Source organism: Pseudomonas sp. SAS7, assembly GCF_052112345.1.
Lineage (GTDB): Bacteria > Pseudomonadota > Gammaproteobacteria > Pseudomonadales > Pseudomonadaceae > Aquipseudomonas > Aquipseudomonas putida_Q.
Genome location: NZ_JBEGGO010000005.1, coordinates 230687 through 343416 on the forward strand (window position 1 = coordinate 230687; position 112730 = coordinate 343416).

Here is a 112730-nt window from a genome sequence, read left to right on the forward strand (position 1 = left end):
GAAACCATCGGCACGGGGCGTGGAGTTGAGGGTTTTCATGGGTGACCTCTGTGATGGCCCTGAGCCGGAGTGTGCTGGGGCGTTTGCCAATTTATAACCGATATATATCGATATTTGAAGCCCGATAGTCGGTAATTTGTGGAGAACCAGGCACAGTTAAATCGATAACAATCGGACCTTGTAAACGCTTGCCTGGTGCCGCTACCGGTCTGACGTCTACCATAGCCACACCTTATGCATCCTGTTGCATTGGCATGCGGAAAATTCCAGCGGGGCCGACTAGGGTCATTACTTGGGCAACGGGCCAGCGAGCCACTATGAACATTATTCCTACCGCAATCCCTGAGGTACTGATCATCGAACCGAATGTGTTCGGTGACAGCCGAGGTTTTTTCTTCGAGGCATTCAACGCGCGTGAGTTCGCACGGCAAACCGGCGTGCGCACCGAGTTCGTGCAGGACAACCACTCGCGCTCCATCAAGGGTGTGCTGCGCGGGCTGCACTATCAGGTGGAAAACACCCAGGGCAAGCTGGTACGGGTGGTGCACGGGGAAATCCGCGATGTCGCCGTGGACGTGCGCAAAAGTTCGCCAACCTTCGGCCAATGGGTCGCCGTGCAGCTGTCGGCCGACAATCACCGCCAGCTGTGGATTCCGCCCGGTTTCGCCCACGGTTTTGCGGTGGTGAGCGAATCGGCAGAGTTCCTCTACAAGACTACCGACTACTACAACCCCGGCGCCGACCGCTGCATCCGCTGGGACGACCCGCAACTGGCCATCGACTGGGGGCTGCAGCAGCCACCGGTGCTGTCGGACAAGGACAAGGTCGGCTTGCCACTGGCAGAGGCGGAACTGCTGCCTTAACTAGCGCATAATTGCGTCAGACTTTTCTGGCGCATTTACGTGATGATTGCAAAACCCACGCCCCCACGCCGTCCCCGCTGGCGCAGCCTGGCCCTGTTGGCCCTGTGCCTGGCCCCGTTACTGTGGCCCCTGCATCATTTGGCCGAACGCTACTACCAGGAAGAGCTGGCCTCGCAGAACCGCCAGACCCTCGACCTGTACGTCGCCAACCTGCTCGGCACCCTGCACCGCTACGAAACCTTGCCGCAGATCCTCGGCGACCTGCCGGCGCTGCGTGGCGTGCTGGCCGACCCGTTCCGCCTGGAAGCGGTGACCAACGCCAACCGCCTGCTCAAGGGCATCGTGCAGCAGACCGGTGCCGAGGTGATGTACCTGATGGACGTCAGCGGCAACACCCTGGCGGCGTCCAACTGGGACAAGCACGACAGCTTCGTCGGCCGCAACTTCGCCTTCCGCCCCTACTTCAACGAAGCCATGGCCGGCCACCTGGGCCGCTTCTTCGGCCAGGGCACCACCTCGGCCAAGCGCGGCTACTTCTTTGCCGCAGCTGTGCGGGACCGCGAGCGGATTGTTGGCGTGCTGGTGGTCAAGGTCGACCTCGACCACACCGAAACCCTCTGGGGCCGCACCCCCGAGCAACTGCTGCTGACCGACCACAATGGCGTGGTCATCCTGACGTCGCGGCCCGACTGGCGCTTCCGCTCCACCCGCACACTGACCGAGGCCGAGCGCCAGGCCATCATCGCCATCCAGCCCTACCCGACCCAAGCCCCGCAACCGCTGGTGCTCAACCCGGACGCCTGGATCACCCAGACCCGCGACATCAAGGAAACCGGCTGGCAGGTCAGCATCCTCGCCCCGCGCATGCTGGTCGATCGCTCGGTGCAAACGGTGATGGCCATCGGTGCCGGTACGCTGCTGGTAGTGATGCTGCTGGCCGGCCTGGTGATGCAACGGCGGCGCCACTACATCGACCGCATCGACTTCGAAGCCCGTGGCCGCCAGGAGCTGGAAAAGCGTGTGGCAGAACGTACCGCCGACCTTGAAGGCCTGAACACCCGGCTGAAAAATGCCGTGCTGGAACGCGAGAACGCCCAGCAGGAAGCGGTGCGCGCCCAGGACGAACTGGTGCAGGCCGGCAAACTGTCAGTACTGGGCACCATGTCGGCCAGCATCAGCCACGAACTCAACCAGCCGCTGGCCGCCATCCGGAGCTACGCGGAAAACGCCGAAATCCTGCTGGACCACCAACGCACCGATGACGCCCGCGGCAACCTCAAGCTGATCGGCGAGCTGACCGGGCGCATGGCCTCGATCATCGCCCACCTGCGCGCCTTCGCGCGCCGCGACCGCCATGCCCCGGAAAGCGTGGCCTTGCAGCCAGCCCTGGACGATGCCCTGGCACTGCTGGCCAAGCGCCGCCGGGCAATGGCCGTGGAGCTGATCCGCGACCTGCCGGAGGCAACCTTGTGGGTACAAGCCGGTGAAACCCGCCTGCGCCAGGTGCTCGGCAACCTGCTGGCCAATGCCCTCGACGCCCTGACCGAAAAGGCCAACCCGCGCCGTTTGTGGCTAAGTGCCGAGCAGCGCGATGACTGCGTCTACCTGTACATCCGCGACAACGGCCCCGGCTTCAGCCGCCAGGCCCTGGAGCATGCCAAGGAGCCGTTCTTCACCACCAAGACCCGCACCCAGGGCCTGGGCCTGGGCCTGGCCATCTGCGAAAGCCTGATGCGCGCCCTGGGCGGTGAACTGCTGCTGGCCAACCACCCGGAAGGTGGCGCACTGCTGACCCTGCAGCTGCGTGTGGCCGCGCCTGGCGCTACTTTGCCCAATTCGGAGGACTCCTCGGCATGACCACCGAGACACTGATCGACAGCCAAGCCCAGGTCATTCTGGTGGACGATGACCCGCACCTGCGCCAGGCGCTGAGCCAGACCCTGGACCTGGCCGGGCTCAAGGTGGTCGCCCTGGCCGATGCCCAAGGCCTGGCCGAGCGTATCGAGGCCGACTGGCCCGGTGTGGTGGTCAGCGACATCCGCATGCCCGGTATCGATGGCCTGCAACTGCTGGAGCAACTGCACGGCCGCGACAGCGAGCTGCCGGTGCTGCTGATCACCGGCCATGGCGATGTGCCGCTGGCGGTGCAGGCGATGCGCGCCGGGGCTTATGATTTTCTGGAAAAACCCTTCGCCACAGACGCCCTGCTCGACAGCGTGCGCCGCGCCTTGGCCCTGCGCCGCCTGGTGCTGGACAACCGCAGCCTGCGCCTGGCACTGAGCGACCGCCAGCAACTGGCCACCCGCCTGGTCGGCCATTCGCCATCCATGCTGCGCCTTCGCGAGCAAATCGGTGCCCTGGCCGGCACCCGCGCCGATGTGCTGATACTGGGTGAAACCGGCGCGGGCAAAGAGGTGGTGGCCCGCGCCCTGCACGACTTGTCCAGCCGCCGCGACGGCCCGTTCGTGGCGATCAACGCCGGTGCGCTGGCCGAGTCGGTGGTGGAAAGCGAGCTGTTCGGCCATGAGCCCGGCGCCTTCACCGGCGCGCAAAAACGCCGTATCGGCAAGTTCGAGTTCGCCAACGGCGGCACGCTGTTCCTCGACGAAATCGAGAGCATGAGCCTGGATGTACAGGTAAAACTGCTGCGCATGTTGCAGGAACGGGTGGTCGAGCGGCTGGGCGGCAACCAGCTGATCCCGCTGGATATCCGCATCATTGCCGCGACCAAGGAAGACCTGCGCCAGTCCGCCGACCAGGGGCGCTTTCGTGCCGACCTGTATTACCGCCTGAACGTCGCGCCGCTGCGTATACCACCGCTGCGCGAGCGCGGCGATGACATCCTGGTGCTGTTCCAGCACTTCGCCGACGCCGCCAGCCAGCGCCATGGCCTGCCGCCGCACACCTTGCAGCCGGCGCAGCGTGCCGTGCTGTTGCGTCACCCCTGGCCAGGCAATGTGCGCGAGCTGCAAAACGCCGCCGAGCGTTTCGCCCTTGGCCTGGAGCTGGCCCTGGACGGCCAGGCGCCGCCGGCGTCAGCACCTGCTGTGCCAGTGCTGAGCGGCAACCTCAGCGAACAGGTCGAGCAGTTCGAACGCTCGCTGATCGCTGCCGAACTGGCCCAGCCACATAGCTCCATGCGCAGCCTGGCCGAGGCGCTGGGCATCCCCCGCAAGACCCTCCACGACAAGCTGCGCAAGCACAGCTTGAGCTTTGACGGCGGCAGCGGCGGGCATGACGACCAAGAGGACCACCGTTGATGAACACCGATAGCCAGTACCTGCAGTCCGTACTGCACAGCGATATCCCCCTGACCCGCGAAATGGGCCTGGAAGTGATCGATTGGCAGCAGCACACCCTGCGCCTGCAACTGCCGCTGGCGGCCAACGTCAACCACAAGAGCACCATGTTTGGCGGCAGCCTGTACTGCGCCGCCGTGCTGGCGGGCTGGGGCTGGCTGCACCTGCGCCTGCGAGCGCTGGGAATCGATGATGGGCACATCGTTATCCAGGAAGGGCAGATCAGTTATCCGCTACCGGTTACCGATGCGGCGGTGGCGCGGTGTGCCGCGCCCGACGAAAAGACCTGGGAGCGATTCCTGGCCATGTACCAGCGCCGTGGGCGGGCGCGGTTGACGTTGGAAACCACGGTGAGCAATGCCGGCAGTGACGAGCCTGCAGTGAAATTCAGCGGCCAGTACGTGCTGCACCGCTAATGCGACTAACACGGCCCCTGTAGGAGCGGCCTTGTGTCGCGATAGGGCCGCAAAGCGGCCCCGGCAATTTCGGTGGCGAAGCTGAAACCTTGGGGCCGCGCTGCGGCCCGATCGCGACACAAGGCCGCTCCTACAGGAGGTGTGCTGCTAGATCAGGCTCAGGAAGGCCTGGCGCCATGCAGCATTGGCGGGCAACGCCAGGAAATACGGATTTAGCAGCGACTCACGCGGCGGGTACCGGAACGGCAAGCCATCCAGCCCGATCACTTCGCCGCCGGCCCCTTCCACCACACCCTGCGCCGCCGCCGTGTCCCACTGCGAAGTCGGCGCCAGGCGCGGATAGCAGTCTGCGCTACCCTCAGCCAACAGGCAGAACTTCAACGAGCTGCCAATATTGGCCAGCTCCAGCTCACCCACCGCAGCCCCAAGGCCGGCCAACAGCGCTTCCTGCTCCGGGCTGGAATGCCGACGGCTGGCCACCACGGTAAAACGCTCGCCCTGCGCGGGTGCGTTGCGTACCTGGATCGGCTGGGCTGCCTCACCGGCATCCGCACGCCAGGCCCCCATGCCGCGCCCACCAAAATAGCAGCGCCCATTGGTGGGCATCGACACCACGCCAAACACCACCTCGCCGTTTTCAACCAGGGCAATGTTGACCGTGAACTCCTCGCTGCCGGCAATGAACTCCTTGGTGCCGTCCAGCGGGTCGACCAACCACCAGCGGCTCCAACCCTCACGCTCGGCCAGCGCAATATTGCAGTCTTCCTCGGACAGCACCGGAATGTGCGGCGCCAGCGCCAGCAGGCCATCGGCAATCACCCGGTGCGCTGCCAGGTCGGCGGCGGTCACCGGCGAATCGTCGGCCTTGTTGGTCACGGCCACGTCGGCACGCCAGAACGGCAGGATCGCCTCGCCTGCGGTCAGTGCCAGCTTGACCACTTCGTGCATCAGTTGCAGGTCGTTCATAGCTCCAGCAGCCCCCGCTGGATCATCAGGTCACGGGCCAGGTACAGCGCCGCCAGGGCGCGGCCCTCGGTGAACTGTGGGTGCATGGCCAATGCCGACAACTCGCGCAGGTTGACCTTGTCGACCCGCATCGGCTCTGGCTCATCGCCTTCCATGCGCTCTTCGTACAGGTCGGTGGCCAGCACTACCTGGATCTTCTGGCTCATGTAGCCCGGCGACAGCGAAAGCTCGGTCAGATGCTCCAGCTGGCGTGCGCCAAAACCGGCTTCTTCCTTGAGCTCCCGGTCGGCTGCCGCCAGCACATCCTCGCCCGGCTCGATCAGGCCCTTGGGCAACGACAGCTCGTATTCATCGGTGCCGCCGCAGTATTCCTCCACCAGCACGGCATGCTCGGCGTCGAGCATGGCCACGATCATCACCGCGCCGTAGCCGTTACCCCGGCCCACCAAACGCTCGTAGGTACGCTCAGTGCCATTGCTGAAGCGCAATTGCACGGCTTCGACGCGGAACAGACGGCTGCTTGCGACGATTTCGCGGCTGAGGACGGTGGGTTTCTGGCGCATGGGGCGGCTCCTTGGCGTGAACGGGTTACTATACCGTGGCTAGCCGACTGATCGAGAGTTTCCCATGCCTGTTATTCCCTGGTCTGCCATCGATACCGTCCTGCTGGACATGGACGGCACCCTGCTCGACCTGCATTACGACAACCGCTTCTGGCTGGAACACCTGCCCCAGCGCTATGCCGAGCTGCACGGGGTGAGCCGGACCATGGCGGAAATGGAGCTGCAGCCACTGTTCGAGCGCAATGCCGGCACGCTGAACTGGTATTGCCTGGATTTCTGGAGCCGCGAGCTGCGCCTGCCAATCCGTGAGTTGAAGCTGGAAATCGCCGACCTGATCGCCCTGCGCCCAGACGCCGATACCTTCCTGGCGGCAATCCGCAAGGCGGGCAAACGCGTGGTGATGATCACCAATGCTCACCGCGACTCGCTGTCGCTGAAGCTGGAGCGGGTGGAACTGGCACCGTATTTCGAACGGCTGATAAGCTCGCACGATTATGGCTACCCGAAGGAAAGCCCGCAGTTCTGGGATGCCTTGCAGGCGGATATTGGCTTTGAGCCGGGGCGCAGCCTGTTTATCGATGACACGCTGTCGATTCTGCGCAGCGCGCGGCGGTTTGGTGTGGGGCACTTGCTGGCAGTGCGCCAGCCAGATAGCCAGGCAGGGCCGCGGGATACCGAAGAGTTTGCGGCGGTCGAGGATTACCGGGACTTACTGGCAGGCTTGTAGGAGCAGCCTTGTGCTGCGAAGAGGCCGGTATGACAGAAAATTGTCTGTGACAATACCGGCCTCTTCGCAGCACAAGGCTGCTCCTACAGGCACTTCACCGCCATTGAAAGCAGTGCAACAACTGTGGGACGAAGATTACTCAGGAATACGCAGCACCTGCCCCGGGTAGATCTTGTCCGGGTGCGACAGCATCGGCTTGTTGGCCTCGAAAATCTTGTTGTACTGGTTGGCGTTGCCATAAACCACGACTGAAATGGCCGATAGCGTGTCGCCCTTTTTCACGGTAACGAACCGAGCCGCCTTCACCACTGGCCCCGTCACGGTGATCTGGTCATCCACGCTGGCCACACCATGGATGTTGCCGGCTGCAAGAATGATCTTCTCCTTCTCTTCCTGGCTGGCCACTTCACCCTTGAGGGTGATCGTGTCTCCCTCTACAGTGGCGGTGATGTTCGGGTTGCCCAGGCCGACACTTTCCACGTGTTTCTTCAGTTGCTCTTCGGCATTGGCGTTACCGGGGGTGAGCAGGTCGATCAACTTCTCGCCGGCTTCCTTCACGAAACTGAACAGGCTCATTGCGCTCTCCTTGTTGACGAAACCTCGGACACAGGAGTCTAGGCCAGCTTTTCCACTCCTGCCCCAGTGCGACCAATCGACGCGGTCTATCAAGGCATAGACCCTAGCGATTAGACGCAGCCGGCCCGCAAGCCTAGGCTTGTGCTATCAGAAAGCCGCCGGTATTCAACACCCCGATGAACAGCAAACCTCCGGTCTGCGCGGCCTCATCGCCCTTGTCCATGCCCGCCGCCAGCAATACCTACGATTACGTCCAACTCAGCGACGCCCAACGCGACAGCACCCCGCTGGCCGAAGAAGTGGCCCTGGCCATTGTCTACAACGGCCTCAACCAGGCAGTGATGCTGGTAAGCCCCACCGACCTGGAAGACTTCGCCGTCGGCTTCAGTGTGGGCAGCGGCATTGTCGAAGGCACCGCAGAAATCTACGACCTGAAGCTCTCCGGCAGCGGTTCGGCGATGTACGCCGACCTGGAAATTTCCAGCCGGGCGTTCTGGAACCTTAAAAACCAGCGCCGCCAACTGGCCGGCACCAGTGGCTGCGGCCTGTGTGGGGTCGAAGCCCTGGAGCAGGCGCTGCCGGACCTGGCCGTACTGCCGGGTGCACCCCTGCCCCCGGCCCAATGGCTGGTCGGCCTGCGCGAACGCATCGATGCCTTCCAGCCGCTGGGCCAGCATTGCGGGGCTGTGCATGCCGCACTGTTCATGGACCGCCATGGCGAGTTGCTGCTCGGCCGCGAAGACATTGGCCGGCACAACGCCCTCGACAAGCTGATCGGCGCCCTGCTGCGCCAAGGCATCGACAGCCAGGGTGGCCTGGCCATCGTCACCAGCCGCTGCAGCCTGGAGCTGATCCAGAAAGTACTGCGTGCCGGCATCCAGACCCTGGTCAGCCTGTCGGCGCCCACCGGCCTTGCCCTGCAATGGGCACGCAAGCACAACCTCAACCTCATCCATCTGCCCAAGCACAGCGCACCGCGGGTCTACAGCCCGGCGGCGGAGTCGTAATACCCGTGACCTCCTACCAGCACCTCCCGGACAACGCCCCAGCCTCCCCCCCTCGCTACAAGCCCTACCACGGCCCCGCCGGTGGCTGGGGCGCGCTGCGCAGCGTGGCCAAGGCCTGGGTCGGCAGCGACAACGCGCTGAAGAACATTCGCGCGCTGCTAAAGACCAACCAGAATGGCGGCTTCGACTGCCCGGGCTGCGCCTGGGGCGATTCGCCGGAAAGCGGCATGGTCAAGTTCTGCGAAAACGGCGCCAAGGCAGTGAACTGGGAGGCGACCAAGCGCCGCGTCGATGCGGCTTTCTTCGCCCGTTACAGCGTCACCTCGCTGCTGCAGCAGAGCGACTACTGGCTGGAGTACCAAGGGCGGCTGACCGAACCGATGGTCTACGACGCGCCCAGCGACCGGTACCTGCCAATCAGCTGGGATGCCGCCTTCGCCCTGATCGCCCGCGAGCTGAACGCGCTGACCACGCCGGACCAGGCCGAATTTTATACCTCGGGGCGCGCCAGCAACGAAGCGGCGTACCTGTACCAGTTGTTCGTGCGTGCCTACGGCACCAACAACTTCCCCGACTGCTCGAACATGTGCCACGAGGCCAGTGGTGTGGCCCTGGGGCAAAGCGTCGGGGTTGGCAAAGGCACCGTCACCTTCGACGACTTCGAGCATGCCGACACGATTTTCGTCTGGGGCCAGAACCCCGGCACCAACCACCCGCGCATGCTCGACCCGCTGCGCGATGCGGTGAAGCGTGGCGCCCAGGTGGTGTGCGTAAACCCGCTGAAAGAACGTGGCCTGGAGCGCTTCCAGCACCCGCAGAACCCGCTGGAGATGCTGACCAACAGTGACCGGCCGACCAACACTGCGTTCTTCCGCCCGGCACTGGGCGGCGACATGGCGATGCTGCGCGGCATGGCCAAGTTCGCCCTGCAATGGGAACGCGAAGCCCAGGTCAAAGGCGAACCGGCCGTGTTCGACCATGCTTTCATTGCCGAACATGGCCATGGCGTCGACGACTACCTGGCGGTGGTGGATGACACGCCGTGGGAGCACATCCAGGCGCAGTCCGGCCTGACGCTGGCCGACATCGAGTTGGCCGCGCGCATGTACTGCCGTGGCAAGCGGGTAATCATGTGCTGGGCGATGGGCATCACCCAGCATCGCCATTCGGTGCCGACCATCCAGGAAATCGTCAACCTGCAAATGTTGCGCGGCAACATCGGCGCACCCGGCGCCGGCCTGTGCCCGGTGCGTGGCCACAGCAACGTGCAGGGCGACCGCACCATGGGCATCAACGAGCGCCCGCCGGTGGCCCTGCTTGACGCCCTCGAAAAGCGTTTTGGCTTCACCGTGCCCCGGCACAACGGCCACAACACTGTCGAAGCAATCCACGCCATGCTCGACGGCCGCGCCAGAGTATTCATCGGCCTGGGCGGCAACTTTGCCCAAGCCACACCCGACACCGAACGCACCGCGCAGGCGCTGCGCAATTGCGCGCTGACCGTACATATCAGCACCAAGCTCAACCGCAGCCACCTGGTGCACGGCAAGCAGGCGCTGATCCTGCCGTGCCTGGGCCGCACCGACATCGACCTGCAGGCCGACGGGCCACAAGCGGTGACGGTGGAAGACTCGTTCAGCATGGTGCACGCCTCCAACGGTCAGCTGAAGCCGCTGTCGACGCAGATGCGCTCGGAACCGGCAGTGGTTGCCGGCATCGCCGCCGCTACCCTGGGCAAGCAACCGGTGGACTGGCACTGGCTGGTGGCCGACTACGACCGCATCCGCGACCTGATCGGCGATACCATCGCCGGCTTCAGCGGTTTCAACCAGCGCCTGCAACACCCAGGCGGCTTCTACCTGGGTAACAGCGCGGGGAGCCGCGAATGGAAGACCAGCACCGGCCGCGCCAACTTCAAGGCCAACCTGCTGCCGGATTCGTTGCTCGATGAGCGCGTGCGCGCCAGTGGCCAGCTGCCGGACCTGATCATGCAGTCGATGCGCTCGCACGATCAGTACAACACCACCATCTACGGCCTGGACGACCGCTACCGGGGCGTGCGCGGCCAGCGCGAGGTGCTGTTCGCCAACGAAGCCGACATCATCCGCCTGGGCTTCCAGCCGGGGCAGAAGGTCGACATCGTGTCGCTGTGGGGGGATGAACATGTGCGCCGGGTGCAGGGCTTTACCCTGCTGGCCTTCGATATCCCGGCCGGGCAGGCAGCGGCGTATTACCCCGAAGTGAACCCGCTGGTGCCGCTGGAGAGCATTGGCGACGGCAGCCATACGCCGACATCGAAGTTCATTGCCATCAAGCTGGAGCGGGCACGGGACGACGGGCGTATCCTGTAGAAACGAAAAAAGCCCTGTTCCATGGCGGTTCAGGGCTTTGTCATAAAGGTCTGAGACAGCCGAAAATCGATTAAGTTTCACAGCAAATACAGTAACTTAGCGAATTGTGTACAACTCGTGTTACTCGTCGGATTTCCGTTGCCAGCCACGCCGCTTAGCCTCAAATTCGCCTCGTCATCCCTATGAGGCTCTCTTGATGAAGAAGTACTCCTCGATTCTGTTGTTGTCTTTCAGCTTGCTCAGCGGCGTTGCCATGGCCGGTGGCAATACCGAGGCCGGCATTGGCGGCGCATTGGGTGGGGTACTCGGCTCCGTAGTGGGCAACTCCATCGGTGGTAGCACTGGCGGCGCCATTGGTGCCGGTCTGGGCGGCGCAGCCGGCGGTGCCCTGGGTGCCGACAAGCGCCAGCGTGGCGAGGCCGCTATCGGCGGCGCACTGGGCGCAGCAGGCGGTAACGTGGTCGGTCGCTCGGTGGGCGGCACCACCGGTAGCTACATTGGTGCAGCAGCCGGCGGTGGTGCCGGTGGTGCGCTGGGTAACTACATGGGCAACAAGGCCGACGAAGACGAGCGCCATGAAGACCGCCGCTACCGTCGCGGCTACGACGACCGTCGCCACTACGATCGCGGCCGCCACTACGGCCACCGCAAGCACAAGCGCCACTGGCGCGACTGATGCCTGAGGGCCCTGCCCAGGCAACAAAAGCCCCGCCCCTTTCGGCGGGGCTTTTTTATGCCTGCTGTTCCAGTACCAGGCCAGACAGGATGAGCTGCAGCGGCTCAGGCAACACCACAGGACGACCACTGGCCCGTTCGATGAACACCTGCACCACCGTACCTGCCGCACACGCCTCCGGCTCGCCCGGGCGGAACAGCGCCAGGCGGTACTCCACCGTACTACCCGCCAGACGCGTCACCCCCAAGCCCACTTCGAGTACGTCGGGGAAGCCCGGCAGCGCGTAGAAATCCGCCGCAGAACTGACCACGAATGCCGCCAGCTCGCCGTCACGCAGGTCCACCTCGGCCTGTTCGACAAGGAAGGCGTGGATAGCCGTTTCGAAAAAGCCATGCACGGTAGCACCGGCGATATGGCCGTTGACGTCGTTGTCCGAAGGGCGGGTGAGGATGGGGTGGAAGTGGTTGAAGGCACTGCGCTGAGGGGATTCGGTCATCTGTCTGGCTCTTGTCTTCGCAAATGATGCTGACAGTGAAACAGAAAATTCAGACTTTCGCTGCCTGTGGCGCCTCCCAAGGCCTGTCTAGATCCCCTGTAGGAGCGGCCTTGCGTCGCGATGGGCTGCGACGCAGCCCCGGCAATTTCTGCGTTGACACTGAGATCGTGGGGCCGCGTCGCGACCCATCGCGACACAAGGCCGCTCCTACAAAAAACCGCATGAGCCGGGAGTCAGGAACAAAAAAACCGCCCATGAGGGCGGCTTTCTTGTTACGGCTGGCTCAGCTTACAGCTGCGGGCCAGCGGCCTTGATGGCGTCGGAAACTTCGAACTTCTTGAAGTTTTCGATGAACAGCTTGGCCAGGCCTTGGGCCGCCGCGTCGTAGGCAGCTTTGTCAGCCCAGTTGGTGCGCGGGTTGAGCAGCTCGGTTTCAACGCCCGGGACGACTTTTGGTACGTCCAGGTTGATGATGTCCAGGTGCTCGGTTTCGGCACCGACCAGCGCGCCGCTCTGGATCGCAGCGATCACCGCACGGGTGGTCGGGATGCTGAAGCGCTTGCCAACGCCGTAGCCACCGCCGGTCCAGCCGGTATTGACCAGGTAGACCTTGGAGTTGAAGCCGTTGATACGCTTGATCAGCAGCTCGGCGTACTCGCCAGCCGGACGCGGGAAGAACGGTGCACCAAAGCAGGTGGAGAAGGTCGACTTGATGCCGCCGCCCGAACCCATTTCGGTAGAACCGACCAGCGCGGTGTAACCGGACAGGAAGTGGTAGGCCGCCTGCTCGTTGTTCAGGATCGAAACCGGAGGCAGAACACCGGTCAGGTCGCAGGTCAGGAAGATGACCGCGTTAGGCTCGCCGCCCAGGTTCGCTTCGGAACGCTTGGCAACGTGCTCCAGCGGGTAGGCTGCACGGCTGTTCTGGGTCAGGCTGACATCGGTGTAGTCGGCGTGCTTGTTGGCGTCGAGAACGACGTTTTCCAGCACAGCGCCGTGCTTGATGGCTTTCCAGATGACCGGCTCGTTCTTCTCGGACAGGTCGATGCACTTGGCGTAGCAGCCGCCTTCCATGTTGAAGACAACGCCTTCGCCCCAACCGTGCTCGTCGTCACCGATCAGGTAACGGCTTTCGTCGGCCGACAGGGTGGTCTTGCCGGTGCCGGACAGGCCGAAGAACAGGGTCACATCGCCTTCTTCGCCGATGTTGGCCGCGCAGTGCATTGGCAGTACGTCGGCAGCCGGCAGCAGGAAGTTCTGCACCGAGAACATGGCTTTCTTCATTTCGCCGGCGTAACGCATGCCTGCGATCAGCACCTTCTTGGCGGCGAAGTTGATGATGACGCAGCCGTCGGAGTTGGTACCGTCACGCTCAGGCTCGCACACGAAGTTGGCAACGTTGAGCACCTCCCACTGGTCGCGGCCAGCCGGGTTGAACTGCTCCGGGTTGATGAACAGGCAACGGCCGAACAGGTTCTGCCAGGCAGTCTGGGTGGTCATCTTCACCGGCAGGTAGTGCTCGGCGGCTGCCCCTACGTGAACGTAGGAAACGAAGTGATCCTGGGCGTTGTTGAACGCCTCGACGCGGTCCCACAGGGCATCGAACTTGTCGGCCGGGAACTTGCGGTTGATCGGGCCCCAGGAAATGGCGTCCTGGGTGGAAGGTTCTTCGACGATGAAACGGTCAGCCGGCGAACGGCCAGTACGGTGACCAGTCTCTACGACCAGTGCGCCAGTATCGGCTAGTACGCCTTCACCGCGTTGCAGCGCTTCTTTTACCAGCTCATCGACGCTCAGGTCGGTGTACACGGTGTTGTTGGCTTGCGTCATGAGATACCCCATCCGGCCCGAGGCCGAGTGCTCCAAACGTTTTGTAGTTGTCTTGAAAAAACTACTACAGCGAAAAAAGTGGCCGGATTATGCCAGAAACGCCCAAAAAAAGTAGGCCCCTCCTGTCGTAACCGCGCTTTTGCGCAATTCGACAGGAGATTGTCCTGTGATTAAACGTTTCAGTGGCGAGTTTCTGAGGCCACGTCAGTACCGCCACCAGCAAACAGTTGCGCCACATCACTGGCATCGAAGAAATAGCGCTCGTTGCAGAACTGGCAATCGATCTCTACCTGGCCGCCGCATTCTTCCACCAATGCCTTGGCGTCTTGTTCGCCCAGGCTGACAAGCGCATTGCCGGAACGCTCGCGCGAACAGCTGCAATTGAAGCGCAGCGGCTGGATGTCGAACAGGCGTACGGCATCTTCGTGGTACAGGCGATGCAGCAGCGTTTCGTTATTTTCAGCCCATTCTTCAGGCTTGAGGGTCTTGGCCAGGGCCACCACGTGCTGCCAGCTGTCCTCACGCTCTTCATCATCGGGCTGGCGATCACGCGGCAGCTGCTGCAGCAGCAGGCCACGGGCCTTGCCATTTTCGGCGTTGAGCCAGAAGCGCGTGTTCAACTGCTGGGACTGAACGAAGTAGTTGGTGAAGCATTCCGACAGGTTGGCGCCATCGAGGTCGACGGTACCCTGGTAGCGCTGGCCCTTGACCGGGTCGATGGTCAGGGTCAGATGGCCGTCGGGCATCAACTGCGACAGTGTGGCGTCCGCCGCGATCTGGTCCGCCTCGTAGCGGGCCATGCCGCGGATTTCACGGTCGCCGGAACACTCCACCATCAGCAGCGGAATAGGCCCAGCCGAACGCGCCTGCAGAATCAGCAAGCCATCGAACTTCATCGCGCCCACCAGCAAGGCGGTGGCGGCCATCAGCTCGCCGAGCAGCGCCTGGACCGGCTGAGGGTACTGATGACGCGACAACACTGCGGCGTAGCTGTCATCGAGAGACACCCACTCGCCGCGCACATCGCGCTCGTCGAAGATGAAACGTTGGGTGAAATCGGTATCAGGCAAATCGCTCATAGGTTTCGGCTATCTAAAAAATGATGACAAAATGGTTACAAGGGTTGTCGAGAACCTGCGAGAACCCGTGACAGAGCGCTCACAAGGCGCTCCGATTCCTGTTTGCAATAGAGGTATTTTATGGACAATCGACCACTGTTCCAAGCAAGGTGGTCCTGGGGGCCATTGGCAGCCTGTACGCTGCTTTCCGTCGCTCTACTGTGTTTCTGGTTATGGCCTTTTGGCCAGATCCTGTGCCTGACTTTCGACGAGTGGCTGTTCCACAGCCTGAATGCGCCCTTGGCCGACAACACCACCTGGCGCTACATCTGGACCGTCGGCAGCCTGCGCCCGTTCGACATCGTCGTCGGCCTGATCCTGCTGGCAGTGCTCATCCGTGGTGACTGGGTGTTCAAGGCAACTCAGGTTCGCCAGGCGTTTTTCGGCTTTCTGGTCACGCTACTCCTCTTAGTGGTGATTCGCGCGCTGTTTTCCAAGTGGGTTGATGCAGCTGGCTGGCAGCACAAGAGCCCGTCGATGATGTTCGACGACGTGGTGCACCTCAGCGACTACTACCCGAACCTGGAGGCGGCCTGGGAGCTCAAGGACCGGTCCAGCAAGAGTTTCCCGGGGGATCACGCCTCGGTGCTGCTGATCTGGGCGCTGTTCATGAGCGTGTTCAGCCGCCGCCTGGTGCAGTACCTGGTGATCTGGGGGCTGGCGGTGCTGTTCATGCTGCCGCGCCTGGTGGCCGGTGCCCACTGGGGGCAGGATGATTACATTGGCGGGTTGCTGATGGCGGTGCTGGCGTTGGGCTGGAGCTACTACACGCCGCTGGCGGCCAAGGGCAGTGAGGCGTTGATGCGGTGGACGGCGCCGTTGTTCAACCTTGCGGCCAAGTTACCGTTGGTCGGACGATTAGCGATTATCCGTTAGATCGTTGGGGCTGCTGCGCAGCCCCGGCTATTCATAGCTGCCATGCAATTGGTGAATCTGCCGCCGCTGCTTCTTGGTTGGCCGGCCATCGGTGGTCACGCCCATCGCCCCCGCCTTGCGCATTTCGGCCGCCTGCTCACGGCGCCGCACACTTTCTTCGGTTTCCTCGTACAGCGTCTGCGCTTCTGGCGCCCCGCGTCGCACAACCGACAACGCCTTCACCACCACGGTGCGTTCATCGAACCCGGTACGCAGCAAAAATTCGTCGCCCACCCGTGGCTCCTTGCCCGGTTTGCAACGCTCGCCCCGGCAATGCACCTTGCCGCTCTCGATCGCTGCCTTGGCCAGCGCCCGCGTCTTGTAGAAACGCGCCGCCCACAGCCACTTGTCCAGGCGAACCTTGTCGTCGTCTTCGGCTTTTTGTGCCATCCCGTTACCTCGGATTCTGTCTTTCATCGAACTGTACTACCTTCACATACGGATGCAAAAAGTCCCCGCCATGCTTACAGTTCACCACCTTAATCGCAGGGTGCGCTTCGTGAAGACATTTGACCATTTGAAAGTGATCGGCCTGCGTGAGTGGATAGCCCTGCCCGACCTTGGCGTGGCCGGGCTGCGTGCCAAGATCGACACCGGCGCCAGCACCTCAAGCCTGCACGCTACCGAGGTGGAACCGTTCGAGCGCGACGGCCAGCCCTGGGTCCGTTTCACTGCGCACCTGGGCTCGGTGGTGCAGTTGCGTCACCGCCGCTGCGAGGCACCGCTGGTCACCATGAAAACCATCAAGAGCTCCAATGGCCACGCCCAGACCCGTTATGTCATCCGCACGTCACTGGCGCTGGGCGATGGTGTGTGGGAGGTGGAGTTCACCCTGGCCTGCCGCAAGAGCATGCGCTACCGCCTGCTGCTCGGTTCCAGGGCCTTGATCCAGGGCCAACTGGTGGTGAACCCCGGCTTGAAGTACGTACAAGATAAACCGGCCTTTCCGGCCACCCTTTCCCCTGTCACAGGTGCTGCATGAAGATCGCTGTGCTGTCGCGCAATCCGCGTCTGTATTCCACCCGCCGCCTGGTCGAAGCCGGTACCCAGCGTGGCCACGAAATGGTGGTGATCGATACCCTGCGGGCCTACATGAACATTGCCAGCCACAAGCCGCAGATCCACTACCGCGGCAAGCCGTTGGAAGGCTTCGATGCCGTGATTCCGCGCATCGGGGCTTCGGTCACCTTTTACGGCTGCGCGGTGCTGCGCCAGTTCGAAATGATGGGGGTGTACCCGCTCAACGAATCGGTGGCCATTGCCCGCTCGCGCGACAAACTGCGCTCGCTGCAATTGCTGTCGCGGCGCGGTATCGGCCTGCCCATTACCGGCTTCGCCCACTCACCGGACGACATCCCCGACCTGATCCAGATGGTCAATGGCGCCCCGCTGGTGATCAAGGTGCTGGAGGGTACCCAGGGCATCGGCGTGGTGCTGTGCGAAACCACTCAGGCGGCCGAGTCGGTGATCGAGGCGTTTATGGGCCTCAAGCAGAACATCATGGTTCAGGAGTACATCAAGGAGGCCGGCGGCGCCGACATTCGCTGCTTCGTGGTGGGCGACAAGGTGATTGCCTCGATGAAGCGCCAGGCCAAGCCGGGCGAGTTCCGCTCCAACCTGCACCGGGGCGGCGTCGCCAGCCTGATCAAGATCACCCCTGAAGAGCGCATTACCGCGATCCGGGCGGCCAAGGTGATGGGGCTGAGCGTGGCGGGTGTGGATATCCTGCGGTCCAACCATGGGCCATTGGTGATGGAGGTGAACTCATCGCCGGGGCTGGAGGGGATCGAGGTGACCACCGGCAAGAACGTGGCCGGGATGATCATCGAGCACCTTGAGAAGAACGGCGGGCCCAATCAGACCCGGACCAAGGGTAAGGGCTGAGATTTTGGGGGCTGCCTTGCAGCCCATTCGCAGCACAAGGCTGCTCCTACAGAGGATCGCGTAACCCTTGTAGGAGCAGCCTTGTGCTGCGAATGGGCCGCAAAGCGGCCCCGGCCCTCACACGGCGTTCCGAGGTAACAGCAGCCCAAGCGGCAACCGCACCCGCGCTTCGATCCCGCCACCGGACCGGTTACGCAGCTCCACATTGCCGCCATGCTGGGCCGCGATCCGTTTGACGATCGCCAGCCCCAGCCCGGTGCCCTTGCCGCCCCGCGCCCGATCCCCACGAATGAACGGGTTGAAGATGGTCTCCAGCTCCGATTCGTCGATCCCGGTGCCACGGTCCAACACGCTCAGCACCACGTACGGTGCACTCTCGTCACCCGACACATAGGCAGCCACTTCGACGCCCTTGCCAGCATGGTGCAGGGCGTTGCCGATCAGGTTGCCCAACATGCGCTTGAGCGAAACGCGGCGCAGCGGGAACGGCGGGATTGGCTCCAGGCACAGGCGCACACGTTCTTTCGGCTGGTTGTACGGGGCCACCACTTCACGCACCAGGTCAGCTAGGTCGACCTCTTCCACCGGCTCGTCGCGGCCATCGCGGATGAACGCCAGGAACTGATCGAGGATCGCATCCATGTCCTCGATATCGCGGACCATGTCGTCACTCAGGTCGCTGTCGCTGTCCAGCAATGACAACGACAGGCGCAGGCGCGTCAACGGCGTGCGCAGGTCGTGGGAAACCCCGGCCAGCATCAGCTCGCGCTCGCGCCCGGCTTGTTCGACATCTTCGGCCATCTGGTTGAAAGCCTTGTACACCTCGGTCATCTCGCTGGGTGTATCGCTGATCGGCAGACGCACGCTGCGCCCCTGGCCCAGCTGACGCGCGGCGAATACCAGGCGCTTGAGCGGCTGGTTCAACTGGCGCACAAAAATCCAGGCAGAGGCTGTGGACAACAGGCCGATGGCCAGGAACCAACCCAGCACGTTCCAGATCTTCTGCCCACGCAGCGGGTGCGGGTACAGCGGCACTTTCAGCCAGCCGGGGCCCAGGCTTGGCGCATTGACCCACAATGCCGGCGGCGCATGAATGCGCAGCCGTACCTCGGTGTCTTCGCCCAGCTCCGCCTGCATCTGCCGTTGGTAGATTTCGCTGTAGGGCCAGTGCTGTTCACCCTCGGGCACGCCCGAGCCGGTCACGCGGATAAGGCCCGCCGCCTCGGCAATCTTGTCGCGGTTTTCTTCGTCGGCAGCCCAATAGGCGCGCAAGGTCAGCGCCACACCGTGGCTGTACTGACGGTCGACCAGCACGTCCTCGTTCATCAGCAGGTAGACCAGGGTCAAAGCCTTGCTGAACAGGACGACGATCAACACCAGCCACAGGGTGCGGGCGAAGAAACTCTGCGGAAACCAGAGCGGTGTTTTCATGGACGACGCAGCATCATTTACCTGCGTTTCCGTCTGGCACGAACACGTAGCCCACGCCCCAGACGGTCTGGATGTAACGCGGCTTGGACGGGTCTGGCTCAATCATGCGGCGCAGGCGCGAGATCTGCACGTCGATGGAGCGCTCCAGCGCATCCCACTCACGGCCACGGGCCAGGTTCATCAGCTTGTCGCGGGTCAGCGGCTCGCGGGCATGCATAACCAGGGCCTTGAGGACGGCGAACTCGCCGGTGGTAAGCATGTGCACTTCATCGCCACGTTTGAGTTCGCGGGTGGCCAGCGACAGCTCGTAGTCGCCAAAGGTGACCGACTCGTCCTCGCTGCCCGGTGCGCCCGGCACGGCAGGCGCCTGGCGGCGCAGCACAGCCTTGACGCGGGCCATCAGCTCGTCCGGGTTGAACGGCTTGCCCAGGTAATCGTCAGCGCCCAGCTCCAGGCCCTTGATACGGCTCAGCTCGTCGCCCTTGGCGGTGAGCATGATGATCGGGATCTGGTTGTTCTGCTGGCGCAGGCGCTTGCATGCGGACAAGCCATCCTCGCCCGGCAGCATCAGGTCGAGCACCACCAGGTTGAACACCTCGCGCTGCAGCAGGCGGTCCATCTGCTCGGTGTTGGGCACCGCACGGGCACGGTAGCCCTTGCTGGTGAAGAACCGTTCCAGCAGGCTGCTAAGCCCCGGATCGTCGTCGACGATGAGAATCTTGTCACCTTCAGCGGTGTTTGCGGTGCCGGTCATGAATAACTCCTCTGATTTCGCCGCGCATTATGGCGTAGCCATTGCTGCACGTTGCGTGAGCATTGTTAGCAGATTTTTCCCCCGGCGCCAGTTCCAGCTGGCTGGGCGCCATCACCGCAAGCCGATTGCGATGGGTATAATGCGCGGCTTTCATCCAGCGCCGCCGGGCGAAAAGCCCACAGGCGACCCCCGTATTCACAAATGTCAGGTGGTTTACATGGACAGCATCAACAGCCGTATCGCCGAGGAACTGGGCGTACGCCCCCAGCAGGTCGAGGCGGCCGTGGGCCTGTTGGACGAAGGCTCGACCGTGCCCTTCATCGCCCGTTACCGCAAGGAAGTGACCGGTAGCCTGGACGACACCCAGCTGCGCCATCTGGAAGAGCGCCTGCGCTACCTGCGCGAACTCGACGACCGTCGCGCCAGCATCCTGGCCAGCATTGAGGAACAGGGCAAGCTGACCCCGGAACTGGCCCGCGAAATCAAGCTGGCCGACACCAAGACCCGCCTCGAAGACCTGTACCTGCCGTACAAGCAGAAGCGCCGCACCAAGGGCCAGATCGCCCTGGAAGCCGGCCTGGGTGAACTGGCCGACGGCCTGTTCAACGACCCCACCCTGGCCCCGGAAAGCGAAGCCGCACGCTTCGTCAACGCCGAAAAAGGCGTAGCCGACGTCAAGGCCGCGCTGGAAGGCGCCAAATACATTCTCATGGAGCGCTTTGCCGAAGACGCCGCCCTGCTCGACAAGCTGCGCAGCTTCCTCAAGCAGGAAGCCGTGCTCAGTGCCCGTGTGGTAGCCGGCAAGGAAGAAGAAGGTGCCAAGTTCCGCGACTACTTCGCCCACGACGAACTGCTGCGCAACGCCCCGTCGCACCGTGCCCTGGCAATCTTCCGCGGGCGCAACGAAGGCGTGCTGAGCGCTTCGCTGAAAGTGGGCGAAGAACTGCCTGGCACCCTGCACCCGTGCGAAGTGATGATCGGCAACCACGTCGGCGTTGAAAACCGCAGCCGCCCGGCCGACAAATGGCTGGGCGAGGTGGTGCGCTGGACCTGGAAGGTCAAGCTGTACACCCACCTGGAAACCGACCTGTTCGGCGAACTGCGCGACAACGCCGAGGGCGAGGCGATCAACGTGTTCGCCCACAACCTGCACGACCTGCTGCTGGCCGCCCCGGCCGGCCCGCGCGCCACCTTGGGCTTCGACCCAGGCCTGCGCACCGGTTGCAAGATCGCCGTGGTCGACGCCACCGGCAAGCTGCTGGACTACACCACGGTGTACCCGCACGCGCCAAAGAACGACTGGGACCGCACCATTTCCATCATGGCTGCACTGTGCGCCAAGCACTCGGTGGAACTGATCGCCATCGGCAACGGCACCGCCAGCCGTGAAAGCGACAAGCTGGTGGCCGAACTGGTCAAAAAATACCCAGCGCTGAAAATTACCAAGATCATGGTCTCCGAGGCCGGTGCGTCGGTGTACTCGGCATCGGAACTGGCCGCCCGCGAGTTCCCGGACCTGGACGTGTCGATCCGTGGCGCCGTGTCGATTGCCCGCCGCCTGCAGGACCCGCTGGCCGAGCTGGTCAAGATCGACCCGAAATCCATCGGTGTCGGCCAGTACCAGCACGACGTGTCCCAGCTGAAACTGGCGCGTGGCCTGGACGCCGTGGTCGAGGACTGCGTGAACGCCGTGGGCGTGGACGTGAACACCGCCTCGGTCGCGCTGCTGACCCGAATCTCCGGCCTCAACGCCACGCTGGCACAGAACATCGTCGCCCACCGCGATGCCAACGGCCCGTTCGCCACCCGCGCAGCGCTGAAAAAAGTCAGCCGCCTGGGTGAAAAAACCTTCGAACAAGCCGCCGGCTTCCTGCGTGTGATGAACGGCGACAACCCGCTGGACGCCTCCGCAGTACACCCGGAGGCCTACCCGCTGGTGCAGCGCATCGCCGCCGACACCGACCGCGACATCCGCTCGCTGATCGGCGACAGCAGCTTCCTCAAGCGCCTGGACCCTAAGAAGTTCACCGACGAGTCCTTCGGCCTGCCGACCGTCACCGACATCCTGCAAGAGCTGGACAAGCCTGGCCGTGACCCACGCCCCGAGTTCAAGACCGCCACCTTCCAGGACGGCGTCGAAGACCTCAAGGACCTGGAGCCCGGCATGATCCTGGAAGGCGTGGTGACCAACGTCACCAACTTCGGCGCCTTCGTCGACATCGGCGTGCACCAGGACGGTCTGGTGCACATCTCGGCGCTGTCGGAGAAGTTCATCAAAGACCCGCGTGAAGCGGTGAAGGCCGGCGACGTGGTCAAGGTCAAGGTCATGGAAGTGGACATCCCGCGCAAGCGCGTCGGGCTGTCCATGCGCATGAGCGACACCCCGGGCGAGAAGGTCGAAGGCAACCGCGGTGGTAACCGTGGCAATGGCGGCAACCGCCAGCAGCAGGCCCAACGCCCGCGTGAAACCGCCACTGCCGCACCGGCCAACAATGCCATGGCCTCGCTGTTCGCCAACGCCAAGCAGTTGAAGAAGAAGTGATGGACGTACCCCGCGAATACGTCGAAAGCGCCTTCAGCCAGCTGCTGGGCTGTCGCCTGCAACGCCTGGACACAGGTGTTGCCGAGGTGGCCCTGGCCCTCGAGCCGCACTTGCGCAACCGTGGCCAGAAGCTGCACGGCGGGGCAATCTTCAGCCTGGTGGACATCGCCATGGGCCTGGCCTGCTCGGCCAGCCATGGCTTTGACCAGCAAAGCGTCACCATCGAGTGCAAAATCAACTACATGCGCGCCGTCAGCGACGGCGAAGTGCTGTGCACCGCCCGTGTGCTGCACGCCGGGCGGCGTACCCTGGTGGTGGACGCCGACGTAGTCCAGGGCGACAAGCTGGTGGCTAAAGCGCAAGGAACCTTCGCGGTTCTCTAGCCCACCAAGCCGTATCTGCGGTATTTTCAGCAGTGCGCTGGCACTGCTGGAACCGCGTAAACCAGGCGACAACGCCAGTTCCTTTCTTCCTACCCTTGTAGACCGTTATCTCTACCCCCATATTGGGGCGACTGACGCGTGAAGGAATACATCTTGAGCGAACTCCTCAACCGCCGCCTGAGCCTGCTCGGCGCCAATCTTCCCCTGCTCAAGCAGTGCCTGCACGGTATTGAGCGCGAATGCCTGCGTGTGACCGACGAAGGTCGCCTGGCCCAGACCCCGCACCCGGAAGCTCTGGGGTCGGCGCTGACCAACGAGCAGATCACCACCGATTATTCCGAGTCATTGCTGGAGTTCATCACCCCAGCCCTGCCCGACCCGGCCAAGGTGCTCGAAAGCCTCGAAGAGACCCACCGTTTCGTCTACAGCAAGCTGGGCGACGAATACCTGTGGAGCCCGTCGATGCCGTGCACGCTGCCGGCCGAGGAGGACATCCCGATCGCCGAGTACGGCAGCTCGAACATCGGCAAGCTCAAGCACGTCTACCGCAAGGGCCTGGCCCTGCGCTACGGCCGCACCATGCAGTGCATCGCCGGTATCCATTACAACTTCTCGCTGCCCGAAGCCCTGTGGCCACTGCTGCGTGAAGCCGAAGGCAGCACGCAAGACAACCGCGACTACCAGTCGTCAGCCTACATCGCGCTGATCCGCAACTTCCGCCGCTACAGCTGGCTGCTGATGTACCTGTTCGGCGCCTCGCCGGCCCTGGACAAAGGCTTCCTGCGTGGCCGCCCGCACCAGCTCGAAGAGCTGGACGCCGAAACCCTGTTCCTGCCCTACGCCACCAGCCTGCGCATGAGCGACCTGGGCTACCAGAGCAACGCCCAGGCCGGCCTCACGCCGTGCTACAACAACCTGGCCAGCTACACCGACAGCCTGCGCAAGGCCGTGGGCACGCCCTACCCGCCTTACGTTGAAGTCGGTACGCACGTGGACGGCGAGTGGATGCAGCTGAACACCAACATTCTGCAGATCGAGAACGAGTACTACTCGAACATCCGCCCCAAGCGCGTCACCTACACCGGCGAGCGGCCGATCCAGGCCCTGACCTCGCGGGGCGTACAGTATGTGGAAGTACGTTGCCTGGACATCAACCCGTTCCTGCCGGTTGGTATCGATCTGACCGAGGCGCGCTTCCTGGACGCATTCCTGCTGTTCTGCGCCCTGGAAGACAGCCCGCAGCTGGACAACGGCGAGTGCGGCCAGTGCACCGACAACTTCCTGACCGTGGTCAAGGAAGGCCGTCGCCCGGGCCTGGAGTTGCACCGCAATGGCCAGCCGATCAGCCTGAAAGACTGGGCCAGCGAGCTGATCGAGCGTATCCGCCAATTGGCCAACCTGCTCGACCAGGCGCAAGGTTCTGATGAGCACGCCAAGGCCCTGGATGCCCAGCAGGCCAAGGTCGACGACGCCTCGCTGACTCCGTCGGCCCAAGTGCTGGCACGCATGACCGAGCATGACGAAAGCTTTATCGAGTTCTCGCTGCGCCAGAGCCGTGTCCACGCCGAAACGTTCCGCGAGCAACCCCTGAGCCACGAAAAGCAGCAGGCATTCGAAACGCTGGCCCGCGAGTCGCTGGCCAAGCAATCCGAGCTGGAGCAAGACGAAGTCGGTGACTTCGACCTGTTCGTCGGCGCCTACCAGGCCAGCATCCTGGCAATCAGCAACTGATGAGCCGCACCGCCACCCCGCGCAAGCCGCGCGCCAGCAGCCAGGCCAGGATCGAGGCGATCCTGGCGGCTGCGCGGGAGCTGCTAGCCGAACAAGGGGTGGCGGCACTTTCCATCTACAGCGTGGCCGAGCGGGCACAGATTCCACCGTCGTCGGTGTATCACTTTTTCGCCAGCGTGCCGGCCTTGCTGGAAGCGCTGACGGCCGATGTGCACCGGGCGTTTCGCGAAGCCCTGAGCGCACCGATTGACAGCAGCGCGTTCAGCACCTGGCACGAACTGTCACGGCTGATCGAAGAACGCATGCTTGATATCTATAACGAGGATGCTGCAGCGCGGCAGCTGATTCTGGCGCAGCATGGCCTGAGCGAAGTGGTGCAGGCCGATCGGCAGCACGACATGGAACTGGGCGACTTGATGCACAAGTTGTTCGACCAGCATTTTCACCTGCCGGTGATGCCGCTGGATGTGGATGTGTTTGCCCTGGCCATGGAGCTGAGCGACCGGGTATATGCGCGGTCGGTGCAGCTGCACGAGGCGATCACCCCGCGCATGGCCGAAGAAGGCAAGCGGGTGTTCGAGGCGTATCTGGGGTTGTACCTGCCGCCGTTTCTGGCCAAGCGTACCAGCTGAAGTTATTGGGGCCGCGTTGCGGCCCATTCGCGGCACAAGGCCGCTCCTACAGGAGATCGCATTCCCATGTAGGAGCGGCCTTGTGTCGCGATAGGGCTGCGAAGCAGCCCCAATCTCGAGCAGCATCATAGCTTGGCGATAGACACTTCAGTCGACTTCACGAAGGCAATCACTTCGCTGCCAACCTGCAGCTCCAGCTCTTTTACCGAGCGGGTGGTGATGACCGAAGTTACGATACCCGAGGCGGTCTGCACGTCGATTTCCGACAGTACCGGGCCTTCGAGGATTTCTTTCACGGTGCCTTTGAACTGGTTGCGGACGTTGATGGCTTTGATGGTCATGATGTCATTCCTTCTCTATGGCTTCAGTCAGGTAAGTGAGTGGTTCAGTGCGCCCAACGCAGTTGCGTGGGCAGAGGGGCTACAGGGTCCGGCTCGGGCGCAGTGCCCGGGGCCGACAGAACACGGTTGAGCACTTCGCTTTCCAGCGCGGCCAGGCGGTGCGAACCACGCGCCCTGGGCCGTGCCAGGTCGACCGTAAGGTCAAGCCCGACTTCGCCGTCCTCGATCAGGATCACCCGGTCAGCCACGGCAACCGCCTCGCTGACATCGTGGGTGACCAGCAGCACAGTGAAGCCGTGCTGACGCCACAGGCGTTCGATCAGTTGCTGCATTTCGATACGGGTCAATGCATCCAGCGCACCCAGCGGCTCGTCCAGCAGCAGCAGGCGGGGCTGGTGGATCAGCGCCCGCGCCAGGGCCACGCGCTGTTTCTGGCCACCCGAGAGGGCTGCCGGCCATTCATTGGCGCGGTCGGCCAGGCCAACCGCATCCAGCGCTTCCAGCGCACGTGGGCGCCAATCACCCGACAGGCCCAGGCCAACGTTGTCGATCACCTTCTTCCACGGCAGCAGGCGTGCGTCCTGGAACATCAGGCGGGTTTCTTCACGGGCCTCTTCCAGCGGCGCAGCACCGGCCAGCAACTGCCCGGCAGTGGGCTGGTCGAGCCCGGCCAGCAGGCGCAGCAGGGTGCTTTTGCCGCAGCCGCTCCGCCCGACGATGGCAACGAACTGGCCGGCCGGAATGTGCAGGTCGATACCCTTCAACACCTCGCGCTGGCCAAAGGTCTTGCGCAGGCCATTGGAGGCCAGCGGGATGCCACGCAGCAGGCGTGGCGGCTGTTCCTTGAGCACGGTCATGCGCCCTCCTTCTTGGCCACTTGATAGGCCGGGTGCCAGCGCAGCCATACACGCTCCAGGCCGCGGGCGGCGAGGTCGGCGAGTTTGCCGAGCACGGCATACAGGACGATGGCCAGTACCACCACGTCGGTCTGCAGGAATTCACGCGCATTCATTGCCAGGTAACCGATGCCGGCGTTGGCCGAAATGGTTTCGGCAACGATGAGGGTCAGCCACATGAAGCCCAGGGCGAAGCGCACGCCTACCAGGATCGAAGGCAACGCCCCCGGCAAGATCACCTGCCGGAACAGGCCGAAGCCGGACAAGCCGTAGCTGCGCGCCATTTCTACCAGCGCAGGGTCGACGTTGCGGATGCCGTGATAGGTGTTCAGGTAGATCGGGAACAGCGTGCCCAGCGCGACCAGAAAGATCTTTGCCGACTCGTCGATACCGAACCACAGGATCACCAGCGGGATCAGCGCCAGGTGCGGCACATTGCGGATCATCTGCACCGAGCTGTCGAGCAGGCGTTCGCCCCAGTTCGACAGGCCGGTGATGAAGCCCAGTACCAGGCCGATGCTGCCACCGATGGCGAAGCCCAGGCCGGCACGCCAGCCACTGATGGCCAGGTGGGTCCAGATGTCGCCGCTGCGCACCAGCTCGACGCCGGCGCTGACCACTGCGCTAGGTGCCGGCAGGATGCGCGTCGACAGCCAGCCAGCGCTGACCGCCAGTTGCCAGACTGCCAACAGCAGCACCGGCAGCGCCCACGGCGCCAGGCGCTGGGTCAGGGTAGAGGAAGTTGCACGACTCATGGCCCGGCCCTCAGCTCTGCGACACGGACTTGGGCAGGATGTCGTTGGCCACCATCTCGCCGAACGGGCTCACGTAGCCACCGGTTTTCGGTTGCTCCGGGCGCTGAACATCAAGGTGCGGGAACAGCAGCTCGGCAACGCGGTAAGACTCTTCGAGGTGTGGATAACCCGAGAAGATGAAGGTATCGATCCCCAGGTCGGCATATTCCTTCACTCGCGCCGCGACAGTCGGGCCGTCGCCTACCAGTGCGGTACCGGCGCCGCCACGTACCAGGCCAACGCCTGCCCACAGGTTGGGGCTGACTTCCAGGTTTTCGCGGTTGCCGCCGTGCAGGGCAGCCATGCGCTGCTGGCCCACCGAGTCAAAGCGCGCCAGCGAGGCCTGGGCACGGGCGATGGTGTCATCGTCCAGGTGCGAGATCAGGCGGTCGGCGGCGGCCCAGGCTTCTTCGTTGGTTTCCCGCACAATCACGTGCAGGCGAATACCGAAGCGTACTTCACGGCCTTGAGCGGCCGCTTTTTCACGCACCTGGGCGATTTTCTCGGCAACGGCTGACGGTGGCTCGCCCCAGGTGAGGTACAACTCGACCTGCTCGGCGGCCAGGTCCTGGGCGGCCTCGGACGAACCGCCGAAATACAGCGGCGGGCGTGGTTGCTGAATCGGCGGGTAGAGCAGCTTGGCGCCTTTTACCTGGATGTGCTTGCCGTCGTAATCAACGTTTTCGCCTTCCAGCACCTTGCGCCAGATACGGGTGAACTCGACCGAAGCTTCGTAGCGCTCCTGGTGGTTCAGGTGCAGGCCATCACCGGCCAGTTCGTCCGGGTCGCCACCGGTTACCAGGTTGAACAGCGCACGGCCATTGGACAGGCGGTCCAGGGTCGCCGCCTGACGTGCTGCCACGGTCGGCGAAATGATGCCTGGGCGCAGGGCAACCAGGAATTTCAGATGCTGGGTCACAGGGATCAGCGACGCGGCCACCAGCCAGGAGTCCTCGCAGGAACGGCCGGTAGGGATCAGCACCCCACCAAAACCAAGGCGGTCGGCGGCCTGCGCGATCTGCTGCAGGTAACCGTGATCGACCGCACGTGCGCCGTCGGAAGTGCCCAGGTACTTGCCGTCACCGTGGGTCGGGAGGAACCAGAAAATGTTAAGGCTCATTGGAGTTGTCTCCTCAAGGGTGGCTCAGCCAGGGCAGCGCCCCGGCACAGGCGAATCAATCAAGGCGCGCTAGCGACCTTGGCCGGGGGTGTCCAGATCACATCCTTGATGCTCAGCGGCTTGGGTATCAGCTTGAGCGCCTGGAAGGCATCGGCAATCTTCTGTTGTGCGGCCACTACCTCGGGGGTGAGCGGTGCTGCACCGTAGCCTTGGCGCTTGACCGAGGTCAGGGTGATGTCGGCAGGCAGGCCGAGCAGCGGTGCGACCTGATCGGTCACTTCCTGCGGGTTGGCCTGGGACCACTCACCTACGGCGCGCACTTCCTCGATGAGGGTGTTTATCACCGTCGGGTGCTGGGTCGCGTAGTTGCGGGTGGCCAGGTAGAACTGGTGGTTGTCGACCAGGCCCTTGCCGTCACGCAGGGTACGCGCCTGCAACTGCTGCTCGGCGGCGGCCTGGTACGGGTCCCAGATCACCCAGGCATCGACACTGCCACGCTCGAACGCGGCGCGGGCATCGGCTGGGGGCAGGTAGACCGGCTGGATATCGCTGTACTTGAGGCCGGCGTCTTCCAGGGCGCGGACCAGCAGGTAGTGCACGTTGGAGCCTTTGTTGAGGGCGACTTTCTTGCCTTTGAGTTCCTTGACCGACTGGATTGGCGAACCCTTCGGCACCAGGATCGCTTCGCTGTGCGGCGCTGGCGGCTCGTAGGCCACATAGAGCAGATCGGCGCCGGCGGCCTGGGCAAATACGGGCGGGGTTTCGCCGGTGACACCAAAGTCGATGGAGCCGACGTTCAGCCCTTCAAGCAGCTGCGGGCCGCCGGGGAATTCGGTCCACTGCACCTGCACGCCCTGCTCGGCCAGGCGCTTTTCCAGCGTGCCTTTGGCTTTGAGCAGCACCAGGGTGCCGTATTTCTGGTAACCGATACGCAGGCTTTCGGCCTGGGCTTGGGTAATGGCGCCGAAGGACACAGCCGCCGCAAACAGGGCGACCAGACCGCGACGCAAGAAGACTGTGCGCATGGCGCTCTCCTGTGCGAATGAGGTTCGGGTTGCACCTGCTTGCCTCGTTGTCGGGCGAGTAAGGTGGTGAAGCGGGTAGTGCCGTTCAGATGCTCCAGCGAGCGCTGATCAGGCGTTCGTTCAGTACGCCGGGGGCCACGGGGCGCGGCCGGCGGGCCAGGGCAACGTGGAAGGTTTCCAGCGAGTCGTGCAGGCGTTCTTCCAGCGCTTGTACCAACTGCGCGGGCTTTGTGCCTTCTGCGTAAGCCACCTGGCTGTCGTCGGCGAAGATCCCTTGCAGGGTCTCTTGCGCCTTGAGTGCCGACAGCACGGGTTTCAATGCGTAATCCACCGCCAGCATGTGGGCGATGCTGCCACCGGTGGCGATTGGCAACACGATCTTGTGGGCCAGGGCGCGTTCGGGCAGCAGGTCCAGCAAAGTCTTCAGTGCACCGGCAAACGAAGCCTTGTACACCGGGGTGGAAACGATCAGGCCATCGGCCTGGGCCACCAGCTGCTGGAAGTGCTGCACATGCGGGCTGTCGAAACGGGCATGCAGCAGGTCTTCGGCGGGGAAGTCACGTACCTGGAACGTCACCACCTCGACGCCACGGTCCTGCAGCCACTGGCGTGAACGCTCTAGCAGCACGCCGGAGCGTGAACGTGGACTGGGGCTACCACCGATTGAGACGACCAGCATTGCTGCGCTTCCTTGTGTTCTGTTGGAGGTGACATTAACAGCTGCTATATATATCTAGAAATCATATTTTTTCATTTGGTTATTCCATAAAGTGCTTTATGGCTTTGCTATCTTGGGGCCGCTTTGCGGCCCATCGCGACACAAGGCCGCTCCTACAAGGGACCGCGATCTCCTGTAGGAGCGGCCTTGTGTCGCGATGGGCTGCACAGCAGCCCCAAGCTCCATGCAAAACCTGCAGGCATAAAAAAGGGCCGTCGAAACGGCCCGAAAATCCCTGCTTGGCTAAGAGCAATGCAACGAGGAATCCATTAACGGTTTGGCTGTGGGGTCAGACGCAGATAGGGTTTGACCGCCCGGTAGCCTTTGGGGAAGCGCTGCTTGATTTCTTCCTCATCCTTGAGCGAAGGCACGATCACCACCTCGTCGCCGTCCTGCCAGTTACCTGGCGTGGCGACCTTGTGGTTGTCGGTCAGCTGCAGCGAGTCGATCACCCGCAGAATTTCATTGAAGTTGCGCCCGGTACTGGCCGGATAGGTGATGGTCAGGCGCACCTTCTTGTTCGGGTCGATGACGAACAGCGAGCGCACGGTCAGGGTGTCGCTGGCGTTCGGGTGAATCAGGTCGTACAGGTCGGACACCTTGCGGTCGGCATCGGCGATGATCGGGAAGTTGACCACGGTGTTCTGGGTTTCGTTGATGTCGTCGATCCACTTGTGGTGCGAATCGACCGGGTCTACCGACAGGGCGATGGCCTTGACCCCACGCTTGGCGAAGTCGTCCTTGAGCTTGGCGGTCAGTCCCAGCTCGGTGGTGCACACCGGGGTGAAGTCGGCCGGATGAGAGAACAACACCCCCCAGCTGTTGCCCAGCCACTCGTGGAAGCGGATTTTGCCTTCGCTGGAATCCTGTTCGAAATCGGGGGCGATATCGCCGAGTTTGAGGCTCATGGGCTGCGGCTCCTTGGCTGGGTTCTGTACCGTATGGGCTCAATGTGCCTGCATTCAGTTAAAAACAAAAAGAATAAATAATGATTTATTTATAACCAAAATTCATACGTAAATGCAGGCACAAAAAAGCCTCGCATCAAGCGAGGCTTCTTGTTCAGCTACGGCTTACAGGAAATTGTAAGTGTAGTTGAAGATCAGACGGGTCTGATCCATATCGGCACCGGCTTCGCCGCTACCGCGGTAGATACCATGGCGGAGGCTCGCACCCAGACCTTTGAATGTGCCTTCTTGAATGACGTAATCAACCCGCGCATCCCGCTCCCACTCGTTGTAGGTACCGCTGGTACGGGCATTCTTGATATCGTCACCACGGAGATAGGCAACCGATGCCTTAAGGCCAGGCACGCCAAGGCTGGCAAAGTCATACGAATACTGGCCGAAGGTAGTGTTTTCGCCAGCACGGGCAAACTGGTTGATCATACTGTCGGTGAACAGGTAGAAGCTCGAACCACCAGCGCCTTCATTACGACCATTGCCGTCAACGACGTTACCTTGGTTCAACCAAACGAAGCCACCGTCGTCACCTACTTGCTGATGACCCAGCATTAACGCGTGACCACCCAGGGTATAGGTGAACATCGCGGACCAGGTCTTGTTGTCTACTTCCCCAGTCTTCTTGGCGTAGCCACCGTTGTTGCTGAACTGGTAGCCCGCTTGACCGTTCTTGCCGTCGCTGCTGCTATCGAAATAACGCAGGTCGGTTTTGAACGACTGATCTGCTGCAATTTGATAAACGTGAGTCAGCCCCAGGAAATGCTGTTTGTAGAAGTCTTCCAGGTTCGAGTAGTAGTACTGCAAGGTCAGGTCTTTGGTGACCTTGTAGTCCAAGCCGCCGTAACGGAACTTATTGCTGTCCTGGGTTGCACCCGCAACGGACAAGCCAGTACGGTTGCTCGAAGCTCGACCCATCGCGTGAGTCAGCTGACCTGCGTTGATTGTCAGATTGTCAATTTCCTTCGACTGGATAGTGCCACCTTCGAAGGTTTGCGGCAGCAGACGACCGTCGTTCGACACCAGAATTGGCAGGTTTGGTGCCAAAGCACTACCAAAATGTGCTTCGGTTTTTGAGAAACGTGCTTTGGCATTACCGCCAATACGTGCCCACTGGCTGACTGCCGAGCCGTCAGTGTCGCTCGGGAAGAAGTTGTTGTTGTCTGGGTGACGGCCACGACCGCCGTCAAGATGGATACCCCACAACGCTTGAACGTCGACACCAAAACCAACGGTTCCCTCAGTGAAGCCCGACAGGTAGTCAAGTTTGAAACCTTGGCCCACTTCGCGCTGATCGCCGTTACGCCCTTGAGCGTTTTCCTGGACGTCACGGTTGTCGTTGTTGAAGTACATGGTGCGCGAGCTGAGCGACAGTTTGCTGTCTTCAACGAAACCGGCAGCGCCTGCTTGTTGGGCGAGAACCCCCAGTGCCACGGCCAGGGCCAGGCTGGACTTGTACATGTTTTGCTCCTCTACGTTCTAATTTTTGTGTATCTCTGGCGGAGGGGTCTGCTGCCCCTTCTCACCGTGGATTGGCGATTTAGTCCCAAAGCGTGACCACTAAGTCAATCGTTTCTAAACGTTTCGCGACTTTGGTCTAAGACGCCAGCTGCGCTACAGGATAATGACAATCCTATAAATCCAAAATGACCGTTTTATGAATTGGTAAGATTTTTACGGAATATGGTTGGAACCTTTACAGCAAAACGTTGTAGCAACCACGCTGTTCATAACCTTCAGTTATTTGCAAACGTTTGCTCATAACCTAATTCCGTATCGTTCTATAGGGTCGAAGAAGCCTAGCAGGCTCTACTGATTTCGCCATGAGGCAGTAGCTCCCCGCCCGCTAGCTTGCGCGATCCCTGTAGGAGCGGCCTTGTGTCGCGATGGGCCGCAGAGCGGCCCCGGCAATTTCTGCGGCGCAGCTGAATTCCTGAGGCCGCTTCGCGCCCTATCGCGACACAAGGCCGCTCCTACAGGGATCGCGTCACGGGGCAGGCATTTGGCTTTTAAGCTAATTCTAAAAAGTTATTTATTTGGCAATTCTTAGATCATTTAATCTCTCGCCATCCATCGCCCTGATTGCCTGACGAGAGGTTCACCATGATCCCGCACGCTCCGCTGCGCCTGTTCGCCGCCCTGACCCTCGCCAGCACCAGCTGGTTTGCCCAGGCCGCCGACCTGACCGTGGCCTACCAGACCACCGTCGACCCGGCCAAAGTGGCACAGGTCGATGGCGACTACGAAAAAGCCAGCAAGGCCAGCATCGACTGGCGCAAATTCGATAACGGTGCCGACGTGATCACTGCGGTGGCCAGCGGCGACGTGCAAATCGGCTACCTGGGTTCCAGCCCGCTGGCCGCTGCCGCTACCCGCAAGCTGCCGGTCGAGACCTTCCTCATCGCCACCCAGATTGGCGCCGGTGAAGCGCTGGTCGCCCGCGACAGCATCAAGACCCCGCAAGACCTGATCGGCAAGAAGGTCGCCGTGCCGTTCGTTTCCACCGGCCACTACAGCCTGCTGGCCGCCCTGAAAAGCTGGAACATCGACCCGTCCAAGGTACAGATCCTCAACCTGGCGCCGCCGGCCATCATTGCCGCCTGGAAGCGCGGCGACATCGATGCCACCTACGTCTGGGACCCAGCCCTGGGCGTGGCCAAGGAAAACGGCAAGGTGCTGATCACCTCGGGCGAACTGGCCCAGAAAGGCGCACCCACGTTCGATGCCTGGATTGTGCGCAAGGACTTCGCCGACAAGCACCCTGAGGTGGTCAAGGCCTTTGCCAAGGTCACCCTCGATGCCTACGCCGACTACCGCAAGGACCCGAAAGCCTGGCTGGCCGACAAGGGCAACGTAGACAAGCTGGTGAAGCTGTCCGGCGCCAAGGCCAGCGACATCCCGGTGCTGCTGGAAGGCAACGTGTACCCACTGGCCGCAGACCAGGCCAACGCCCTGGGCGCGCCGACCACCCAGGCACTGACCGACACGGCCAACTTCCTCAAGCAGCAGGGCAAGGTCGACGCCGTACTGCCGGACTACTCGCCGTACGTCAGCGCCAAGTTCCTTCCAAACTGATCCGGAGCCCGTCATGGCCTTGCTCGAGCTGGAGCGCATCAGCGCACAGTACCCTGGCGCCAGCACCCCGGTGCTGGCCGACATCAACCTGAGCCTGGGGCCACGCCAGCTGCTGGTGGCCCTGGGGCCTTCCGGCAGCGGCAAGACCTCGCTGCTCAACCTGATCGCCGGCTTTGTCGCCCCCAGCGGCGGGCGCATCACCCTCGACGGCGTACCGGTGCAGGGCCCTGGTGCCGAGCGCGGTGTGGTGTTCCAGGACGATGCCCTGCTGCCATGGCAGAACGTGCTGGCCAATGTCGCCTTCGGCCTCGAACTGGCCGGTGTACCCCGCGCCCAGCGTGAGCCCAAGGCCCGTGAAATGCTCGCTCTCGTCGACCTCGATGGCTTTGGCGAACGGCGCATCTGGCAATTGTCCGGTGGCCAGAAGCAGCGCGTAGGCCTGGCCCGGGCGCTGGCGGCCGACCCACGGGTGTTGCTGATGGACGAACCGTTTGGCGCCCTCGACGCGTTCACCCGCGAACAGATGCAGGAACTGCTGCTGCAGGTGTGGCAGCGCACCGCCAAGCCGGTGTTCCTGATTACCCACGACATCGAAGAAGCGGTGTTCCTCGCCAGCGAGCTGGTACTGCTGGCGCCCAACCCGGGGCGCGTAGTGGAGCGCCTGCAACTGGACTTCGGCCAGCGCTATGCCGCTGGCGAATCGGCCCGGGCCATCAAGTCCGATCCTGCCTTCATCGAAACCCGCGAGCATGTGCTGGCGCGGGTGTTCTCCCAACGCCAAAGCCTGCAGGAGCGCGCATGAGCAGCCTGGACCTGCCGGTAGCCGGCAAACAAAACGCCCAAACCCGGCCAGCCGCCAAGCCGCGCCGGCCACTGCCCACCCGCTGGATCAGTACCCTGACCCTGGGCAGCCTGCTGCTGGTCTGGTGGCTGGTGACAGCCGCAGGCTGGATCGAGCCCCTGTTCCTGCCTTCGCCCGGTGACATCCTGGCCAGGGCCTGGACACTGCTGACCCAAGGTTACATGGACGCCAGCCTGTGGCAGCACCTGGGCGCAAGCCTGGGCCGCATTGGCCTGGCGCTGGTAGCCGCGACCCTGACCGCGATCCCGGTCGGCATCGCCATCGGCTACAACCGCGTGGCCCGCGGCATCCTCGACCCGCTGATCGAGTTCTACCGGCCCATCCCGCCGCTGGCCTACCTGCCGTTGATCGTCATCTGGTGCGGTATCGGCGAGCTGTCGAAGGTGCTGCTGATCTACCTGGCGATCTTCGCCCCGATCGCCATTGCCACCGCCACCGGTGTGCGCACGGTCGACCCGGCCAAGCTGCGGGCGGCGCAGTCGCTGGGCGCGACCAAGGCGCAGCTGATCCGCCATGTGATCTTGCCCAGTGCGCTGCCCGACATCCTCACCGGCATCCGCATCGGCCTGGGGGTCGGCTGGTCGACACTGGTAGCCGCCGAGCTGATTGCCGCCACCAGCGGCCTGGGCTTCATGGTCCAGTCGGCGGCGCAGTTCCTGGTCACTGATGTGGTGGTGCTGGGCATCCTGCTAATCGCCCTGATCGCCTTCGCCCTGGAAATGAGCCTGCGTGCCCTGCAACGCAAACTGGTGCCCTGGCACGGGCAGAGCCACTGATTGCCGACTGACCACGCCGGCAACCCGGCGCCTAGAACGAGAAAAGACATGAGCCTGACCGTTACCCCTCTCAGCCCGGCCCTTGGTGCCCAGATCAGCGGCGTGGACATCAGCCGCGATATCACTGCACAAGAGCGCGACGCCATCGAGCAGGCGCTGCTCAAGCATCAGGTGCTGTTCTTCCGCGACCAGCCGATCAACCCGGAGCAGCAGGCGCGCTTTGCCGCCCGCTTCGGCGACCTGCACATTCACCCGATCTACCCTAACGTGCCGGAAACCCCGCAGGTGCTGGTGCTCGACACGGCAGTCACCGATGTACGCGACAACGCCGTGTGGCACACCGACGTGACCTTTTTGCCGACCCCGGCACTGGGCGCGGTGCTCAGCGCCAAGCAGTTGCCCGCTTACGGCGGCGATACCCTGTGGGCCAGCGGCATTGCGGCCTTCGAAGCCTTGTCGGCGCCGCTGCGTGAAATGCTTGATGGGCTGACCGCCACCCACGACTTCACCAAGTCGTTTCCGCTGGAGCGCTTTGGCACCACGCCGGAAGACCTGGCGCGCTGGGAGGCCACGCGGCGCAACAACCCGCCGCTGTCGCACCCGGTGGTGCGCACGCATCCGGTGAGCGGGCGCAAGGCGTTGTTCGTCAATGAAGGGTTTACTACGCGGATCAATGAGCTGAGCGAACTGGAAAGCGATGCGCTGCTGAGGCTGCTGTTCGCCCATGCGACGCGACCTGAGTTCAGCATTCGCTGGCGCTGGCAGGAGAATGACGTGGCGTTCTGGGACAACCGAGTGACCCAGCATTTTGCGGTGGATGATTACCGGCCGAACCGGCGGGTGATGCACCGGGCAACCATCCTTGGGGATGCACCTTTCTGACAGATTTTGGGAGGCCTTTGGCCTCCATTCGCAGCACAAGGCTGCTCCTACAAGAGACCGCGTACCCTTGTAGGAGCAGCCTTGTGCTGCGAATGGGCCGCAAAGCGGCCCCGGCAATCTAACGGACCAGATGCAGGTACTGCATGTGCCGCTCGTACTGGTCGAGGATGTCGTTGATGATCTGCTCCTTGCTGTAGCCCACCAGGTCATAATTCTGGCTGCCTTCGCTCAGGTGCACCTCCGCCCGGTAATAGCGGCGGTTCTTCAACTCCTGCGTACCCAGCCCACCCAGGGCGAACGATGGCGTGAAGTAGCCACGCATCTGCACCTGGTAAATGAACGGCTGTTCCTCGCCATGGCCAATCTTCAGGCTGACGTTGTCGTGGCTCGGGTCGTCCTGGGTAATCAGCACCAGGCCCTTCTGCTCGAACACCTCACGCACATCGGCAATCGCCGGGCGCACCACGTCGTCCATGAAGCGGTACACCTCATCACGCGACGGGAAGTGCACCGCCTGGCTCAGGCGCTGGCGCCAGCCGCCACGGCCGCGACGTGACTGGGCGAACGGGGCCAGCGAGTGCATCTGCGCGATCTGCCGTTGCGACTCCAGGTAAAACGCCTTGTGCAGCCCCCACATCATGCACAGCAGAATCAGCGAGAACGGCAACGAGGTCAGCACCACCGCCGACTTCAGCGAGTCGATGCTGCCCGCGAACAGCAGTGCACTGGTGATCAGCGCCGTCATCGCGCCCCAGAAGATACGCAGCCAGTTCGGCCCGTCCTCGTCTGCGTCGCCACCCTTCGCCGACAAGGTCGACAGCACCACGGTGCCCGAGTCGGCCGAGGTCACGAAGAACACGAAGCTGATGAACACCGTGGTGGCGATCACCACCTTGCTCCACGGGTAGGTTTCCAGCAGCAGGTACAGGCTCATCGACGGGTTATCCAGTGCCGACTGGCCCAACGCGGTCATGCCGTGGTTGATCACCTGGTCGAGGGCGCTGTTGCCGAAAATCGACATCCACGCCAGGGTGAAGCCCAGCGGAATCAGCAGTACGCCAAAGACGAACTCGCGGATGGTGCGGCCACGGGAGATACGGGCGATGAACAGGCCCACAAACGGCGCCCAGGCAATCCACCAGGCCCAGTAGAACACGGTCCAGCCGCCCAGCCAGTCGCGGTTATCACCGTAGGCATACACATCAAAGCTCTTGCGTGGCAAGGCGCCCAGGTAATCACCAAGGTTCTGGATCAGGGTGTTGAACAAGTGTTGGGTAGGCCCGGCAAACAGCACGAACAACAGCAGCGCGCAGGCCAGGAACAGGTTGATGTCGCTCATCACCCGCACGCCCTTCTCCACCCCGGCAACGGCCACGGCCACTGCCGCGCCCATCATCAGGGTGATGAGGATCACCTGTACCCACTGGCTGTGGCTGATGCCGAACAGGTAGTCCAGGCCTGCGTTCAGGTGCAGTACGCCAAAGCCCATGTCGGCACCCAGGCCGAACACCGTGGCGATGATGCCGAAGCCATCCACTGCGTAGCCGATCGGCCCGTTGATGCGCTTGCCGATCAGCGGGTACAACGCCGAACGCAGGGCCAGCGGCAGGTTGTGGCGGTAGGCGAAGTAGGCCAGCGCCATACCGACAAAGGCGAATACGCCCCAGCCATGCAGGCCCCAGTGCAGGAACAGGATCTGCATCGCCTGGCGCCCGGCCTCTGCCGTGCCCGCTTCGCCCTGGGGCGGTTGCAGCATGTGCGTCAGCGGCTCGGAAACGCAGAAGAAGAACAGGGTAATGCTGATGCCGGCGGCGAACAGCATGCCGGCCCACGAGAGGTAACTGAACTCGGGTTCGTCGTGGTCGGCACCGAGCTTGATCTTGCCGTAGCCGGACAAGGCGGTGACCACCACGAAGACCAGGTACAGCGTCATGGCCAACATGTAGTACCAGCCGACCGTGTTGGCCGCCCAGTTCTGTGCCGCCAGCAGCCAGTCGCCTGCGGCTTGCGGGTTGGAGATGACCACCAGGCCAAAGATGAGGATGAAACTTGCCGCAAAGTAGAACACCGGGGGGTTCATGCGGATTTTGCCGTTGGCGGCGGAAGGGTTCGGTGCACTCATCGGGCGTGCACCTCGTCGAATGACGTGAGGTTCGGAATGAACGGGTTCAGCAAAGGAATCCTCCTGTTGAACACCGGCAGCGGACCAGCGTTTTTACATTGAACAAGCGTTCAAGTTAAACATGGATCGGATTTCAATGCGAACCGGGGCGCTGATTGGCGTCCTCCTGCACTGGCCTCTTCGCGGGCTTGCCCGCGAAGAGGCCGGAACAGCCCATACCAATGCTAGATCAATTCTTGTCCTGGCAATCCAGCTGCAGGTTGGCCTGGGTGATGTTGCTTTCAGCAGGCACACTGCGGGTCAGCCACACATTGCCACCAATGGTCGAACCTTTGCCGATGGTAATGCGCCCCAGCACTGTGGCCCCGGCATAGATCACCACATCGTCCTCGACAATCGGATGGCGCGGCAGGCCTTTGTGCAGGGTGCCGGACTCATCGCTGGGGAAGCGCTTCGCGCCCAGGGTCACCGCCTGGTAGATGCGCACGCGCTCGCCGATGATCGCGGTTTCGCCGATGACCACGCCGGTACCGTGGTCGATGAAGAAGCTCGGGCCGATCTGTGCGCCGGGGTGAATGTCGATACCGGTGGCCGAATGCGCCAGCTCCGAGCTGATCCGCGCCAGCAGCGGCAGGCCGGCCTGGTACAGGTGATGCGCCAGGCGGTGATGGATGATCGCCAGGATACCCGGGTAGCACAGCAGCACTTCATCGACGCTGCGCGCGGCGGGGTCGCCGTGATAGGCGGCCAGCACGTCGGTGTCGAGCAGCACCCGCAATTCCGGCAGCGCAGCAGCAAAGCCCTGGATCAGCTTCAACGCATGGCCATCGACGCTGGCCAGCTCAGCCTTGCTTTGCCGGGCGGCATAGCGCAGTTCCAGACGCGCCTGGGTCAGCAAGGCGGTCAGCGCGGCATCCAGGGTATGGCCAACGTAGAAGTCTTCACTCTCTTCGCGCAGGTCCACAGGCCCAAGGCGCATGGGGAACAATGCGCCGCACAGTTGCTCCAGGATCTGCCGCATTGCTTCGCGCGACGGCAACTCGCGCCCGCCCTGCTCGCCAATGCTGCGGCCATTGCGGGTGCGCCATTGCTCACGGGCGCCGCGCAGGCCGCTAACGATGTTGTGCAACTGCCAGTGCGCGGATGAAGGTTGTTCGCTCACGGTTTTCTCCTGCCGTATAGGCCATCTGGTTTTTCGCCAGGCCCGCGAAAGGGCCGGGCCTGCCTACATGCGATCCACTCTACGGCAAATCCGCCCCTTGGAAAAAACAACGCTTTATTCCATCCTGCGCTAAGTCAGGCATAAGCCGCGATGACGTAGCGAGCATCCTCGCCTACCCTCAAAGCAGCCAGCACCTGGCACAAATAAAAAATGGAATAACAAAATAATCTTTTATTATTTCCTGGCCTAAGCAGCCAACTCTATAGTCGCCACCTCACTACTTACACAACAAGCGCGGGGCTCTGACATGTCGAAATTCGCCAAACCGCTACTCAACGCCAGTCTGGCCATCCTGCTGGGTGCCGGCCTGCTCAGCCAGGCGTTCGCCGGCGAGCAGTTGAAGACCATCCAGGAAAAAGGCGTGATCAACGTCGGCCTCGAAGGCACCTACCCACCGTTCAGCTTCCAGGACGAGAACGGCAAGCTGGCCGGCTTCGAGGTGGAGCTTTCGGAACTGCTGGCCAAGGAGCTGGGGGTCAAGGCCAAGATCCAGCCGACCAAGTGGGACGGCATCCTTGCCGCGCTGGAATCCAAGCGCCTGGACGTGGTGGTCAATCAGGTGACCATCTCCGAAGAGCGCAAGAAGAAATACGATTTCTCTGAGCCCTACACCGTTTCGGGTATCCAGGCCCTGATCCTGAAGAAGAAAGCCGAGCAGCTGAACATCAAGTCGGCGCAAGACCTGGCCGGCAAGAAAGTCGGCGTGGGCCTGGGCACCAACTACGAACAGTGGGTCAAGCAGGACGTCCCGAAAGCCGAAGTGCGCACTTATGAAGACGACCCGAGCAAGTTCGCCGACCTGCGCAACGGCCGTATCGACGCCATCCTGATCGACCGCCTGGCCGCGCTGGAATACGCGCAAAAAGCCAAAGACACAGAACTGGCCGGCGATGCCTTCTCGCGCCTGGAAAGCGGCGTGGCCCTGCGCAAGGGCGAGCCTGAACTGCTGGCAGCCATCAACAAGGCCATCGACAAGCTCAAGGCTGACGGCACGCTGGCCAAGCTGTCCGAAAAATACTTCGGTGCCGATGTCACCAAATGATTGCTGAAAGCCTGCAACTCGTTGTCGACTCCGCGCCCTTCCTGCTGAAGGGCGCGGGTTATACAGTGCTGCTCAGTGTTGGCGGCATGTTCTTCGGCCTGCTGCTGGGCTTTGCCCTGGCGCTGATGCGGCTGTCGAAGATCTTGCCACTGAACTGGCTGGCGCGGATCTACGTGTCGTTCTTCCGCGGCACGCCGCTGCTGGTGCAACTGTTCGTGATCTATTTCGGCATGCCGCAGATCGGCATCGAACTCGACCCCATCCCGGCTTCGCTGATCGGCCTGTCGCTGAACATGGCGGCCTACATCTGCGAAATCCTGCGTGCGGCGATCTCCTCGATCGACCGCGGCCAGTGGGAAGCCGCCGCCAGTATCGGCATGACCCGCGTCCAGGCCATGCGCCGGGCGATCCTGCCCCAAGCCTTGCGCACCGCCCTGCCCCCGCTGGGCAACAGCTTCATCTCGCTGGTCAAGGACACCGCGCTGGCGGCGACCATCCAGGTGCCCGAGCTGTTCCGCCAGGCGCAGCTGATTACCGCACGCACCTTCGAAGTGTTCACCATGTACGTGGCGGTCGCGGTCATCTACTGGGTGCTGTGCAGCATCCTTGCGCACTTCCAGAACCGCATGGAAGCGCGGGTCAACCAGCATGACCAGGAGCAATGAGCATGATTGAAGTCAAAGGCCTGACCAAGCGGTTCAAGGGCCAGACCGTGCTCAACGGCATCGACCTGACCGTGCAGCCCGGCGAAGTGGTGGCCATCATCGGCCCCAGCGGCTCGGGCAAGACTACCTTCCTGCGCTGCCTGAACCTGCTGGAAACCCCCGACGCCGGGCAGATCAAGATCGGCGCCATCAGCATCGATGCCAACCGCCCGCTGGGTGGCCAGCAGAGTGCGATACGCCGCTTGCGCCAGCAGGCCGGGTTCGTGTTCCAGAGCTTCAACCTGTTCCCCCATCGCACCGCCCTGGAGAACGTGATCGAGGGGCCGGTGATCGTCAAGAAGACGCCCCGCGAGCAAGCCGTCGAGTTAGGTCGGCGCCTGCTGGCCAAGGTCGGCCTGGCGGGCAAGGAAGACGCCTACCCACGGCGCCTGTCCGGCGGGCAGCAGCAACGGGTGGCCATCGCCCGCGCCCTGGCCATGGAGCCGGAGGTGATCCTGTTCGACGAACCCACCTCGGCACTGGACCCGGAGTTGGTGGGTGAGGTGCTGGCGACCATCCGCGGCCTGGCCGAAGAGAAACGCACCATGATCATCGTCACCCACGAGATGAGCTTTGCCCGCGACGTGGCGAACCGGGTGATCTTCTTCGACAAGGGCGTGATCGTGGAACAGGGCGAGGCCAAGGCAGTGTTTGCGGCGCCGAAGGAAGAGCGTACCCGCCAGTTCCTGCGCAAGTTCCTCGGCACCGCTGCCTCCGAATAATCACGCACAGACGCAGATCCCTGTAGGAGCGGCCTTGTGCCGCGAAGGGGCTGCGCAGCGGCCCCAGTTTTCAGCATCACCGCTGGCCGGGGCTGCTGCGCAGCCCTTTCGCGGCACAAGGCCGCTCCTACACCGATCGCGCCTGCCTGAAACAGCTACTCTCCCCCTTCCATCTATACATATTCCAAAGAGTTAGTTCATAAACTTTTTATAAAGCATTAGGGTATATGAACCGGACCACCGGACCAGCACACTTTTGTCGCGACCAGCTGTAGCGACACAACTTTTTTGTGAGGTCAGGAATGGTCAGGATCACAATCACCCCAGTGCGTATCGCCAGGGCATTGAGTGCAGCCAAGGAGCGGTACTGATGTCCAGCCAGCCAAATACCCAATTCCATAGCGATCTAGACAGCTCGCCCCTGCTGCTGCCGGCCAAGGTACTGCGCAACGACGCCGAAGCCTTGCAAGCGGCCCGCGAACTGGCCGAGGTTGCCCGCGAGCAAGCCGCCCGCCGCGACCAGCAACGCAAACTGCCGTGGGCGGAGATCGAGCTGTTCACCCGCAGTGGCCTGGGCAGCATCAGCGTACCCAAGGCCCACGGCGGCCCCGACGTGTCGTTCGAAACCGTAGCCGAAGTGTTCCGCCTGATCAGCGCCGCCGACCCGGCGCTGGGGCAGATCCCGCAGAACCAGTTCGGCATGCTGCAACTGATTCGCCTGACGGCCACCGAGGCGCAACAGGCGCTGATCTTCCGCAGCGTGCTCGACGGTTGGCGCATCGGCAATGCCGGCCCCGAACGCGGCACCAAGGACACGCTCACCCTCAAGGCCCGGATCACCCGCACGGGTGATAGCTATCGCATCAGCGGCGAAAAGTTCTATTCCACCGGTGCGCTGTTCGCCCACTGGGTAGCAGTGAAGGCACTGGATGACGAAGGCCGCCAGCGCCTGGCGTTCGTGCGCCGGGGCACTCCGGGGCTGCGCATCGTCGATGACTGGTCCGGGTTCGGCCAGCGCACCACCGCCAGCGGCACTGTGCTGCTGGACCAGGTGCCGGTAGACGCGGAGCTGGTGATCGATAACTGGCGCCAGCGCGACATCCCCAACATCCAGGGCGCAGCCTCGCAGCTGATTCAGGCGGCGATCGACGCCGGCATTGCCGAAGCGGCAATCGATGATGCGATCACCTTCGTGCGTGAAAAGTCCCGCCCGTGGATTGAAGCCAACGTGGACCGCGCCAGCGACGACCCTTATGTGATCGCCGACATCGGCAGGCTGAAGCTTGAGCTGCACGCCGCCGAAGCGCTGCTGCGCAGGGCCGCGCGGGTACTCGACGAGGTCAATGCTGCGCCCATCGATGCAGCCAGCGCGGCCCGGGCCTCGATTGCGGTAGCCGAGGCCAAGGTGCTGACCACCGAAATCTCCCTGCAGGCCAGCGAGAAGCTGTTCGAGCTGGCCGGCAGCCGCGCCACCCTTGCCGAGTTCAACCTGGACCGCCACTGGCGCAATGCCCGGGTGCACACCCTGCACGACCCGGTGCGCTGGAAGTACCACGCGGTGGGCGCGTACCACCTCAACGGCACCCTGCCTGCGCGGCATTCCTGGATCTGATTTTTAGGCCCTTGGGGCTGCCCTGCAGCCCTTTCGCGGCACAAGGCCGCTCCTACAAAGCCCTGTGCGCCCCCTTGTAGGAGCGGCCTTGTGCCGCGAAAGGGCCGCAACGCGGCCCCAATGGCCCCGGAGAAACAACATGACTACAAAAATCATCACCAGCGACACCGAAGCCCTGAATGTCGCCGAAGACATCGCCCAGCAACTGCGCCGCGACAGCGCCCTGCGCGACCGTGAGCGCCGCCTGCCCCACGCCGAACTCGAGCTGTTCACCCGCTCCGGCCTGTGGGCCATCAGCGTGCCCAAGGCCTTTGGCGGCGCCGGCGTGTCCAACGTCACCCTGGCCAAGGTCATCGCCCGTATCGCCCAGGCCGACGGCTCGCTGGGGCAAATCCCGCAAAACCATTTCTACGGCCTGGAAGTGCTGCGGGTAAACGGCAGCCCCGAACAGCAACAGCGCCTGTACGCCGAAGTACTCGCCGGCCGCCGCTTCGGCAATGCCCTGGCCGAGCTGGGCACCAAGACCGCCAACGAACGCACCACCCGCCTGAGCCGAGACGGCGAGGGCTTTCGCATCAACGGCCGCAAGTTCTATTCCACCGGCGCCATCTACGCCCAGCGCATTCCTACCTCGGTCGTCGATGAGCAAGGCGTGCAGCAGCTGGCCTTCGTCCCGGCCGACAGCAAGGGCTTGCAGGTGATCGACGACTGGAGCGGCTTCGGCCAGCGCACCACCGGCAGCGGTTCGGTGGTGTTCGACAACGTGTATGTCAGCGCCGCCGACGTTGTGCCGTTCCAAAGCGCTTTCGAGCGCCCCACCCCGGTCGGGCCGCTGGCGCAGATCCTCCATGCAGCCATCGACACCGGCATCGCCCGCGCCGCCTATGAAGACGCCCTGCACTTCGTGCGCACCCGCAGCCGCCCGTGGGTCGACTCCGGCCTGGACAAGGCCACGGATGACCCGCTGACGCTGAAGAGCTTCGGTCACTTGGCGATCCGCCTGCATGCCGCTGAAGCCCTGCTGGAGCGCGCCGGCGAATACCTCGACCGCGCCCGCGACGACAGCACTGCCGACAACGTTGCCGCCGCCTCCATTGCCGTGGCCGAAGCACGGGCCATCAGCACCGAGATTTCCCTGGCCGCCGGCACCGCCCTGTTCGAACTGGGTGGCAGCCAGGCCACCCTGGCCGAGCACAACCTCGACCGCCACTGGCGCAACGCCCGCGTGCACACCCTGCACGACCCGGTGCGCTGGAAGTATCACGCCATCGGCAACTACTACCTCAACGATGCCAACCCACCACGCCGGGGGACCATCTGATGGCCAAGCAGATTCTGCTCAATGCCTTCAACATGAACTGCATCGGGCACATCAACCACGGCCTGTGGACCCACCCACGGGACACCTCGACCCAGTACAAGTCCCTGGAGTACTGGACCAACCTGGCGCGCCTGCTGGAGCGCGGCCTGTTCGACGGGCTGTTCATCGCCGACATCGTCGGCACCTACGACATCTACGGCCAGTCGCTGGACGTCACCCTCAAGGAGTCGATCCAGCTGCCGGTCAACGACCCACTGCTGCTGGTTTCGGCCATGGCTGCGGTCACCCGCCACCTGGGTTTCGGCCTTACCGCCAACCTCACCTACGAGGCGCCGTACCTGTTCGCCCGGCGCCTTTCCACCCTCGACCACCTGAGCAATGGCCGGGTGGGCTGGAACATCGTCACCGGCTACCTCGACAGCGCCGCCCGCGCCATGGGCCTTGAGCAGCAGCCCGAGCACGACCGCCGCTACGACCAGGCCGACGAATACCTGCAAGTGCTTTACAAGCTGCTGGAAGGCAGCTGGGCCGACGACGCCGTGGTCGCCGACCGCGAACAGCGTGTGTATGCCCAGCCCGACAAGGTGCGCAAGGTCAGCCACCACGGCGAGTTCTACAACGTCGAGGGCTATCACCTGAGCGAACCCTCGCCGCAACGCACCCCGGTACTGTTCCAGGCCGGCAGCTCGCAGCGTGGCCTGGCGTTTGCCGGCAACCATGCCGAATGCGTGTTCATCAGCGGCCAAAACAAGGCCGCCACCCGCGCCCAGGTCGACAAGGTACGCGCTGCCGCCCAGGCCGCCGGGCGCGACCCACAAGCGGTCAAGGTGTTCATGGGCATCACGGTGATCGTCGCCGCCACCGAGCAAGCGGCCCAGGCCAAGCATGCCGAGTACCTGCGCCATGCAAGCCCCGAGGCCGGCGTCGCGCACTTCGCCGCATCCACCGGCATCGACTTTGCGGCCTACGGGCTCGACGAGCCGATTGGCTTCAGCCAGGGCAATGCCATCCAGTCCGCCACGCGCCAGTTGCAGGACAACGCCTGGACCCGCCGTCGCCTGCTTGAACAGCACGCCCTGGGTGGCCGCTACGTAACCCTGGTCGGCTCACCGGAACAGGTGGCCGAACAGTTGATCGCCTGGATCGACGAAACCGGGCTGGACGGTTTCAACCTGACCCGCACCGTCACCCCGGAAAGCTTCGAGGACTTCATCGACCTGGTCATCCCGCAGTTGCAACAGCGTGGCCGCTACAAGACCGCCTACGCCAAAGGCACCCTGCGCGAAAAGCTGTTCCAGACTGACCACCCGCACCTGCCCGCCGATCACCCGGGCTCGACCTACCGCTTTACCCCAACCCCTGCCCCGACTGGAGCCCTGCACCATGCTTGAGAAACTGTTCCGGCCCGTCGCGGCCATTGCCCTCACCCTGGGCCTGTCCGCCAGCGTCCTGGCTGCCGAACCGCTGAAGATCGGCACCACCTCGGCCTTTGCCATTCCGCTGGAAGCCGCCGTGGAAGAAGCGCACAAGCAAGGCCTGGAAGTGAAGCTGATCGAATTCAGCGACTGGATTGCGCCCAATGTCAGCCTCAACAGCGGCGACATCGACGTGAACTACTTCCAGCACATCCCGTTTCTGGAAAACGCCAAGGCTGCTGCGGGCTTCAACCTGGTGCCTTACGCCTCGGGCATCATCAACAACGTTGGCCTGTACTCGAAAAAGTACAAAAGCTTCGCCGACCTGCCAGAAGGCGCCAGCGTGGCCATCGCCAACGACCCGATCAACAGCGGCCGCGGCCTGCAACTGCTGGCCAAGGCCGGGCTGATCACCCTGAAGCCAGGCGTTGGCTACAAGGCCACCGAAGACGACATCGTCGCCAACCCGAAAAAGCTGAAAATCCTTCAGGTCGAGGCGGTTCAGCTGGTGCGCGCCTACGACGACGCAGACCTGGTGCAGGGCTACCCGGCCTACATCCGCCTGGCCAACACCTTCGATGCCACCTCGGCATTGCTGTTCGACGGCCTGGAAAACAAGGAATACGTAATCCAGTTCGTCATCCGCCCGCAAAGCAAGGACGACCCACGGCTGGCCAGGTTCGTCGACATCTACCAGCACTCGCCGGTGGTGCGCGCAGCATTGGACAAAGCCCACGGCAAGCTCTACCAAGCCGGCTGGGAAGGCTGACATGAGCCAGGCCAGCGCGCTCAGGGCGCCTACACCACAACCATTGCCGCCAACGGTCAAGGAACAGGCCCTGCGCCCGGAGGTCAACGACGCCCATGTGCGCTTCATCGGCCTGGGCAAGACCTACCCTGGCCAGACGCAACCGGCCTTGCAAGGCATCGACCTGAACATCCGCCATGGCGAGATCTTCGGCATCATCGGCCGCAGCGGTGCCGGCAAATCTTCACTGCTGCGCACCATCAACCGCCTGGAGCAACCCAGCCAGGGCCGGGTACTGATCGACCAGGTGGACATCGCACCTTTCGACGAGGACCACCTGGTGGCCCTGCGCCGGCGCATCGGCATGATCTTCCAGCACTTCAACCTGATGTCGGCCAAGACCGTGTGGCAGAACGTCGAGCTGCCGTTGAAAGTGGCCGGCGTGGCCAAGGCCGAGCGCCAGCGCAAGGTGCGCGAGCTGCTGGAGCTGGTCGGTTTGCAGGAAAAGCACCACGTGTACCCGGCGCAGCTTTCCGGTGGGCAGAAACAGCGCGTCGGCATTGCCCGGGCGCTGGTGCACGACCCCGAGATTCTGCTGTGCGACGAGGCTACCTCGGCGCTGGACCCGGAAACCACCGCTTCGATCCTTGAGTTGCTGCGCGACATCAACCAGCGCCTGGGCCTGACCATCGTGCTGATCACCCACGAAATGGCGGTGATCCGCGATATCTGCCACCGGGTGGTCGTGCTGGAGCGCGGCGAAGTGGTCGAGCAGGGCGAAGTCTGGCGGGTGTTCGGCGCTCCACGCCATGAGGTCACCCGCACCCTGCTTGCACCGTTGCAGGCCAGGTTGCCTGCCGCGCTGCAAGCCAGCTTGCGGGCCAGCCCGGTTAGCCGCGACAGCGCTTTGGTACTGAAACTGACCCTGCTCGGCGAACCCGAGCTGTCTGCTTTGTTCAACGACCTGGGCGGAAGCGTGCGCCTGCTGCAGGGCGGCGTGGAAACCATCGGCGAGCATGCCTTGGGGCAACTGATCCTGTCGGTGCAACACTCGCCGCATGACACCCACCAACTGCTGGAACGTGCCCGCCGCTGGGCCGAGGACGTGGAGGTACTGGGCCATGTGGTTTGATCGCCTGCTGGAAGGCTTGCTCGATACCTTGCTGATGGTCGGCGTGTCGTCACTGGTTGCCCTGGTGGTGGGGGTGCCGATGGCGGTGCTGCTGGTCACCAGCGACAAGGGCGGAATATTCGAAGCACCGCTGCTGAACCGGGTGCTGGGCGCCTTCGTCAACCTGTTCCGCTCAATCCCGTTCCTGATCCTGATGGTCGCGCTGATCCCCTTCACCCGCCTGGTGGTAGGCACCACCTACGGCGTGTGGGCGGCGGTGGTGCCGCTGACCATTGCCGCCACGCCGTTCTTTGCGCGGATTGCCGAGGTAAGCCTGCGCGAAGTCGACCATGGTTTGGTGGAAGCCGCACAGGCCATGGGCTGCCGGCGCTGGCACATCGTCTGGCATGTGCTGTTGCCCGAGGCGCTGCCGGGCATCGTCGGGGGTTTCACCATTACCCTGGTGACCCTGATCAACTCCTCGGCCATGGCCGGTGCAATCGGTGCCGGGGGCCTGGGCGACATTGCCTACCGGTATGGCTACCAGCGCTTTGACAGCCAGATCATGCTGACCGTGATTGCCATGCTGGTGGCTCTGGTGGCGTTGATCCAGCTGGGTGGGGACCGCCTGGCGAAAGGCTTGAACAAGCGTTAAATGCCGGGGGCTGCTTTGCAGCCCTTTCGCGACACAAGGCCGCTCCTACAGGCGACCGCATCCCCCTGTAGGAGCGGCCTTGTGTCGCGAAAGGGCCGCAAAGCGGCCCCTGGGTCTCAATCCCAACGCAGATCCGCAGCCGGCACCGGCCGCCCGAACCAGTACCCCTGCCCCAGCTGGCACTGCTCCTGCAGCAGGAAGCTGGCCTGCTCCGCCTGCTCGATGCCCTCGGCATGCACCTGCATGCCCATGCTGCGTGCCAGGGCGATGATTACCCGCACGATCGCGATATCATCCTCATCCAGAGGCAACCCGGCAACGAAGCCCTGGTCGATCTTCAGCTTCTGCACCGGCAAACGCTTGAGCCGCAGCAACGACGAATACCCGGTGCCAAAGTCATCGATGGCCAGGGTCACCCCCAGCTCGCGTAGACGATGCAGTTGCTCCAGCGCCACTTCCGGGTCTTCCATCACCGCGCTTTCGGTCACTTCCAATTCCAGCAGGGCCGGAGCCAGGCCAGTCTCGTGCAGCACCTCGGCCACCTGCCGGTACAGTTCGTGCTGGCCAAACAGGCGGCTGGAGATGTTCACTGCCACAAACGCCAGCTGCCGCCCTTCGGCCTGCCACTGCACCATTTGTCGACAGGCCTGGCGCAGCACCCAGGTGTCGATTTCGGCAATCAGCCCGGTGCGCTCGGCAATCGGGATGAACTCGCCCGGCGGCACCAGGCCGCGCTGGGGGTGCTGCCAGCGCACCAGGGTCTCGACCCCAACCTGCCGGCCTGTCGCCAGGTCATGTACCGGCTGGAAGTACGCCCGCAGCTCATCCTGCTCCAGTGCCCGGCGCAGCTCACCGGCGGTCTCGACCCGGTGCTGGGCGTGAGCGGTCAGCTCTTCGGTGTACAGCGCATAGCAGGCACGCCCGTTGCTTTTGGCCTTGTACAACGCCGCATCGGCATTACGCAGCAACTGCTCGGCGCTCAAGGCGTCGCTGGGGAACAGGCTGATACCGACGCTGGCACTGATGAACAGGCGATTGTCCTCGAACAGGAACGGCTCGCGCATGCGTTCGATAATGCACTGCGCCAGCTTGCCCGCCTGGCCGACCTGCTGGCAGTTCTCGGCCAGCACACCGAACTCGTCGCCACCCAGGCGTGCCAGGGTCACGCCATTGCCCAGCACCTCGCCCAGGCGCTCGCCCACCAGCTTCAGCAACTGGTCACCGATGGTGTGGCCCAGGCCGTCGTTGATACTCTGGAAATGGTCCAGGTCCAGCAGCAGCAGGGCACAACCGCGCTTGTTGGCCTGGGCGGCCGCCAGGGCCTGCTCGACCCGGTCGGTGAACAGCAGGCGGTTGGGCAGGCCGGTCAGCGGGTCGTGGTGCGCCAGGTAGGCCAGCTCCTGTTCCGAATGCTTGATCGCACTGATGTCACTGAACACTGCTACGTAATGGCTCAGCTCACCGTCGTCATCGCGGATGGCGCAGATGGTCTGCCATTGCGGGTAGATTTCGCCGCTTTTGCGCCGGTTCCAGATTTCGCCGCTCCACTCACCCTTCGCGGCCAGGGTGGCAAAGATCTGCTGGTAGAACGCCTGGCCATGGCGGCCCGATTTGAACTTGCTCGGGCGCTGGCCGATCACCTCGTCCTGCTGGTAGCCGGTGATGCGCATGAAGGCGCGGTTGACGTGCACGATCAGGCCCTGGCGGTCGGTGACCAGCACCCCTTCGAGGGTGCTGTCGAACACTGCAGCAGCCATGCGCAGCCGCTCGCGGTCCTCGCCACGCAAGCGTGCTCCAACGCCGATGAAGTTCAACAGCCTTACACGCGAAACATAGATCAGCACGGCGCTGAACAGCACCCACAGCACCACATTGATCTGCCGCCCCACGGTCAGTGCCAGGGGGTCGTCAGTCATGCCGTGCAGCATCACCTCGGCCAGCGCCAGCCAGAGGATCGAGAGCACCACATACAGCGCAGCCATGCGCAAGGCGTCGCGAACGGAAACAGACATGTCGGGTGGGATTGGCCATCTGAAAGGAAGGGCGATTATAAAGGTTCTGGCGCCCTATGGGGGCGGGTGCGCCCGCTCCCACATCGATCGCGTGAAACATCGCGTGGTCAGCTTTGACTGGTTTTATTTCCCCGCCAAGGGATAATCAGCCCTTCCCCCCGCATTTCGAGGGTATTTACACCTATGTGGTACAACGGCCTGCTCGACTTGTCGGCCTGGCAACTGGTCGGCATCACGCTGCTGATGACCCACGTGACCATTGTCAGCGTCACGGTCTACCTGCATCGCTACTCCGCGCACCGGGCCCTGGAGCTCAACGGCGCGCTCAAGCACTTCTTCCGCTTCTGGCTGTGGCTGACCACGGCGCAGAACACCCGCGAATGGACCGCCATCCACCGCAAGCACCACGCCAAGTGCGAAACCCCCGACGACCCGCACAGCCCGGTGCACAAGGGCCTGGGAACGGTGCTGCGCAAGGGCGCCGAGCTCTACCGCGAAGAGGCACGCAACCCCGAAACCCTGCGCATCTACGGCAAGAACTGCCCGGATGACTGGATCGAGCGCAACCTATACTCCCGCTACAAGCTGGGTGGCATCGCCTTGATGGCCGTGATCGACCTGCTGCTGTTTGGCACCATCGGCATCACCATCTGGGCGGTGCAGATGATGTGGATCCCGTTCTGGGCTGCCGGCGTGGTCAATGGCCTGGGCCACGCCCTCGGCTATCGCAACTTCGAATGCCGCGACGCTGCCACCAATCTGGTGCCGTGGGGCATCGTCATCGGCGGCGAAGAGCTGCACAACAACCATCACACCTACCCCAACTCGGCCAAGCTTTCAGTCAAGCGCTGGGAGTTCGACATGGGCTGGGCCTGGATACGCCTGTTCTGCCTGTTGCGCCTGGCCAAGGTGCAGCGCGTGGCGCCGATTGCCCATCGTGTGGCGGGCAAGGCCAGCCTGGACATGGACACTGCCATGGCCATCCTCAACAACCGCTTCCAGATCATGGCCCAGTACCGCAAGCTGGTGATCGGCCCGCTGGTGAAACAGGAACTGGCCCGCGTCGATGCGTCGGTGCGTCACCACTTCCGCCGTGCCAAACGCCTGCTGTCGCGAGAAACCAGCTTGCTGGAAGACCGCCACCATGTGCGTATCGAGTCCATGCTTGCCCATAGCCAGGCGCTGAAGACCATTTACGAAAAGCGCCTGGCGCTGCAGCAGATCTGGGCGCGCACCAGCGCCAACGGCCACGACATGCTGTCTGCCATGAAGGACTGGATACACGAGGCCGAAACCAGCGGCATCCACGCCCTGCGCGACTTCGCGGCGCAGCTCAAGACCTACTCCCTGCGCCCCACCGGCGCCTGACCGCCGTTGATCGGCACGCCCCATTGCGGTGCGTGCCGTTCGGAACTTACCCCCTCCGTCTCCACTCAAATTCGGCACATCGCCCGCGTGGCGGGCCGGATGCTGGCCGCACGCTTTCATGTCGAGACCCGCTTCGTGCACATGGCCAAGAACATTCCTACAACATTGCCCGGCACCTCACCTCCCGAAGCCGCCCAGACTTTACTGGCGCTACTCCACGCCCAAGGCGAGGTTGCCCGCCTGAGTGAGCGCGACCAGTTGTTCAGCTCTTTGCTGGACAGCGTCAATGCGGTGCTGTGGGCTTTCGACTGGGAAACCCGTCAGGTGCTGTATGTAAGCCCCGCCTACGAGCGCATCTTTGGCCGCCCAGCCAGCCTGGTGCTGGCCGACTACAACGAATGGCGTGACAGCATCTACCCCGACGACCTGGAGTTTGCCGAGCGCAGCCTGGCCCAGGTGCTGATCAAGGGCTCGGTGGAAGACCGCGAATACCGCATCCTGAATGCGGACGGGCAACTGCGCTGGCTGAGCGACAAGTGCTACATCAACCAGCAACATGAGGGCGACCGGGTAATCATTGTCGGTATCGCCGAAGACATCACCGAGAAGAAGCAGCTTGAAGGCGAATTGCAGCGCCTGGCCACCACTGATGTGCTGACCCAGAGCAGCAACCGCAGGCACTTCTTCGAATGCGCCCAGCAGGCCTTCGACAGCGCTCGCGAAGACGGTACGCCGCTGGCCTTTCTGCTGCTGGACATCGACGACTTCAAACGCATCAACGACAGCTATGGCCACCAGGAAGGCGACCAGGTGCTGCAACACATCGCCGATAGCGGCAAGGCCGTGCTACGCCGTGGCGACCTGTTCGGCCGCATTGGCGGCGAGGAGTTTGCGGCGGTATTCCCCGGTTGCAATACGCAGGTGGCAGAGCAGATTGCCGAACGCTTGCAGCGGCAGATTCAGCGTTTGAGCTTCAACCATGGCGAGCAGACGTACGGGGTGACCGTGAGCCAGGGGCTGACCGGGCTGACCGAAGAAGATGTGGCCCTGGACAGCCTGTATGCCCGGGCCGATGCGGCGATGTACCAAGCCAAGCGGCAAGGCAAGAACCAGATAGTCCGCGGCTGACGGCCTTACCCACAACTCAAAGGCCGCTCCCACAAAGCCGGCGTTTCAGCCTGAAGTCGCGTCCTCAGGCGGTTTTGTCTCCGGGTTATCCACCTTGCGCAGCCGGTTCAGCTCCGGCAGGCCAAGCTTGAGCAAGCGCGCGGTCTTGCCGCTGGCCACTTTCTCCAGCCCCTGCTCGGCCGGCAGCCGCGACAACTGCCCGGCCAGGTTCATCGCCAGAATCTCCCGCGAATACACGCCACCGCCCAGCTGGTAGATCGCCGCGATCAACTCGCGCAATGCCAGCGGCAAGCGCCAGCGCGTGCGTAGCGCCGAACCGAACGCCGCACCAAACTCATCCAGCGATTGCTGCACGTTGCGTTCGTCCAGCTCGCCACCGGCCAACCGCCACTCTTGCAGGCAACGCAATACCGCCAGATCACCCAGGCAGTGCAGCAACCCCGCGCAGTAGCAGCGCCCTTCGTCCAGCTCGAGCATGCGCGCCAAGGTACGGCCATATTCGGCCGTATGCAGGGAAAGGTCCCAGTAGCCGGCGGCGTGCTGCGCCAGCAACGGGTCGCTGAGCCGAGCGCTGCGTTTGAGGGTCATGCCCAGAATCAGGTTCATGCTCTGGGTACTGCCAAGCTTGTTCAGGGCCTGCAGCAACGTTTGCACCGGTGCTTCACGGTGCAGCGCGGCGCTGTTGGCAGCCGCGATCAACACAGCGGTAACCTGAGGGTCGCTACGCACTTCCTCTTCGAGCACCTTCAGGTTCAGGCCCTGAGGGTTGAGCGCCCGCTTGATCGCCACCTGCACATCGGCCAACAGCGGGCCGCCATCGGCGGTAGCACGGCGCTGTTCAAGGTAGGCGGACAAGCTGGCACCTGCCTGCAAGGCTGGCACCGGGCAGGCGATTTCTTCTCCAACGGCCAGCAGCAGCTCTTCCAGGCGCTTGCGCAGATTGTCCAGGTTCAGTGGTTTGCTCAGGTAGGCGGTAGGGTGCAGGGGCAACACCTCGTGCACACTGGCGCTGTCGCTGCGGTTGCTCATGAGGATGAACGGCAACCCCGACCCTTTGGCGCGCACCTTGCGCAACAGGTCCAGGCCATCGACACCCGCCAGCTCGCGGGCGGCGATAATCAGGTCAGGCTTGCTGGACAGTGCGCTGAGTGCCTGGGACCCATCGGCGCATACTTGCAGGCGGGCATCGCAGCGCACGCTGAGCAGCATCTCGCTGAGCATGTCACGCACCCAAGGGTCGCCTTCGACAATCAGTACGCTGGGTGGGGTGGGGTCTACAGCGCTCATCGCCAACTACTCCTGAATAGCCTGACACACAGTCCGTCGCAGCTTCCAAAGCAAATCCTCCGCTAACCATAGCGCCACATGGCTTTTCTGGGCACAAAAAAAACCCGCCGAAGCGGGTTTTTTCAGAAGCGCGTCACATCAAGCGAGTTCAGCGAAGCACTCTTCGATGATGGCCAGGCCTTTGTCCAGCAGTGCGTCTTCGGCAGTCAGCGGTACCAGAATACGCAGAACGTTGCCGTAGGTGCCGCAGGACAGCAGGATCAGACCCTTGTCGCGTGCCTTGGCAACAACCTGGCCAACAGCAGCAGCGTTCGGGGTGTGAGTGCCTTTCTCGAAGACTTCAACAGCAATCATCGAGCCCAGACCACGGACGTCGCCGATGATCGGGTGCTTCTTCTGGATTTCGCGCAGGCCAGTGGTCAGGCGCTCACCTACAGCCTTGCTGCGGTCCAGCAGTTTCTCTTCTTCGAACACTTCGATCACGGCCAGGGCCGCGGCGCAAGCGATCGGCGAACCGGCGTAGGTACCGCCCAGGCCGCCTGGGGCGATGGCGTCCATGTATTCGGCCTTGCCGCACACACCGGCCAGCGGGAAGCCGCCAGCGATGGATTTGGCGAAGGTGGTCAGGTCAGGCGCAACGCCCATCTGTTCCATGGCGAAGAAGGTACCGGTACGGCCAGCGCCAGTCTGTACTTCGTCGGCGATCAGCAGGATGCCGTGCTGGTCGCACAGGGCGCGCAGGCGCTTCATCAGCTCTTTCGGCGCTGGCAGGAAGCCGCCTTCGCCTTGTACCGGCTCGAGGATGATCGCGGCGATGTCTTTCGGCTCGGCGTCGTTCTTGAAGATACGCTCAACCGAAGCAATGGCTTCGTCAACGCTCACACCGTGCAGCTCGTTCGGGAACAGCGCGCGGAACACGCCGCCTGGCATCAGGCCCATGCCAGCGGAGTACGGCACGACCTTGCCGGTCAAGCCCAGGGTCATCATGGTACGGCCGTGGTAAGCGCCGGTGAAGGCGATGACGCCAGCACGGCCAGTAGCGGCACGGGCGATCTTGACGGCGTTTTCAACGGCTTCGGAGCCGGTGGTGACCAGCAGGGTCTTCTTGTCGAAGTCGCCTGGTACCAGCTTGTTGATCTTTTCGCACAGCTCTACGTAGGGTTCGTAGGCCAGCACCTGGAAGCAGGTGTGGCTGACTTTGGTCAGCTGCTCTTGCACGGCTGCAACCACTTTCGGGTGCAGGTGGCCGGTGTTCAGTACTGCGATGCCGCCAGCGAAGTCGATCAGTTCGCGGCCTTCAACGTCGATCACGGTCGAGTTCTTCGCGGTGTCGACGAAGATCGGGTGGATCTGGCCAACGCCACGTGGGACGGCGGCTACACGACGTTGCATCAAGGATTCGTTGGTCTTGCTCATAATGCCCTCATTGCGCCGACAGGAATGGCGCTTTTATTCGGGGGTGGCTGGGAGTGCTCGCGCACAGTATTCGTTGATCGACTGCCGTAAACGCCCTGGCCACCAGGTACTGCGATGTAAAAAAGGCCAGCGAGACGTCGCTCTCGCGCCCCGCTGGCAGAGGTAAAGCCTTTACCGTGCTATCAGACGCTGATGCACAGGTATTTGATTTCGAGGTAGTCCTCGATACCGTATTTGGAACCTTCGCGGCCCAGGCCCGAAGCCTTGATGCCACCGAACGGTGCCACTTCGTTGGAAATCAGGCCGGTGTTGATACCCACCATGCCGTATTCCAGGGCTTCGGCAACACGGAACACACGGCTCATGTCGCGGGCGTAGAAGTACGAAGCCAGGCCGAACTCGGTGTCGTTGGACATGGCGATGACTTCGGCTTCGTCTTTGAAGCGGAACAGCGGCGCCAGTGGGCCGAAGGTTTCTTCCTTGGCGACAGCAGCAGTCTTCGGTACGTCAACCAGGATGGTCGGCTCGAAGAAGTTGCCTTCGATCAGCTTGCCACCGGACAGCACCTTGGCGCCTTTGGAGACGGCGTCTTCGATGTGTTCCTGAACCTTGGCGACAGCTTTACCGTCGATCAGCGGGCCAGTGGTGGTGCCGTCTTCCAGGCCGTTACCGATCTTCAGCTTGGCAACTGCAGCGGCCAGCTTCTGGGCGAACGCGTCGTAGACGCCGTCCTGCACGTAGATACGGTTGGCGCAGACGCAGGTCTGGCCGTTGTTGCGGTACTTGGAGATGATCGCGCCCTCGACCGCCTTGTCCAGGTCGGCGTCGTCGAACACGATGAACGGGGCGTTGCCACCCAGCTCCAGGGAAACCTTCTTGATGTCTTTGGCGCATTCCTGCATCAGCTGGCGACCGATTTCGGTCGAGCCGGTGAAGGACAGCTTGCGTACCAGGGAGTTGCCGGTCAGTTCGCCGCCAACTTCGCCAGCGCTGCCGGTGACGACGCTCAGCACGCCAGCCGGGATACCGGCACGGTGTGCCAGCTCGACCAGGGCCAGGGCGGAGTAAGGGGTTTGCGATGCAGGCTTGAGCACCATGGTGCAGCCAGCGGCCAGGGCCGGGCCGGCTTTACGGGTGATCATGGCGGCCGGGAAGTTCCACGGGGTGATGGCCGCGGTAACGCCGATTGGCTGCTTGATGACGATCAGGCGCTTGTCTGGCTGGTGGCCCGGGATGGTGTCACCGTAGACGCGCTTGGCTTCTTCGGCGAACCACTCGATGAACGAGGCGGCGTAGGCGATTTCGCCCTTGGCTTCGGCCAGTGGCTTGCCTTGTTCGGTGGTCATCAGGCGAGCCAGGTCGTCCTGGTTCTCGATCATCAGTTCGAACCAGCGACGCAGCTTGGCCGAACGCTCTTTGGCGGTCAGTGCACGCCAGGCCGGCAGGGCCTTGTCGGCGGCTTCGATGGCGCGGCGAGTTTCCGCGGTGCCCATCTTCGGCACGGTACCGATGACTTCACCGGTGGCCGGGTTGGTCACCTTGATGGTCTGGCCATTGTCCGCATCCAGCCACTCACCATTGATATAGGCTTGCTGGCGGAACAACTGAGCGTCTTTGAGCTGCATGTCGGCTTCCCGAATTGTTGATTGTTGAAAAGCGCCCAAGGCAGGGCATCGAGCGTTTGAAATCTCAAACGAATGCTAAGCGGCTGCTGGGGTGTTGGACAATAGGCTGTTCGAAAAAAAGAACGAATGGTTGAACAGTCCATCTGAAATCGCCCTGAATACGGCCGGTTCAGGGTAGACGATCAAGCAGAAGGAAATGTGAAAGGGGGAATGGTTGCCGTGAAATTTTCAGCGCCTATGAAAACGAGCGCCGCCCGCGCGGCGCTTCGCAGCGCAAGGCTGCTCCTACATTTGTTTCGGGCCAGTGACGCCTGCACCAACGCGCGCGACCGCCTTGTTTGTTCGACACGATATTGAGGTGAGCACCAAGGGGCCGCGCGCCTCGACCTCAGGAATAATTGGCCCGAAACAAATGTAGGAGCAGCCTTGTGCTGCGAAGCGCCGCGCGGGCGGCGCTCGATGTACGCATCAACACAAAATTTACGTCAGGCCTACCAAGCTCAGAATGCCTTGGCCAGGTCGATCACCAGTGCCCGGTAGCCGACACTGCCCGGCTGACGGCTGTGCACCTTCAGCTCCACCAGCACCTCCTGGGTCCCGCGCCGCACCTCGTTGAGCACGGTGGTGGTCAGTTTCTCGGGGGTAAGGAAGTTCACCGAAGCCGAGTAGATGAACTGGGTGTCGGTCTCTGGCCGGTAGGCCACCACCGAGGTCACCGGGCTGTACCACTCGTCGCCGCGTTCCTTGCCGTACTCCCACACCTGCTCGACGGTGCCCTTGGCTTCGTCGATGCGGTACTCCACCGCCCGGCTGTAGTTGCCGGCAAGCTTGGTCGGCGCAAAGTCGCGCCCCCAGCCATTGTCGAACACGGTCAGCGTGCCTTTGCCAGTCAGCCAGGCGGTGTGCTGGGTCCACGACCAGTCGAAGCTTTCGCTCGCAACCGGTGTCAGCACTTTGTCGCGCAGGCGCTCAGGCCAGCCTTGGGGCGAGGCAAGAATCCACTTCACCTGCTTGTCGCGACCAATCTTCACCACGCCCTGATGCCGTGCTGAAACGATGATGCTGTCGTCATCGGCGTCGTAATCGATGGCATTGACGTGTGCCCAGTTGCGCCCGGTGCCCACACCCGGGGTGTCGCCAAAGGGCAGGTTACCCTCGGCCAGTTCGTTGGCCAGGCGGTCGTCCTGCTTCTGCACCCCTTCGGGCAACTGGATCGCTGCCTTGCCGAGGGTTTCCAGCAAGTCGCCACGGTACGGGTCGAGGATCTGGTTGAGGTCCCAGAAGTCCAGTACATCCCCGGCTTCGCTGACCTCGATGATGTGGTCGCGAATCGAACGCACACGCTTGCCGTCGGGGCGGCGGTAGTCGCTGGTGCCCACCCGCAGCAGGTAGGTGCCGTTGGCGGTTTCGCGGATTTCGTGGGAAAAGTCGGCGAATTTATCGGGCAGGCTGCGCTGCCAGATGCGCCGGCCCAGCAGGTCGTACTTGGAGTAGGTCTGGCCCTGGCCCCAGATCAGCTTGCCGTCGCGGGTCTGCTGGAAGCCCATGGTGCCGCCCAGGCCGTCGCGGCGGTTGGAGTCGTGGATCTGCTCTATATCCAGGTACCAGCGCACATCGCCATTGCTGTCGGCAATCCAGTTGTTGCCCACCTGGTCCCATTCCGCTGCGCCACCCAGGGCATTCCACTTGAAGGCGCGGCCGCCCGGGATGTCACCCTGCAGATGGTTGAACAGGTACAGGCGCTTTTCAAAGCCTGGCGACACCTTGACCGGCTCCACCTCCGGCAGCGCGGCGGTCTGCCTGGCCACCACCGGCAGGCGCACGGCCGGGGCGTAGATCTGGTACTGCTCGCGAATGCGCTCGCCGTCGAGCTTGTAGGTCACCTCGACCTGGTTGACGTAGTCCGGGTACAGCCCGAATACCGGGATGCCGCCGTAGGTCCACAACGAACGGTCAGACACGTCATAGACAATGTCCACACCGCGCTCGCCACGCCCCAGCACACGCACATGCGCATCACTCAGGCTGCGCCCACCGTCGCGGATGATCGCGGTCAGCGGTGCCAGGCGGTACGGGTTGACCACCACGTCGCCGAGCAGCGCTTGGTCGCGCTCCGGGACTTTCGCGGTAAGGCAGGCGCCTTCAGGCAGTGCAGGGGTTTCGGTCTTGGCATTCATGGCAAAGCTCCTTGTGCTCAGAAGTCGTAACGGGCGGTGGCGCCGAAGGTGCGCGGGGTGCCGAGCACGCCGGCATAGCCACCGTTGGCGGAGTTCCACAGGCTGGTGAAGTAGGTTTTGTCGCCGGCGTTTTTCACCCACAGCGACAGGTCGACCACGCCATCGCCCTGGTCCAGGCGCACACCGGCGGAAAGGTTGACCAGCGCATAGCTGGGGATCTGGCCGAAATCAGAATCGTCGATGGTGCCCACGGCCTTCGAGCGGAAGGCGTAGCTGGCAGTGACGTAGGGCTCTACATGGTCGGTGGCCTGCCACTTGTACTGGGTGTTGAGGTTGGCGATGTACTTGGAGGCACCGACCACTTGGTGGCCAGACAGGTCGCAGGTGGCGGTGGCATTGGCCAGGCTCACCTCAGGCGGGCATGGGGCATCCTTGTACTCGGTGTAGCGCACGTCGTTCCACGAGCCGTTGAAGTTGACCGTGAGGCCACGGATCGGCAGCGCCGTGGCTTCGAACTCCAGGCCACGCGAGCGCACGCTGCCGGCATTGGCCAGGTACTGCACGCGGTTGATCTGGTCGTAGACGTTGGCCTGGTAGCCGTGCACCTCGGCCCAGAACAGGTTGCTGTTGAGTTGCAGGCGGCCGCCGAACAGGGTGCTTTTCAGGCCCAGTTCGGCGTTGTTGACCCGCTCGGTACCCACCAGCAGCGAATCGGTGCCCAGCCGTGGCGCGGCGCCGACGGTAAGGTTGACGCCACCCGACTTCTCGCCGTGGGTGAGGGTGGCGTAGCCCAGCAGTTGTTCGTTGAAGCGGTAGCTCAGGCCCAACAGGCCGGAAGGGCTGAAGCTGTACTGGTTGAGGTCGCCCGAATCGTAGGCCCCTATCCGCGCCTGGCGCGCAGTGGCAGCAGCCCCGGTTACTGCAGCACCACCTTCAGGCGCATCGCGGGTCACCCACGCGCTCTTCTCTTCATAGGTACCGCGCACGCCGGCGGTGAAGTCCAAGCGGTCGGTGACATGCCAGGTGCCCTGGGCGAACAGCGCATAGCTGTCGGTATCGATGTGCCCGTCACCAATGGTGTTGACGTTGTTCAGCGCACCGGCCGGGGTGAGGTTCCAGACATCCGCCTGCGGCCCGTAGTAAGTGAAGGATTTGTTGTCCAGGTCCTGCTTGAAGTAATAGGCACCCAGCACGTAGTCGAAGGCGCCACCGGTAGGCGAAGCCAGGCGGATTTCCTGCGAGTACTGCTTGTCGCGTACCGATACCCCGGCGCTGTAGAACACCGGCACGTCCAGGCCATCGTCGTTGCGCGGGGTGAAGTCCCACCAGCGGTAGGCAGTGATCGAAGTCAGGGTGAAATCGTTGGGCAGGGTCCAGTTGGCCTCCACCGAAGTGCCGCCCTGGAACACCGTCACCTGCTGGTCGGCGTCGAAATTGACCTTGCGGTCCTTGCCCGACACCAGCGTCGCGCCCGCCTGGGCGGCCAGGCTTTCGTAGCGGTTGACGCCATTGATGGTCGGCCCGGTGCTGTACAGGCTGAGGATGCCGTTATTGGAGTCTTCTTCGTTGTATTCGCCAATCCAGCGCAGGTTGAATGTTTCGCTGGGCTTGAACAGCAGCTGTGTGCGAAAGCCCTGGCGCTTGCCGCCGTTGAGGTCGTCGCCGTTGTGGATGTTCTTCACATAGCCGTCGTCTTCGGTGCGATAGGCACTGATGCGTCCGGCGAGGGTTTCGCTGATCGGCCCCGAGAAGCTGCCCTGGGTTTGCAGATAGCCGTCTTCGCCAATCGACTGCTGGATGCTGCCTTCGCGGTGGAAGGTGGGCTTGCGCGTGGTGATGTTGAGCACGCCGGCCGTGGTGTTCTTGCCGAACAGCGTGCCCTGCGGGCCGCGCAGCACTTCCAGCTGCTCCACATCCAGCAGGTCGAATACCGCCATGCCCGGGCGGCCGAGGTAAACGTTGTCCAGGTAGATGCCGACGCTGCCTTCCAGGCCATCGCTGGCCGGGTTGTTGCCCAGGCCGCGGATCGAGATGCTCGACTGGCGTGCATGCACGTAGGCGACGTTGGTGCTGGGCACCAGCTGTTGCAAATCCTGCACGCGGTAGATGCGCTGGGTTTCCAGGGTTTCGCTGTCGAGCACGCTGATTGGCGTGGGCACGCTTTGCGCGGTTTCTTCACGGCGGCGGGCATTGACCGTGACGGTGCCGAGCTTGGCTTCCTGCTCTACCGCCGGGGTGGCGCTAACCGGCTCTTCGGCGAAGCTGCCAGAAGACGCCGCCAGCAACACGCCAGCGGCCAAGGGTTGCAAGGTGAAGCGCGACGCGCGCGCAGGCCAACTGGAAAGTCCGGACATGCAAATGCTCCTTGAGGCGTGGGCCCTGGCGAGCATTTCCGTTGGCGGAACCGAATCGCGGTCAGTCGGGCTTATATTCTTTTAAGTGATATAAATATTTGTAATTCATATTTAGTGGAATAAGTAACACCCTTTATAAGGGGACTCACCCTTGTCAGCAATTGCATTTGACCGAAGGTTTTAATGTAGAAAATGCATATCGATCTGCGTCAGCTGCGCCACTACATCGCCCTTGTCGAGCACCGCAGTTTCGTGGCCGCTGCCGCGGCGGTGAACCTGTCGCAATCGGCCTTCAGCCGCAGCATCCAGACCCTGGAGCACAACATCGGCTGCCGCCTGGTGGACCGCGCCAGCAAAGAGCTGGCGCCGACCCGCCAAGGCTTGCTGGTGCTGGAGCATTCGCGGCGGCTGGTGCATGGGGCGCACAACCTGGTCAACGAGATCCACCAGTTCAATGGCGCCACCACCGGGGTGGTGCGCTTTGGCTCCGGCCCTGCGCCAGCCGGCGGCCTGGTGCCGCGCGCGGTGGCGCGCTTCGTGGCCGAGTACCCGGCGGCGCGCACCTGCTTCCAGGTGGACAACTGGCAGGCGCTGAACCGCAAGCTGGTGGCCGAAGAGATCGAGTTCTTTGTCGCCGACACCCGGCAGTTCGAGTCCGACCCGGACTACCAGGTGCACAAGCTGACGCCGCAGCGCTGGCATTTCTGCTGCCGCGCCGGTCACCCCCTTACCGAGCAGGAGGCCGTGCAGGCGCGCGACCTGTTCGACTACCCGATGGCCACCACCTTCCGCCCGCCGAACATCCGCAAGATCCTCAGCGACCTCAGCGGGCGGCAGGACTTCTTGCCAGCGGTGGAGTGCGAGCACGGGTATGCGTTGCTGAATGTGGTGATGCATTCGGACACCATCGGCATTGCCTGCAATGCCAACTTGCGGCCGTATCAACGCGAGGGCGGGTTGGTGCAATTGAAGCTGGCAGACCTGACGCCCGAGCAGGAAGAGGCGTGCCATACCCGCTATGGGGTGGTAAGCCGCGTGGGGTATGGTTTGTCGCCGTTGGCGCAGGGGCTGGTCAGGCAGTTGATTGCCTGTGATACCGAAATGTGAAGGCTTGCGCAGCCTGTGTAGGAGCAGCCTTGTGCTGCGAAGAGGCCGGTGCAGACACCGCAGATTGATGGTGTCAGCTCCGGCCTCTTCGCAGCACAAGGCTGCTCCTACACAGGGTTCTCTGCTGGGCTCAGCCCTTGCGGGTAGTCCGGCTCAATTGCCCATCCACACCCACCGGCACCTCCCCTGCCAAGGTCACACGCCGCACCACACGCGGCTGGGTGCCGTAATCATCCACCGCGTAATGCTGCGTCGCGCGGTTATCCCAGATCGCCACGTCCCCCGCCTGCCAGCGCCAGCGCACGGTATTTTCCAGGCGCGTCACATGCCCTTGCAGCACAGCGAACAGGTGCTGCGAATCCGCCAGCGAATACCCCTTGATGCGCTTCACGAAATGCCCCAGTTGCAGTGCCCGCTCACCACTGATCGGGTGCACACGCACTACCGGGTGCTCGGTTTCGTACACGGTGGAGGTGAACACCTTGCGGTAGCGCTCCAGCTTGGCGGGGTCGACATCCGGCTTGATGCTGGCGTAGTCGTATTCGTTGCTGTGCACCGCCCACAGCTTGTCGGCCAGCTCGCGCAGCGGCTCGGGCAGTTCCTGATAAGCCGCAGCCGTGTTGGCCCAAACGGTATCGCCACCCGAAGCCGGCGCTACCACGCTGCGCAGGATCGAGGCCTTGGGGTAGGCATCGACGAAGGTTACGTCGGTGTGCCAGGAGTTGGCCCGCTGGCCTTCGGCGCCATCGAGTTGCAGCAGGTAGCTGGTGCCATCCACCACCGGTACGGTGGGGTGGGCGACCGGCTCGCCGAGCAATTTGGCAAAGCCTTCCTGTCTCTGGTCATCCAGGTGGGTCTGGTCGCGGAAGAAGATCACCTTGTGCTGTACCAGTGCTGCCTGGATAGCCTCGATGGTGGCGGCATCGAGGTCGGCGGACAGCTGCACACCGCGGATTTCGGCGCCGATACGGCCGGCAACCGGGTGAATGTCGAGTTCGAGGGTTTGTGGCGCGGTGGCCAGGGCGGCATTGCTCATGGTCGTGGTCCTTGCGGTCATTGTCGGTTTTTTGAAGGTTTAGCGGGCGGCCTGCACGGCCTGTTCCTGTTTCAGCGCAGCATCGAGGAAGCGCGGCTCAATCCAGTCGGCTACCTGGAAGCCACGGCGGATCAGGCGTTCCTTGGCCGCCAGGTCTACGCCCTGCTGCAGCTGGCCGACAAAGTCAGCGTCCAGGCGTGGGTCGAAGTAGTGGGCGAGGTCTTCCTTGGCCAGGTCATCGCTGAGGATGCTGCGCGGCCAGTTGGCGTTGCTGGCCACCAGGTCGATGTAGGCCTGGCGGTTGTGTTCATCGCGCAGCCAGGTACTGGCCTGCTCTTGGGCGTTGACCAGGCGCTGGACCAGCTCGGGGTACTTGCGAATGAAATCGCCGGTGCCCAGCAGCACCGCCTGGGTGCTGCCGGCGCCTTCCAGGTCACGCGAATTGACCGGTAGTTCGACCAGCCCGCGCTCTCGCAACGACAGCAGGTTCGACAAACCCCAGGTGGCGTCGATCTGTTTGGCGGCCAGCGCAGCGTTGGCAGCGTTGAAGTCCAGGTTGATCACCTTCAGCTCGCGCTCGGTCAGCCCCTGGCTGGCCAGGGCGCTGGCGAACGACAGCTGGTTGGCTGTGCCGCGGAACACCGCCACGCGCTTGCCCTTGAGGTCATGCAGGGTCTTGATGCCAGAGCCGGGCACCACGCCCAGGTAGCTTTTGACCCCACGCACCCCCGCCGACAACACGCGGGTGTCCAGGCCGTTGGCCTTGCCGACGATCGCCGCCAGGTCGCCCAGATAGGCGAAGTCGGCCTGGCCGTTGGCCAGCGCCTCGTTCACCACAGGCCCGGCGCCCTTGAAGAAGTGCCAGTCGATGCGGATGCCGTCCTTGGCAAATTCCTTCTCCAGCAGCTGCTGGTCACGCAGCACATCGACCACGCCACCGGCGCTGGGCTTGCTGCCGGCGCTAAGGTCGGGCACGGCGATGCGGATGCTTTCTGGCTTGGCGGGTTCAGCTGCGTGGGCACCGAGGGTGAAGGCCAGCCCAAGGGCGGTAATCAGGTGGCGTAACGGGGTTTTCATGGCGAGGCTCCTTGGCAGGCTGCCACCGGCGAAGGCCGGCGCTTTGGCCAGAAGCTAGGCAGGTCTGGTTAGAACCTACAAAGATCAAAACTTCATTTTTTAGTAACTGAAAGGCATAAACCAAGCGGCATGCGGGCCTGCGGGGAGCTTGCGGAAAACGCATGGAAAATATGAGGAAAACGCAACGGCGGGGGGCTTCCGTATGCAAGGAACGCATGCTCTTATCTCTTGAATATCACTTTATTGTTTTTTTAATTCCATAAGTGAATAACCTAACAACGCTTCGAGAGATGGCCGATGAATGGAGTGCTGAGCAGGAATCGGGGGGGGCCGCTACGGGACCCATTCGCGGCGCAAGGCCGCTCCCACAGGGGTCGCATCCTCGCTGGGGGGCGGGTTCTACCCTGGTTGTTGCCTGTGCTGATTGCGCTGCTGTGGGTGGTGGCGAGCCGGCAGCACTGGATGAGCGAGCAGATCCTGCCGGCACCGGCGCTGGTGTGGCAGAGCGCGCTGGAGTTTGGCTCCGGGGAGCTGTGGGGGCACCTGTGGATAAGCCTGCAACGGTTGTTCTGGGGGCTGGCGGCGGGCATTGCCAGCGGCTTGCTGCTGGGTGTGTGGCTGGGCGCTTCGCGCCGGGCGCAGACGCTGGTAATGCCGACCTTCGTAGCGCTGGCCCAGATCCCTACCCTGGCCTGGATCCCGTTGTTCATGTTGTTCTTCGGCATCGGCGAGTTGCTCAAGCTGGTGGTGCTGGTAAAAGCCGTGGTGGTGCCGGTCACCTTGCACACGTTGGTGGGTGTGCGCGATGCCCAGCCAAAACTGCGTGAGGCCGCTGCGGCGCTGCGCCTGCCCCGGCACCTGCTGTTCCTGCGCCTGTTACTGCCAGCCGCCCTGCCTGCCTTCCTCACCGGTGTGCGCCTGGCGCTGGCCACCGGTTGGACCTCGCTGCTGGCGGTCGAGTTGCTGGCCTCCAGCGAGGGGATCGGTTACCTGATGGTGTGGGGCCGGCAACTGTTCATGCTCGACCTGGTGATGCTGTGCATTCTGGTGATCGGCGTGGTCGGCGCCGTGCTGGAGCGCAGCTTCTCAGCCCTGGAAAAACGCCTGCTGTATTGGCCGCAACCGGCCACTGGCGAGCAGCAGCGCGGGCCTGTGCCCCGCGGCTGGCAAAGCCTGCTGCTGCCCCTGGGGCTATTGGCGCTGTGGCAGGCCAGCAACAGCTTTGGCTGGGTTGACCCGAACATCCTCACCTCGCCACTTGAGGTACTGCGCACGCTGTTGGTCGGCCTGGCCGATGGGTCGCTGCCGCAAGCCTTGTTGCTGAGCCTGCAACGCACCCTGAGCGGCCTGTTGCTGGGCGGCGCCGCGGGCTTGCTGGGCGGATTGCTGCTGGGGCTTTCCAGCACAGCCGAACGCGTCTTCGGGCCGAGCCTGTCGGCCTTGCGCCAAGTTGCACTGTTCGCCTGGGTGCCATTGCTGACTGCGTGGTTCGGCCTGGGTGAAGGGGCCAAGCTTGTGTTCGTTGGCCTGGCCGCATTCTTCCCGCTGCTGATCGCTACCCAGCGCGGTATCGCCAGCCTTTCGCCCCAGCTGGGCGAAGCGGCCCGTACCCTGCGCCTGAACCTGTGGCAACGCCTGCGCCTGCTGGTGCTGCCCGGCGCGGCCCCGGCGATTTTCGCCGGCCTGCGCCTGTCGCTGATCTACGCCTGGCTGGGCACCATCGGCGCCGAATACTTCATGCCGTCGGACGGCGGCATCGCCAGCCTGATGATCGGCGCCCAGCAACTGTTCCGCATGGACCAGGTGATGGCCGCCATGGTCCTGATCGGCCTGGTCGGCGCCCTGCTCGGCACCCTTGGACAACGCCTCGAATCGCGCGCCACGCGCTGGAGAACCGCATGAACGCATTCAACACTTCGCACCTGCAGGCGGCCAACCAGCCCGACAGCACACCGCCTCTTGTCAGCTTCGAGGGGGTCGGCAAGGTGTTCAGCGTCGACGGCCAGCCGCTCGAGGCTATCCGCAACTTCAACCTGTCGATCAACGAGGGCGAGTTCATCGCCATCGTCGGGGCTTCCGGTTGCGGCAAGTCCACCCTGCTACGCCTGTTGGTGGGGCTGGATACCGAATTCAGCGGCAGCATCCGCGTCGATGGCCGGGCTGTCAGCGGCATTGGTGGCGAACGCGGCATCGTGTTCCAGGAGCACCGGCTGTTCCCGTGGTTGAACGTGGAACAGAACATTGCCCTGGGGCTGGTCAACGAGTCGCTCACCCAGGGCGAACGTGCCCGGCGGGTGCATGAATTCGTGCAGCTGGTGGGGCTGGTCGGCTTCGAGTCGGCTTATCCGCACCAGCTGTCGGGCGGCATGGCGCAGCGCGTGGCCATTGCCCGTGGCCTTGTAGCCAGCCCGCGTATCCTGCTGCTCGACGAGCCGTTCGGCGCGCTGGATGCCCTGACCCGCCAGCAACTGCAGGACGAGCTGCTGGCCATTCGCGAACGGGCAGGTATCACAACCTTGCTGGTGACCCACGATGCCGAGGAAGCGACATACCTGGCTGACCGGGTTGTGGTGCTGGAGCCACGTCCGGGCAGGATCAAATCGGTGGTCGAGATAGACCTGCCGCATCCACGGTTACGAACCGGTGTTGCACTGCATGGGCTGCGCGAGAAGGTGCTGCATCAGATCACCGGGGATGGCGGCTACCTGCCACCGCCGGTGCGACGGGTCGAAGGGCTGCGGCCGGAGCTGATTGCATTGTGAATGACCGGCGACAATTTCAGGGCAGACACAAGCCCTGTAGGAGCAGCCTTGTGCTGCGAAGAGGCCATTGCAGCTGAAGATAATCTTTAGCCTTACCGGCCTCTTCGCAGCACAAGGCTGCTCCTACAAGGGGATGCGATAGGCTGAGGGATCAGCTTCATTTGCTGACCAGGTCACGCAAGTAAGCCCAGGGGTAGATCCCGCGCTCATGCCCATCGCTGAACACCAGCTGCACGCCATACCCCTGCGAGGTAATCCGCTCCACACGCACATCGTCGCGCACCAGGCTGATCGCACCCGACAGGCGCGCCGCACGGCATTGTGAGCAAGGGCAGGCACCGCGCAAACGGGTATGGCTGAGGCTGTGTTCGCCGTCTTCCCATTGCAGCAGCAACTGCCCTGGCCCGCCCAAGTTGCGAATGGCTTGCGGGGCGTTCATCAGGCAGCCCCGCGCAGTTGCGCCAGGGCAATCCGCACCGCCTTGCGCACCTCGGGGTCGCTGTCGGCCTCGGCGGCCTGCAGCACCGGCAAGGCACGCGCCTGGCCCAGCTCGCCCAGCGCCAGCGCCGCTTCCTTGCGCAGGTTGGCAATGCCATGGCCAAGCAACGCGCCAAGCGTGTCCAGTGCAGCGGCATAGCGCAGCCGCCCCAGTGAGCGCGCTGCCCGCAGGCGGACCTGCCAGAAGTCATCGGCAAGGGCATCCACCAGCGCCGGGCCTGCTTGGTCCTGACCGACTTTGCCTAACGTGGTGGCGGCTTCCTCGCGCACTTGCCAGGCCTGGTCAGCCAATGCCGCCACCAACGCAGGCAACACCGAGTTGTCCCGGGCAAGACCCAGCGCGCCGATGGCCGCGCGGCGCACCTCGGTGTCCGGCTCGGCCTCGGCGAGCGCTGCCAGCGCCCGCAACGCCGGCTGGTGCTTGAGCCAGCCAAGAATGCCCACTGCCTCACGCCGTACGGCGGCGTCGTCATCGGCCAGCGCCAGCAGCGCAGGTTCGGCAGCATCCTCCAGGCGCAGCTCGCGCAAGGCTCGCAGGGCACTGGCGCGGACGAAGGCATCGGCGTGCTGGACCCATGGCAGGATCAGCTGGCCGGCTTCAACGCTCTTGAGTTCGCTGAGGCTCTGCGCAGCTGCCAGGCGTACAGGCTCGGCAGCATCGGCCAGCGCAGCGCACAAGGCTTGCACAACTTCGGGTTCTTCCCAGGCCTCAAGCAGGCGCGCGGCCTCGGCACGCACCTCGTCGGCGGCGTCCACCAGCAGGGCATCGGTGAGCCAAGGCAAGCCATCCGGGTCTTCCAGGTCGGCCAGCTCGATCAGGGCGATGCGGCGCACGCCAGCGTCGGTGGCATCAAGGCGAGGCAACAGGGCAAGAATGTCGGGGTTGTCAGTCGTTCGGTCAGTCATAGCGCGATCCGTAGCGGTGGGTGGTCAGTGGTCGGCAGCCCCAGCGGGGTCAGACGCGGCAGTTCGCGGCCTTCCTCGTGGCGCAGCAACGCCAGGCAGTGACGCTTGAGGTGAGTGAATTCAGGGCTGGTCAGCAGGCTGGCGCGGCGTGGGCGCGCAAAGTCCAGGCGCAGGTCCTCGATAAAGCGACCGGGGCGCGGGCTCATCACCAGAATACGGTCCGCCAGGAACAGCGCTTCGTCGATATCGTGGGTGACGAACACCACGGTGGTGCGGATGCTGGCCCAGATATCCAGCAACAGCTCCTGCATGCGAGCACGGGTTTGCGCATCCAGCGCGCCGAAAGGTTCGTCCATCAGCAACAGCCGTGGGCGGTTGATCAGCACCCGGGCAATTTCGGCCCGCTGCTGCATACCGCCGGACAGCTGGTTGGGCCAGCGCCCGGCAAAATCGGCCAGCCCCACCAGCTGCAGCATTTCGCGCGCCTGCCGGTGACGTTCGGCGCGGCCCTGGCCCTGCATCTTCAGGCCGAAGGCCACGTTGTCGAGTACGCTACGCCAGGGCAGCAAGGTGTGATGCTGAAATACCATGCCCCGCTGCGGTGACGGCCCGGCAACGGGCTGGCCGTCCACGTTCAGCTGGCCGCTGCTGGGCACCAGGTGCCCGGCCAGGGCGCCGAGCAACGTCGACTTGCCACAACCGGAGGGGCCGAGGATGCAGACGAACTCGCCCGGCGCCACGGCAAAGTCCAGCCGCTGCACCGCCTCGAACGCTTCGCTGCCGTGCCCCAGGCGAATCGACAGGCCACGACCATCTATACGCCCAGGCGCCTGTTGATAACTGTTCATCAACTTGCCCTCCGCGTGCGGTACCACGGCGTGGCCAGCGCCCCCAGGTGCTTGACCAGGGCGCTGCTGCCCATGCCCAGCACGCCGATCAGCAGCATGCCGACAATGATGTCCGGGTAGTTTTGCAAGGTATAGGACTCCCAGGTGTAGTAGCCGATGCCGAACTGCCCGGAAATCATCTCGGCAGTGACCAGGCAGAACCATGACGTACCCATGCCGATGGCAAGGCCGGTGACGATGCTCGGCAACGCCCCAGGCAACACCACTTCGCGCAGGATCGCCCAGCGCCCGGCGCCGAGGCTGCGCGCGGATGCGACCAGGCGCGGGTCGACAGCTTCAACGCCGTGCACGGTGTTGAGCAGGATGGGGAACAACGCACCGGTGAAGGTGATGAACACCATCGACAGTTCCGACGACGGGAACATCAGGATCGCCAGCGGGATCCACGCCACCGCCGGAATCGGCCGCAGCACTTCCAGCGGCGGCAGCAGGGTGTCTTCCGCCCATTTCGAGCGGCCGATCAGCAACCCCAGGGCCACGCCAACCAGTGCCGCAGTGGCATAACCGGCAAATACCCGCGACAGGCTGCTGCCCAGGTGCGCCAGCAGGGTGCTGGAGGTCAGCAACTGCCAGGCAGCGTCCAGCACCGCCTTGGGTGTGGGGACATAGGTGAACGTCAGCAGACCAAGGTCCAGTTTCACGCTTGCCGCCACCTGCCAGAACAGCAGGCAGGCCAGCAGCGACGCCAGGCGCACCGGCCAGCGCTTGAGATTGCGGGTCATGTCGGTGCCTCCCGGTCAGCGCTGGGCGACCAGTTTCTGGTTGGCGCTGACGAAGTCCAGCGCCTCGCCACCATGGGCCTTGGCATACTGCTCGGCCTGGTCCTTGAGCAGGAACGCCGCCAGCTCGCCTTTACCGTTGCGCACGAACCAGGCCTGGTTGGCCAGCAACTTGATGCCGCTGTCGGCGGCCTGGGCGTAGATGGCGCGGATGTCCTTGCCCTCCTGCTCCAGCTGGGCCAAGGCACCAAGGGCGGCCTCCGGCGAAGCGTAGTGGCGGACCTTGTCTTCACCGCGCACCCAGATCTGCGCCAGGCGGCTGAAGTCGGTGATCGGCTTGCCGGTCAGCGCGTCATTGGCCTTGAGTGGCAGCGGGTCGTAGTCTTTCAGCGCCTTGTCGTAGTCCAGGCCAGCCTCTTTGAAGGCGGCACGGATGTACTGGTCGTCGATGAACTTGTCGGTGTCCAGACCACGGTCGGTCTTTTTCAGCAGCTTGAGCGTATCGATGGACGTAGCCACTGCCTGGCGGTATTCAGGCTTCCAGGTCAGGCCGCGGGTCTGCAGGCCGAGAGGGCCGTGGAACAGGTAATTGACCTCGGCTTCGATCCCCGTGACCTTCTCGATCAACTCGCTGTACTTCTCAGGCTGCGCAGCGATCAGGCGGTCGGCTTCAAGGCTGGCGCGCAGATAGGCGGTGACCACTTCCGGGTACTTCTTCGCGTAATCGGCATCGACCAGGGCACCATGGAAGGTCGGTGCGTTGGCCTGGGCGCCATCGTAGATCTTGCGGGCGAAGCCGCGGTTGGGGAACAGCTCGGCGAACGGCACAAAGTCGGCGTGGGCTTCGATGCGGTTGCTGCGCAGGGCGGAGCCGGCGATTTCCGGCGCCTGGGCGATGATCCGCACATCCTTCTGCGGGTCCCAGCCCTGAGCGGCGACGGCGCGCAACAGCATACCGTGGGCAGTGGAGGCGAACGGCACGGAAATGGTCTTCCCCTTGAGCTCCGCCAGCGACTGCACGCTGGAGGCGGCGGGCACGACGATGCCGTTGCCGCTGCCATGCACACTACCCGACAGCACACTGATGAACAGGCTGCGCTTGCCGGCATCCAGGTGCGCGACGCCGTTGAACGACCCCGGGAAGTCGGCCATTGCGCCGAAGTCGAGCTTGCCGGCGACCATTTCGTTGGTCAGCGGCGCACCGCTGGTGAAGTTCTTCCACTCGACCTGGTAGGTAGCGTCCTTGTACTTGCCGTCGTGCGGCAGGTACTTGTCCAGCAGGCCCAGCTCACGTATCAGCAGGCCACCGGTGGCGCAGTTGATGGTGGTGTCCTGGGTGCCGATGGCGATGCGTATGGTTTCGGCGCTGGCGTTCAGGCCAGTGAGCGCCAGCGCGAGGCCGGCCACGGTTGCAACAAGGCGCATGGGTGTTTCCCCTCGAATCGTTATAAGAGTTGGCGTCGTCTCCGCCGCCCGGCTTGGGTGGTGGGAAACGAGGGGCACAGCAGGAGGGCGTCCGGTGGTTCGCCGGATGGCAGGATGAATCAGCGCAGCAGGTACGGGATGTCGACCTTTACCGCGCCGGTAGGGCAGTCCTTCTCGCAGGGCATGCAGTACCAGCATTCGTCGAAAGCCATGTAGGCCTTCTGCGTGGCCGGGTTGATCGCCAGCAGGTCCATCGGGCAGACCTCGACACACACGGTGCAGCCTTTTTCGGCGATGCATTTGTCTTCGTCGATGGTGACCGGGGCGCTGCTGCGGAAGAAGATTTCTTGCGGCTGGTAGGCCATTTCACGGAGTCCTTGGGGCCTGTGGCCCTCGTTAAATTCGGCAAATCGCTGTTTTTTGTAGGAGCGGCCTTGTGTCGCGATAGGGCTGCGCAGCAGCCCCAAGTGTTTGCACCGTTGCTGAAATCCTGGGGCCGCTCTGCGGCCCGTTCGCGACACAAGGCCGCTCCTACACACGCGATGCACGTCGCCTAGGCTGCCTCAGCCTTCACCCGCAACCGGTCATAGGCGGTCTGCTCATCGGCATCCAGGGCGATCAGGTAGGGTTCGACGGCCTTCTTGAAGCTGGTCATTTCACCGTTCTCGCCCTTTTTCAGGTGGCAATGGCAAAACCACTCGCCATCGTTGCGTTCAGGGAAATCCACCCGGTGGTGGTACAACCCCCAGCGGCTTTCCTTGCGGAACAGCGAGGCGCGCGCCGCCATCTCGGCGCAATCGCGAATCACCGACACTTCCATCGCACGCATCAGTTCATGGGGGTTGCTGGCCTTCATCTGCTCAAGGTCCCGCTCAATCTCGGCAAAGCGCGCCAGGCCGATCTCCATCTTCTTGGTCACCTTCGGCGGCTGCAGGTAGTCGTTGACCATGCGCCTGAGCTTGTACTCGACCTGGGCTGGCGGCAGCCCATGCTCACGCTGCAGCGGGGCGAACACCCGCGCGCGCTCGCGTTCGACCTGCTCGGCATCGACCTCGGCGAGTTCGCGCCCGGCCACGTACTGCGCGGCATTCACACCGGCAAACCAGCCATAGGTAAAGGCGCCGAGCATGTAGTTGTGCGGCACCGCAGCCATGTCGCCCGCGGCATACAGCCCCTTGACGCTGGTCTCGGCCTTTTCATTGACCCACACGCCCGACGCCGAATGCCCAGAGCAGAAACCGATCTCGGAGATATGCATCTCGACCATGTGCTGGCGGTAGTCGGTGCCACGCCCGGCGTGAAACTGGCCACGGCTGGGGCGCTCGTTGCTGTGCAGGATCTCTTCGATGTTCTGGATGGTCTCTTCGGCCAAGTGGTCCAGTTTGAGGAACACCGGGCCATTGCCGCCCTCGAGCTCCTGGTGGAACTCCCACATCATCTGGCCGCTCCAGTAGTCGCACTCGATGAAGCGCTCGCCCTTGCTGTTGGCGGTGTACCCACCCAGCGGGCCGGTGACGTAGGCACAGGCCGGGCCGTTGTAGTCCTTGATCAGCGGGTTGATCTGGAAGCACTCGAGGTTGGCCAGCTCGGCGCCTGCATGGTAGGCCATGGCGTAGCCGTCACCGGCGTTGGTCGGGTTCTCGTAGGTGCCCATCAAATAGCCTGACGACGGCAGGCCCAGGCGCCCGGCGGCGCCGCAGGCAAGGATCACCGCCTTGGCCCGCACCACCCGAAACTCGCCGCTGCGGCAGTCAAAGCCCAGCACACCCGCGGCGGCGCCTTCGCCATCGAGCAGCACACGGGTGCAGACCATGCGGTTGCTGATCTCCACCCGGGCACGCTTGAGCTGGCGGTACAACACCTTCTTGATGTCGTGGCCTTCGGGCATGGGCAGCACGTAGGCGCCCATGTGGTGAACCTTCTTCACCGCGTAGTCGCCCGTCTCGTCCTTCTCGAACTTCACGCCCCAGCGGTCGAGTTGCTCGATGGTTTCAAAACTGTGGGTTGCGTAGGCATGCACGGTGGCCTGGTTGACGATGCCGTCATTGGCTACGGTGATTTCCTTGGTGTACTGCTCGGGAGTGGCGTGGCCGGGGATGATGGCGTTGTTCAGCCCGTCCATGCCCATGCTGATGGCACCGCTGCGCTTGACGTTGGCCTTGTCCAACAGCAGCACGCGCAGGCTTTTGTCCTGCTCCTTGGCCTTGATCGCCGCCATCGGCCCGGCGGTGCCGCCACCAATGATGATGATGTCGTAGTCCTGGGTCTGGATGCTCATGCCTTGCCCCCTTTCTGGCGATCAATGCGCAGGCGGTACTGGAAGGCATCGCCGCGGTAGTAAAGGTGTTCGAAGTCCAGCGGCGTGCCGTCGGCAGCATGGGTCAGGCGCTCGATGCGCATGATCGGCGAGCCTTCTTCAACATCCAGGGCCTGGGTCAGGTCGCTGTCGGCCAGCACCGCATCGATGGCCAGGTCGGCGTGGCCAAGGGCGATGCCGCAGTCGTTTTCCAGCAGCAGGAAGATGTCGCGGGTGACCAGGTCGGCCTTCTCCAGTTTTTCGCCGACGGCCTTGGGCAGCCAGGTCAGCTCCAGCGATACCGGCTCGCGGTTGATCAGCCGCACCCGGCGGATCTCGGTCACCAGGCTACCCTCCTCGACCTGCAGCCGGGCGGCAACCAATGCGTTGGCCGGCACATGGCGGAAGCTGCGCAGGCGGTTGATCACTTCGTAGCCCATCTGCGTCATCGACTCGCCCAGGCCCTGCAAGGTACTGACGTTCTGGAACGCCTTGGGCTTGGCGACGAATGTGCCTTTGCCGTGGATCTTGAAGATCAGCCCTTCCTTCTGCAGGTCGCCCAGCGCCTGGCGCACGGTGATGCGGCTGACGTCGAAGGCCTTGCCCAGTTCGCTTTCAGACGGCATGCGGCTGTGCGGTGGATAAGTGCCGTCGAGGATGCGCTCGCGCAGCAGGTCCTTGAGCTGGGTGTAGAGCGGTACCGGGGACAGGGGGAGCAGTTCGGCCATGGGATCTCTTCGCTGATCGATGACTTGTTATAACAAGTTGTGACCAGAAGATAGTGGGCATAAGCGGGCCAAGGCAAATATTCATTTCGCATATGGATAGATGCAATCCTGGTTGTCGGTGCTGACAACAGAGGAAAAAAGGCTACAGATCAAGGCGATGGACGCCACCGATTCAGATGGGTATCATGCGTGCGCGTTGCACTCGTAGCTCAGCTGGATAGAGTACTGCCCTCCGAAGGCAGGGGTCGTGGGTTCGAATCCCGCCGAGTGCGCCATATCAAAAAAGCCCTGGGCGTTGGCCCGGGGCTTTTTCGTTTGTGCGACATGTCGCGTTTCTGGTACTCCCGTGCCACGGGTCATTGGTGTTAGCGTGGGCGTCTTCCCGTTTTCTGACGGGTAACCCATGACAATGACTGGCGAAGGAATGCGCGCAACCATGCACCTGAAAAAACTCACCGCCACCACCCTGCTGCTGGCCAGCATCGGCCTGTTCACCCAGCCGGCCCAGGCCAACCTCACCCAGCAGCAGTCCGCTGCCATCGTCAAAGCCTTCGACGGCAGCAACCCAAGCGACTTCAGGCAGTTTCTCGGCAAGCTCAAAGGCAGCGAGCAGGCCAAGGCCGACAACCTCGAGGCAACCCTCGATGCCTACCTGGCCAACAAGCCATTGGCCGCCGAGCAACAAGACGAGATCAACCGCCTGCTCGGCCTGTATACCCGCATCAAGTATGGCAAGGCCGCTACCGAAACCCTGCGCGAACTGGTAGCCATCCCCACCTTCAACATCGAAGGTACGCCGCAGTACGAGAACCCCGAGTTCCTCAAGATTGCCGACAAGATCAAGGCCCTGGCCGACAGCTTCGGCCTGGCCTTCCGCAACATCGACAACCGGGTGTACGAGATTTCGCTCGGCAGCGGCAAGGAAGTGATCGGCATCCATGCCCATGCCGACGTCGTGCCGGTCAACCCGGACAACTGGAAGCTGGCCGACGGCACGCGCCTGGACCCGTTCAAGGTCACCCTGGTCGGCGACCGCATGTACGGTCGCGGCACCGAAGACGACAAGAACGGCATCGTGGTGGCAATGTACGCGCTGAAAGTGGCCAAGGACGAAAACCTGCCACTCGCCCGGCAGTTCAAGCTGCTGATCGACACCACCGAAGAAACCAGCGGTGACGCCATCCCCTACTACTTCGAACGCAACCCTACCCCCGACTACAACCTGGCCCTGGACGGCGGCTACCCGGTGGTGATCGCCGAAAAGGGCTACGGCACGGTCATGGCCAGCTTCAGCAAGCGCCAGGCCAGCGGCAATGGTGCTGAAATCGTCAACCTGACCGGCGGCCTGGCCACCAATCAGATCCCGACCACATCGGTAGCCACCCTGAACGCCGACAACCCTGCACAGCTGGCCAAACACCTGCAGCAGGCTGGTGCCAAATACGTGAAGCAGCATGGGGGCGACTTCAGCATCGACGCCAAGGCCGATGGCAAACAGGTACTGCTCACCGTGACCGGCGTTTCTGCCCACTCCTCGGAGCCGGAGTCCGGGGTCAACCCGGTAGCGCGCATGCTCGACTTCATCAATGGCCTCGGCCAGCAGGTGCCGCTCAAGCACAACCACTTCACCGACGCCGCCCGCTACGCTGCCGACAACTGGGGCCTGGACTACCTGGGCAACAAGCTGGGCATGGCGTTCAAGGACGCGTTCATGGGCCCGCTGACTGCATCGCCGACCTTTGTAGGGGTGGATGACAAAGGCCTGAAACTGGCGGTGAACCTGCGCATTCCCAAGGGCAAGCCGATTGCCACGATCAAGGACGAGCTGGCTGGCAAGCTGGGCAACTGGACCCATAAGAGTCATATATCGGTGGCATTCGACTACAGCCTGGATGAGCCGATGTACCGCAACCCCGAAGGCGAATGGGTCAAGGCCTTGCTGGCTGTGGCCAGCGAGAACCTGGGCATGAAGCATGAGTTCGGTACCTCGGCCGGTGCAACCTCGGTGCACGACCTGCCCAACGGCGTGCAGTTCGGCCTTGCCATGCCGGATGTGAAATACACCGGGCACAACGACAATGAGTTCAAGACCGTGGAGCAGTTCATGCTGGACCTGCAGGTAGTGAGCGAAATGGTGGCGCGGATCGGGCAGATGCCGAAGCTTTGATGGGCAAGGCCGGCCTCTTCGCGGCTAAAGCCGCTCCCACAGGGAACGCACAGGTTTCGAAGACAGTGTAATCCTGTGGGAGCGGCTTTAGCCGCGAAGAGGCCGGCACAAGCGAACACCCATGACGTTTTTCAATCGACTCAATGCCGTTTCCTGCATTGCCGTGCAGAGCGCCGTGCCGGATGCTTTAGTTACTCCGAGACAGCGCTTTTTTCACCCGCAGAGGCCCGTATGAAGACCGTCGAACAAATCCTCAAGACCAAGTCCCAGCACCAGACCGTTTACACCATCGGCCCGGATGACTCGGTGCTCGACGCCCTGAAAATGCTGGCGGAGAAAAACGTCGGTGCGTTGCCCGTGGTCGAGGGCAACCAAGTGGTGGGTATCGTCAGTGAACGGGACTATGCGCGCAAACTGGTACTCAAGGGCCGCTCTTCCGCCGCCACCCCGGTGCGCGAAATCATGAGCGCACCCGTGGTCACCGTGGAGCCCAAGCAGAAGCTCGATTTCTGCATGAACCTGATGACCGACCGCCACCTGCGTCACCTGCCGGTGGTCGACAACGGCAAGCTGCTCGGCCTGCTGTCGATCGGCGACCTGGTCAAGGAAACCATCACCGAACAGGCCAGCCTGATTCAGCAACTGGAGCAGTACATCCGCGGCGAATGAAGCCCCTTAGTGGTAGGCGCGCTCCAGCTCGTCCAGTTGATGGTCGAAGCTGCGCAGGCGCGCCGACCAGGTGTACACCAGCACCTCCAGGTCACGGTTGAGCACAGCAGTATTGCCATTACCACTGCAGGTGGGCTCGCCAAGGTCCAGCTGGTAGCGTTCACGGGCCATGGCCTGGGCCACGCTGGAGAGGTCGCGGGCGTTGGCCAGCCAATGGTGATGGTGGTCATGGATTTCACGGTCGAGTACACGGCACTGGCGCTTCAGGGCATCCAGGCTTTGCTCCAGCGGTGTGCCCTTGAGCTCGCCCATGACCTCTTCGAACGTGCGCCCCGAATGCCAGTAGCTGCCCCAGAAATAGCGGTCGAATACCGTCTCGACGCGGCGTAGCGCCACCTTGGTGTCCCAGATGGTGAGCAACGTTCGTCCCTGAATAACTTCGCGCTTGTTCAGGTGCAACTGTTGCCAGGCGATCCAGGTCAGCGCCACCAATACCACCGCCACCGTGACAGCGGCAGCCGCATACAGGAAGTGCACCGCCTGGTTCATCTGTTGCGTTTGCCTGATGCCATAGAAGTAACTGGCCGTCAGGGTGCCCAGGATCGTCACGGAGCACCAGAAACCTGGTGCATAGGGATCTTTCATCGCGCTATCCCCTTATTGTTTTCCTGAGCATAGCAACGGCCAATCACTCGTCAGGTGCCGCTCGGCGCTTTATTTTTTGCGGGGATGCAGCGCCTCGTTCAGCTGGTCGATCATGGGTATCCAGTCAGCGTCGGCGGTGTAGCTTTCCTTGAGAAAGGCTCGTTGAGAGTCGTTCCAGAATGGCGCATCCACCAATTTCACATCTTCATCGAGCGGTGAATGGGTGGTGATGAAACGATCGATTTCTACCGGGTCGTCGGGAAGACCCAGTTGCTTGAAAATTTCCGAAAATGGATGAATCGGCTTGTCCATGGTTCCTCCTGGGCACCAGCCTGGTCATCGACGACGCCAGACTGGTATGGGTTGAGAGCATCAGCACAGCTCGCGCACTTCGGCGTGCGGCACCAATTTCATGTACTGCTCCATGCTCATGTGGATCAGGTGATCGTGGTCACCCGCCTCCAGGTAGACATCGCCTTGGCGAGTAAGACTCGGATCAAGCAGCATTTTTATCTGGTAGGCGTCGCCAAGGGCCGGCACGGCGCCCCGCTCGCAGTCACCGAACAGGCTCGGCAGGCCGCTTTCGCGGGTCAATTGCCAGGCCCCGGACATGCGCACCTTGGTCATGTCCAGATGCCGGTTGGCCGGTAGCACGGCCATGATGTAGTTGCCATGCCGGTCATCGAGCATCACCGACTTGGCGACCCGCTCGGCGGGCACGCCGGCCGTACGGGCCGACTCCAGGCTGGTGGCCGAGTGTGGATGGGGAATGATGTCGTAGTCGCAGTTGGCCTTGTCCAGGCGGGCCTGCAGGGTCTTTGCCATACGCATGATGCACCTCCGGTTTCGCCCCCAATCTCCAATTTTAGGCCGGGTAGCGGCAGGCAGGGCTAAACTTGCGTAATAGGGGCAAACGAGGTGACGACAGGTGATCGCCCGCTGCTGGCGCTGGCTGTTGCTGCTGTTGCTGCTTGGCATCACGCCAGGTGGCCAGGCAGCGCCCGGTGCGGTGTGGGTGCTGGGCATCGATGATGCCATCGGGCCGGCCAGCGCCGACTACCTGGTACGTAGCCTCGACCAGGCCCAGGCCCAGGGCGCGCAACTGGTGGTGATCCGCATGGACACCCCCGGTGGCCTGGACAGCGCCATGCGCCAGATGATCAAGGCGATTCTCGCCAGCCCCGTGCCGGTTGCCACCTATGTGGCCCCCAGCGGTGCCCGCGCTGCCAGCGCCGGCACTTATATTCTCTACGCCAGCCATGTTGCCGCGATGGCCCCCGGGACCAACCTGGGTGCCGCCACGCCCGTACAGATTGGCGGCCCCCCAGGTGCGCCCAAAGACGACGAGGCCAAGGGTGGCGATGATGAAACCCTGGCCCGAAAGCAGGTCAACGACGCCGCTGCGTACATCCGCGGCCTGGCGCAGCTGCGCGGGCGCAATGCCGATTGGGCGGAGAAGGCCGTGCGCGAGGCCGTTAGCCTCTCTGCCAGCGAAGCCTTGCGGCTGAATGTGATCGACCAGGTAGCCGACGACCTGCCCGCCCTGCTGCGCAAGCTCGATGGCAAAACGCTAGAGGTCGCTGGCCAGCCACACCAGCTGAACACCGCCGGCGCCAGCCTGGTGGAACACCCGCCGGATTGGCGCACACGGGTACTGGCAGTTATCACCAACCCCAGCGTGGCGCTGATCCTGATCATGATCGGCGTGTACGGCCTGTTGTTCGAATTCATGAGCCCCGGCTCTACGGTGGGGGGTGTGGTCGGCGGCATCTGCCTGCTACTGGCGCTGTACGCCCTGCAGCTGTTGCCGGTGAGCTTCGCCGGGGTGGCGCTGATCGTGCTGGGCATCGCCTTCATGATCGCCGAAGCCTTCCTGCCCAGTTTCGGCGTGGTCGGGTTTGGCGGCATCGTTGCCTTTGTGGTCGGTGCGCTGATCCTGATCGACACCGACGCACCCGGCTTCGGCATCCCGCTGGCCTTGATCGGTACCCTGGCAGTGCTCTCGGCGCTGTTGATCGGCGGCGTGCTGGGCATGGCCCTGAAGGCACGCCAACGGGCGCTGGTCAGCGGTGACGCCGGCCTGGTCGGCAGCCTGGTCCCCGTCACCCAGGTGATGGCAGGCAACCCGTTCCGTGGCGTGGTACTGGCCCAAGGCGAGCAATGGCAGGTGCAGTGCGCAACGCCGCTGCACGCTGGCCAAAACGTGCGGGTGACCGCGCGCCATGGCGTGATGCTGGACGTGAGCGCCGCCGCGCCTGCGGCGCAAGGAGAATGACCATGTTCATGCAAGTGGGTTTCGGTGCCGTGCTGATCGTGCTGGCGATGCTGTTGCTGTCGGCGTTTCGCATCCTGCGCGAATACGAGCGCGGCGTGGTGTTCCAGCTGGGGCGTTTCTGGCAGGTGAAGGGGCCGGGGCTGATCCTGTTGATTCCGGTGATCCAGCAAATGGTGCGGGTAGACCTGCGCACGGTGGTGCTGGATGTCCCCCCACAGGATGTAATCACCCGCGACAACGTCTCGGTCAAGGTCAACGCGGTGCTCTACTTCCGCGTGCTCGACCCGCAAAAAGCGATCATCCAGGTGGAGGACTTTCTGGTGGCGACCAGCCAGTTGGCCCAGACCACCCTGCGTGCGGTGCTGGGCAAGCACGAACTGGATGAGCTGCTGGCCGAGCGGGAGCAACTGAACGCGGACATTCGCCAGGTGCTTGACGCGCAAACCGATGCCTGGGGCATCAAGGTGGCCAACGTCGAGATCAAGCATGTCGACCTCAACGAATCGATGATCCGCGCCATCGCCCGGCAGGCCGAGGCCGAACGCGAACGGCGGGCCAAGGTGATCCATGCCGAGGGGGAATTGCAGGCGTCAGAGAAGCTGATGCAGGCTGCGCAGATGCTGGGCAAGGAGCCTGGGGCGATGCAGTTGCGCTATATGCAGACGCTGGGGGCGATTGCGGGGGACAGGACCTCGACCATTGTCTTCCCGATGCCGGTGGACTTGCTGACGGGGCTGGTAGCCAAACAGAACAAATAAAGGCCGCTACGCGATCCCTGTAGGAGCAGCCTTGTGCTGCGAAGAGGCCGGTAAGGCTAAAGATCATCTCCGGCTGCAATGACCTCTTCGCAGCACAAGGCTGCTCCTACAGAGTCTGTGTTTGCCCGCCCGTGGCCCGATCAGATCGGTGCGCGGCGCAGGGTGGCCAGGAAGGTGGCCGCACCAATGAACAACCCGGCAAAAGTCCGGTTAAGGCGCTTCTGCTGCTTGGGTGTACGCAGCAGGCGCAACACCCGCGAAGCCAAACCGGTGTACCCCGCCATGACCAGCATGTCCACGGTGATCATGGTCACGGTGATTGCCACATACTGCGGCAGCAGCGGTGCATGCGGGTTGATGAACTGCGGCAGTACCGCCAGCATGAACACCAGCGCCTTGGGGTTGCTGACGTTGACCAGAAAGCCGCGGAACACCAGGCTCAGCGGTTTGCCGATAGGGCGCACGCCGGACTCATCGGACATGTCCATCGGCAAGGCGCGCCATTGCTTGTAGGCCAAGTAGACAAGGTAGGCGACGCCGAACCATTTGATGACCTGGAAGGCCGTGGCCGAGGCGGCCAGGATGGCGCCGACGCCGGCGGCAATAATGGCGATTTGCACAATCAGGCCCAGCTGCAGGCCCAGGGCGTTCCAGTAACCACGCCAGAAGCCGTATTGCAGGCCGCTGGACATCGAGGCAATCGCCCCGGCACCGGGTGACAGGCTGATTACCCAACAGGCGGCAAAGAAGCCCAACCATACTTCCATCGACATCACACACCTCGCTCGAACACTTGTTGCAAAAGGTTAAGCTAAGGTTTTGGTGAAAAAATAACCAGCGATTTCTGATGGATTTTTATCGCCTGTACCGGCCCCTTCGCGGGTAAACCCGCTCCCACAGGCACTGCGCCACATTCACGGCCGGTGGAGATCCTGTGGGAGCGGGTTTACCTGCGAAGAGGCCGGTACAGGTTCAGTCAGCTTCGGCAGCTGTGTCTTTGTGCAAGGCCTGCACTTCAGCCCCGCGCCAGCGCCGTACCGACTTCTGGAAGAACTGGCTATTGGGCACCTGCACCAGCGCACCGCCCGCTTCGGGCATTTCCAGCAAGGTGGTAAACAGCAGGTTTATAGCGATCACCCGGCCTTTCACGCCCGGCTTGTCCAGGGTGTCGACCAGTTCGACCACATCACCAATGCGAAACGGCCCGACCGTGAAGATGAGCACCGCGCACAGCAGGTTGGACAGCACGCTCCACATGGCGAAGAAGGCCACCGCCGCCACCGCGACAAAGCCGGACAGCGCCGTCCACAGCACGGTCGCCGAAACCCCCAGGCGCTCCAGCACGAACAGCAGCGCGCTGCCCATGATCAGCCAGCGCAGGCCGCCACGCACCGGTACCAGCAGTTCTGGCGGCAGCGGATAACGCTGGCCCAGGCGGCTCAACCCGCGAGCAACGATGCGCTGCAGGACGAAGGCCGCCACCAGGATCAACAGAATCTGCAAGCCCAGCCAGAAAGTGTCCATCCATTGCCCCGGCAGCAGCGAACGCATTTCCTCCATCAGGACAGCGCCTCGAGCTCGGCCTGCATGCTTTCGAGGGTTTCCAGCGCTTCCATCCAGGCTTCTTCCAGCTCGCCTTCGCGTTGCTTGAGCTTGGTCTGGCGCGCCAGCAGGTCACGCAACTCGTCCTTGCGCGCCGCTTCGTAGAGGCCACCGTCACCCAGCGTGGTCTCGATTTCGGCCAGTTGCACGTGCACCTGGTTGAGCTCGGTTTCCAGCTTGTCGGCCGCCTTCTTGTGCGGTGCCAATTGCTGGCGCAAGGCTGCGGCAGCCTGGCGCTGGGCTTTCTTGTCGGTCTTGTCCGGGTTGACCGGGGCCGTACTGGCCGGCGCGCTGCGCTGGCGGTACTCGACCAGCCAGCGGCTGTAGTCGTCCAGGTCTCCGTCGAAGGTTTCGACCTTGCCGTCGGCCACCAGCAGGAAGTCGTCGGTCGTGCTCTTGAGCAGGTGGCGGTCGTGAGACACCACCACCACGGCACCGGCAAACTCCTGCAGCGCCATGGTCAGCGCCAGGCGCATTTCCAGGTCCAGGTGGTTGGTCGGTTCGTCGAGCAGCAGCAGGTTCGGCCGCTCCCAGGCAATCAGCGCCAGCGCCAGGCGGGCCTTTTCGCCACCGGAGAAATTCACCACCGGCTCGTCGGTACGAGCGCCATGGAAGTCAAAGCCACCGAGGAAGTCGCGCAGGGTCTGTTCGCGCTCGGTGGGGGCAATACGCTGCAGGTGCAGCAGCGGGCTGGCCTTGTCGTCCAGCGAGTCCAGCTGGTGCTGGGCAAAGTAGCCAACCGCCAGGTTCTCGCCACGGACCAGGCGGCCCGACAACGGCTCCAGCTCACCCGCAAGGTTCTTGATCAAGGTCGACTTGCCGGCGCCGTTGGGCCCGAGCAGGCCAATGCGCGCACCCGGGGTGAGCTGCAGCTTGACCTTGTCGAGGATGGCCTTGTCGCCATAACCCAGGCAGCCTTCGGACAGGCTCAGCAACGGGCTGGAGATTTTTTGCGACTCGCGGAAGATGAAGTCGAACGGCGAGTCGACATGCGCCGCCGACAGCTCCTCCATGCGCTCCAGGGCCTTGATCCGGCTTTGGGCCTGGCGGGCCTTGGTGGCCTGGGCCTTGAAGCGGGCGATGTATTTTTCCATGTGCGCGCGCTGCGCCTGCTGCTTCTCGTAGGCCTGCTGCTGCTGGGCCAGGCGTTCGGCACGGGTGCGCTCGAAGGCGGTGTAGCCGCCCTTGTACAGGTTCAGCTTGCGCTGCTCGACATGCAGCACATGGTCGACCACGGCGTCGAGGAAGTCACGGTCGTGGGAGATCAGCAACAGTGTGCCGGGGTAGCCCTTGAGCCAGTCTTCCAGCCACAGGATGGCGTCCAGGTCCAGGTGGTTGGTGGGCTCGTCGAGCAGCAGCAGGTCGGACGGGCACATCAGTGCCTGGGCCAGGTTCAGGCGCATCCGCCAGCCGCCGGAGAAGTCGCCGACGCGGCGGTCCATCTGCTCGTTGGTGAAGCCCAGGCCCGCCAGCAATTTGCGCGCACGGGCGTCGGCGGTATAGCCGTCGGCGCCTTCCAGCTCACTGTGCAGGCGCGCCAGGGCGGTGCCATCGTGAGCCTGCTCGGCCGCAGCCAGTTCGGCCTGGACCTTGCGCAGACGCGCATCGCCGTCGAGCACATAGTCCACGGCCAGGCGGTCGAGGGTGTCGACCTCTTGGCGCATGTGGGCGATGCGCCAGTCGCCGGGCAGCAGGCAATCGCCACCATCGGGCGACAGCTCACCGCGCAGCAAGGCGAACAGGCTGGATTTCCCGGCGCCGTTGGCGCCGATCAGGCCGGCCTTGTGACCGGCGTGCAGGGTCATGTCGGCGCCGTCTAGCAAGCGCTGCGGACCACGCTGTAAAGTGAGGTTGGTTAGTCTGATCATGATGGTCGCGGAGTCTACCAGCTTCCTCGGCCCATAGCGCGAGTGGAACCATGCACACCGACCTGTGGAATTACGCCTTGGCCCTGTATGCCAAGCCCGGCGTGGAAGCGGCCTGCCTTGAACTACAGGCGCAGGGTGGCGATGTCTGCCTGCTGCTATGCGCAAGCTGGCTGCAGGCACATACCGTGGCCGTGCTGGACGAGCGCGTGCAAGCGCTGCACGAAGTTGCCGAGCCTTGGCAGCGTGAAGTGGTCGCCCCGTTACGCAGCCTTCGCCAGCAATGGCGCACGTGCGCGGCGGGGGATACGCAGCTGGCGGCGTTGCGTGAACAGGTGAAGGGTTTGGAGTTGCAGGCGGAAAGAACTTTGCTGGAGCGCTTGCAGGAACGCTCGCAAAAGTGGCCCGCGGGCTCCGGTGAGCCCACGGACGACTGGCTGGCCCGGCTGACGCCGGCCCCTGCCCGACACCACGACGCGCTGGATCAGTTGCGCGTCGCGGCGGCTGCGCTTCAGGATGCCGAAGACGGTGCCTGAGCCGGGGTGCTGGCGGGTGCCGAAGGTGCTGCCGACGGGGCCGGGGTGGCCGAGTTGGTTGCCGCGGCCGGGGTGCTGGCGGCTGGCGTAGCAGGTTTGTTTTCGGCTGGTTTGCTGGCGACAGGCTTGGTGGCAGCTGGCTTGGCGGCCGTACGTGCTGGAGCCTTGGCGGCAGCAGGTTTCGCTGCTGGTTTTGCTGCTGGTTTCGCGGCAGCGGCTTTGGCCGGCGCTGGCTTGGCGGCAGCGGCTTTGGCCGGCGCTGGCTTGGCGGCTGGCTTGGCAGTAGCGGTCGCTTTGGCAGCTGGCTTCGCGGCTGGCTTGGCAGCAGCAGTCGCTTTGGCAGCTGGCTTGGCGGCTGGCTTGGCAGCAGCGGTCGCTTTGGCAGCTGGCTTCGCGGCTGGCTTGGCAGCAGCAGTCGCTTTGGCAGCTGGCTTGGCGGCAGGCTTGGCAGCAGCAGTTGCTTTGGCAGCTGGCTTGGCGGCAGGCTTGGCAGCAGCAGTTGCTTTGGCAGCTGGCTTAGCGGCAGGCTTGGCAGCAGCAGTTGCTTTGGCAGCTGGCTTGGCGGCAGCAGCGGCTTTGGCAGCTGGCTTCGCGGCAGGTTTGGCAGCGGTGGCCCGGGCGGCTGGCTTGGCTGCAGATCTGGCAGTAGTAGTTTTGGCAGCTGGCTTGGTGGGTTTGGCGGCGCGCAGGTCAAGAGCCTTGGCGGCTGCTTCGCGAACTTTGCCTACACCCTGAGCCAGCTTGAGGCTGTCCTGGGCGTCGCGCTTGAGTTCCTGGATATAAGAACGGGTCTGGGTTTGACGTTCCTTCAAGGCATCGAGCAGCCCTTCGAGTTCACCAATGGCTTTTTGCGCTTTGGTCTGCGCCTTGGCTTTACCTGCCTTGGCGGCGTCCTGCAATTTCAGGCGACCGTTGTGCAGTTTTTCCTGGGTCTTGCCACGCTGCTTTTCCAGTTTGGCCAGCAGTTTTTCCGCATCAGCCAGCGCTTGCGAGCAGGCATCTTCCAAGTGTTCGAGCAGGCTGCCCGAAAGTTGCTGGAGCAGGTGTAACGGCGTACTTACTGGCTTCTTTTTGGCCGACATGGTTTACCTCCTGGCTGACGAGATTGCGGCTCATACTATGCTTCTGCTGCTACCGCCGCTAGGGCATGTTGACAGTAATATTTACGCCGCGTTGCATGCCTGGGCAAAGTTGTTATCTTGCAGCTGCGTGAAAGTGTAGTTGCTGAATTAATCATTGCTGATATTTGGGAGTCAGGGCATTGCCTCGATATCTTGTATTAGGTTTATGCCTGCTGGTGCCAGTTGCAATGGCCGACAGCAACGACCATGACCTCGCCTACAGCCTGGGCGCCAGCCTGGGGGAGCGCCTGCGCCAGGATATGCCTGGCCTGCAACTGGACGCACTGGTCGAAGGGCTGAAGCAGTCCTATCAGGGGCAACCCTTGAAGCTCGACAAGGCACGTATGCAGGCGGTGCTCCAGCAGCACGAAGCGCAGGAAGGTGATGCGGCCACGCAGAAGATGCAGGCAGCCGAAACACGCTTCATGGCCAACGAGCGTGGCCGTTATGGCGTACGCGAACTACCGGAAGGTGTGCTCTACAGTGAACTGCAGCCAGGCACAGGCGCGCAGCCCAAGGCTGGCGGCAAAGTGCAGGTACGCTATGTGGGCAGGCTGCCGGATGGCTCGGTGTTCGACCAGAACCAGGCGCCCCAGTGGTTCAGCCTGGATTCGGTGATCGAAGGGTGGCAAGTGGCCTTGCCAAGGATGCACGCAGGGGCCAAATGGCGCCTGGTAATTCCGTCGGCGCAAGCCTATGGCGCCGAAGGCGCGGGTGACCTTATCGCACCCTATACACCCCTGGTGTTCGAGATCGAATTGCTGGCGGTTGGCGACTGACGCCAACCCTCACGCCTGGATCGCACCCTCTTCCTTGTGTGCGTTGTGCAGCACCTCGATCAGGCAGTCTTCAAGTTCGAAGCGCTCGTGCAGCAGCCCGCCCAACTTGCCCAGCTTTTCGGCGAAGCGTTCGGTGTCCTTGCACTCACCCTTGGTGCATTGGTCATTGAAGGCCAGTGCAATCTGGGTACTGTCGTTGATCCGTGGGTTGATTTCTTCGGCCAGCCTCAGCGCCTTCTCGTCTCCGAAAGCCTTGGCCTCGCTGACCAGTTGCTCGCAAACTTCGAAGTGCCACGCCGAAACGTAGTCGACCAGGAGCGCGCAAAAGTCCCCGTTGGTGTCCTTGTCGGCGAAGGCTGGCTTCAAATCGCGCAGTGCGCCGAAAGACTGCACCAGGTCCTGGCGCGCCTTCAGCCAACGGTCGATCAGGTCGTGAACACCACCCCAGCGTTCCTGGGCATTCTGACAACTATCGAGCATGGCAATCTCTTCCCTTCTGGGTAGATGCCGCTGCACCTCGCACCACGACCGCGCAGCACAAAGGTGAGATCAGCAGGACGGCATCGAGCAGTTGTATTTTCGGTATCCGTGCTGGGAGATTATTCCCGCGCGTGCTGCCCATCAAGGTACGCAGCGGACAAAGTTCATACAAGTGTTTAATACCCTGCCCGGCCGCCATTGGTCGCGCTAGTGACCCAGCCTTGTTCCAGGTCAACTTCTTGCCAGGCTGCGGAAACGATACGCCAGCAGGCAACTCAAGGGCAGCATGGCCAGTAACAGGAAGGCCAGCAGGCTCCACTCCGGCAATGTGAGGTCGAGAAAGCTCCAGGTCAGCGAGCTGCAATCAGGCCCACCCAGCAGCAGTTGCCGTGCTGCCTCACCCCAGGAGTGCTCGAACACACGCCCGATCGGGGCCGGGCATACCGCAATGGCACTGCTGGCCCCCTGCACCCACACATGCCGTGCCGCCAGCAATGCACCGGCCAGTGAGCAGCCAAGCGTGGCCCGCGCGTAATGGCGAATGCCTTGCGTGCCCGGCGCCTGCAATACCGCCGCCAGGCTTAGCAGTGCGTACACGGCAAGCAGCAGCCGCTGGCTGAAGCACAAAGGGCACGGCACAAGCCCCAGTATGTGTTCCAGCTGGAATGACACGACCAGAACCGCCAGTGCGGCGAGGCAGGCAGGAAGGAAAAAAGTGCGCAAACGGGCCGCAAGCATGGGGGGTGAAAGTCCCAGGGAAGATGTTGTGGTTTGAAACGGTAGAGGAAAGACACGCTTTGTTTCAAGGCACGACAGCAGCGACAAGGCGCTGAATTGTGTAGGAAATTTCCAGCAGTGCAGTAGGAAGCGGCGGAAGAAATGGACTGCAGATCTAACTGGCAGCAGTAGATAAATTACCCGCCCCCAAAGCCCGCACCTTGGCGCGGGCGCTGGGGTGGGTCAGGCGCGTACGCCTTCTGGCAATGGCAGCGCCAGCAGGCGCTCGTCCAGCAGGCCAAGGCCCTCCTGGAACAGCTGGTTGCTGCGCTCGGTCTCGCCCAGGCCAGCGAGCAAGCGGGCCAGTTCGGCACAGGCCTCGGGGTTGCGTTCCATGCGCAGGCTGCTTTCCAGGTAGTCCCGCGCTTTGCCCCACAGGCGGTTCTGCAGGCTCAGGCGGCCCAGGGTCAGCAACAGGCTGGCGTCTTGGGGGTGATCCTTCAGCCAGCTTTCTGCGGTTTGCAGCTGGCGTGCCGGGTCATCACCGCGCACCAGGCCATACAGGCGGGCCAGGTGGCTTTCGTATTCACGCTTGAGGGCGGTGCGCAGCACTCGCTCGGCCTCGCCTTGGGCACTCACCTGGCGCAGTTGCTCGGCGTAGGCCAGCACCAGTTGCGGCTCTTGGCGCTGGGCCGCGGTCAGCTGCTGCCAGGCACGCTCCAGGGCCTGACGTGAACTTTGCGCGTCTTCGCCACGGGTAGTGGCCAGGCTCAGGTTCTGGCCCCAGGCGCGTTGCTCCAGGGCGGCCAGCTCGGCGGCAGGCAGCACCTTGCCCTTGCGCAGGTCGGGCAATAGACGGATCAGTGCCGACCAGTCACCGCGCTCCAGGTACAGGCGCTGCAGCAGGCGCAGCACCTGGCTGTTGTGCGGGTGGCGTTCCTGCATGGCCAGCAAAGTTTCCAGGGCGCCGTCACTTTCGCCACGGTCCATCTGCAACTGCGCATGGGTCAGAGCGATGGCCAGTTCCGCTTGCGGCTGACGCTCCAGCGCGCGCTCCAGCAGGTTGTCGCTGTCTTCGGTGCGGCCCTGCTCGTTGGCAGCGCGTGCGGCACCGAGGTAGTACAGCAGCGGTTGGCGCTCGGCCTCGGCGGCACGGTGCAGGTGGCGTTGGGCACTGGCCCAGCGGCCCTCGGCCAGGTCCAGTTGGCCCTGTTCGATGGCCAGGCGGATGCGTCGGCTGCGATTACGCCGCGACCACGGGTTGACCACACCGCTGGAGGTCAGCACCAGGCCGACCAGGCAACGCAACAGCCACAACACAGCGACCACGGCCAGCAGCCCGGCCAGGGCCGCCCACAGCCCCGATTGATAGCGGAAGCTTCCATAGGAAAGCAGTACGTAACCACTGTGCTTGGCGACCGCAATACCCAGTGCCGCGGCAATCACGATTGCCAGCACGGCCAGCAGGTAGACACGCTTCATGGTTTGCCCCCTTCAGCCTCGGCCGGCAGGTGACGGCGCTGAATGTAGGCCTGCACGGCCGCCAGGCTTTCGCTGAGGTCGGGGGTAACCACCGACACCGGCTGATCGGCCAGGGCATTGAGGCTCTCCAGCATGGCCTCGCTTTGCGGGTTGTCGGCGTTGAAGTTGGCCAGCAACACGCTGCGGGCGTCGTCCAGCGCCTGGGTGTAGACCTTGGCGTCACCATTGAGCGCCGCCCACTGGGCCTGCTCGATAGTCAGGCTCAGGGCGAGGCGCAGCTGGTTCAGTTGCTGGCCGGCCAGCAGTGGCCGCACGTTTTCATCGGCGTTGAAGTCGATCTGGAAGTACTTGGAGATTTCTGCCCACCACTGCGACAGCCGGCTGGCACCATCGCCGTCGGCGGTCAGGGCACCCAGCGCATCGGCATTGCTATCGAACTCGGGCGACTGTGCGCTTAGTTGCTGTACCAGCTCACGCTGTGCGGCCAGTTTCAGGAACAGGCCGGTACGGTCCGGTTGCTGGGTGCTGCCGAGCGTGGCCAGGCTGCGCGCCAGCTGCTCGCGGGCGGCGAATGCGCCCGGGTCGCTCTGCTCGCGCAGGATCTCGTCGGCGCCCTCGACCAGGGCCTTGGCGCTGGTGATGTCCTGCAGGGCCGACAGGCGCAGGGTAGCCAGGCGCAGCAGGTGCTCGGCTTCAGCCAGGCGCCACTCCTTGCGGCTTTCGCCTAGCACGGTTTCCAGGCGCTGGCTGAGGCGCTGCTGGTCCCCCTGCAATTGCGCCACCAGGCGCCGGCGGTCTTCCAGCTCGCTGGCCGCCGGCAGGCTGGCCAGTTGCGCGCTGATCTGCTGTTCACGCTGCTGCAGGGCTTCGGCGCGCTGGGTCAGCGCCTCGATGTGCTGGCCCTGGTTGAACTCGCTGCCTTGCAGTTGACGTACCTGCCAGACACCCCAGCCACCTACTGCCACCCCGGCCGCACCCAGCAGCAAGGCCAGCGCTGCCAGGCCACTGCCGGAGCGCTTGGCAGGTGGGGCGGTGACAGGTTCCGCCGGCGCCTGTGCCGACGGCTGATCGTTATTGGACAAGACAGTCTCGCTCACGTATCCATCCTTTGCATGGGGGCGCATCGCGTTCAGCTTAGCGCCTTAAGAGGCAGGTGCAGCGCTGCGCTGCACGGCTGCCAGCAAGGCCGTGGCACTGGCGCCACGGCAATCCACAACCTGTTGGGCCCCGGCGGCCCGGGCCTGTTCGGCAACCCGTGGGCTGGGCACGAACAGCGGCAGGCGTGCCAGCTGCGGCCAATCCGCGCCGGCCAGCTGCTGCAGATGTTCAAAACCCTGCCCACTGCTGACCACCAGGCCATTGAGGCGTTCCGCTTCGATGCGGCGCTTCAGGGTGCCCGCCGGGTAATCCGGCAGACAGCGACGATACAGTTCCAGATATTCGACACTAGCACCTTGCTCTGCAAGACGCTCTGCCAGCAGTTCGCGACCTCCGACGCCGCGCACGACCAAAACACGCGCTGCAGGCACGGCCACGGCCTGAAGCAGGGCCGGTAACGCCAGCAAGGCTTCGCTGTCATCGCCACGCGGCGGAGTGTTTACCTCCAGCCCGGCGCCCTGCAGCACTGCAGCGGTTGCCTCACCCACGGTGAACCAGCCTTGCCGTGGCGGCTGCATGCTGGCTTCGGCCAGTTGCTCAAGCAGCAACCGGGCAGCCGGCTTGCTGACCACGATGATCGCTTGGAAGCCATGCAGGCCTCCCAGCAGCACACGTTGCCGGGGCTCCACGGTGACGGGCTCTATCGCCAGCAGCGGCAGGCAACTGCTGCCCACCCCCGCTGCCGCCAGGCTTTGCGCCAGTGCCGCACAGTCCTCGGCAGGCCGGGTCAGCAGCAGGCGCCATTGGCTCACGGGTGGCCAGCCTCGCCGTAGACTTCCTTGAGGATGGCCTCGGCGCCTTGGCCCAGCAGGTCTTCGGCCACCTGTACGCCCAAGGTCTCGGCAGCAGCGCGAGGGGCACGGGCTTCGGCCACCAGCAGGGTACCCCCGCTCGGCTGGCCAACCAGGCCACGCAGCCAAAGCTGGTCACCTTCGAGCACCGCGTAGCAGGCGATCGGCACCTGGCAGCCGCCATTCAGGTGTTTGTTCAGGGCGCGTTCGGCCACTACCCGGTCGGCGGTGTCGGCATGGTGCAGCGGTGCCAGCAGTGCGTGGATCTCGAGGTCGGCACTGCGGCACTCGATGCCCACCGCACCCTGGCCGCCAGCGGGCAGGCTGTCATCGACGCTGATGGTGGCGGTGATGCGGTCTTCGAAACCCAGGCGGATCAGGCCGGCGGCGGCGAGGATGATGGCGTCGTACTCGCCGGCATCCAGCTTGGCCAGGCGCGTGTTGACGTTGCCCCGCAGGAAGCGGATTTGCAGGTCCGGGCGGCGCGCCAGCAACTGGGCCTGACGGCGCAGGCTGGAGGTGCCGACGATGCTGCCGGCAGGCAACGCTTCAAGGCTGTCAAAGGTATTGGAAACGAAGGCATCACGCGGGTCTTCGCGCTCGCAGATGCAGTACAGGCCCAGGCCTTCGGGGAAGTCCATGGGCACGTCTTTCATCGAATGCACGGCGATGTCGGCTTCGTTGTCCAGCAGGGCGGTTTCCAGCTCCTTGACGAACAGACCCTTGCCGCCGATTTTTGCCAGCGGCGCGTCGAGCAGCTTGTCACCACGGCTGACCATGGGCACCAGGGTCACCAGCAGACCGGGGTGGGCCTGCTCGAGGCGGGCTTTGACGTATTCGGCCTGCCACAGGGCCAAGGCACTTTTACGGGTGGCAATGCGGATTTCGCGAGTGGACATGGAACGCCCCGATCCAGAGAAATGCCGCCGATGATAACAGCATCTCCTTTATCGCTTGCAGATGTGGATCAGCTGAGGGCCTCTTCGCGGCTAAAGCCGCTCTACAGGCCAATGATCAACCTGTGGGAGCGGGTTTACCCGCGAACAAGGGCGCAGCCCTTGCCATGCGGGCGCCGTATCAGAGGGTCTGCATCATCTTGCGCACGCCGGCAACATGCCGGCGGCTGACGGTAAGGGCATCGCCGTCCAGGCCTTTCAGGTACAGCTGAAAGTGCCCCAGCGGGGTACGCTGCAAGCGTTCGATGCGCTCGCGGGCAACCAGCGCATTGCGGTGAATACGCACGAAGCGTTCGCCAAATTCGTCTTCCAAGGCTTTGAGCGGCTCGTCGAGCAGCACTTCCCCGGTTTCATGACGCAAGGTCACGTACTTGTGGTCGGCAATGAAATAGATCACCTGGGGCAAAGGGATCAACTCGATGCCTTTGCGCGTGCGGGCACTGATATGGCTGCGCGGGCCGCCACCTTCATTGGCCGGCCGGGTAAGCGCCGCCAACTGGGCGCGGTTGGGTTTTTCGGCCTTGCGCAAGGCATCGCGCAGCGCCTGGGCCTGGAAGGGCTTGGTTACATGGCTGAGGGTACTGTCCTTGAATGCCTCGGCACCGTATTCATCATCCCCGGTGCAAAACACCACCGCCGGTGGCGCCTCGCGTTCGCACAGCCGAGCGGCTACCTGCAGGCCATCCAGGCCTGGCATGCCGATGTCCAGCAGGACCACATCGGGCTTGAGGCTTTCGATCAGCGCAAGGGCCTCCTCGCCGTTGGTGGCGCTAGGCTCCAGCACGGTGTAACCCTCCAGTTCGCCGAGCAGCCGGCTGAGGCGTTCACGGCCTTGGGATTCGTCATCAACGATCAGGACATTCATAATTGCGCTGGATTCCTGAATGAGTCTCGCACAGGTATAGCGTAGACAGGTGTGGTTCGAGCGACACTGCGGTCACGCTCTAGACCGGTGCGATGGCCAAAGATTCACTCGGACGGCAGATTCACCGCCAGTCCTTTGTCCAACTGTAGACGGTCCGTGGAACACTGCCGTTCATTCCTTAAAATCCTTCTCTGCCATTTTCCGGGCATTTCTCTCGACCGGCGCCCTGCGGCAGCCAGCCCAACCCTGCTATTATCGGCGCCACTTTTTCGTTCACGCCTGCAATGAGTGAATCCATGAGCACCGACAAGACCAATCAGTCCTGGGGCGGCCGCTTCAGTGAGCCCGTCGACGCCTTCGTCGCCCGTTTCACCGCCTCGGTCGATTTCGACAAGCGCCTGTACCGCCACGACATCATGGGTTCGATCGCCCATGCCACCATGCTGGCGCAGGTCGGCGTGCTCAGCGATGCCGAGCGCGACACCATCATCGATGGCCTGAAGACCATCCAGGGCGAAATCGAAGCCGGCAAGTTCGACTGGCGCGTCGACCTCGAAGATGTGCACATGAACATCGAGGCACGCCTGACCGACCGCATCGGCATCACCGGCAAGAAGCTGCACACTGGCCGTAGCCGCAACGACCAGGTGGCCACCGATATCCGCCTGTGGCTGCGCGACGAAATCGACCTGATCCTGGCCGAAATCACCCGCCTGCAGCAGGGCCTGCTGGAGCAGGCCGAGCGTGAAGCCGAAACCATCATGCCCGGTTTCACCCACCTGCAGACGGCCCAGCCGGTCACCTTCGGCCACCACCTGCTGGCCTGGTTCGAAATGCTCAGCCGCGACTACGAGCGCCTGGTCGACTGCCGCAAGCGCACCAACCGCATGCCCCTCGGCAGCGCCGCGCTGGCTGGCACCACCTACCCGATCGACCGCGAGCTCACCTGCAAGCTGCTGGGCTTCGAAGCCGTGGCCGGCAACTCGCTGGACGGTGTGTCGGACCGTGACTTCGCCATCGAATTCTGCGCCGCTGCCAGCGTGGCGATGATGCACCTGTCGCGCTTCTCCGAAGAGCTGGTGCTGTGGACCAGCGCGCAGTTCCAGTTCATCGACCTGCCGGACCGCTTCTGCACCGGCAGCTCGATCATGCCGCAGAAAAAGAACCCGGACGTGCCAGAGCTGGTACGTGGCAAGAGCGGCCGCGTGTTCGGCGCCCTCACCGGCCTGCTGACCCTGATGAAAGGCCAACCGCTGGCTTACAACAAGGACAACCAGGAAGACAAGGAGCCGCTGTTCGACGCTGCCGACACCCTGCGCGACTCGCTGCGTGCCTTTGCCGACATGATCCCGGCGATCAAGCCAAAGCACGCCATCATGCGTGAAGCGGCCCTGCGCGGGTTCTCCACCGCCACCGACCTGGCCGACTACCTGGTACGCCGGGGCCTGCCGTTCCGTGACTGCCACGAAATCGTTGGCCACGCTGTGAAGTACGGCGTGGACACCGGCAAGGACCTGGCCGAGATGAGCCTGGACGAACTGCGCCAGTTCAGCGACCAGATCGAGCAGGACGTGTTTGCCGTGCTGACCCTGGAAGGCTCGGTGAATGCCCGTAACCACATTGGTGGTACGGCACCGGCGCAGGTACGCGCTGCCGTTGTTCGTGGCAAGGCCCTGCTGGCTTCGCGTTAAGCCAGCCTCGCTGCCCTGCTTTTTGTAGGAGCAGCCTTGTGCTGCGAAGAGGCCGGTGCAAACACCATGGATAGAGGGTGTCTGCACCGGCCTCTTCGCAGCACAAGGCTGCTCCTACAGGTTCAGCGCTAGCTCCGGTTAGCGTTTACCGCTACGAATCATCTCCATGAAGGCCGGCATCGACGCTTCCTTGTCCGCCACGATCCGCGCCATGTGCGGGTTCTCGCCCATCAGCTGCAGCAACGCCTTGGCCTGCGGGAAGTCGGCCAAAAAGTCGATGTTCAGCACTTTCTTGCCCACGGCATAAGCCAGATCGACCGAGAAGCAGAACATCAGGTCTGCCAGCGTCAGCTGCTCACCCGCAACATAGGGCGCGAAGCGACCGTTGCGCTTGAGGGTGGCAAAGCCGGCCAGCAAATCGGCACGCGCTTTCTCTTTGACCAAAGGCTCAACCGACATGCCGAAGAACGACTCGGCGTAGCAAGTGCGCGCCGGTAGCTCGATGTACAGCTCGATCTCCTTGAGCAGCTCACGCACCTTGGCCTGCCCGAACGGGTCGGCCGGCAGCAGTGCCTTGCCGCCTTGGGTCTGCTCGATGTAGTCGAGGATCACACTGGTTTCGCTGAGGAAGCCGTGCTCGGTCTGCAGCACCGGCACCTTGCCCCGCGGGCTCACTTCCAGCGCCTGTGGCGCCTGGCCGCCATAGAAGGTGACTTCCTCGAAGGGCAGGCCTTTTTCCAGCAGGGCCAGCTTGACCATGTTGTAGTAGTTGCTGACCGAGAATCCATGAAGCTTGAGCATGAGGTAACAGCCTCCAGGCCGTAAGGGGTTGGCCCGGCTTTTATAGACCCTAAGCCCGCCCCTGACCAGCGTCATGCACCCCGTCAATGCCCGGGCATTGCCGCCACAGGCGTGGCACACTGTGCATCCCATCACAGGAGTACCGCCATGAGCGAGCCCACCGACATCGACAATGACGACGAAGCCTTCGCCGAGGCGACACTGACCCAGGCCATCGAAAACCAGATTGAAAGCGGCGAGCCGCCTGCGGCCAAGGCCACCTTCAACAAGCTGACCCTGGTCGGTTACGAGCGCGAGGACATCCTCAACCTGATGGCCCATGTGCTGGCCTTCGAGATCGACAACATGCTGGTGGAAGACCGCGCCTTCGACGGCGAGTGGTACGAGAACGCCCTGCGCGCGCTGCCGGAGCTGCCGCCTGAGATGGATCAAGGCGAGGACGAATAACCCGACTACACTCGAAGGTCAGGCACCGTAAGCGGTGCCGCCATCCTTGTCTGGAAGTCAGGAGTCGCCATGTCCTTTACCCCCGATCTGATTGCTGAACTGGAAGTCCTCGCGCTGTTCAAACACGACAGCAGCCAGGAAGGCATCAAGATAAACAGCAACGCCGCCCCTGCCCTGGTCGCCGCTGCGCAACGCCTGCATGAAAAGGGGCTGACCGATCAACCCGATGGCGGCTACCTGACCAGCCTGGGTCATGACGCCGTTGACAGTGTCCAGCTGCTGCAGAACATCCTCAAGGCGCCACAGCCAGCCTGAATGGCCTGCTCGGTCTGTTTGTAGGAGCGGCCTTGTGTCGCGATAGGGCCGCGAAGCGGCCCCGGCAACTTGTGCAGCGCTGCTGAAATTCTGGGGCCGCCTTGCGGCCCATCGCGACACAAGGCCGCTCCTACAGGGGACCGTACAAGACTGCTAGTTGGTAGTAGCCCTGCGCTTTTCCACCAGCCACGAGCGCCCATACAGGAACACGATGGCCAGCAAGGCCACCGCCTGTGCCGACAGCGAGTAGGCATCAGCGTGAATGCCCAGCCAATCGAACTCGAAGAACGCCACCGGCCGTGTGCCCAGCACCCCGGCTTCTTGCAGCGCCTTCACGCCGTGCCCGGCAAACACCACCGACAGCGCGCACAGCAGTGCGGCGTTGATGCTGAAGAACAGCGTCAGCGGCAGCTTGGCAGAACCACGCAAGATCACCCAGGCCAGGCCCACCAGCAGCACCAGCGCCGTGGCGCCACCCGCCAGCACCGCCTGGTGCCCGGCAGGGCCTGCCTGCAACCACAGGGTTTCGTAGAACAGGATCACTTCGAACAGTTCGCGGTACACCGAGAAAAACGCCAGCATGGCAAAGCCAAAGCGCCCGCCGCCGCTGACCAGGCTGCTTTTGATGTAGTCCTTCCAGGCAGCAGCGTGGCGGCGATCATGCATCCATACACCGAGCCATAGCACCATCACCGCGGCGAACAGCGCCGTGCAGCCTTCCAGCAGTTCGCGCTGGGCGCCGCCCACATCGATCACATAGGCCGCCACCGCCCAGGTGGCGAACCCGGCAACCAGCGCCAGCGCCCAGCCGATGTTGACGCTGCGTACCGCCGACTGCTGCCCGGTGTTGCGCAGGAAGGCCAGGATCGCCGCCAGCACCAGAATGGCCTCCAGGCCTTCGCGCAGCAGGATCAGCAAACCGGAAATATAACTCAGCGACCAGCTCAGGCCGTCGCTGCCCAGTAGCTTGGCGGCTTGGTCGAGCTTGCCTTTTGCCTCAGCCAGACGCTGCTCGGCCTGAGCCACGGGCAGGCCATCTTGCAGGGACTGACGGTAGGCCATCAGGGATTTTTCGGTGTCCTTGCGCGCCTGGGTATCGATGTTGTCCAGCGAGCTTTCCACCAGTTCGAAGCCTTCCAGATAGGCCGCTACCGACAGGTCATAGGCCTGGTCGTGGTCACCTGCGCGGTAGGCCGCCAGGCTTTTGTCCAGCGTGCTGGCGGTGTATTCGAGCAGTTGCGCCGGGCCGCGCTTGACTTGCGGCGGCTGGGCACGCTGGGCACGGAACGCCTCCACCACCGCGCTGCCTTCGTTGGCGGCGACTTCGGCCGGGGTTTGCCGGGCCAGGTCGGCGATGTTCCAGGTCTTGTCGCCTTTGCCGGCTTCCGACTTGGCGGTGAAGCTGGCGATATAGGCGGCCACATCCCAGCGCTGGCGATCATCCAGCTGGTCGGCAAAGGACGGCATCTCAGTGCCGTCGATGCCCAGGGCCAGGGTGTTGTAGAGGTCGAACAGGCTCAACTGGTCCAGGCGCGAAACATCGCGCAGGTTGGCGGGCGCAGGCTCCAGGCCCACGCCAGCCGGGCCGTCGCCTGCGCCGGTGTCGCCGTGGCAGATCGAGCAGTTTTGCGCGTACAGCGCAGCGCCACGGGCCGGATCCGGTGTGATTACTGGGGCCTGACTGACCTCGTAGGCCACTGCCAGGCGCGCGCCCAGCTGGCGGGCCTGCCTGGCGACAGCGGTGCCCTCCTGACGCTGATCAATGGCCTGGCGCAACGCCTGGACGCCCTGCTCCAGGGCGGCTTGCTCGGTGTTTGCGGGCAGGGCTTTGACCAGGTCGGCCAAGACCGCGCTGAATTCCTGTTGCTCGCGATATTCGCCCTCGTCGATCACCCTGCCTTCTTGCACCGTCGGCGGGTAGTCGGCGCCGATGTAGTCCAGCAGGTGCAGGGCTTTGCCGGCCTCAGCGGGGGCCTCGGCCAGCGCCAAGCTGCTGCACAGCGCCAGCACCGGGCCGAGCAATGCAGCCGGCAACCAGGCGAGCAGACGGGTACGGGTTTTCATGGCCAGTCTCGAAGGGAATGCGAAAGAGAACATTGTTCACTCCGACTCGCCTTCCCTCAAGGGCGCTGGGCGGATTTCATGAAAAATTTTGCTACAAATCAGATGAGGAGAGATTGAGCCAGGAGAGCATCACAATTCGGCGTTATCACGAATGTCCGCCAACCTGCCGAATGATGACTACCTTGTCCTCGACAGTGAAAGTCACCCGGTCATGCCCACTAAGCTGAAGCTGATGCTGGGTAACTGTTGCTCCATGCAACGGTTTGATGCGAAGAGTGACAAAGTCTGCAGCATCATTGGGACTGGCGCCGAGATCCTGGATGGTGAACTTGAACAAGTTGAGCCTTCTTTGCTGATCCTCATTCAGAGCGCCTTTGTATTTTGCCTTGTCGGAAATCAGCGTGTATCCGGAGTTCTTGGGTAAAGGCTGTTCTTCGAGACGGTAGTGCTGGACCAGTTCGAGAGCCTCGGGAGATAAAGTGCGTGCAGGCGTAGCGTGATCTGTGGCGGATGGTTTGGGTTGGGGGCCATGCTTGGGAGCTCGTTGCGAGTGTTTGACACCTCGTACTTTTTTGCCCATATGCCCCGACGGGTCAACGAAGTTGATGGGATCACCCTGAGAGTAACAATAGCAATTCAGCCCACCAAGCCCAAACGGGCTCCAGCTATCCGGACTGACAAAGCGCATTAAAGATGGACTGAACAGCCGATGATAGCCCGTCCCCAGTGGATAGAAGCCCGTGATCACATCCCGGCGCTCGCCGTTGAATCCAAGACTTTCAGCAGAAGAATGCCCATAGGGTGAGTAGCTATGGGCACTGCGTGTTCTTGTGATCATTGCAGTTCCTGCCTCGCACCTTGTGTAGGACAGATGATGCAGGAGCGGCACATATTTCAAAACTGGCAAAAATGTCAGGGCCGCAAAGCGGCCCCGGCGCTTGAAGGCTTTTGGAGAACCTTGCTCATTCCTCGCTCCATATCATCGATCAGCGCCTTGGCCATCTCACTGAGTATCCGCGCAGCACTACCGGCAATCCGGTCATTTTCCATTTCCGCTTCGGTGGTCAGGTGGCGGATACAGCCAAGTAATACCGACAACTGTGAAAAAGCATGGCTGAACGGCACATTGGCTGCAGTGCTCCACAGTTTTCGAGGCCTGTGGCTCAGCGGTGGGCGCCAGGGGAGCTGGCTTGCCGGCGATTGGGCCTCAAGGCTTGGCGGTGTCCTTCCAGCCTCCACCCAGCGCCAGGAACACCCCAATCTGCCCCATGGCTACCTGACTATTGGCCGCTGCCAACTGCGCACGCATGTCGGTGTAGGTGCGTGTGGCCTGCAAATCCGCCAGGAACGACTCACGCCCTGCCTGGTAGTACCGGTGGGTCTGGTCTGCGGCTTCCTTTGCCGATTTTTCTGCCTCGGCCAAGGCATCACGCCGGTCCAGCAGGGCGCTGTACTGCGCCAGGCGGGTCTGGGTTTCGCGAATGGCGTTCAGCACCACGCCATCGAAGTTCGCCAACGCCGCCTGGGTAGAGGCTTCGGCCATGCGAATACGCGCACGGGTGCCGTTGGTGGGGATGGTCCAGCTGATCTGCGGGCCGAAGCCCCAGCGGTTGGTCGAAGGCTCGCCGAGATTCTCCAGAATGCCGATGGTGCCGACCTGGGCGCCAATGCTGATGTCCGGGTACAGCGCGCCGGTGGCCACGCCGATGTATGCAGTGGCAGCAGCCAGCTGGCGCTCGGCCTGGCGCACATCGGGGCGACGTTTGAGCAACGCGGCGCCATCACCCACCGGGACCAGCTGGTTCAGGTGCGGCAGCTCGGCACAATCGGCGGTGCCGGCAGGCAACTGGTCGACCGGCTTGGCCAGCAGCGCAGCCAGGGTGTACATACCCGTCTCGCGCTCTGCCTTGAAGCGTGGCAGTTCGGCGCGCAAGGATTTGAACTGGGTCTGCGAGCGGGTTACCTGGGTTTCATCACCGCGGCCAGCATCGCGCAGGCGCTGGTTGAGCGTGACGCTCTGCTCCTGCAGGTCCAGCGACTCGCGGGCGATGTGGAGTTCCTCGTTGGCCGAACACACCTGGGTGTAAGCCTTGACCACATCCGCCACCAGGGTGATACGGGCGGTATCGGCAGCGGCCTGCACCGCGTCGGCATTGGCCTTGGCGGCCTCGGTGCCGCGCTTGAAGGTGCCCCACAGGTCGAATTGGTACGAGGCACTGATGATAGCCTCGCCGATGTTGGCCACCGGTACCTTCTCGGGCTGCAGGAAGGCTTCACCCGACTCCTGCAACCGCTGGGCGCCGAGCTTGACGCCACCGTTGAAGCCCCCTTGCGATTCGGCCACCTCCACCTGGGCGCGGGCCTTGGCGATGTTGGCCGCCGCCACGCGCAACTCGGTGTTGGCACTCAGGGCCTGACGCACCAGCGTGTTCAGCCGCTGGTCCTGATACAGCTGCCACCAGTCCTCGGGCACCGGCGCCGAGACCACGCTATCGGCATCCTGGCGCAGCGGGCCGCTCAGGTCGCTGCGTTGCACCGCCGCGTCCTTGGGCACCTCATAGTCGGGCCCGACCATCATGCAGGCCCCCAGCGACAGGCACAGGCCGGCCAGGATCAGCTGTTTCATGGGCGCTGGCCCTCGATGATCGACACCGTGGCGGTGCGCCCGGCAATCATGCGGAAGTCCTGCGGCACTTCATCGAAGGCGATGCGCACCGGAATTCGCTGGGCCAGACGCACCCAGCTGAACGCCGGGTTGACGTTGGGCAGCAGGTTGGCGCCACTGCTGCGGTCGCGGTCTTCGATGCCCGCGGCAAAGCTCTGCACATGGCCGCGCAGGCGGGTGTTGTCGCCCATCACGCGGATGTCCACCGCATCGCCAATGTGAATGCCACCCAGCTTGGTTTCTTCAAAGTAGCCATCAACGTGATACGAGGCACTGTCGACCACCGACAGTACTGGGCGGCCGGCGGTGACAAATTCGTGGTTACGCGGCGCGCGGTCGTTGAGGTAGCCGTCCACCGGGCTGCGCACCACCGAACGGTCGAGGTTGAGCTGGGCGGTGTCGACCGCCACCTGGGCCTCGCTGACAGCAGAGCGGGCGCGGGCCTCGCGGGACTGGCTTTCTTCCAGCTGCTCGGCGGCCACCAGGTTGCCCAGCTTGCGGTTGCGCTGCGCTTCGCGCGAAGTCTGGGCCAGGGTTTCCTGGCGCTCGCCCAGGGTCGCCTTGGCCTGGCGCAGGGCCAGGCTGAAGCGGTCCTGGTCGATGGTGAATAGCACGTCACCGCGTTTGACGGTCTGGTTGTCGCGCACCTCGACCTTCTGGATCAACCCCGACACATCGGGGGCGATCTGGATCACGTCGGCGCGAATGTGGCCGTCGCGGGTCCAGGGGGCAAACATGTAGTACACCACCATCTGCCACACGAGCACGGCGGCGAAGGTCACTACCAGCAAGGTCAGGACCACACGGCCCAAGGTCAGCAAAGGTTTTTTCATGGCAGCATCAGGTTTCGGCAAAAGTGGTCCACCGCGCCAAGCAGCACGGCATACAAAGCAACGTTGAACAACGCCCGGTGCCAGACCAGGCGGTAGAAATGCAGGCGCACCAGCACCGCGTGCACCCCCAGAAACACCAGGTAGGTGCCAAACATCATCACCAGCAGCGTGGGCAGAAACACCCCGCTGATATCCAGTTCACCAATCACAGGGGCGCTCCGTCGAGGCCAGGGGGCAGTTGCGGTTGTTCGGCGGGTTCGAGCATCACTTCCACGCCCGGCAACAGCGCCAGCCGCAGGCCACTCAGGGCATGCAACAGGTGGGTGCGGGCATCACCACGCTCGTACAGCTCATCCAGGTTCAGCGCCAGGCGCGCACGTTCCATGTTGCGCAGCAGTGCGGCCGGGGCATGCAGGCGCTCACCGGCACGCAGGCAGGCGGCGTAGTGCGCGCCGACTTCTTCGACCACCGTGCGCAGGCGCTCGCGGGCCTGCTGGCCGGCCCGCGGCATATAGGCCAGCAGGTCGAGCAGGTTCAGCCCCACGCGCAGGTCACGCAGTGCCACGCCGCTGTCCTGGCCGGTTTGCGACAGGCGCGGCAGGTGCTGCATCAGGCGGTCGAGCATCTGCACGCCCACCTGGCGTTGCTCGGCCAGGGTCGCCGGCTCGGTCATTTCGACGATGTCGCGCCAGGCGAAGCGGGTCATGCGCTTGGCCGCCAGTTCCACGCCGAACGGGCGCATCACCAAGGTCCAGATGAACGCGAACAACAGGCCAACGGGGCCGGCCAGGTTGGCGTTGAGGAAGGTGAAGAAGTCGGCGTCGTAGGCACCCTGGATGCTGATGAAGGTCGAGGTGTTGACGATGGTCAGCAAGGTGCCTAGGTAGAAGCGCGGCTGCACGGTCAGGGTGCCGATACAGATGAACGGCACGGCAAACGCCAGCACCAGCATCGGGAAATCGTGCAGGTTGGGCAGCACCAGGAACAGGTACAGGCTGGAGAAGATGACCGACATCAGCGTCCAGAAGAAGAACCGGTAGATCTGCGGCGCGGGGTCGTCCATGGCGGCGAAGAAGCTGCACGACACGGCGGCAAGGATCACGGCGCTGGCGCCGTCGTTCCAGCCCAGCCCAATCCACAGGCCGCACGCCACCACAATCGCCAGTACGGTAGAGGCCACCGAGTACAGCATCAGCCCACGGTCGAAGAATGCCGTCAGGCGGCCCAGGCGCCAGTGGCGGTACACCGCGCGCCAAGGCTTTGCATCGTCGGTACGCAAGGCGTGCTGCAGGGTGCAGCAGTCCTGCCACAAGTCGGCCCATTCGGTCAGGCGGTACAGAGCGTTGGACAGCAGCAGTTCGGCGCGCTGGTCGAGGGCGGCGGCACCGGGCTGCAAGCGGTCGATCTGCTCGTGCAGCGCAGTCCAGCGCGCTACCGAAGCACTGTCGGCCGTGCCTTTGAGCCATTCGCGGGCGGCGTCAAGCACGGGTTGAAGTTGGGCGAACTGGGCCGGGGCGCGGCCTTCGAGGGCCACCAGGGCGTCGTCGAGCGCGTCGATTACCGGCAGCAGGTGAATCATCCGCCCACGCAGTTCGCGGGCATTCTTCAGGGTATGTGGGCCGGCACCTTCGTGGCCTAGCTGGCCGATCATCAGCTCCAGCGAGTTGAAGGTAGCGACCATCGACCCACGCATGCCGCCGACCTTGTCGGCGCTGGCTTCGCGGGCCAGGTAGGTGTCGCTGTAGCGGATCGCTTCAGTGAACCAGTTACCGGTGGCACCGACCACTACAGGGGCCAACCGGCGTGGCCAGAAAATGGCGCCGACCACTGCCGCGCAGACGATCCCCAGGCAAATTTCCTGAGCGCGGGAAGACGCCACGTCGAATACCGCTAGCGGGTTGTCGACCACCGCCAGGGCGATCATCGGCAAGGTGTAGCCGGCCAGCATCAGCACATAGTTATTGGCCGTGCGCAGGTTGAGCGACAGGAACAGCAAGGTGCCGGTCCACAGGGCGATTGCGATGCTCAGCAGCAACGGCGACTGCACCAGCGGCGGCACCAGGAAAATCGCGCCACCGGCACCCAACAACGTGCCCACGGCGCGGTACAACGCCTTGGAACTGGTTGGGCCGACGAACGGGCTGGAGACGATGTACACCGTGGCCATGGCCCAGTAGGGGCGTGGCAGCTGCATGAGCAACGCGATGTACAAGGCGATCATGGAGGCGGCGAAAGTACGCGCACCGTAGAACCAGTCGCGGGCGGGGGGTACCGAGCTGAAGAAGCCGTTCATGCCACCCCGCCCGTACTGCCCAGCCCGGCTGCTTCGAAGGCGCGCAGCACGCGCAAGGTGGCTTCCAGGTCGGCCTGGTCGATACCGTTGAGCACATCGCGGCGCAGGCGCACCAGCTCGGCTTCGATGGCCTCGGCCAGGGCACGGCCTTCGGCGGTCAGGCTCAGGGCCTTGGCGCGACGGTCCAGTGGGTCCTCGCTGCGGCACACCAGGCCAGCCTTGCACAGTTGGTCGAGCAGGCGCACCAGGGATGGGCTTTCCAGGCCAGCGGCCTGGGCCACGGCCACCTGGTGCACACCGTCGCCCAGGCGCACGATCATCAGCAGCGGCGCAGCGCAGGCTTCGGAAATGCCGTAACCGGTCAGGGCGGTATGGCAGATGCGCCGCCAATGACGGGCGGCGACCACCATGCCACTGCTGACTTGCAGGCGCAGGAGATCAAGGGACATTAAGAGAACCAAGGATATTCATAGTTTGCTAACTATCAATATACGCCTTGCCCTCCCCCTGTCGTCAACAGTGGGCGACGGACAACCGGGTTAAATGTTGTTCATTTTTTAGCCTGTGCCGGCCTCTTCGCGGGTAAACCCGCTCCTACAGGTACCCCAGAAATTTTGAGGCTTGTGGTTTCCCGCGAAGAGGCCGGCACAGGCAACAGAACATCAGGGCTGGATCTGGTCTTCCAGCTTCATGGTCAGTGCCAATGTGCTGCCCATCTGCACCGCCCGGTCCCGCCATTCCTGATAGCGCGCTGAATCACGGCTGCTGAAGTGCACCGCCAGCTCCTCTGCCGCCTGCTCCACCCCCGCCGCTGCCGCCAGCTCCAGCCAGTACAGCGCAGCCTTGAGGTCGGCCTCCACATACAGCCCGTGCATCAGCCGGTAACCCACCTCAAAGCGACAGCGTGCTTCACCTCGCTCGGCCCCGCGCATGAACCACTGATAGGCCTGCACCAGGTCGACCTGCCAGTCCAGCTCGCCATCGCACACCTCCTCCTCATACAGGTCACCCAATGCCGCGGCCGCGTGCAGCATGCCCCGCTCGAAGGCCTGCCGGTAGCACTCCGCTGCCTGCACGTAGGAAGGGTCGATGCCTTTGCCAAAGTAATGCTGCTGCCCCAGGTTGAACCAGGCTGCGGCATTGCCTTGCAGGGCCGCCATGCGCAGCAGGTGGCCGGCCAGCACGGTATCGGCACGCCAGTACTTGCCGTTGAGCCAGATCCAGCCGAGGTCGTTGAGTGCCGCCACGCTGCCCAGCAACGCCTGGCGGCGCAGGTCGGCGTATACCGCCTGCAGGTCGCTGGCCTCATCCAGGCGGTTGACCAGCATCGAGCGCTGGCTGGGTAACCCCACACCGGCAAACAGCCGCTGTCGCCTGCCGACCGGGGCCGGTGGCGCAATGACCCGCTCGGGAAGAAGGCGGGCAAGCAGCGAATGGATATTGCTGGCAGCAGACATGTTCATCCTCATTGAACGACGCACAACCCCAACCTTCGGCTGTGATGAGGCGTGATTCTGCGTGACGTCACGTCAAAACCTGTCGCGAACGATTCGGCACACGGCAACCAAATGCGAGTTCCTTGATCTGAGCAGGCTGTGGCCAATTGCCATACAACACGCGTGCCGCCATCCTATTGCGGCAAGCCTAGACAAGGACGTTACATTTTGCCGTTCGCCACCACTCGCGCCACCCTCAGCCGTCAGTGGGCGCTGCTGCGCCTGCTGCCCAGTCGCTCCCCAGGCATTACCAGCGCCGAGCTTGTCTGGGGCCTGCGCGATGTCGGCTTCACGGTCAGCAAACGCACTGTCGAGCGTGACCTCAACGAGCTGTCGCTGATCTTTCCGCTGGAGCGCAACGACAAGAGCATCCCGTTCGGCTGGCACTGGTCGGCGAGTGCGGTGGGCGAGTTGCGCGGTAACTTCGACTTGCTCACGCACCTGCGCGGGGATGCGTTGCAACCGGCGCAGGGCGAGGGCGTGGAGCTGGTGGCGCGGATCAGCGATGCACTGGCGCGGCAGTTGCGCGATGCGCCGTTGAGCAGCGACATGCAGCTGACGGCGCTGGAGCATGGGCATCGGTTGCGGGCCACGGTGAGTGACGGCTGGCCGTTGCGATGGTGGCTGTTGAGCCATGGGGATGGGTTGGTGGTGGAGCAGCCTGCGGTGTTGCGGGAAGAGATTGGCAAGATCCTGAGCAATGCGGCAGCTCAGTACCAGAATCTGTAGCCTGTACCGGCCTCTTCGCGGATAAACCCGCTCCCACAGAAGACCGGTGGACCTTGAGTAGTGCACACCTGTGGGAGCGGGTTTACCCGCGAAAGGGCCGGTACAGGCTTACGCACTAGCGCTGCATCCCCCAGCGCCGCACGGTCAGCCGCTCCAGGGTGTTGAACACCAACCCTTCCACCAGCAAACCGATCAGGATCACCACCGCCAACCCGGCAAACACCTTGTCGGTATACAGCTCGTTACGGTTCTGGAAGATGTACCAGCCCAGCCCGCCTTTACCGCTGCTGGCACCAAACACCAGTTCGGCGGCAATCAGGGTGCGCCAGGCAAAGGCCCAGCCGATCTTCAGCCCCGACAGGATCGACGGCAAAGCCGCCGGCACCAGGATGTGCAGCACCAGCCGCAGCCCTTTCAGGCCATAGTTGCGGCCCGCCATGCGCAGTGTTTCCGAGACGCCAAGAAAGCCCGCGTAGGTATTCAGCGCCAAAGCCCACAGCACCGAATGCACCAGCACGAAGATCAGGCTGTTGTCGCCCAGCCCGAACCACAGCAAGGCCAGCGGCAGCAGGGCAATGGCCGGCAGCGGGTTGAACATCGAGGTCAATGTGCCCAGCAGGTCGCGGCCCAGCTGGGTCGAAACCGCAAGGCTGGTCAGGCCGAATGCCAGGACGATGCCCAATACATAACCCTTGAGCAGAATCACCAGCGACACGCCAACCTTGGCCGGCAGTTCGCCACTGATCATGCCGTCCCACAGGGCGGCGGCGGTTTGCAAAAAGCCTGGCAACAGCAGGTCGTTGTCCTGATAACGGGCGACGGCCTCCCACAGCACAGCGATCACCAGCAGGATAACCGCCTTGCGCAGCCAGCCTTGCTGCCACAGGCGCTGGGCCAACGGCAGTTCTCGTTCCAGAGGCACACTGAGCAGGGGCTCCAGCTGCACCTCGTATTCCTGGCGTACAGGTGTAGTGGTCATGGCTGAAGCTCCTGTCAGTAGGCGATGCGAATATCGTTAAAACCAAGCTCGTCAGGCTGTTGCGGGGTGTCCGCCTCGTCAAACAGCAGGCGGTGGATACGCCGGGCACTGGCCTGGAAGTCGCTGCCACCCAAGCTGCCCAGGTCGTACTGATGGCTGTGCACTTCGGCCCGTACCCGCCCCGGGTGCGGCGACAGCAGCAGGATGCGGTTGCCGACCACCAGCGCTTCCTCGATGGAGTGGGTCACGAACAGCAGGGTGAACCGTACTTCCTCCCACAGCAGCAGCAGTTCTTCCTGCATCTTGCGCCGGGTCAGCGCATCAAGGGCGGCGAACGGCTCATCCATCAACAGGATCTTAGGCTGCGTGGCCAAGGCCCGGGCAATCGCCACGCGCGCCTTCATGCCGCCCGACAAAGTGTGCGGGTAGGCATCGGCAAAGGCAGCCAGGCCGACCTTTTCCAGGTAATGCAGCGCCCGGTCTTCGGCTTCGGCGCGCTTGAGCTGGCCCGACACCAGCAACGGGAACATGACGTTCTGCTTTACCGTTTTCCACGGTGGCAGCTGGTCAAACTCCTGAAACACCACGATGCGATCGGGCCCGGGGCCACACACCGCTTGGCCCTGCAGCAGAATCTGCCCTTCCTGCGGCTGGATGAAACCGGCTACGGCTTTAAGCAAGGTGGACTTGCCACAACCGGAGGGGCCCAGCAACACAAAGCGGTCGGCACGGTCGACTTCGAAGCTGACCTGGTGGGTGGCCCGCACCACGCGTTGCGCGGTGCGGTATTCAAGGCTGAGGTTGTCCACCTTGAGCAAAGGCGGCGTTGCGACACGGCTCAGGTTGCTGGCCGCGTGGCCTGGCAATGGGGCGGTCATGATCGATCAGCTCCCCTGCAGCGGGCGTTCGTCCTGGAAGAAGTAGTCCTTCCACGATTCCGGCTTGTGCTTGATGGCGCCTACCCGATAGAGAAAATCGGCCAGCTTGTAGGTGTTCTTTGGCGTGACGGTGAATTCGTACTGCGGGTTGTCGATCAGCTTGATCAACGCGTCGCGGTCGATCTTGGCCTTGGTCACACGGATGTAAGTGTCGGCGGCAGCGGCCTTGTCTTTCTGGGCGAAGTCTGCGGCTTCGGCCAGGGCGTCAACGAAGGCCTTGTAGGTTTTAGGGTTGTCCTTGCGGAATTTCTCGGTGGCAAACAGCAAGGTCGGCGAGTTGGGGCCGAGCAGGTCATAGCTGTTGAGCACCACATGCACGTCCTTGTTGGCCAGTACCTGGTCCTGGAACGGCGGGTTGGAGAAGTGCCCGTTCAGCTCGGTACCGCCGGCCAGCAGCGCAGCAGTGGCATCGGGGTGAGGTACGGCGAGGGTGTATTTGTCGAGGCGGTTGTATTCCTTGTCGCCCCACTGCTGGGCGGCGGCGTACTGCAGGAAGCGCGACTGCACCGAAACACCGACCGCTGGCACGGCGATGCGGTCTTTGTTGGAGATGTCGGCGATGGTCTTCACGTTGGGGTTGCTGCTGACCAGGTAGTACGGGAAGTTGCCCAGCGAGGCCACGGCCTTCACATTCTGCCGACCCTTGGTGCGGTCCCACACCGTAAGCAGCGGGCCGACACCCGCGCCGGCGATGTCTACCGAACCGGACAGCAGTGCGTCGTTGATGGCCGAGCCGCCCGACAGCTGGGCCCAGTCGACTTCGATGTCGATGCCCTGCTCCTTGCCGTGCTTTTCGATCAGGTGCTGGTCACGCACCACGTTCAGCAGCAGATAGACGATGCCGAACTGTTCGGCAATGCGGATCTTGCCTTCGGCCTGGGCTACTGCAGGGGCAGCCAGGCTGCCGACGACCAGGCTTGCGCCCAGGCCGATGCTTGCCGCCAGGCGGCTGATGGATTTGCGCATGATGATGTCCTCAGTCGTCAGAACGGGGCGTCGCCCTGGATGGTGGTGCGGTACAGCTTGCGGCGCAGGTGTGCGGGGCAGCCGGCGGCCAGGTGGATCAACGAGCGGTTGTCCCAGAACACCAGGTCATGGGGCTGCCATTGGTGGCGGTAGATGTTCTGCTCCAGCACGCTCAGTGCGTACAGTTGTTGCAGCACGTCGCGGCTTTCGTCGTCTGGCAGGCCGACGATGCGGGTGGTGAAGCCTTCACTGACAAACAGCGCCTTGCGGCCGTTTTCCGGGTGGGTGCGGACCACCGGGTGGATAACTTCCTGTACCTGCGCCAATTGCTCGGCGGTCAGGTTCGGGCGCCAGTTGCCTTCAAATTTGGTTTCGGCGTAACGGGCGGTGTAGGAGTGGGCAGCACTGCGGCCCTCGACCACTTTGCGCAAGGCGTCGGGTACGGCGTCCCAGGCTTTGTGCATGTCGGCGAACAGCGTATCGCCGCCTTCGCTTGGCAGTTCCTGGGCATGCAGCATGGAACCGAGGCTGGGCAGCGCTTTGTATGACAGGTCGGAGTGCCAGAACTTGCCGGCATCACCCAGGCCGATGTTCTGACCGTTTTCGATGATGTTGGAAACGATCAGGATCTCGGGATGGCCTGCAAGCAGGAACTGCTTGAGCACATGGATCTGCAACTCGCCAAAGCGGCGGCTGAAGGCTATCTGCTGTTCCGGGCTGATGCGCTGGTCGCGGAACACCAGCACATGGTGGTCGAGGTGGGCGCGATGGATACGGGCGAAATCCTCGGCGTTGACCGGTTTGGCCAGGTCCAGGCCGATGATCTCGGCGCCTACGGCACCGGAGAACGGGCGGATTTCAAAAACTTGCGGCTGGGCGCTGTCGATGGTCGACAAGGCGTTCGAGGCGGCTGACATTTATCACTCCCACGCAGTGCGCGACTTCAATGGCGCGCAACGATCAGAAACGCACGGGGATTTCCCGTGTGGGTTCAAGTCGTGCGGCGCATCGATTGGTCGACGGGTACGCAGTGGGTGTGACTATAAAGTCATAAGTGCGATATTTTAAATACCTTTAAAGCATAACCATATCACTGTCGCCGGGGCTGCCCTGCTGTCAGATCAGCCCACCCTGCTCTTCTTCGTCGATCAGGTTATTGAGGCTGCTGAGCGCCTTGCGCGCTGTGGAACGGTTGAGCAGCTTGGCCTGTGCGCCGGCGGGCAGGTCGGTGATCTTGAACACCCCCTTGGCGGTCAGCACGTCGATGAGGTCCTCGAGCACGCGGATCATGTCCAGGTCACTTTGCTTGAGCTGGTTGAGGCTGTTTTCCACGACGTCATCGGCAAACCATTCCTGGATATCGGCATGGTCGGCGGGGAGCATCTCGGTGAACTGGTCAAAAGCAGCTGCTTCTACCCGCAGCAACTGGCCAGCGGCGTCGCGTTGCACGTAGAACATGGCGGTGTCCCTCGTCACGTTGGTTCCTTGTTGGTAGACAGCAGCATAGGCAAAGATCGCCGGGCGCGCAGGCCCGGC

At 63.3% G+C, this 112730-nt stretch carries 107 protein-coding genes, 1 tRNA gene and 1 pseudogene (1 of these 109 cut by a window edge); 44 read left to right on the top strand and 65 right to left on the bottom strand.

Annotated elements, in window-relative coordinates:
- Window positions 1–39, bottom strand: the start of a protein-coding gene (gene aguA, locus ABI582_RS10715; RefSeq protein WP_016497575.1) for an agmatine deiminase. 1068 nt of this gene lie to the left of the window's left edge; only the first 39 of its 1107 coding nucleotides appear in the window; its start codon is at window positions 37–39; its stop codon lies off the left edge, out of view.
- 278 nt (window positions 40–317) lie between these two features.
- Here aguA and rfbC point away from each other — a divergent pair, with 278 nt between their 5' ends.
- Genes rfbC through ABI582_RS10735 form a run of 4 tightly spaced genes read left to right on the top strand, consistent with a single transcriptional unit; the run spans window position 318 to window position 4578 of the window.
- Window positions 318–863 carry a dTDP-4-dehydrorhamnose 3,5-epimerase gene (rfbC, locus tag ABI582_RS10720; protein WP_442119159.1) on the top strand — a complete coding sequence of 182 codons (546 nt, stop codon included), beginning with the start codon at window positions 318–320 and terminating at the stop codon, window positions 861–863.
- Between the two features lie 42 nt (window positions 864–905).
- Window positions 906–2720, top strand: a complete 1815-nt coding sequence (locus ABI582_RS10725; protein ID WP_442119214.1) for a sensor histidine kinase — start codon at window positions 906–908, stop codon at window positions 2718–2720.
- Window positions 2717–4123 carry a sigma-54-dependent transcriptional regulator gene (locus ABI582_RS10730; RefSeq protein ID WP_368977529.1) on the top strand — a complete coding sequence of 469 codons (1407 nt, stop codon included), beginning with the start codon at window positions 2717–2719 and terminating at the stop codon, window positions 4121–4123. Before ABI582_RS10725 ends, ABI582_RS10730 begins: the two co-directional genes overlap by 4 nt.
- Window positions 4123–4578, top strand: a complete 456-nt coding sequence (locus tag ABI582_RS10735; protein ID WP_442119160.1) for a thioesterase domain-containing protein — start codon at window positions 4123–4125, stop codon at window positions 4576–4578. The genes ABI582_RS10730 and ABI582_RS10735 overlap by 1 nt, the downstream gene beginning before the upstream one ends.
- A gap of 147 nt (window positions 4579–4725) precedes the next feature.
- Here the strand turns inward: ABI582_RS10735 and cysQ are convergent, their stop codons facing one another.
- Both cysQ and nudE read right to left on the bottom strand, forming a co-directional pair.
- A complete protein-coding gene (gene cysQ, locus ABI582_RS10740; RefSeq protein ID WP_442119161.1) occupies window positions 4726–5544 on the bottom strand; it encodes a 3'(2'),5'-bisphosphate nucleotidase CysQ in 819 nt (272 codons plus the stop codon).
- Window positions 5541–6107: an ADP compounds hydrolase NudE gene (gene nudE, locus ABI582_RS10745; protein ID WP_442119162.1), complete on the bottom strand. Its 567-nt coding sequence runs from the start codon at window positions 6105–6107 to the stop codon at window positions 5541–5543. Before nudE ends, cysQ begins: the two co-directional genes overlap by 4 nt.
- A gap of 64 nt (window positions 6108–6171) precedes the next feature.
- On the opposite strand from nudE, the gene yrfG reads away from it, so the two are divergent.
- On the top strand, window positions 6172–6834 hold the full coding sequence (yrfG, locus tag ABI582_RS10750; protein WP_442119163.1) for a GMP/IMP nucleotidase: 663 nt from the start codon (window positions 6172–6174) through the stop codon (window positions 6832–6834).
- Between the two features lie 135 nt (window positions 6835–6969).
- Here yrfG and lysM read toward each other — a convergent pair whose 3' ends face one another.
- The gene (lysM, locus tag ABI582_RS10755) at window positions 6970–7410 is read right to left on the bottom strand and encodes a peptidoglycan-binding protein LysM (protein WP_338745788.1); all 441 of its coding nucleotides are present in this window, start codon (window positions 7408–7410) and stop codon (window positions 6970–6972) included.
- A 176-nt stretch (window positions 7411–7586) separates the two neighbouring features.
- Here lysM and fdhD point away from each other — a divergent pair, with 176 nt between their 5' ends.
- The 3 genes from fdhD (at window position 7587) to ABI582_RS10770 (ending at window position 11444) form a co-directional block, all read left to right on the top strand.
- Window positions 7587–8417 carry a formate dehydrogenase accessory sulfurtransferase FdhD gene (gene fdhD, locus ABI582_RS10760; RefSeq protein WP_442119164.1) on the top strand — a complete coding sequence of 277 codons (831 nt, stop codon included), beginning with the start codon at window positions 7587–7589 and terminating at the stop codon, window positions 8415–8417.
- Window positions 8418–8422: 5 nt separating this feature from the next.
- Window positions 8423–10768 carry an FdhF/YdeP family oxidoreductase gene (locus tag ABI582_RS10765; RefSeq protein ID WP_442119165.1) on the top strand — a complete coding sequence of 782 codons (2346 nt, stop codon included), beginning with the start codon at window positions 8423–8425 and terminating at the stop codon, window positions 10766–10768.
- Window positions 10769–10964: 196 nt separating this feature from the next.
- Window positions 10965–11444, top strand: coding sequence for a glycine zipper domain-containing protein (locus ABI582_RS10770; RefSeq protein WP_258654660.1), 480 nt, complete (start codon window positions 10965–10967; stop codon window positions 11442–11444).
- A gap of 55 nt (window positions 11445–11499) precedes the next feature.
- Here the strand turns inward: ABI582_RS10770 and ABI582_RS10775 are convergent, their stop codons facing one another.
- The 3 genes from ABI582_RS10775 to hslO form a co-directional block, all read right to left on the bottom strand.
- Window positions 11500–11940 (bottom strand): acyl-CoA thioesterase, encoded by a 441-nt coding sequence (locus ABI582_RS10775; protein ID WP_442119166.1) that lies wholly within the window; start codon window positions 11938–11940, stop codon window positions 11500–11502.
- Window positions 11941–12228: 288 nt separating this feature from the next.
- Complete coding sequence (locus ABI582_RS10780; RefSeq protein WP_442119167.1) at window positions 12229–13770, bottom strand: phosphoenolpyruvate carboxykinase; 1542 nt, start codon at window positions 13768–13770, stop codon at window positions 12229–12231.
- 179 nt (window positions 13771–13949) lie between these two features.
- Window positions 13950–14849, bottom strand: coding sequence for an Hsp33 family molecular chaperone HslO (hslO, locus tag ABI582_RS10785; RefSeq protein ID WP_442119168.1), 900 nt, complete (start codon window positions 14847–14849; stop codon window positions 13950–13952).
- Window positions 14850–14969: 120 nt separating this feature from the next.
- On the opposite strand from hslO, the gene ABI582_RS10790 reads away from it, so the two are divergent.
- Window positions 14970–15764, top strand: a complete 795-nt coding sequence (locus tag ABI582_RS10790; RefSeq protein WP_442119169.1) for a phosphatase PAP2 family protein — start codon at window positions 14970–14972, stop codon at window positions 15762–15764.
- 27 nt (window positions 15765–15791) lie between these two features.
- Here the strand turns inward: ABI582_RS10790 and ABI582_RS10795 are convergent, their stop codons facing one another.
- The gene (locus ABI582_RS10795; protein ID WP_338747467.1) at window positions 15792–16193 is read right to left on the bottom strand and encodes an RNA-binding S4 domain-containing protein; all 402 of its coding nucleotides are present in this window, start codon (window positions 16191–16193) and stop codon (window positions 15792–15794) included.
- A 109-nt stretch (window positions 16194–16302) separates the two neighbouring features.
- Between ABI582_RS10795 and rimB the strand changes: the two genes are divergently transcribed.
- Window positions 16303–16785, top strand: a complete 483-nt coding sequence (gene rimB / locus ABI582_RS10800) for a retropepsin-like aspartic endopeptidase RimB (RefSeq protein WP_258654653.1) — start codon at window positions 16303–16305, stop codon at window positions 16783–16785.
- Entirely contained in the window at window positions 16782–17687 is a 906-nt protein-coding gene (gene rimK, locus ABI582_RS10805; RefSeq protein ID WP_012316721.1) for a 30S ribosomal protein S6--L-glutamate ligase, read from the top strand. Before rimB ends, rimK begins: the two co-directional genes overlap by 4 nt.
- Window positions 17688–17804: 117 nt before the next feature.
- Here rimK and ABI582_RS10810 read toward each other — a convergent pair whose 3' ends face one another.
- Both ABI582_RS10810 and ompR read right to left on the bottom strand, forming a co-directional pair.
- Entirely contained in the window at window positions 17805–19118 is a 1314-nt protein-coding gene (locus ABI582_RS10810) for an ATP-binding protein (protein WP_258654651.1), read from the bottom strand.
- Between the two features lie 13 nt (window positions 19119–19131).
- Window positions 19132–19872, bottom strand: coding sequence for an osmolarity response regulator transcription factor OmpR (ompR, locus tag ABI582_RS10815; protein WP_016484407.1), 741 nt, complete (start codon window positions 19870–19872; stop codon window positions 19132–19134).
- Between the two features lie 217 nt (window positions 19873–20089).
- Between ompR and ABI582_RS10820 the strand changes: the two genes are divergently transcribed.
- The 4 genes from ABI582_RS10820 to ABI582_RS10835 all read left to right on the top strand — a co-directional run bounded on the left by ABI582_RS10820 (window position 20090) and on the right by ABI582_RS10835 (window position 25160).
- A complete protein-coding gene (locus ABI582_RS10820) occupies window positions 20090–22414 on the top strand; it encodes a Tex family protein (protein WP_258911032.1) in 2325 nt (774 codons plus the stop codon).
- A complete protein-coding gene (locus ABI582_RS10825; protein WP_012270050.1) occupies window positions 22414–22797 on the top strand; it encodes a PaaI family thioesterase in 384 nt (127 codons plus the stop codon). The genes ABI582_RS10820 and ABI582_RS10825 overlap by 1 nt, the downstream gene beginning before the upstream one ends.
- 153 nt (window positions 22798–22950) lie before the next feature.
- Window positions 22951–24528 (top strand): glutamate--cysteine ligase, encoded by a 1578-nt coding sequence (gene gshA, locus ABI582_RS10830; protein ID WP_442119170.1) that lies wholly within the window; start codon window positions 22951–22953, stop codon window positions 24526–24528.
- Window positions 24528–25160, top strand: a complete 633-nt coding sequence (locus tag ABI582_RS10835; RefSeq protein WP_442119171.1) for a TetR/AcrR family transcriptional regulator — start codon at window positions 24528–24530, stop codon at window positions 25158–25160. The genes gshA and ABI582_RS10835 overlap by 1 nt, the downstream gene beginning before the upstream one ends.
- Before the next feature lie 125 nt (window positions 25161–25285).
- Here the strand turns inward: ABI582_RS10835 and ABI582_RS10840 are convergent, their stop codons facing one another.
- The 8 genes from ABI582_RS10840 to ABI582_RS10875 form a co-directional block, all read right to left on the bottom strand.
- Window positions 25286–25501 (bottom strand): TOBE domain-containing protein, encoded by a 216-nt coding sequence (locus tag ABI582_RS10840; RefSeq protein WP_008095172.1) that lies wholly within the window; start codon window positions 25499–25501, stop codon window positions 25286–25288.
- Window positions 25502–25545: 44 nt separating this feature from the next.
- Window positions 25546–26358, bottom strand: a complete 813-nt coding sequence (gene ssuB, locus ABI582_RS10845) for an aliphatic sulfonates ABC transporter ATP-binding protein (RefSeq protein WP_019472320.1) — start codon at window positions 26356–26358, stop codon at window positions 25546–25548.
- Window positions 26355–27152 carry an aliphatic sulfonate ABC transporter permease SsuC gene (gene ssuC, locus ABI582_RS10850; protein WP_016484401.1) on the bottom strand — a complete coding sequence of 266 codons (798 nt, stop codon included), beginning with the start codon at window positions 27150–27152 and terminating at the stop codon, window positions 26355–26357. Before ssuC ends, ssuB begins: the two co-directional genes overlap by 4 nt.
- Before the next feature lie 10 nt (window positions 27153–27162).
- Window positions 27163–28311 (bottom strand): FMNH2-dependent alkanesulfonate monooxygenase, encoded by a 1149-nt coding sequence (gene ssuD, locus ABI582_RS10855; RefSeq protein WP_400616671.1) that lies wholly within the window; start codon window positions 28309–28311, stop codon window positions 27163–27165.
- Between the two features lie 59 nt (window positions 28312–28370).
- The gene (locus ABI582_RS10860) at window positions 28371–29336 is read right to left on the bottom strand and encodes a sulfonate ABC transporter substrate-binding protein (protein WP_442119172.1); all 966 of its coding nucleotides are present in this window, start codon (window positions 29334–29336) and stop codon (window positions 28371–28373) included.
- A gap of 85 nt (window positions 29337–29421) precedes the next feature.
- Window positions 29422–30015, bottom strand: a complete 594-nt coding sequence (gene ssuE / locus ABI582_RS10865; RefSeq protein ID WP_019472322.1) for an NADPH-dependent FMN reductase — start codon at window positions 30013–30015, stop codon at window positions 29422–29424.
- A gap of 308 nt (window positions 30016–30323) precedes the next feature.
- Entirely contained in the window at window positions 30324–30962 is a 639-nt protein-coding gene (locus ABI582_RS10870; RefSeq protein WP_019472323.1) for a peroxiredoxin, read from the bottom strand.
- A 165-nt stretch (window positions 30963–31127) separates the two neighbouring features.
- A complete protein-coding gene (locus tag ABI582_RS10875; protein WP_442119173.1) occupies window positions 31128–32474 on the bottom strand; it encodes an OprD family porin in 1347 nt (448 codons plus the stop codon).
- Between the two features lie 642 nt (window positions 32475–33116).
- Here ABI582_RS10875 and tauA point away from each other — a divergent pair.
- The 4 genes from tauA to tauD are packed head-to-tail and all read left to right on the top strand — an operon-like array spanning window position 33117 to window position 36608.
- Window positions 33117–34088: a taurine ABC transporter substrate-binding protein gene (gene tauA, locus ABI582_RS10880; protein ID WP_016714452.1), complete on the top strand. Its 972-nt coding sequence runs from the start codon at window positions 33117–33119 to the stop codon at window positions 34086–34088.
- A gap of 13 nt (window positions 34089–34101) precedes the next feature.
- On the top strand, window positions 34102–34890 hold the full coding sequence (gene tauB, locus ABI582_RS10885; protein WP_442119174.1) for a taurine ABC transporter ATP-binding subunit: 789 nt from the start codon (window positions 34102–34104) through the stop codon (window positions 34888–34890).
- Window positions 34887–35726, top strand: coding sequence for a taurine ABC transporter permease TauC (tauC, locus tag ABI582_RS10890; RefSeq protein WP_338745777.1), 840 nt, complete (start codon window positions 34887–34889; stop codon window positions 35724–35726). The genes tauB and tauC overlap by 4 nt, the downstream gene beginning before the upstream one ends.
- A 48-nt stretch (window positions 35727–35774) precedes the next feature.
- Window positions 35775–36608: a taurine dioxygenase gene (gene tauD, locus ABI582_RS10895; protein WP_442119175.1), complete on the top strand. Its 834-nt coding sequence runs from the start codon at window positions 35775–35777 to the stop codon at window positions 36606–36608.
- 118 nt (window positions 36609–36726) lie between these two features.
- Here tauD and betT read toward each other — a convergent pair whose 3' ends face one another.
- Both betT and epsC read right to left on the bottom strand, forming a co-directional pair.
- The gene (gene betT / locus ABI582_RS10900) at window positions 36727–38730 is read right to left on the bottom strand and encodes a choline transporter BetT (RefSeq protein ID WP_341797304.1); all 2004 of its coding nucleotides are present in this window, start codon (window positions 38728–38730) and stop codon (window positions 36727–36729) included.
- Window positions 38731–38959: 229 nt separating this feature from the next.
- Complete coding sequence (gene epsC / locus ABI582_RS10905) at window positions 38960–39892, bottom strand: serine O-acetyltransferase EpsC (RefSeq protein ID WP_063423213.1); 933 nt, start codon at window positions 39890–39892, stop codon at window positions 38960–38962.
- A 307-nt stretch (window positions 39893–40199) separates the two neighbouring features.
- On the opposite strand from epsC, the gene tcyJ reads away from it, so the two are divergent.
- The 9 genes from tcyJ (at window position 40200) to ABI582_RS10950 (ending at window position 49282) form a co-directional block, all read left to right on the top strand.
- A complete protein-coding gene (gene tcyJ, locus ABI582_RS10910; RefSeq protein ID WP_019472330.1) occupies window positions 40200–40994 on the top strand; it encodes a cystine ABC transporter substrate-binding protein in 795 nt (264 codons plus the stop codon).
- Complete coding sequence (gene tcyL, locus ABI582_RS10915) at window positions 40991–41659, top strand: cystine ABC transporter permease (RefSeq protein WP_016497537.1); 669 nt, start codon at window positions 40991–40993, stop codon at window positions 41657–41659. Before tcyJ ends, tcyL begins: the two co-directional genes overlap by 4 nt.
- Window positions 41660–41661: 2 nt before the next feature.
- Window positions 41662–42420: an L-cystine ABC transporter ATP-binding protein TcyN gene (gene tcyN, locus ABI582_RS10920; RefSeq protein WP_442119176.1), complete on the top strand. Its 759-nt coding sequence runs from the start codon at window positions 41662–41664 to the stop codon at window positions 42418–42420.
- A gap of 370 nt (window positions 42421–42790) precedes the next feature.
- Complete coding sequence (locus tag ABI582_RS10925) at window positions 42791–44032, top strand: SfnB family sulfur acquisition oxidoreductase (protein WP_353455923.1); 1242 nt, start codon at window positions 42791–42793, stop codon at window positions 44030–44032.
- A 139-nt stretch (window positions 44033–44171) separates the two neighbouring features.
- Complete coding sequence (locus ABI582_RS10930; protein ID WP_338745772.1) at window positions 44172–45353, top strand: SfnB family sulfur acquisition oxidoreductase; 1182 nt, start codon at window positions 44172–44174, stop codon at window positions 45351–45353.
- Window positions 45353–46744 (top strand): LLM class flavin-dependent oxidoreductase, encoded by a 1392-nt coding sequence (locus ABI582_RS10935; protein ID WP_442119177.1) that lies wholly within the window; start codon window positions 45353–45355, stop codon window positions 46742–46744. The genes ABI582_RS10930 and ABI582_RS10935 overlap by 1 nt, the downstream gene beginning before the upstream one ends.
- Window positions 46737–47537: a MetQ/NlpA family ABC transporter substrate-binding protein gene (locus ABI582_RS10940; RefSeq protein WP_442119178.1), complete on the top strand. Its 801-nt coding sequence runs from the start codon at window positions 46737–46739 to the stop codon at window positions 47535–47537. Before ABI582_RS10935 ends, ABI582_RS10940 begins: the two co-directional genes overlap by 8 nt.
- 1 nt (window position 47538) lies before the next feature.
- Window positions 47539–48648, top strand: coding sequence for a methionine ABC transporter ATP-binding protein (locus ABI582_RS10945; protein ID WP_442119179.1), 1110 nt, complete (start codon window positions 47539–47541; stop codon window positions 48646–48648).
- The gene (locus ABI582_RS10950; protein ID WP_019473680.1) at window positions 48638–49282 is read left to right on the top strand and encodes a methionine ABC transporter permease; all 645 of its coding nucleotides are present in this window, start codon (window positions 48638–48640) and stop codon (window positions 49280–49282) included. Before ABI582_RS10945 ends, ABI582_RS10950 begins: the two co-directional genes overlap by 11 nt.
- A gap of 116 nt (window positions 49283–49398) precedes the next feature.
- Here ABI582_RS10950 and dibA read toward each other — a convergent pair whose 3' ends face one another.
- Window positions 49399–51294, bottom strand: coding sequence for a phosphodiesterase DibA (gene dibA, locus ABI582_RS10955; protein WP_442119180.1), 1896 nt, complete (start codon window positions 51292–51294; stop codon window positions 49399–49401).
- Between the two features lie 183 nt (window positions 51295–51477).
- Between dibA and desA the strand changes: the two genes are divergently transcribed.
- Together desA and ABI582_RS10965 are read left to right on the top strand one after the other, a co-directional pair.
- On the top strand, window positions 51478–52662 hold the full coding sequence (gene desA, locus ABI582_RS10960; protein ID WP_442119181.1) for a delta-9 fatty acid desaturase DesA: 1185 nt from the start codon (window positions 51478–51480) through the stop codon (window positions 52660–52662).
- A gap of 99 nt (window positions 52663–52761) precedes the next feature.
- Entirely contained in the window at window positions 52762–53790 is a 1029-nt protein-coding gene (locus ABI582_RS10965) for a GGDEF domain-containing protein (RefSeq protein WP_442119182.1), read from the top strand.
- Between the two features lie 45 nt (window positions 53791–53835).
- Here ABI582_RS10965 and ABI582_RS10970 read toward each other — a convergent pair whose 3' ends face one another.
- The 5 genes from ABI582_RS10970 to ABI582_RS10990 all read right to left on the bottom strand — a co-directional run bounded on the left by ABI582_RS10970 (window position 53836) and on the right by ABI582_RS10990 (window position 62649).
- Window positions 53836–55077, bottom strand: coding sequence for a response regulator (locus tag ABI582_RS10970; protein ID WP_442119183.1), 1242 nt, complete (start codon window positions 55075–55077; stop codon window positions 53836–53838).
- A 138-nt stretch (window positions 55078–55215) separates the two neighbouring features.
- The gene (gene gabT, locus ABI582_RS10975; RefSeq protein ID WP_019473946.1) at window positions 55216–56493 is read right to left on the bottom strand and encodes a 4-aminobutyrate--2-oxoglutarate transaminase; all 1278 of its coding nucleotides are present in this window, start codon (window positions 56491–56493) and stop codon (window positions 55216–55218) included.
- 182 nt (window positions 56494–56675) lie between these two features.
- Window positions 56676–58118, bottom strand: a complete 1443-nt coding sequence (gene gabD / locus ABI582_RS10980; RefSeq protein ID WP_016484375.1) for an NADP-dependent succinate-semialdehyde dehydrogenase — start codon at window positions 58116–58118, stop codon at window positions 56676–56678.
- Between the two features lie 500 nt (window positions 58119–58618).
- Window positions 58619–60295: an aryl-sulfate sulfotransferase gene (locus ABI582_RS10985; protein WP_442119184.1), complete on the bottom strand. Its 1677-nt coding sequence runs from the start codon at window positions 60293–60295 to the stop codon at window positions 58619–58621.
- A gap of 17 nt (window positions 60296–60312) precedes the next feature.
- Window positions 60313–62649 carry a TonB-dependent receptor gene (locus tag ABI582_RS10990; RefSeq protein WP_442119185.1) on the bottom strand — a complete coding sequence of 779 codons (2337 nt, stop codon included), beginning with the start codon at window positions 62647–62649 and terminating at the stop codon, window positions 60313–60315.
- 192 nt (window positions 62650–62841) lie between these two features.
- Between ABI582_RS10990 and ABI582_RS10995 the strand changes: the two genes are divergently transcribed.
- Window positions 62842–63756 (top strand): LysR family transcriptional regulator, encoded by a 915-nt coding sequence (locus ABI582_RS10995; protein ID WP_016484372.1) that lies wholly within the window; start codon window positions 62842–62844, stop codon window positions 63754–63756.
- Window positions 63757–63886: 130 nt separating this feature from the next.
- Here ABI582_RS10995 and ABI582_RS11000 read toward each other — a convergent pair whose 3' ends face one another.
- Complete coding sequence (locus ABI582_RS11000; protein ID WP_442119186.1) at window positions 63887–64792, bottom strand: TauD/TfdA dioxygenase family protein; 906 nt, start codon at window positions 64790–64792, stop codon at window positions 63887–63889.
- Window positions 64793–64831: 39 nt separating this feature from the next.
- Complete coding sequence (locus tag ABI582_RS11005; RefSeq protein ID WP_043200257.1) at window positions 64832–65869, bottom strand: ABC transporter substrate-binding protein; 1038 nt, start codon at window positions 65867–65869, stop codon at window positions 64832–64834.
- A 297-nt stretch (window positions 65870–66166) separates the two neighbouring features.
- Between ABI582_RS11005 and ABI582_RS11010 the strand changes: the two genes are divergently transcribed.
- Window positions 66167–67771 (top strand): ABC transporter permease, encoded by a 1605-nt coding sequence (locus ABI582_RS11010; protein ID WP_442119187.1) that lies wholly within the window; start codon window positions 66167–66169, stop codon window positions 67769–67771.
- The gene (locus tag ABI582_RS11015) at window positions 67768–68631 is read left to right on the top strand and encodes an ABC transporter ATP-binding protein (protein WP_442119188.1); all 864 of its coding nucleotides are present in this window, start codon (window positions 67768–67770) and stop codon (window positions 68629–68631) included. Before ABI582_RS11010 ends, ABI582_RS11015 begins: the two co-directional genes overlap by 4 nt.
- Window positions 68632–68788: 157 nt before the next feature.
- Here ABI582_RS11015 and ABI582_RS11020 read toward each other — a convergent pair whose 3' ends face one another.
- The 8 genes from ABI582_RS11020 to ABI582_RS11055 form a co-directional block, all read right to left on the bottom strand.
- The gene (locus ABI582_RS11020) at window positions 68789–69070 is read right to left on the bottom strand and encodes a DUF971 domain-containing protein (RefSeq protein ID WP_442119189.1); all 282 of its coding nucleotides are present in this window, start codon (window positions 69068–69070) and stop codon (window positions 68789–68791) included.
- Window positions 69070–70035, bottom strand: a complete 966-nt coding sequence (locus tag ABI582_RS11025; protein WP_442119190.1) for a HEAT repeat domain-containing protein — start codon at window positions 70033–70035, stop codon at window positions 69070–69072. The genes ABI582_RS11020 and ABI582_RS11025 overlap by 1 nt, the downstream gene beginning before the upstream one ends.
- Window positions 70032–70883 (bottom strand): ABC transporter ATP-binding protein, encoded by an 852-nt coding sequence (locus ABI582_RS11030; RefSeq protein ID WP_442119191.1) that lies wholly within the window; start codon window positions 70881–70883, stop codon window positions 70032–70034. The genes ABI582_RS11025 and ABI582_RS11030 overlap by 4 nt, the downstream gene beginning before the upstream one ends.
- On the bottom strand, window positions 70883–71665 hold the full coding sequence (locus tag ABI582_RS11035; RefSeq protein ID WP_442119192.1) for an ABC transporter permease: 783 nt from the start codon (window positions 71663–71665) through the stop codon (window positions 70883–70885). Before ABI582_RS11035 ends, ABI582_RS11030 begins: the two co-directional genes overlap by 1 nt.
- Window positions 71666–71680: 15 nt before the next feature.
- Complete coding sequence (locus tag ABI582_RS11040; RefSeq protein ID WP_442119193.1) at window positions 71681–73087, bottom strand: ABC transporter substrate-binding protein; 1407 nt, start codon at window positions 73085–73087, stop codon at window positions 71681–71683.
- A 119-nt stretch (window positions 73088–73206) separates the two neighbouring features.
- The gene (locus tag ABI582_RS11045) at window positions 73207–73452 is read right to left on the bottom strand and encodes a 4Fe-4S dicluster domain-containing protein (protein WP_008096634.1); all 246 of its coding nucleotides are present in this window, start codon (window positions 73450–73452) and stop codon (window positions 73207–73209) included.
- A 188-nt stretch (window positions 73453–73640) separates the two neighbouring features.
- The gene (locus ABI582_RS11050; RefSeq protein WP_442119194.1) at window positions 73641–75365 is read right to left on the bottom strand and encodes a fumarate reductase/succinate dehydrogenase flavoprotein subunit; all 1725 of its coding nucleotides are present in this window, start codon (window positions 75363–75365) and stop codon (window positions 73641–73643) included.
- Window positions 75362–76111, bottom strand: coding sequence for a GntR family transcriptional regulator (locus ABI582_RS11055; RefSeq protein WP_132842733.1), 750 nt, complete (start codon window positions 76109–76111; stop codon window positions 75362–75364). The genes ABI582_RS11050 and ABI582_RS11055 overlap by 4 nt, the downstream gene beginning before the upstream one ends.
- Window positions 76112–76309: 198 nt before the next feature.
- Here ABI582_RS11055 and ABI582_RS11060 point away from each other — a divergent pair.
- The 3 genes from ABI582_RS11060 to ABI582_RS11070 all read left to right on the top strand — a co-directional run bounded on the left by ABI582_RS11060 (window position 76310) and on the right by ABI582_RS11070 (window position 78947).
- A tRNA-Arg gene (locus tag ABI582_RS11060) sits at window positions 76310–76386 on the top strand.
- A gap of 161 nt (window positions 76387–76547) precedes the next feature.
- Window positions 76548–78278, top strand: coding sequence for a dipeptidase (locus ABI582_RS11065; protein ID WP_442119195.1), 1731 nt, complete (start codon window positions 76548–76550; stop codon window positions 78276–78278).
- A 231-nt stretch (window positions 78279–78509) separates the two neighbouring features.
- Window positions 78510–78947, top strand: coding sequence for a CBS domain-containing protein (locus ABI582_RS11070; protein WP_043200239.1), 438 nt, complete (start codon window positions 78510–78512; stop codon window positions 78945–78947).
- A gap of 6 nt (window positions 78948–78953) precedes the next feature.
- Here the strand turns inward: ABI582_RS11070 and ABI582_RS11075 are convergent, their stop codons facing one another.
- The 3 genes from ABI582_RS11075 to ABI582_RS11085 form a co-directional block, all read right to left on the bottom strand.
- Complete coding sequence (locus ABI582_RS11075) at window positions 78954–79592, bottom strand: NADH:ubiquinone oxidoreductase subunit N (RefSeq protein WP_442119196.1); 639 nt, start codon at window positions 79590–79592, stop codon at window positions 78954–78956.
- A gap of 69 nt (window positions 79593–79661) precedes the next feature.
- On the bottom strand, window positions 79662–79904 hold the full coding sequence (locus ABI582_RS11080; RefSeq protein WP_016484357.1) for a DUF2789 domain-containing protein: 243 nt from the start codon (window positions 79902–79904) through the stop codon (window positions 79662–79664).
- A gap of 60 nt (window positions 79905–79964) precedes the next feature.
- Entirely contained in the window at window positions 79965–80423 is a 459-nt protein-coding gene (locus tag ABI582_RS11085) for an aminoacyl-tRNA deacylase (RefSeq protein ID WP_016484356.1), read from the bottom strand.
- A 97-nt stretch (window positions 80424–80520) separates the two neighbouring features.
- Here ABI582_RS11085 and ABI582_RS11090 point away from each other — a divergent pair, with 97 nt between their 5' ends.
- Entirely contained in the window at window positions 80521–81867 is a 1347-nt protein-coding gene (locus ABI582_RS11090) for an NfeD family protein (protein WP_442119197.1), read from the top strand.
- Window positions 81868–81869: 2 nt separating this feature from the next.
- Window positions 81870–82625: a slipin family protein gene (locus tag ABI582_RS11095; RefSeq protein ID WP_442119198.1), complete on the top strand. Its 756-nt coding sequence runs from the start codon at window positions 81870–81872 to the stop codon at window positions 82623–82625.
- 140 nt (window positions 82626–82765) lie between these two features.
- On the opposite strand, the gene ABI582_RS11100 is transcribed toward ABI582_RS11095, so the two are convergent.
- The 3 genes from ABI582_RS11100 to ABI582_RS11110 form a co-directional block, all read right to left on the bottom strand.
- Window positions 82766–83398 carry a LysE family transporter gene (locus ABI582_RS11100; protein WP_049274582.1) on the bottom strand — a complete coding sequence of 211 codons (633 nt, stop codon included), beginning with the start codon at window positions 83396–83398 and terminating at the stop codon, window positions 82766–82768.
- Between the two features lie 199 nt (window positions 83399–83597).
- Window positions 83598–84185 carry a mechanosensitive ion channel family protein gene (locus tag ABI582_RS11105; protein WP_338745753.1) on the bottom strand — a complete coding sequence of 196 codons (588 nt, stop codon included), beginning with the start codon at window positions 84183–84185 and terminating at the stop codon, window positions 83598–83600.
- Window positions 84185–86095 (bottom strand): ATP-binding cassette domain-containing protein, encoded by a 1911-nt coding sequence (locus tag ABI582_RS11110; RefSeq protein ID WP_442119199.1) that lies wholly within the window; start codon window positions 86093–86095, stop codon window positions 84185–84187. The genes ABI582_RS11105 and ABI582_RS11110 overlap by 1 nt, the downstream gene beginning before the upstream one ends.
- A 50-nt stretch (window positions 86096–86145) precedes the next feature.
- Between ABI582_RS11110 and ABI582_RS11115 the strand changes: the two genes are divergently transcribed.
- Window positions 86146–86628 carry a TIGR02444 family protein gene (locus ABI582_RS11115; RefSeq protein WP_338745751.1) on the top strand — a complete coding sequence of 161 codons (483 nt, stop codon included), beginning with the start codon at window positions 86146–86148 and terminating at the stop codon, window positions 86626–86628.
- Here the strand turns inward: ABI582_RS11115 and ABI582_RS11120 are convergent.
- A complete protein-coding gene (locus tag ABI582_RS11120; protein ID WP_442119200.1) occupies window positions 86604–87710 on the bottom strand; it encodes an AlgP family protein in 1107 nt (368 codons plus the stop codon). The two genes, ABI582_RS11115 and ABI582_RS11120, sit on opposite strands and share 25 nt — an antisense overlap.
- A gap of 179 nt (window positions 87711–87889) precedes the next feature.
- Between ABI582_RS11120 and ABI582_RS11125 the strand changes: the two genes are divergently transcribed.
- The gene (locus tag ABI582_RS11125; RefSeq protein WP_338745749.1) at window positions 87890–88528 is read left to right on the top strand and encodes an FKBP-type peptidyl-prolyl cis-trans isomerase; all 639 of its coding nucleotides are present in this window, start codon (window positions 87890–87892) and stop codon (window positions 88526–88528) included.
- Window positions 88529–88537: 9 nt separating this feature from the next.
- Here ABI582_RS11125 and rsd read toward each other — a convergent pair whose 3' ends face one another.
- The 7 genes from rsd to ABI582_RS11160 form a co-directional block, all read right to left on the bottom strand.
- Window positions 88538–89008: a sigma D regulator gene (rsd, locus tag ABI582_RS11130; RefSeq protein ID WP_338745748.1), complete on the bottom strand. Its 471-nt coding sequence runs from the start codon at window positions 89006–89008 to the stop codon at window positions 88538–88540.
- A 231-nt stretch (window positions 89009–89239) separates the two neighbouring features.
- A complete protein-coding gene (locus ABI582_RS11135; protein WP_442119201.1) occupies window positions 89240–89746 on the bottom strand; it encodes a disulfide bond formation protein B in 507 nt (168 codons plus the stop codon).
- A 222-nt stretch (window positions 89747–89968) separates the two neighbouring features.
- On the bottom strand, window positions 89969–91207 hold the full coding sequence (locus tag ABI582_RS11140; RefSeq protein WP_442119202.1) for a heme biosynthesis protein HemY: 1239 nt from the start codon (window positions 91205–91207) through the stop codon (window positions 89969–89971).
- Entirely contained in the window at window positions 91204–92304 is a 1101-nt protein-coding gene (locus tag ABI582_RS11145) for a uroporphyrinogen-III C-methyltransferase (RefSeq protein ID WP_442119203.1), read from the bottom strand. Before ABI582_RS11145 ends, ABI582_RS11140 begins: the two co-directional genes overlap by 4 nt.
- 45 nt (window positions 92305–92349) lie before the next feature.
- Window positions 92350–93117 (bottom strand): uroporphyrinogen-III synthase, encoded by a 768-nt coding sequence (locus tag ABI582_RS11150; protein ID WP_442119204.1) that lies wholly within the window; start codon window positions 93115–93117, stop codon window positions 92350–92352.
- Window positions 93114–94055 (bottom strand): hydroxymethylbilane synthase, encoded by a 942-nt coding sequence (gene hemC, locus ABI582_RS11155; protein ID WP_063423168.1) that lies wholly within the window; start codon window positions 94053–94055, stop codon window positions 93114–93116. Before hemC ends, ABI582_RS11150 begins: the two co-directional genes overlap by 4 nt.
- A 178-nt stretch (window positions 94056–94233) precedes the next feature.
- Window positions 94234–94977 carry a LytR/AlgR family response regulator transcription factor gene (locus ABI582_RS11160; RefSeq protein WP_442119205.1) on the bottom strand — a complete coding sequence of 248 codons (744 nt, stop codon included), beginning with the start codon at window positions 94975–94977 and terminating at the stop codon, window positions 94234–94236.
- Between the two features lie 296 nt (window positions 94978–95273).
- Here ABI582_RS11160 and argH point away from each other — a divergent pair, with 296 nt between their 5' ends.
- A complete protein-coding gene (argH, locus tag ABI582_RS11165; protein ID WP_442119206.1) occupies window positions 95274–96668 on the top strand; it encodes an argininosuccinate lyase in 1395 nt (464 codons plus the stop codon).
- 138 nt (window positions 96669–96806) lie between these two features.
- Here the strand turns inward: argH and ABI582_RS11170 are convergent, their stop codons facing one another.
- Entirely contained in the window at window positions 96807–97469 is a 663-nt protein-coding gene (locus tag ABI582_RS11170; RefSeq protein ID WP_016484339.1) for a glutathione S-transferase, read from the bottom strand.
- A gap of 147 nt (window positions 97470–97616) precedes the next feature.
- Between ABI582_RS11170 and ABI582_RS11175 the strand changes: the two genes are divergently transcribed.
- Both ABI582_RS11175 and ABI582_RS11180 read left to right on the top strand, forming a co-directional pair.
- Window positions 97617–97916, top strand: coding sequence for a hypothetical protein (locus ABI582_RS11175; protein WP_258654554.1), 300 nt, complete (start codon window positions 97617–97619; stop codon window positions 97914–97916).
- 69 nt (window positions 97917–97985) lie between these two features.
- Window positions 97986–98231: a TIGR02647 family protein gene (locus tag ABI582_RS11180; protein WP_016484337.1), complete on the top strand. Its 246-nt coding sequence runs from the start codon at window positions 97986–97988 to the stop codon at window positions 98229–98231.
- Between the two features lie 153 nt (window positions 98232–98384).
- Here the strand turns inward: ABI582_RS11180 and ABI582_RS11185 are convergent, their stop codons facing one another.
- The 9 genes and pseudogenes from ABI582_RS11185 to ABI582_RS11225 form a co-directional block, all read right to left on the bottom strand.
- Window positions 98385–100328 carry an FTR1 family protein gene (locus tag ABI582_RS11185; protein WP_442119207.1) on the bottom strand — a complete coding sequence of 648 codons (1944 nt, stop codon included), beginning with the start codon at window positions 100326–100328 and terminating at the stop codon, window positions 98385–98387.
- Between the two features lie 541 nt (window positions 100329–100869).
- Window positions 100870–101109: pseudogene (locus tag ABI582_RS11190) on the bottom strand (RHS repeat-associated core domain-containing protein); the annotation flags it as partial.
- Window positions 101110–101207: 98 nt separating this feature from the next.
- Window positions 101208–101462: a DUF3077 domain-containing protein gene (locus ABI582_RS11195; RefSeq protein ID WP_442119215.1), complete on the bottom strand. Its 255-nt coding sequence runs from the start codon at window positions 101460–101462 to the stop codon at window positions 101208–101210.
- Between the two features lie 40 nt (window positions 101463–101502).
- Window positions 101503–102921: an efflux transporter outer membrane subunit gene (locus ABI582_RS11200; protein ID WP_442119208.1), complete on the bottom strand. Its 1419-nt coding sequence runs from the start codon at window positions 102919–102921 to the stop codon at window positions 101503–101505.
- Window positions 102918–103793: an efflux RND transporter periplasmic adaptor subunit gene (locus tag ABI582_RS11205; protein ID WP_442119209.1), complete on the bottom strand. Its 876-nt coding sequence runs from the start codon at window positions 103791–103793 to the stop codon at window positions 102918–102920. Before ABI582_RS11205 ends, ABI582_RS11200 begins: the two co-directional genes overlap by 4 nt.
- Window positions 103790–104002 carry a DUF1656 domain-containing protein gene (locus ABI582_RS11210; RefSeq protein ID WP_016497473.1) on the bottom strand — a complete coding sequence of 71 codons (213 nt, stop codon included), beginning with the start codon at window positions 104000–104002 and terminating at the stop codon, window positions 103790–103792. The genes ABI582_RS11205 and ABI582_RS11210 overlap by 4 nt, the downstream gene beginning before the upstream one ends.
- Window positions 103999–106086 carry an FUSC family protein gene (locus tag ABI582_RS11215; protein ID WP_338745739.1) on the bottom strand — a complete coding sequence of 696 codons (2088 nt, stop codon included), beginning with the start codon at window positions 106084–106086 and terminating at the stop codon, window positions 103999–104001. Before ABI582_RS11215 ends, ABI582_RS11210 begins: the two co-directional genes overlap by 4 nt.
- Complete coding sequence (locus tag ABI582_RS11220; protein ID WP_086975902.1) at window positions 106083–106535, bottom strand: MarR family winged helix-turn-helix transcriptional regulator; 453 nt, start codon at window positions 106533–106535, stop codon at window positions 106083–106085. Before ABI582_RS11220 ends, ABI582_RS11215 begins: the two co-directional genes overlap by 4 nt.
- Before the next feature lie 213 nt (window positions 106536–106748).
- Window positions 106749–107543, bottom strand: a complete 795-nt coding sequence (locus ABI582_RS11225) for a tetratricopeptide repeat protein (RefSeq protein ID WP_442119210.1) — start codon at window positions 107541–107543, stop codon at window positions 106749–106751.
- Window positions 107544–107750: 207 nt separating this feature from the next.
- Between ABI582_RS11225 and ABI582_RS11230 the strand changes: the two genes are divergently transcribed.
- The gene (locus ABI582_RS11230) at window positions 107751–108311 is read left to right on the top strand and encodes a WYL domain-containing protein (protein WP_258654541.1); all 561 of its coding nucleotides are present in this window, start codon (window positions 107751–107753) and stop codon (window positions 108309–108311) included.
- 115 nt (window positions 108312–108426) lie between these two features.
- Here the strand turns inward: ABI582_RS11230 and ABI582_RS11235 are convergent, their stop codons facing one another.
- The 5 genes from ABI582_RS11235 to ABI582_RS11255 all read right to left on the bottom strand — a co-directional run bounded on the left by ABI582_RS11235 (window position 108427) and on the right by ABI582_RS11255 (window position 112652).
- Window positions 108427–109290: an ABC transporter permease gene (locus ABI582_RS11235; protein ID WP_442119211.1), complete on the bottom strand. Its 864-nt coding sequence runs from the start codon at window positions 109288–109290 to the stop codon at window positions 108427–108429.
- A 14-nt stretch (window positions 109291–109304) separates the two neighbouring features.
- Window positions 109305–110168 carry an ABC transporter ATP-binding protein gene (locus ABI582_RS11240; RefSeq protein WP_338745737.1) on the bottom strand — a complete coding sequence of 288 codons (864 nt, stop codon included), beginning with the start codon at window positions 110166–110168 and terminating at the stop codon, window positions 109305–109307.
- A gap of 6 nt (window positions 110169–110174) precedes the next feature.
- Window positions 110175–111194 (bottom strand): ABC transporter substrate-binding protein, encoded by a 1020-nt coding sequence (locus ABI582_RS11245; RefSeq protein ID WP_086975894.1) that lies wholly within the window; start codon window positions 111192–111194, stop codon window positions 110175–110177.
- Between the two features lie 17 nt (window positions 111195–111211).
- A complete protein-coding gene (locus ABI582_RS11250) occupies window positions 111212–112111 on the bottom strand; it encodes a TauD/TfdA dioxygenase family protein (RefSeq protein ID WP_338745735.1) in 900 nt (299 codons plus the stop codon).
- A gap of 199 nt (window positions 112112–112310) precedes the next feature.
- On the bottom strand, window positions 112311–112652 hold the full coding sequence (locus ABI582_RS11255) for a hypothetical protein (RefSeq protein ID WP_012269973.1): 342 nt from the start codon (window positions 112650–112652) through the stop codon (window positions 112311–112313).
- Between the last annotated feature and the right edge of the window lie 78 nt (window positions 112653–112730).

Coding starts and splice junctions, on each gene's coding strand:
- ssuD (WP_400616671.1), bottom strand. CDS start 28,311: ATGAGCCTTAACATTTTCTGGTTCCTCCCGACCCACGGTGACGGCAAG.
- tauB (WP_442119174.1), top strand. CDS start 34,102: ATGGCCTTGCTCGAGCTGGAGCGCATCAGCGCACAGTACCCTGGCGCC.
- ABI582_RS11025 (WP_442119190.1), bottom strand. CDS start 70,035: ATGACTGACCGAACGACTGACAACCCCGACATTCTTGCCCTGTTGCCT.
- ABI582_RS11185 (WP_442119207.1), bottom strand. CDS start 100,328: ATGTTCTCTTTCGCATTCCCTTCGAGACTGGCCATGAAAACCCGTACC.
- ABI582_RS10870 (WP_019472323.1), bottom strand. CDS start 30,962: ATGAGCCTCAAACTCGGCGATATCGCCCCCGATTTCGAACAGGATTCC.
- ABI582_RS10770 (WP_258654660.1), top strand. CDS start 10,965: ATGAAGAAGTACTCCTCGATTCTGTTGTTGTCTTTCAGCTTGCTCAGC.
- ABI582_RS10840 (WP_008095172.1), bottom strand. CDS start 25,501: ATGACCATCAAAGCCATCAACGTCCGCAACCAGTTCAAAGGCACCGTG.
- yrfG (WP_442119163.1), top strand. CDS start 6,172: ATGCCTGTTATTCCCTGGTCTGCCATCGATACCGTCCTGCTGGACATG.
- ABI582_RS10945 (WP_442119179.1), top strand. CDS start 47,539: ATGAGCCAGGCCAGCGCGCTCAGGGCGCCTACACCACAACCATTGCCG.
- ABI582_RS10875 (WP_442119173.1), bottom strand. CDS start 32,474: ATGTACAAGTCCAGCCTGGCCCTGGCCGTGGCACTGGGGGTTCTCGCC.
- ABI582_RS11245 (WP_086975894.1), bottom strand. CDS start 111,194: ATGCGCAAATCCATCAGCCGCCTGGCGGCAAGCATCGGCCTGGGCGCA.
- ABI582_RS10820 (WP_258911032.1), top strand. CDS start 20,090: ATGGACAGCATCAACAGCCGTATCGCCGAGGAACTGGGCGTACGCCCC.
- ABI582_RS11035 (WP_442119192.1), bottom strand. CDS start 71,665: ATGACCCGCAATCTCAAGCGCTGGCCGGTGCGCCTGGCGTCGCTGCTG.
- tauC (WP_338745777.1), top strand. CDS start 34,887: ATGAGCAGCCTGGACCTGCCGGTAGCCGGCAAACAAAACGCCCAAACC.
- ABI582_RS10725 (WP_442119214.1), top strand. CDS start 906: ATGATTGCAAAACCCACGCCCCCACGCCGTCCCCGCTGGCGCAGCCTG.
- ABI582_RS11030 (WP_442119191.1), bottom strand. CDS start 70,883: ATGAACAGTTATCAACAGGCGCCTGGGCGTATAGATGGTCGTGGCCTG.
- ABI582_RS11000 (WP_442119186.1), bottom strand. CDS start 64,792: ATGAGCAATGCCGCCCTGGCCACCGCGCCACAAACCCTCGAACTCGAC.
- ABI582_RS11095 (WP_442119198.1), top strand. CDS start 81,870: ATGTTCATGCAAGTGGGTTTCGGTGCCGTGCTGATCGTGCTGGCGATG.
- ABI582_RS10795 (WP_338747467.1), bottom strand. CDS start 16,193: ATGGCACAAAAAGCCGAAGACGACGACAAGGTTCGCCTGGACAAGTGG.
- ABI582_RS11160 (WP_442119205.1), bottom strand. CDS start 94,977: ATGAATGTCCTGATCGTTGATGACGAATCCCAAGGCCGTGAACGCCTC.
- ABI582_RS11020 (WP_442119189.1), bottom strand. CDS start 69,070: ATGAACGCCCCGCAAGCCATTCGCAACTTGGGCGGGCCAGGGCAGTTG.
- ABI582_RS10860 (WP_442119172.1), bottom strand. CDS start 29,336: ATGCGCACAGTCTTCTTGCGTCGCGGTCTGGTCGCCCTGTTTGCGGCG.
- ABI582_RS10995 (WP_016484372.1), top strand. CDS start 62,842: ATGCATATCGATCTGCGTCAGCTGCGCCACTACATCGCCCTTGTCGAG.
- ABI582_RS10950 (WP_019473680.1), top strand. CDS start 48,638: ATGTGGTTTGATCGCCTGCTGGAAGGCTTGCTCGATACCTTGCTGATG.
- ABI582_RS10930 (WP_338745772.1), top strand. CDS start 44,172: ATGACTACAAAAATCATCACCAGCGACACCGAAGCCCTGAATGTCGCC.
- ssuE (WP_019472322.1), bottom strand. CDS start 30,015: ATGCTGGTCGTCTCAATCGGTGGTAGCCCCAGTCCACGTTCACGCTCC.
- ABI582_RS11075 (WP_442119196.1), bottom strand. CDS start 79,592: ATGAAAGATCCCTATGCACCAGGTTTCTGGTGCTCCGTGACGATCCTG.
- ABI582_RS10965 (WP_442119182.1), top strand. CDS start 52,762: ATGCTGGCCGCACGCTTTCATGTCGAGACCCGCTTCGTGCACATGGCC.
- ABI582_RS11085 (WP_016484356.1), bottom strand. CDS start 80,423: ATGCGTATGGCAAAGACCCTGCAGGCCCGCCTGGACAAGGCCAACTGC.
- tauA (WP_016714452.1), top strand. CDS start 33,117: ATGATCCCGCACGCTCCGCTGCGCCTGTTCGCCGCCCTGACCCTCGCC.
- ssuC (WP_016484401.1), bottom strand. CDS start 27,152: ATGAGTCGTGCAACTTCCTCTACCCTGACCCAGCGCCTGGCGCCGTGG.
- tcyJ (WP_019472330.1), top strand. CDS start 40,200: ATGTCGAAATTCGCCAAACCGCTACTCAACGCCAGTCTGGCCATCCTG.
- ABI582_RS11045 (WP_008096634.1), bottom strand. CDS start 73,452: ATGGCCTACCAGCCGCAAGAAATCTTCTTCCGCAGCAGCGCCCCGGTC.
- ABI582_RS10940 (WP_442119178.1), top strand. CDS start 46,737: ATGCTTGAGAAACTGTTCCGGCCCGTCGCGGCCATTGCCCTCACCCTG.
- ABI582_RS11080 (WP_016484357.1), bottom strand. CDS start 79,904: ATGGACAAGCCGATTCATCCATTTTCGGAAATTTTCAAGCAACTGGGT.
- tcyL (WP_016497537.1), top strand. CDS start 40,991: ATGATTGCTGAAAGCCTGCAACTCGTTGTCGACTCCGCGCCCTTCCTG.
- ompR (WP_016484407.1), bottom strand. CDS start 19,872: ATGACCGGCACCGCAAACACCGCTGAAGGTGACAAGATTCTCATCGTC.
- ABI582_RS10935 (WP_442119177.1), top strand. CDS start 45,353: ATGGCCAAGCAGATTCTGCTCAATGCCTTCAACATGAACTGCATCGGG.
- ssuB (WP_019472320.1), bottom strand. CDS start 26,358: ATGACCGTGCTCAAGGAACAGCCGCCACGCCTGCTGCGTGGCATCCCG.
- ABI582_RS11015 (WP_442119188.1), top strand. CDS start 67,768: ATGAACGCATTCAACACTTCGCACCTGCAGGCGGCCAACCAGCCCGAC.
- ABI582_RS11105 (WP_338745753.1), bottom strand. CDS start 84,185: ATGGAGGAAATGCGTTCGCTGCTGCCGGGGCAATGGATGGACACTTTC.
- ABI582_RS11170 (WP_016484339.1), bottom strand. CDS start 97,469: ATGCTCAAGCTTCATGGATTCTCGGTCAGCAACTACTACAACATGGTC.
- ABI582_RS11220 (WP_086975902.1), bottom strand. CDS start 106,535: ATGTCCCTTGATCTCCTGCGCCTGCAAGTCAGCAGTGGCATGGTGGTC.
- ABI582_RS10835 (WP_442119171.1), top strand. CDS start 24,528: ATGAGCCGCACCGCCACCCCGCGCAAGCCGCGCGCCAGCAGCCAGGCC.
- lysM (WP_338745788.1), bottom strand. CDS start 7,410: ATGAGCCTGTTCAGTTTCGTGAAGGAAGCCGGCGAGAAGTTGATCGAC.
- nudE (WP_442119162.1), bottom strand. CDS start 6,107: ATGCGCCAGAAACCCACCGTCCTCAGCCGCGAAATCGTCGCAAGCAGC.
- dibA (WP_442119180.1), bottom strand. CDS start 51,294: ATGTCTGTTTCCGTTCGCGACGCCTTGCGCATGGCTGCGCTGTATGTG.
- ABI582_RS10985 (WP_442119184.1), bottom strand. CDS start 60,295: ATGAATGCCAAGACCGAAACCCCTGCACTGCCTGAAGGCGCCTGCCTT.
- ABI582_RS11005 (WP_043200257.1), bottom strand. CDS start 65,869: ATGAAAACCCCGTTACGCCACCTGATTACCGCCCTTGGGCTGGCCTTC.
- tcyN (WP_442119176.1), top strand. CDS start 41,662: ATGATTGAAGTCAAAGGCCTGACCAAGCGGTTCAAGGGCCAGACCGTG.
- ABI582_RS10810 (WP_258654651.1), bottom strand. CDS start 19,118: ATGAAAACACCGCTCTGGTTTCCGCAGAGTTTCTTCGCCCGCACCCTG.
- ABI582_RS10790 (WP_442119169.1), top strand. CDS start 14,970: ATGGACAATCGACCACTGTTCCAAGCAAGGTGGTCCTGGGGGCCATTG.
- ABI582_RS11065 (WP_442119195.1), top strand. CDS start 76,548: ATGCACCTGAAAAAACTCACCGCCACCACCCTGCTGCTGGCCAGCATC.
- betT (WP_341797304.1), bottom strand. CDS start 38,730: ATGAGTGCACCGAACCCTTCCGCCGCCAACGGCAAAATCCGCATGAAC.
- gabD (WP_016484375.1), bottom strand. CDS start 58,118: ATGCAGCTCAAAGACGCTCAGTTGTTCCGCCAGCAAGCCTATATCAAT.
- ABI582_RS10990 (WP_442119185.1), bottom strand. CDS start 62,649: ATGTCCGGACTTTCCAGTTGGCCTGCGCGCGCGTCGCGCTTCACCTTG.
- ABI582_RS11140 (WP_442119202.1), bottom strand. CDS start 91,207: ATGAAGCGTGTCTACCTGCTGGCCGTGCTGGCAATCGTGATTGCCGCG.
- fdhD (WP_442119164.1), top strand. CDS start 7,587: ATGAACAGCAAACCTCCGGTCTGCGCGGCCTCATCGCCCTTGTCCATG.
- ABI582_RS11205 (WP_442119209.1), bottom strand. CDS start 103,793: ATGAAAAAACCTTTGCTGACCTTGGGCCGTGTGGTCCTGACCTTGCTG.
- argH (WP_442119206.1), top strand. CDS start 95,274: ATGAGCACCGACAAGACCAATCAGTCCTGGGGCGGCCGCTTCAGTGAG.
- gabT (WP_019473946.1), bottom strand. CDS start 56,493: ATGAGCAAGACCAACGAATCCTTGATGCAACGTCGTGTAGCCGCCGTC.
- ABI582_RS10780 (WP_442119167.1), bottom strand. CDS start 13,770: ATGACGCAAGCCAACAACACCGTGTACACCGACCTGAGCGTCGATGAG.
- ABI582_RS10925 (WP_353455923.1), top strand. CDS start 42,791: ATGTCCAGCCAGCCAAATACCCAATTCCATAGCGATCTAGACAGCTCG.
- ABI582_RS11040 (WP_442119193.1), bottom strand. CDS start 73,087: ATGCGCCTTGTTGCAACCGTGGCCGGCCTCGCGCTGGCGCTCACTGGC.
- ABI582_RS11120 (WP_442119200.1), bottom strand. CDS start 87,710: ATGTCGGCCAAAAAGAAGCCAGTAAGTACGCCGTTACACCTGCTCCAG.
- ABI582_RS11225 (WP_442119210.1), bottom strand. CDS start 107,543: ATGTCTGCTGCCAGCAATATCCATTCGCTGCTTGCCCGCCTTCTTCCC.
- desA (WP_442119181.1), top strand. CDS start 51,478: ATGTGGTACAACGGCCTGCTCGACTTGTCGGCCTGGCAACTGGTCGGC.
- ABI582_RS11110 (WP_442119199.1), bottom strand. CDS start 86,095: ATGATCAGACTAACCAACCTCACTTTACAGCGTGGTCCGCAGCGCTTG.
- rsd (WP_338745748.1), bottom strand. CDS start 89,008: ATGCTCGATAGTTGTCAGAATGCCCAGGAACGCTGGGGTGGTGTTCAC.
- ABI582_RS11200 (WP_442119208.1), bottom strand. CDS start 102,921: ATGAAACAGCTGATCCTGGCCGGCCTGTGCCTGTCGCTGGGGGCCTGC.
- hemC (WP_063423168.1), bottom strand. CDS start 94,055: ATGTCCACTCGCGAAATCCGCATTGCCACCCGTAAAAGTGCCTTGGCC.
- ABI582_RS11175 (WP_258654554.1), top strand. CDS start 97,617: ATGAGCGAGCCCACCGACATCGACAATGACGACGAAGCCTTCGCCGAG.
- ABI582_RS10730 (WP_368977529.1), top strand. CDS start 2,717: ATGACCACCGAGACACTGATCGACAGCCAAGCCCAGGTCATTCTGGTG.
- rfbC (WP_442119159.1), top strand. CDS start 318: ATGAACATTATTCCTACCGCAATCCCTGAGGTACTGATCATCGAACCG.
- ABI582_RS11115 (WP_338745751.1), top strand. CDS start 86,146: ATGCACACCGACCTGTGGAATTACGCCTTGGCCCTGTATGCCAAGCCC.
- cysQ (WP_442119161.1), bottom strand. CDS start 5,544: ATGAACGACCTGCAACTGATGCACGAAGTGGTCAAGCTGGCACTGACC.
- ABI582_RS10735 (WP_442119160.1), top strand. CDS start 4,123: ATGAACACCGATAGCCAGTACCTGCAGTCCGTACTGCACAGCGATATC.
- ABI582_RS10825 (WP_012270050.1), top strand. CDS start 22,414: ATGGACGTACCCCGCGAATACGTCGAAAGCGCCTTCAGCCAGCTGCTG.
- hslO (WP_442119168.1), bottom strand. CDS start 14,849: ATGAGCGATTTGCCTGATACCGATTTCACCCAACGTTTCATCTTCGAC.
- ABI582_RS11215 (WP_338745739.1), bottom strand. CDS start 106,086: ATGAACGGCTTCTTCAGCTCGGTACCCCCCGCCCGCGACTGGTTCTAC.
- ABI582_RS11180 (WP_016484337.1), top strand. CDS start 97,986: ATGTCCTTTACCCCCGATCTGATTGCTGAACTGGAAGTCCTCGCGCTG.
- tauD (WP_442119175.1), top strand. CDS start 35,775: ATGAGCCTGACCGTTACCCCTCTCAGCCCGGCCCTTGGTGCCCAGATC.
- ABI582_RS11135 (WP_442119201.1), bottom strand. CDS start 89,746: ATGCTTGCGGCCCGTTTGCGCACTTTTTTCCTTCCTGCCTGCCTCGCC.
- ABI582_RS11255 (WP_012269973.1), bottom strand. CDS start 112,652: ATGTTCTACGTGCAACGCGACGCCGCTGGCCAGTTGCTGCGGGTAGAA.
- ABI582_RS11070 (WP_043200239.1), top strand. CDS start 78,510: ATGAAGACCGTCGAACAAATCCTCAAGACCAAGTCCCAGCACCAGACC.
- ABI582_RS10775 (WP_442119166.1), bottom strand. CDS start 11,940: ATGACCGAATCCCCTCAGCGCAGTGCCTTCAACCACTTCCACCCCATC.
- ABI582_RS11055 (WP_132842733.1), bottom strand. CDS start 76,111: ATGGCCGAACTGCTCCCCCTGTCCCCGGTACCGCTCTACACCCAGCTC.
- ABI582_RS11010 (WP_442119187.1), top strand. CDS start 66,167: ATGAATGGAGTGCTGAGCAGGAATCGGGGGGGGCCGCTACGGGACCCA.
- rimK (WP_012316721.1), top strand. CDS start 16,782: ATGAAGATCGCTGTGCTGTCGCGCAATCCGCGTCTGTATTCCACCCGC.
- ABI582_RS11050 (WP_442119194.1), bottom strand. CDS start 75,365: ATGAGCATCCAGACCCAGGACTACGACATCATCATCATTGGTGGCGGC.
- ABI582_RS11100 (WP_049274582.1), bottom strand. CDS start 83,398: ATGTCGATGGAAGTATGGTTGGGCTTCTTTGCCGCCTGTTGGGTAATC.
- ABI582_RS11250 (WP_338745735.1), bottom strand. CDS start 112,111: ATGTCAGCCGCCTCGAACGCCTTGTCGACCATCGACAGCGCCCAGCCG.
- ABI582_RS11235 (WP_442119211.1), bottom strand. CDS start 109,290: ATGACCACTACACCTGTACGCCAGGAATACGAGGTGCAGCTGGAGCCC.
- ABI582_RS10970 (WP_442119183.1), bottom strand. CDS start 55,077: ATGAGCGCTGTAGACCCCACCCCACCCAGCGTACTGATTGTCGAAGGC.
- ABI582_RS11240 (WP_338745737.1), bottom strand. CDS start 110,168: ATGACCGCCCCATTGCCAGGCCACGCGGCCAGCAACCTGAGCCGTGTC.